Genomic DNA, 111,512 nt, shown 5'->3' on the forward strand with positions numbered 1-111,512 from the left:
GACCACCGGAAAAGCGAGAAAAAACAGCCCGGCGTTCAGCCCCTTGGCCGGCAGCCGCGGAATCAGCAGCGGCAGCAGCAGGATCACGGCGATGATGTAGGTCAGGTTGACACGCCAGCGCTCAGGCTCCGGATAAAATCCGAACATGAGCTGGCTGAACTTCGCTTGCACGAAGGGCCAGCAGGCGCCGACCGGATGTCCGGCCGTCTCGGCAAGACAGGCGTTGCGATCGCTGCCGCTCCAGACCGCGTCGACCAGCAGGAACCGTAGCGCGGGTATCACCAGGAACCACAGCAGCAGCGCGCTCACGATGGTGAGCAGGATGTTGGTCGGCGAGTTGAACAGCCGGGTGCGCAGGAAGCCGATGAAGCCCGTGGTCTTGACCGGCGCGGGACGTTCGGGAACGAGGTCCTGGCGAATGAAAGCCGATGCCGTAATGTCGCTCATCCGCCCATGCTCCGGCCGATCCGCCAACCGTAAAAGCTCATGATCGCGCTCGTCACCAGCGAGATCAGGAGATAGACGCCCATGGTGATGCCGATGATCTCGATTGCCTGCCCGGTCTGGCTCAGCGTGGTTCCGGCAAATACCGACACCAGATCGGGATAGCCGATCGCCACCGCCAGCGAGGAGTTCTTGGTCAGGTTGAGATATTGATTGGTCAGCGGCGGCAGGATCACCCGCATCGCCTGCGGGATCACGATCAGCCGCAACACCGAGCCCCGCTGCAGCCCGAGCGACGAACCGGCTTCCATCTGTCCCTTGTGCACCGAGAGAATGCCGGCGCGCACAATTTCAGCAATGAAGGCGGCGGTATAGGTCGACAGCGCCAATGTCAACGCCACGAATTCCGGCTTGACGGGCGAGCCGCCGGAGAAATTGAAGCCTTTGAGAACCGGCACCTCAAATGTCACGGGCGCGCCAAAGATCAGCGCGGCGACGAGCGGCAGGCCGATCACGAGGCCGAGCGCAGAGGGCCAGACCTTGATCACCTTGCCGCTCTGGAACAGTCGCCAGCGCGCGTAACGCCATAGCGCGATGGCGGCAACAATCGCGATCAGGAGCGCAATCACAAAGGGCTCGAAGCCGGGTTCCCCGATCGGCTTCGGTCTCACCAATCCGCGATTGCTGAGAAAGAAGGCGCCGAACAGCGAGATGCTTTGCCTCGGATCAGGCAGCGCGGCGAGCACCGCCAAATACCAAAACAAAATCTGAAACAGCAGCGGCAGATTGCGGATCAGTTCGACATAGCCGCCGGAGATGCGCGACAACAGCCAGTTCGGCGACAGCCGGCCCAGCGCCACCAAAAACCCGATCACGGTCGCAAAGAAAATTCCGATGACCGAGACCAACAGCGTGTTGAGCAGACCGACCAAGAACACCCGGGCATAGGTGTCGGATCCGGAATACGGAATGAGGCTCTGGCTGACGTCAAAACCCGCCGTGTTGTTCAGAAAGCCGAAGCCCGAGGTGATCCGCTGCGCCTGCAAATTGGCCCGCGCATTCGCCACGATCTCAAAGCCGATCCAGACCAAGGCTGCGACGAACAAGATCTGCAGGGCAAAACCGCCCCAGCCCGCGCGGCCGCCAAGGACACGCTTCAGCCGAAACGCAAGCTGCGGCGGAGGTGACCGGGGCTCGATGCTCATCGCCGCAGCCGCGGGCTCTCTTGGGATCAGCGGATCGGCGGCGCGTATTGGATTCCACCCTTGTTCCAGAGCTGATTGAGCCCGCGGGCGATCTGGAGTTTCGAGCCGGCGCCGACATTACGATCGAAAGCTTCGCCGTAATTGCCGACCGCCTTCACAATCCGCGACACCCAATCCTTGGTAACGCCGAGCTGTTCGCCGAGATTGCCATCGGCGCCGAACACGCGTTTGAGCTCCGGCTTGTCCGATTTCGCCATTTCATCGACGTTCTTCTGGGTAACGCCGAGTTCTTCGGCATCAACCATCGCAAACAGCGTCCACTTCACGAGATCGAACCATTGATCGTCGCCATGACGCACCATCGGACCCAGCGGCTCTTTCGAGATCACCTCCGGGAGCACGGCGTGATCGGCCGGATTGGCAAGCTTAAGACGTTCGGCATAGAGCTGCGACACGTCGGAGGTGAAGACATCGCAACGCCCGGATTCATAGGCCTTGACGGTCTCATCGGCGCTTGCGAACGCGATCACCTCATACTTCATGTTGTTGCTTTTGAAGTAATCGGCGAGATTCTGCTCGGTGGTGGTGCCGGTTTGCACGCAGACCGACGCGCTGTTCAGCTCCAGCGCCGAATTCACCTTCAGCGATTTTTTCACCAGAAAGCCCTGGCCATCGTAATAGGTCACCCCGGTAAAATTGGCGCCGAGCGAGGTATCGCGGGAAAGCGTCCAGGTCGTGTTGCGCGAGAGCACGTCGATCTCGCCTGACTGTAGCGCCGTGAAGCGATCCTTGGCCGACAGCGGCACGAACTTGACCTTGGTCGGATCGTTGAAGATCGCGGCCGCGATCGCCCGGCAGACGTCGACGTCGAGCCCGGTCCAGTTACCCTTGTCGTCGGGCGACGAAAAGCCCGGCAATCCCTGGCTCACGCCGCAAGACAGCATGCCCCGGTCCTGGACCGTCTTGAGCGTTTGCGCCGTTGCGGCCTCACTCGAAAGACCGGCGGCAAGAGCAAGGGTGAAAACCAGAGATACACGTTTCATGGCAAAGCCTTTCAAGGGTCGTCCGGGAACGTTTGATTGTCTTCGCACACATGCTGATGGGCCAACCCCGTAATCCACTGCTAAAACTACCAGCCCGACGGGCAGTTTGCTGGCAATCTGCTCAAGCAATGGATCGAAGGTCGCGGCAGGCCCCTCAACGTGCGGCGACGGAATAGCTCCCACCCATCACAGAACGACTGGCGGGCCGGGTCAAGGGGTTGACGGCTGTCTTCTGTGTCCTGTTATTAAGAAACGCAAGCCCGCCCCCGCCGCCGGCGGGCTCCAAAGTGGTCGCAGCGGCTGCGCTAAATGGTTTTAGGTGACGGCAGCCCATGAATTCTTCGCAAGACGACGGACGATCGAAGCCGCTTTCTCCAGAAACCACGCTGGTGACGGCGGGCCGCGACACCAAGGCGCAGAAGGGCTTCGTCAATCCGCCGGTGGTTCATGGTTCGACCGTGCTCTATCCGACCGCCGACGATCTGCATGCCCATCGTGGCGAGTTCCAGTATGGCCGCAGGGGAACCCCGACCACCAGGGCGCTGCAGGCGGCGCTGATGGCGCTCGAAGGCCCGCAATGCGCGGGCGTCGGCATCGCGCCCTCCGGGTTGGCGGCGATCTCGACCACCCTGCTCGCGGTGCTCAAATCGGGCGACCACCTCCTGGTCTGCGACAATGCCTATCGCCCGACGCGTAATTTCTGCAACGGCCTGCTCGCCCGCTACGGCGTCGAGACCAGTTTTTTCGATCCTTTGATCGGCGCCGGCATCGCCCAATTGTTCAAGCCGAACACTAGGGCGGTCGTGGTCGAGGCGCCGGGATCGCAATCCTTCGAGATGCCCGACATTCCCGCGATCGCCTCAGTCGCGCATACGCGCGACGTGCTGGTCATCGACGACAACACCTGGGCGACGCCGTTGTATCACCGCTCGCTCGAGCAAGGCGTCGATATCAGCATGCAGGCCGCGACCAAATATATCGGCGGACATTCCGACATCATGTTCGGAACCATTTCCGCCAACGCCAAGGCCTGGCCGATCATTGCCGAGACGATCCAGCTGCTGGGCGTCTGCGCCGGCCCCGATGACGTATTCCTCGCGCTGCGCGGATTGCGTACGCTTTCGGTGCGGCTGGCGCAGCATCACCGCTCCGGCCTCGAGATGGCGCGATGGCTCGCTACGCGGCCGGAAGTAATCAGGGTGTTGCACCCTGCGCTGGAAAGCGATCCCGGCCACGCGATCTGGAAACGGGATTTTTCCGGCGCCTCCGGCCTGTTCAGCATCGTCTTAAAGCCCGCGCCGCAAAAGGCGGTCGATGCATTGCTCGATGCCGTAAAGCTGTTCGGCATGGGCTATTCATGGGGCGGCTTTGAGAGCCTCGTCATTCCCTTCGACTGCGACGGCTATCGCACGGCCACCAAATGGGCGCCGGGCGGGCCAACCTTACGACTGCACATCGGGCTCGAGAGCGTCGAGGATCTCAAGGCCGATCTCGAGCGCGGCTTCGCGGCCTTCAACGCCACGCTCTCGCTCTCCTCATAGCGTCTTCAAATATTCGATCAGCTGATAGCGCTCGTCGTCGGTCAGCATCCGGCCAACCACACCTTTCTTGTAGGGCTTCTGCCCCTCGAACGAGTGCCCGAGAACGGAGTTGCCGGCAACCGGCCCGCCAGGTCCCGTCGTCGAGAACAGCGTCTCTCCGGTTTTACATCTCGGCGCATCACCGACCACACGAAAGCCGACCTGCTCCGGGTCGAAGTCGCGGGCGCCCATGCAGAATTTTGTCGGACGCTCGGCTGCCGGCGTGAGCATCCAGTAGAGCGAGGGAACCGAACCGTTGTGAAGATAGGGAGCGGTCGCCCAGACGCCGTTCAGCGGGCGCGCGCGATAATACAATTTCGGCTCGGTTCCGGCATTGTGATGATGCTCCTCCGGCCCGGGATTGGGACAATTCGATCGCGTCCCCCACAGCTTCATCGGGTCGGCAATCTTGTCCTTGTTTTCATCCATCCAGTGCTGGCTGGTACGGTCGACCGCGATCATCAAGGCAATCGAGAACGGCATTTCGGTCGACGAATAGTCCGGCACATCCTGGCATTTCCAACGCTCTCCGAGGTCGCGCTTGGGCCGCATGCCAAGGAAACCGGGAACGGAGACTTGGCGGTACGCCAGAACGCTGGCCTGAGCGTTGTCCGTTCCCATGTCGTCCACAGGCTTCTGCACCTCCTCCAGCCATCCCTTTTCGGGCTTCCATTGTTCTGAGGACCAGAAGCTCTCGTGAGGATGTTCCTTGTCGAAGACGGGATCGTTGACCGGTCCAAGGTGGCACTCGACGCACATATCGGCGTAGAGCGCGCGGCCTTTGACGACGCGCTCCGGATTGATCTTCCACAAGGGATCGCCAGGGAAGAATTCGGCAGGCCATTTCGGCGGCTGCAATCCGCCGAAGGCGGAGACATATTGGCCTGAGAGATCGGGACCGTGCAGCATCTTCTCGATGCGGACGAGATTTTCCAGCGCAACCGACGAGCGGAACAGATCCTTCTGCGAAAAGTCGGGCGAAAAATTCACCAGCGCAGAGACCCCGAGCGCCTCGCCGGCGTTACGGATCAAGGGCTGTTCGATGGAAGCGTCATATTGCGCCCATTTGAACCATGGCACGGTCCAGATCGGCGGGAAAGAGACCGGCGCATCCTGGGCATGCAGGTTCTTTTCGAATCCTGAAAGCCCACCCAATACGAAATCGGTGTAGAAAACCTGATTGCCGATGCGGTTGAGCGCGTCGAGCCGTCCGAACCCTTCCTCTGTATCCTTCTGCGGGTGTTTGCCGTCATGCGTCTTCATGCCGGCGATGGTCTTGTCGTAGAGGTTATGCTGGTCGAGCAGGAATTTGCCGATCGACGCCAGCTTTTGGTTGAGGTTGCCGCGTTCGGGCTCGTTTGCATCGGGACCGAGCACGCGCATCGCGAAGCGCGTGAAACGGCCCGGTACGTTCAACGTGTAGGCGATGGCCAGACCGGTCGCGAGTTCGAGCTTTTTCAGGTTGACCATCGCCGGGCCGCCGTCGAAGCGAATGCTGGTGTCCTTGTAGCGAATGCTTCCGGTGTGACAGGCCGCGCAGGCCAGCCCGATCTGGTCGGGTTCAGGAACCAGCGTGCCGGGATTGGTGGCGTTGGTCAGCCGCGCGAAACCGACCGGCAGGCCGTCGAAATTCTCCACCGCCGTCGGGCGCAGACCCTCAACCTGGTCCGGCGCCGGCGCCGGCGGCGGGTCGGGCGGATCCCGATAGCCGAAACGACGCAGGCTCGCCGCGTCGGCGTGGACGGTTCTTGGACTTGGCAGGAAGCCGAACCGTTCGAGATAGGCGCTGTCGCTGAGCAGGCCGGGCGAAGTGAACAAGTGAATGCCCGGCTGTTCCAGCGCCATGAACCAGTCATAGGGCACCGGGAAGGTCGCGGTGCCCTGGCTTGCATGGTGGAACCAGTGTCGATCCTCCGTGGTCCAGTTCTGGTCGAGCCAGACCGCCCTTTTCGCCGGAACGAGGGCGGGCAAGGGAGGCGGCAGTATTTGCGCGAGCGGCGGCACGATTTCGCCGGCCTGGTTGGGAAATTCGATAACCGCCAATGCCAATAGACCGACCAACACGATGAGCCCGACTACAGCTTTGGCGAGCTTGCCAGCGATGCCGCCTTGCGGCACCGGCACTGCCAGGCGCTGCACGATCCGCTCCGGAAACCGCCGCTCGACGAACAGCGTTCGGACCTCACGCACGCTGAGATAGCGCGCATCGCCCTCGCCCTTGCCCATGACATTCAGCAAAACCGGCCATTCGCCGTCCATCAACTTCCGGTCAATCGTCCGCCTGTTATCCTTGGCGCGCTCGAAATTCTCGTTCATGAAGGTCGTGATCTCCGGACTGGTCAGTCCGCGCTCCATTTTACCGGAGGGGTCCTGGGGGTCCTGCCGGTCCTTGCCGAAGCTGGCGAGCCGGGCGATCTCCGTCTCGACCACCTCGGCCTTGGCGCTGAGGATGCGGGAGCCGACGCCATGCTTGTCCAAAGGACCGTCGCGCAGTTGGTCGAGCACGGGCCCGGACCACCAGTTGCGAAACACGCGGCCGAGGCCGTTCGCGATCACGGCGACGATGCAGGTCTTTACGCCCGCCACTCTCTGCTGCCAGCCCTTTTCACCGCTCGCCGCCTCGATCGTCTGGATCAGCTTTTTGAGCGGCACGACGTGGCCATCGACGTAACCACCAGCCACCAGCCCGCGTAAAAACGGGCACGGATTATCGGGAGAAACCGCGATCTGCGAGGGTGGCGCTGTGCTCGGAACGGTACCGGTGCGGTTTTCTTGCATGGAGGTGATCCCAAAAGAATTGAATTATGAGAATGACGAAACGTAACGCGCTTCGATCCGAAGTAAATGAACGACTTGAGAAAAGCGAATTCGTCTGGGGTTTGCTACCTCAGGATGCGCCGGAGTTTTGGCGGAATTCGAGACCGTGTCAACTAAAGGTCAGCGATCAGGTGGGATTATGCAGGCTGGTCGCGCCAGCTTGCCCGCCTTTCGGGAACCCGGCGCCGTGACCTCCCAATCCCGCTCAGGAATTTGCCGTGCGCTTCGAGGCATTCTCGACGAGATTCAATTTAGTCAAGGGAACGCCCGCTTTCAAAAGCCCGTCGCGATAATGGGCGGTGTCGGCCGGATTTTTCCAGCGGAAATTCCGCAGATGCCGTTCAACGGTGAAGCCGGGGAAGCTGGTGAGCAAAACCTCGGTCGCCGCTGCTGCTTCCTCGGCCCGTCCCGATTGTGCCAGAGCAGCCGGCCGGACGCCGAGCACTTGGAGATGATTGGGATTCAAATAAAGGGCTTCACGCGCCCAGGACAGCGACGCGTCATATTGTCCGAGAAGGTAGTGGCTGAATGCGAGCACTCCGGCCCATTGGTATCGGGGGTCGCTGTTGCCGCGCTGTACCGCCATTGAAAATAATTCGATCGCCTGTCGGTGCTCGCCGATCATGAAATGACTTATTCCAAGAACACCGCGCGCGCCCATGTCATACGGATTTAATTCAACCGCCTTTTTTGCGGCATCCATTGCGATATCGAAATCTCCCTCCATGGCATGCACATAGGACAGGATCTGAAATGCGAATGCCGAACGCGGATCAAGCCGAACACTGCTTTCTGCGAGGCTCAGCAGCTCGGACCACAATTCGCGCGTGCTCCTGATCCATCCAAACTGCACGCCCTGCACCATGACGTTGGCGAGGTAGGCGCGCGCGATTGCAAGCCCGGGGTCGAGCGAAATGGCCTCCCTGAACAGGGCGATCGAGGCTTCATAATCCGCTTTGGTCGGTTGGTAATAGTGAGAAAGCCCCTTCAGGAACCGGTCCCACGCGGTCAAATTGGTGAACGATGAGCGTGTGGGGGCGGAAGCTTCCGCCCGATAGATCTCCGGCGCCAATGCCGCGGACAGATTCGTGGTGAGCTCATCCTGAACCGCGAACAGATCGCCGATGTCCCTGTCATATCGACCGGTCCATAATTGTTCGCCGTTCTCAGGAGCAATCAATTCCGCGGTGACACGAATCTTGCTGCCGGCACGCCGCACGGAACCCTGGATCAGGTAGGTCGCGTCAATCTCCCGCGCGATCAGGCGCGTGCTCAGATTCTTGCCCTTGAATGCAAAGGTCGAACTTCGGCTCAGAACCCGGTAAAAGGATTGCAGCGAAAGCGCATGGATCAGATCTTCCGTCAGACCGTCCGAAAAATATTCGTCGGTGCTGTCACTGAGATTGGCGAACGGAAGCACGCCCACGATCGCCGTCCGATATTGCGCCGGCAGGTTGGTGGTGTCCCTCTCCTCGGAGCCACGGGTATCGGTACCGACGGGCTGCCAGCTCCAGACGCTGACTGGCTCCTCGATGTTCTTGAAACGGTGAATGCCGGCGTCGACAAGGATGGCGCTGAGGTGCTTGCTGGCCTCGCCATAGGCCTTTGCCGAAACCGCAACGCCGCCGGGAGCGGCGATCGTCTCCAGCCGCGCGGCAAGGTTCACATCGTCGCCGAACACATCGTCTTCGTCGGCCATGACGTCTCCCATATGGATGCCCATACGGAATTGCATGACCCGATCCGTAGGCAGCTGGCTGTTGCGTTCCGACATCAGCGCCTGAGCTGCGATCGCGCATTCGATGGCGCCGACAACGCTCGGAAACTCCAGCATGAAACCGTCGCCGGTGTTCTTCACGATCCGGCCGCCGTGATTGAGGATGATCGGATACATCGCGCTTCGATGGGCCTTGAACGCGGCATGCGTACCCGCCTCGTCGAATCCCATCATTCGCGAGTATCCGGCGACGTCAGCGCAGACTATCGCAGCTAGGCGTCTCTCCATCCCCAGGACTCCTGAACCGGCAGGCACCACGGTACGTGGTCGGCCAGCCGAATCCAATGGCTTTTAAAACACCCGGTTAACGCCGGAAACAAGCCGGAGGTAGTGACGCCTCCGAAGCGATCGGTCTGGGTCCAAATCGGCGCGATCATGGAATACGGCCGATCCAAAGCGGATCGCGTTTCGCGATTATAAGTCGTTGTTTTGCCACGCTACATCTCGAACGGGACAGGACGAATTTGCTCAACCGTCCGCCGACGCCTGCCGTCCGTTGACAATGATGAAATACAGATTGCGGATGTAGACCAGGAGCCCGAGCGCCTGGCCCGCGATGAATACCGGGTCTTTGCGGTACAGCGCATAGACCAAGAGCAGCACGCCGCCTCCGATCGAGAAGAACCAGAACGCCACCGGGATGACGCTCTTGCGGGCACGCTCCGAGGCGATCCATTGCACCACGAAGCGCATGGTGAAAAACCCCTGCGCCACGAACCCCAGCACCACCCAGCCGTCGAATTTGATCACGAAGACATCGTGCAAATAGCTCGCGAGATTATTGAAGAGGTCGGTCATGACGTCACCTCGGTCGCGACAGGTGTCGGCTTCTTGCGGCGGATCAGCCACCAGACGCCGGCGAGATCCATGATCCCGATCCAAAGCCGATCGAAAAAACCGTAATTCGACACGCCGGAATGGCGCGGCCGATCGATGACATCGACATAGGCGATCTCGTAGCCCTCGCGGCGCATCAGTGCCGGCAGAAAGCGATGCAGCCCGTCGAAATACGGCATCATCTGGAACACCTCGCGCCGGAACGCCTTCAGGCCGCACCCGGTGTCGCGGGTGCCATCGTGCAGGATTGCGCTGCGCACGCGATTGGCGACGCGCGACTGGATTTTCTTAAATCCGGTATCTTGACGCCCTACCCTCTGGCCGGCGGCAAGCCCGGTGCGCTCGCCGCCGCGCTCGATCGCCGAAATCAGATCCGGAAGGAACGCCGGATTGTTTTGCCCGTCGCCGTCGAGCGTCGCCACGATGGCGCCGCGCGCGGCACGAACCCCGCTGCGCACCGCCGCCGACTGGCCCGCGGAAGTCGCGTGACGGATCTGGCGCAGATTGCCGCGCTCTTTCATGATGGTTGCAAGCCGTTCGGCGGTGCCGTCGGTCGAGCCGTCATTGACATAGATGATCTCATAATTCCACTTTCCGTCGAGCGCGGCGGCGATTTCCGCAATCAAGGGGCTGATGTTCTCGGCTTCGTTGCGCACGGGGACAACGATGGAAACGGCCACAGCAGCTGCGTCGGAAGATGGCAAATCAACACTCATCGTTTGAATCGGCCCACCGCCGGCGAAGCTTTCCGTCCGGCACTTGCGGCGACCGCTTCTTATGGGGCTGACGGCTCCGCGGCAACCCTTTTGAGCCGGCGGCCAACGCCCGGAATTGGCACAATTTCGCCATCGCGATGGATCGCAAAACCCAGACTGCGGGCGGCAAACCAATAGCGCACGGCCATCGCGCCGATCACGCCGATCAAGCCGCCCGCGACCACGTCGCTCGGATGATGGGCCAACAGCACCAGACGGGTCGCCACAATCAGAAGCACGTACACGATCATCACCGGCCGCGCCCGCGGCCAAACCGCCGATATCGCGAACGCGAGCGCCACGCTGGTGATGGCATGGGCCGAGGGAAAGCTGGCATGGGCTTCGGTCCCGGAGAACGGTACGAAGTTGAACGGGTTGGCCTTGCCGCCGACGAACGGCCGGCCGCGCCCGGCGATCCATTTTATCACCTCGCCGGCGAGAACCGGCGCCAGCACGGCAAAGAACAGAAACTGCAGCCGCGTGCCGAAGCTCAGCAGCCGGGATTGCAAGGTTCGCCGCAATCCCGGGGCCATCACGGCAACGACGAGCAGCATCCCCGCCAGCAAACACAGAACATAGGTCTCTTTGCCAAAATCCGTCAGGATGCGAACGATCCAGAGGCCGGCGCTGCCGCGCGGCGGCATCAGCGCGATTTCTTGGGCATCGAGCCCAACCATCAGCACGATGACGAGCGCGCCGACAATCGCCGTGATCAAAAGCGAGTGGCGCGCCAATCGTCGCGCCGCCTCGGAACGCCGCGAATGCGACGGCGGGCGCACGAGTTGAAGAGCCGAGCGCCGCACCAGGGCCAACAGGCCGGAGAGATAGTTTTGAGATCCGGCGCTGCCGATTTGCGCGGGCATTTTATTCCGTGCCCTCGGAGCGGAAGATCGCGACCGAAATCGCTCTGCCTTGGGAGATATTATAGCCGTCGATCCGGGTCGCGACGTTGTAGCGCAGCCCGATCGCTTCGGCGCGCTGGACGAAGCCGCGCTCCGAGCGCTGCTCGACGAGGGCAAAACGGCAACTGCCCTGGCCCAGAAAATCCGCAGCCCCCGATCCGTCCGTCAACAGCGTCTCGGTGGCGGTCATGAAGACGAGACTGGGCTCGTGAAAGCCCGCCGCGGCGGCCTTCGGGCCGACGCAGACGACGTTGCGCAGCGCGCGCGCGATCTCCGCGCTCGGAAATAGCGGCGTCAGCGCCGGTACCACGACGCCATAGATGGCGACCGCCAGGAACATCGCCGCGACCACCGCATTCAGCAGCGAGCGTTCGGCGCGATTGTCGTCGTACAGCCACCACGCGAACAGTCCGAAAATCAGCGCCGCCGCCACGAACGGCCACGCCAGAAACACCGGCTGGCGCGTCAGCGTGATCGCGCCGATCACGGCGATGACCGAAGCCATTGCCGGGATAACAAACCACCAGGCGGCGCCGCGCCGCAACCAGGAGCGCGACAGCACGCGCCGCTCCAGCGCGCCAACCGTGAGGATGGCGATCGCCGGATAGAGCGGCAGCACGTAATGCGGCAATTTTGTCAACACCAATTCGAACACGATCCAGGACGGAAGCAGCCACGCCAGCAAGAACTGCGCGCCGGGCTCCCGTCTCGCCCGCCACACCGCCGGCGCCGCCATCGCCGCGAGCGGCGCGCCGGGCCAGAACGTCACCCAGAACAGCAACAGATAAACCCCCGGCGGCGCGCCATGGGATTCCTGCGCGCCGAGCTTGCTCAGCATGTCGCCGCCTATCGAGTCCGCGAAAAACGCTTCACCCGCCCGCCAGAAAATCGCGACGAACCATGGCAGCACCAAAACCAGCATCCACATCAGTCCCCATAGCGGACGCAGCCGCCAAAGCCAGGTCGCGGAGCGGTCGAGGATCGCGAGTGCAACAATCGTCAGCGCGACGAACATCAGGATCAACGGCCCCTTGAGCAGCATGCCGCCGGCCAGCGCCGTCCAGAAAATCGCCGGCCACGTCCATGGCGGATGCTCGGGATCCTCGCCGCGCTGCCACGACAGATAGACCCGCGCCAGCGCGCCCATCGCCGCGACGACGGTCAAGAGCAGCATTGCGTCGGTTTTCGCAAGGCGTGCTTCGGCGCCAAGCAACACCGAGCTGCCCACGATCAGCGCGGCAAGGATCGCGCCGCGCCGTGTCACGAAGGTCAGCGCCGCCCAGTACGTCAACAGCACCGCGCCGATGGCACCAATCAGCGACGGAACGCGGTAGAGCCAGACGCGAAGCTGCGCGTGCGGCAGGCCCAGCGCGGACGCGCTTTCGACGGCCGCGGCCTGCAGCCAGTACACGCCGACCGGTTTCTTGTAGCGGACGTCATCCTGGAAGCGGATGTCGACGAAATCGCCGGTCTCGACCATCTGCTTGGTCGCCTGCGCAAAGCGCGCCTCGTCGCGGTCGATCGGCGGAATGTTGAAAAATCCGGGGAGAAACAGCAGCAAGGCGCACAGCGTCAGGAACGCCACCGCCCGAAAGTGGCTGCCGCTGACAAAATCGAGCGCGCCGACTAGCCGGCCGCCCGGATTTACCCGGTTCTTCGGCTCGCGCGGCTCTCCAAATCGGGGGCGGGCATAGGTCTCGACCATCGATTCCGCATACGCCGAAACCGCTATCGCGACAACCGCTTAGGGAGGCTCTATTGAATTCGGATGACAACTGTGTCCGCAGCGCCCGTGGCGTCGATCACGGTCAATCGGGCAAAGCCTGGCCCGGGCGGATCGACCAGCCGCTGGCGCCTGCCGTCGATTTCACCGGCCGCGACGCCATTCACCAGCATGGTCATCGGCAGCACGCCGCCGGCGACTTTTACGGGCATCGCGGCGAATTGCCCGTTGGCCGAACGGTCGACGTCGATCCGCGAGCCATTTAAGGGAAATTGAATGTGCGGCGCCTGCTCGCCACCGGTCCGGACCAGTTCCCCGACGGCGCGGAACCGCCGCAGCGGCAACGGAAGTTTTGCGTTGCTGGCGACCAGCGCGCCTTTCGGCGGCTTTGGCAGCGGAACCGGAAGCTTGCCGGTTCGCGCGAAGGCATCGAACAGGATGGGTGCAGCGGCGGTGCGGCCGGCAAGGCCCGGAACCGGCGCGCCGTCGGGACGTCCCACCCAGACCCCGATGGTCATGCGGCCATCGAAGCCGACCGACCAGGCATCGCGGTAGCCGTAGCTGGTGCCGGTCTTGAACGCGACCCGGTTATGCGGCGCATTTTCCGGCGGCGGCGTGCCCATCAGCACATTGCCGACCTGCCACGCCGCGACCTGATCCAACAGCCTCAAGGATTCGCGCCGGTCGTCATTGTTGGTCACGATCTCGCGCAGCGGCCGTGTGTTGCCGAGCCGCGCCAATCCCGCATAGAGCTGCGCCAGATCCTGCAGCGTGACGCCGACGCCGCCGAGACCCATCGCAAGCCCCGGCGCCTCGTCTTTCGGCAGCACCAGATTGGCGCCCGCCTGCCGCAATCGCGACGCCAAGCGGCTCGAGCCGACCCGGTCGAGCAAGGCAATCGCCGGCACATTCAGCGACTGCTGCAGCGCCCGGCGCACTGCGACCGTGCCCTGAAAGGTCATGTCGAAATTTTCCGGCGCGTAAGTGCCGAACCGGATCGGCCGGTCGTCGATCAGGCTTTCCGGATGCACAAAGCCGTCCTCGAAGGCGAGGCCATAGATGAACGGTTTTAGGGTCGATCCCGGCGAGCGCACCGCGCGGCTCATGTCCACCTGCCCCGCGCGCCGCTCGTCGAAATAATCGGGCGAACCGACCCGCGCCAGGATGTCGCCGCTCTCATTGTCGACCGCGACGATGGCGACCGAAATGTTCGGACCCAAGGCGATGGCGCGATCGCGCGCCAGCGCTTCCAGCACTTTCTGCAGGCTCGCATCCAGCGTCAGCCGGATCACGGGCGCGTCCTTCACGGTCGCGATGGCCTGATCGGCGGAATGCGGCGCCAGGATCGGCATCGGCCGTCGCAGCCGCGGCACCAGAACCGTCTTGGCCTGCATGGCGTCGTCGCGCGACACCTGGCCATCTTCGACCATGCGATCGAGCACGCGATCGCGCGCCGCGCGCGCCACATCCGGATAGCGATCAAGCCTGCGGGTTTCCGGCGATTGCGGCAACGCGACCAATAGCGCGGCTTCCGCCAGCGACAGTCGCTTCGGCTCTTTGCCAAAGTAGGCGATGGACGCGGCGCGAATGCCCTCGAGATTGCCGCCATAGGGCGCCAGCGCCAGATAAAGATCGAGGATCTGGTCTTTTGTCAGCTGCCGCTCGATTTCCAGCGCGCGCACCATCTGCCGCAACTTGGCATAGACCGAGCGCTCGCGCCGCGGCTCCATCAACCGCGCCAGCTGCATCGTGATGGTCGAGCCGCCGGACACGATGTGCCCGCGCGCCACGAGCTGAAGCGCCGCGCGGCCGAGCGCAATGGGATCGACGCCCGAATGGGAGCGGAAGCGGCGGTCTTCATAGGCCAGCAGCAGTTTTAGATAGCCGGGATCGACGGCGGTCTTGGCGTCGACCGGCAGCCGCCAGCGGCCGTCGGCCATCGCATAGGCGCGCAACAGCTTTCCGTTGCGGTCGACGATTGTGGTGGAGACTTGTTTTGCTTGCTCCAATGGCAACGGCCCGAGCGAGACGACCCAGAAGGCGAAGGCAGCGGAGATCGCGAGGACTGCGAAGGCTACGGCGGCAGCGAAGCGAACGATGCGCCGTCTCCTCACACCGTCATGGCCGGGCTTGTCCCGGCCATCCACGTCTTCATTCGCAGCAACAAAGGACGTGGATGCCCGGGACATCTGCTGCGAAGACGGCGCTTCGCGCCTTTTGCCCGGGCATGACGGAGAACTGTTTGTCCCCGCTTCGCTCATTTCGCCGGACGCACCTCGACCGCTCCCGTGCCGGTGCGGCCGTAGCGCGAGGGGTTGTACATGTCCTCGACATAGGCTTGCGGCAGCACGTATTTACCCGGCGTCACCGCGCGCACCACATAGGCCACCGTGAACACCGCCTTGGCGTCGGCGGCGCGGTCGATGGCAGCCGTAAAGCGGTCGTCGCGGAACTCGGTGTTTTTAGGCTCCTCGCCATCCTCGATCCAGTCGAGCGTGCCGGTATCGCCTGATGAGACCAGATGCGGATTGTCGATCTCGAGGCCTGCCGGGAGATAATCCGACACCATGATGTGACCGAATTCCGGTTTTGCCTCGGTGATCTTCAGGACGACCGCGAAGCGATCGTTCTGCTTGGCCTTTGCCACGTCGGCCGGCTTGCCGTCGAGCGTGAAATAATTGCGCTCGATCTTGAAACCGTTCGAGGCTGCCGGCTCCGGCGTGATCGGCGCGCCGCTGACCGAGACCACCGCCTGGACCGGCGTGTCGCCGGTGTTGGTGATCTTGATCGGCGCTCCCGCCATCTCGCCGGCCTTGTAGCTGCGATAGAGCGCGGTCTTGATTGCCGCGCCGTTGAGGTCGAGGCTCATCGTCTCCTTCGACAGCGCGCGCGATGCCAGCACCAGCCAGGCATTTTCCTGCGTCGAGGTGTACGGCGTCAGCCCGCGCGCGACTTCGACGCGGGCGACCGCCTGCGTCAGCGTCGCCTTCGGCGCGTTGCCTTCACTCGCGAGCGAAACCAGCGCCGCAGCATCGCGCAACGCGCTGCCGTAATCGGTGCGGCCGAACTCCAGCACCGGCTTGGGCACAAGACTGTCGAGCGCGGCCTGATAGACCCGCTCGGCTCGCGTCTTGTCGCCGACGAGCGCCAGCGCCGCCGCCAGCTGCGATTTTGCGATCGGAGTCGCCAGATTGCTAAGCTTGGTATCGGCGAGATAGCGCAGATCGCCGATCGGGGCCGCGCCGTTACGCGCGAGCACGTAGAGCCCGTAAGCGAGATCGCGCCCGCCGTCTTTTTCCGGCTCATTGGCGTTGACGACCGAATTGCGGATGCGATCGAGCGCGCTCTTGAACGACACGTCCGGCACCGCAAATCCCTTTTCGCGGGCGCGGGTCAGGAAGTCCGTGACATAGGCGTCGAGCCAGGAATCGTCGCCGCCGGCCGACCACAGCCCGAACGACCCGTTCGAGCCTTGCCGCGCCAATAGCCGATCGATCGCATCCTTGATGCGCTGGTCGACTTCGGTATCCATCGCAAGATGCGCGCCGGCCGCAAGATCATTGACGTAGAGCAGCGGCATGGCGCGGCTCGTGATCTGTTCCGAACAGCCATGCGGATAGCGATCGAGCGCCTTGAGGATGGTGGCGGCGTCGAGCGCGGTGGACGTGCTCACCGACAGCGAGACACCGCCGGTGCCCTCGACCAGATCCGAGAACATGTCGGATGTCAGCGTCAGGCTTTCGCCTTTCGCCAAGGTCCGGATCGACCGGCGCGCCAGGATCTGCGTCGCCGGCTTGACATCGAGCGCGTAATGCCGCGCCAAGGTCAGCCCGTTCGGGCCGCTGATATCGACATCGAGCTGCGCGGAGCCGGCGCCGCCGGCGTCGAGCGCCAGCGACATCGAGGTTCGCTGCTTGGCCGCGAGATTCACGTTGGTGGCGGGATTGCCGGTGACTTTGACCGGTCCCGATGTCTTGACGCGGATGGTGTAGTCGCCGGGCGTGCCCTCGACGTTGTCGAGGTCAAAACTCATGGTGCCATGATCGCCGTTGAGCAGGAAGCGCGGCAATGTCGCCGTCAGCACCACGGGATCGCGCACCGTGACATCGGTGGTGGCGCGGCCAAGTTTTGTGGCGGTCCAGGCCACCGCCATCACCCGCGCTGTCCCTGCAAATTCGGGGATGTCGAAATTGACTTCAGCTGACCCGTCTGCCGCGACGGTGACAATCCCGGAATAGAGCGCCAACGGCTTCTGCGTCGGCGGACTGCCCTGCAGCTCCGCGCCGGAATCGCCGCCGGTCTTGAGCTGACCGCGCGTGCCCTGCATGCCGTCGATCAACTGCCCATAGAGGTCGCGGATTTCCGAACTAAGGCGGCGCTGGCCGAGATAATAATCATCCGGCGCCGGCGGCTTGTAGTTGGTGAGGTTGAGGATGCCGACATCGACCGCGGCAACCACGATTTTGGCGTCTTCGCCGGGGTTAAGACCGCCGAGCTTGACCGGCACCTTCAGCGTCGCGTTCGGGCGCACCAGGGCCGGCGGTGAAAGATTGACCTGCAGTGTCCGCGGGTTCTTGTCGATGCCGAACCATTTTAGCCCGATGGCGCGGCCCGGCATCCGCGAGGCGGCGACGTCGAGCGGGCGACGCAGCGTCGCCAGCACATAGGCGCCGGTGCCCCAATCCTTAGCCACGGGAATTTTGACCTGCGCGGTGCCTTCCTTGACGTCGGTGGTCTGCGTCGTCAGCAGGCGGTCGCCCAGCACGATGATGGTGAGCTTGCCGGCGGTGCGGGCGTTGACCGACACCACCATGGTATCGCTGGACTGGTATTGCGGCTTGTCGATCGAGGTCTCCAAGAGATCGGGCGTGTCGGCACTCCCGTCGGAATACCAGCCGACATCGAACTGCACCGATGTCAGGGGACCATCGGCCTCGGTCGATTTGACGTCGAGGCGATAGCGGCCGGGCTGCGGCGAGAGCGTTATCCGCGACGGCTTGTCGGCTGATATCGACAGATCGCCGTCGGCAACGCGAGTAGTCGATTTGACCGGCTCAAAATCCCAGGAGGAATTCTGGCGATACCATTGGTAGCGGGATTCGATCTTCAACAGCTCATAGCGCAGCCCCTCGCGCGCCAGTGGCTTGCCGTCGGGGGCTGCGAAGACGACGTCGAAGGCGGCCTTGTCGCCTTCGGCGACGTTCTTGTCGGCGAATAACGGTTTGACGCCGATCATGGCCGCTGCGGGCGCGACCGGCAGCACCAGTTTGCGCTCGACCGCGCGGCCGCCGGCTTCCGCCATGCGGATGAAGATTTGCGCCTCCTGCGGCCGCGTCGATGACGGCGGCTTTGCGAGGCTGACGGGGAATGTCGCGACGCCGCTGGCGTCTGACTCCGGCAGATTCTCGATCGGCGTGCGCTCGTTGCTGGTGGTTTCTTCATCGGCGACGCCGAACTGGTACCCGGCAAAACCCGGCCGCTCGGCGGCGGGCGCGACCAGCAGGTCGCCCTCAATCTGCAGGCCCGATGCCGGGGCGCCATAAAGGAAATGACCGTCCACTTTGAGTTCTACAGGAACTTCAGCTTTGATCTGCTTATCCTTGGCAGTGAGGTCGAATTCGATCCGCTCGGGGACGTAATCCTCGACCATGAAGGTGGTTTCGCCGACCGAATTGCCCTTCGGATCGGTAAAGGCCCGGACCCGCCAGGTCCCGGTCGGCACGGCGGAATTGAGCGCCAAGGTCATGCTGCGCCCGCCCGCGCCCTGGTCCGCGAGCTGCGCGCGACGGAATTCGACGCCGTCGGGACGCTCGATTACCAATGTCAGCGGCCCACCCGTGACGGCATTGCCCTGGCCGTCGCGCAGAAGTGCTGTGAGATACACGGTTTCGTTGGAGCGATAGACGCCGCGTTCGGCATAGACGAAGGCATCGGCGCCGGTTGGCGCGGGCCGGCCGGAAACGCCGCGATCCGACAGATCGAACGCGTTGGATTTCAGGCTCAGGAAAGCGTAGTCGGCCTTGTCGCCGGTCACTGTCAGCATCGCCGGCGACAGACCGCCCTCGCCGCGCGCCAGCCCCGCCTCGAACAGCACGTGGCCTGAGTCGTCGGTCTTGCGGGTCGCCAGAATCTCGTTGTTGCGCGCGACCAGCCGCACTTCGGCTTTGCCAACCGGGTCGGTCGAGGCCAGCGAATTGACGAAGACATGGATGCCGTCATTGCCGGAGAAGGCGGCGATGCCCAAATCCGAGACGATGAACCACTGCGTCGCCAGCGAATTGTCATCGTCGCTGCCGGGGCCCTTGGGCGCGGCGGTCATGACATAGACGCCCGGCTGCAGGTCGCCCAGCGCCTGGTCGACCGGGAACGCGGTGGTGACGTCCTGATTGAGCGTGGTCGCGGTCGCAAGTTCGCCCGACCAGACTTTGACGCCGCGCTCGCCGCCGAGGCCCGACAATTCATATTTGTTCAGGGAACGTTGAAAATCATTGTCGATCACGGTGTTGATCAGATTGCGGTCGCCGATCCGGAAGACGTCGACGGTCACCGCGGGCGTATTGACGCTGACGAGCGGAATACCGCGCTGGCCGGTGCGGGGCAGCACATAGGCCCGCCCGGTGAAGCGCACGAACGGCTTGCGGTCGCGGACGTAAATGTTGAATTCAGCCGATTTCGGCAGGGTTTCCTTGACCGTGGACGGCAGCCCCGCGCGCAGATTGATGTTGTAGCGCTCGCCATGGGTCAATCCGTCGACGCAAAGCTGCTTTTCCTCCACCGACAGCGCCGGCTTGTCGTTGCCGGCAAGCGTTACGAACGGCGCAAAGTCGGTGCGTTTTGCCAGATCTTCGGAGAACTGGAAGCAGGCGCGCGGCGAGGCTGAATCGGAATCGACGGTATAATCGAGCAATCGAAAACCGTGCTCGTCGCGCATCTTCTCATATTGTCCGCGCACGTCGGCGACCTCGCGCATGTCGAGCGACAGCCGCAACGCATCGAGCGACGGGCGCCACAGCTTGCGCTCGGACAGCGCCCGGCCGAGCACGGCGAGCGCATCCGCCTCCTCGCCCGGATTGCCGGCGCGCTGATAGGCGATGTAGGCCGCGGTCGAGGCCCGCTCGAGCAGGAAGGTCTGCTCGGTCGAGTTGGCCGGGCGGATCTGGAAGATGGTACGCGCGAGCCGCAGCCAGTTGCCGCTGTCCTCCGGCGTCGTCGCGGCGATTTGCCCGAGGATTTGCAATCCGGTGCGGAAATCGCTGCGCTTGAAGGCGGCATCGGCGTCGGTTTTCAGCGTCGCATTGGATTTGGCGACCGGCCCCGCCTCGCTCTTGATCTGGGCCTCCAGTTTTATGGCCGAATCGGCGAGATCGTCGCGTTTGAAGGCCTTATCCGCGGCCTGCGCTGAGACCAGGCCAAGCGCCAGCGTTGCGCAAAGTGTTGCGGCGCGAACCAAACCGATCATGATGGAGCTCCCGGGCCAGCGGACAGATGCCGCTTAAGGGTGAGAAATGCGCGAAAAGGTGACGGACTGATGGCGGCGAAATGGGGTTGCGAAAAAGTCGCATGTGACATCTGCCGAAACGAGCCTTTTGCCTCGCCGGCGGCCCATTGCGGCGCAGCATGGCGTGCAACATAGCGTTAAGGGCGGACCGGGGGTCCACCGCTTCGGTATGTCGTCTGTGGTCACAAAAGGGTTCGGAACGGGCTTGGCGGCAAGGCGGATTTTTCATATTGGCAGTGCTATGAAGGCGCAATTCGGGTCACCCCGACGGTCCCATAGCTCAACTGGATAGAGTAACGGATTTCTACTCCGTGGGTTGCAGGTTCGAATCCTGCTGGGATCGCCAACAATTTCAAGGGGATGTGCGTTCTGTTCTCGTTAAATCCGTGTACCATTCCGAAATGAAGAAAACCCTTTGGTATCAGCCTTTCCCGTTTAGTACCGCTGAGTCCGTGGTACACGGATGGTACACGGCGGTTCGTTTTTCGTTCGCGAATTTGCTCGGCAAGTTTTGTGGGCAGTAAGTTAACGTCGTCCCCAAGGGGCGGCAGCCCACAAGCGCTCATGCAGGTAATACCACACGATTTTGGTTGCGAACTCGAGGACGGCGATGGAGCCCGCGAGTCCAACCTTGCCCGACAAGAACCAGCTGATCGCGAAAGTGTCGAGGGTGCCTAAAGTTCGCCAACTGATCGCTTTGAGGACTGACCGTGAATGTGTATCGCCGCCGCTGAACAAGATCACGCCGGGTGTCTCCAACCGGACTATCAGATTCAATCATATCACGGCGCGCGCCGCCCCTCATCTCTCCTCGACCGCAAAGTGCCGAGCGCTCCCGGCGAGGGCAGTCCGGCAAGGTTGAGATTAAAAGAGGGCTGCCAAACTGAGGCGGCCAGAAACGCACAACGCCGCCAAACGGAAATATGATCGCTCGGCGGCGGTGCATATCGAAGCTGGGCCCTCAAAATCCCCAGCACTGATATGTCAGCACGAGACGTGCCAAGGTTCAACGAACAACTCGCCCGTAAGACTACGGGGCAAGGGCGTGCAGCGGACTAACGAGGTAGCCCGAACGAAAATTCGCCGGCGTGAACCGGCCTCGCGTCCAGCAGCAAAAAGCCGCTACTGGAGCGGTGGCGACTTTCGTTTGTCAGTTTAACAAAACGGTAAGGCAAGTCAGCCGTAAATGCCGAATTGGCTGGGGGTAGCACGATGGTGGGCCCCGCAATGACAGAATATACAGTCAAGGAAATTGGCCATCAATGGATCGTGTACGCTGATCGGCTAAGCATCGCTGCTTGTGCCGACGAACATTCGGCTTTGAAAGTGATTGCCGAAGATAGCGCCACACGCAAATCGACGGTCCACGATAATAGGGCAAGCAAAAGCCCGCCCGGCGTGAACTGGCGCTCATTGTACGGATGATGCCAAGCCGGACTGCGGATTTGTCGAGCAGAGTGACATAGTTCACATTTGCCGCGCGCTGGGTGAGCTATCACGCGAGGCCAGTCTCATCCTTGGGGTTGGGATTGGAGGCTGCAAATGGCTACTATCGCAAGAGCGCTTTCGCGTGCGTCTGGAACTCAGGTTGACGTCGAAACGCTAAAAACCATTGTTATCTTTTGCGGCGTCGGCCTGGTCGTTTCGTTGCTTCTGGCAGAATGGATTGCCTCTCTGCGACTAGCACCGGACGCCAATGGACTGGATATAATTGACTGGATATAAACGCCGGATTCTTCTGACGGGCGGCCCTCACCTCTGCTCGTCCGGATGAGCGCCGGCCTGTGTCCGCGCGGGGCTCCATTGACGCCCCGTTTGCCGCGCACCGGACACGACTCGCGCACATCGATTGAGCATCACCGCTCCTCGTCCGGATGATTGCCTGTGAGTTGTCCGAATCTCGGATATGATCTTCGGGCGGCGTCCTAATCCAGCGCTGCAATTCATACCGGCCCCGTCCGCCTTCCCAGCGAGCGGGGTTTTTTAGCGTTCCTCATCATGAGTGCAAGACCGAGCGAGCTGACTAGAAATTCAAGCTGCCAAACTCAGTGGGAAGCATTGGGTGGAGTTCTTGCAACGGCGGCTTGGCAGCGGCCGGTAGCTCGATCGAAGAAGATCGCGACCGCAACATGGTGGCTACAACCACAATCAGAGCAGCAACCGCGATAGTCATTCGCATCATGGCCGCGCCAGTTTTTGGCCGAGATTGCGCTTGGTGCGTCAAAGCATCCCTTGAACTCATTGGCTGGTCTCCCGTTGCTGATATGCGCACCCAAATTGAACGGTCTGCGCTACGGCGCTATTTCAGCCTCGGGAAAAAGGTTGCGATTGTAAGAAAAAACCCGCCGGCGCGAACCGGCGGGCTGTCTCATTTACGCGCTCAGGCCATCCCCACGCCTTGCCAATCGCGGAAGGGGACTTGTTCGTCCAAACCATCCTGATCGGCGATGCCGGATTCGGAGCCGTCTTGCTCGAGGTCGCGGCGGCTGCCAGCGGCCCATTGCTCTTGGTTGAGGTGGTGATCGAGGCTGCCAAGGGACGGTTCGCGCAATCCATCGTCCTCTGCTGGATCGCCGTCCTCTAGCTCGGCGTCGTCCGCTTCGTCCTCCGGTTCGAGCTCCATGTGGTTGTCCGTGTCATCGAGAAAACCGGATAAGCCGGTCGATCCCCTTGCGCCGATCGTCTGGAATAGTTTGCTCCATCTCGCCGTAATGCCGCATGGCGTCGTCCGTGGCCGCGATGGCGGCCCTGTGGTCCGCTATCAGGCCCAAAATGGCTTCCGGCTTCTTAGCCGCGCCCGCCAGCGCGTCGGCGGTCGACGCGGGCGGAATTGTCGCCCGTGCCACCAGCGGCCACGCCAGCAGCGTTCGTCAGGAAGCGGCGCCGCGACGTGGCGTCCATAGGGTTGCTTTGAGATATGGGCGCGTTTGTGGGTGGCGTGCTATGCACGCGGTCAGCCTTGGGCATTGAGAGGAGCTCCTTGCTCGGGGTTAGAGCCGGGGCGGAAGTTGACGCTTCCCCTTGGGTCGGATTTTTGGTACTACACATTTATGGCGAAGTCAAATAAGGTAGTACCACAAAACAGGCGCGGTCGGCCAGCAACGGGCAGAGACCCAGTTACGGCCATTCGTCTATCAATCGAATTACGAGAGAACGTCGATGCATGGGCTGCGAAGCAGCCGGAGGCGCCCAGTCGCTCCGAAGCCATCCGCCGCCTGGTCGAGCTTGGCCTCCAGGTGAAGATGCCAGCGAGGCCCGTCAGCAATCCCGGCCGGAAGTTGCGCGCTCAGGAGCTCGCCACAAAGGCGATCGAAAAGATGATCGATCCGGCTGCGCCGCCCGAAGAACGCGCCCAGCGGCGGAGCCGCCTCACCAAAGGCCCGACCGAATTTCGTGAGGCCCGCGTCGATCTACCGAAGGCGAAGGGGAAATAAAATGAACGTGCCGCCGCAACCCCAAAGGGATCACGGCGGCAAGTCTTGGGAGAAAACGCCCGCCCAAAGGAGGGCAGTCCACCGTCTCTCGACGGTCTCGCATCAGCCCTAAGGCTGAAATCAGCAATCTACCTTACAGTCAGATCCCGCTTCCTAGCGCTTCGCCGCGTTTGGAAACATCAATGCGTGATCCTCAATTTCCTGGTTTGGAAGCTTATTTACGCCGGCCGCGGTGTGGAGCTGCTGCAACGAGGGCATCGCAGCGGTCTCGGCGGACATCTCGGTCCGCGGAGACCGCAACATGGCGGCCGCGGCGGCGATTAGAGCGATAGTCGCAAGAGCAGAAATCATCCGACGCTTCATGGGAAGCCTCCCGTTCAGGTCCGATACGTAGAAAAGTCTGCACCGTTTCAATTATCTCGAGCCGCGACGCACGAATGTGAACCGCTTCACGTCTCACGCTCACTTGATGCTGAGAGAGACCGCCTTCGGTCTTTTTGTTTGCGATACGCCTCCTTCCCCCCGCTAGTCACCGCGTTGGATGCAGCAGAAGTGGGTGCATCTCAATTGGCACACGGTTAAAGAACGAATTTCTCGTCACACACCTTGGCTGGTGCCGGTTTTGCGGCGAGGAAGACAAATCCCGTTTTCCATGGGCCCGCTTCTGGCACGCAGCCGGCGAGCAGCGGCGACGGTTAGAAGAACCTACTTTCTCAGCCTTCCAACGCTCCGCTATTTTACAGGCAGGATGATCTTCTGCCGGGGATGGTCCTGTTAGACGGAGAGAACGTCGGACGAAAGCGAATTCGCTGCGGCCGGATGTTCGCTCTGCAGATACTCAGCGATGGCACCATCCGCCAATGTGGCTGCCGCGTCGACAACTCGCGGAGAAAGACGAACTCGCAATCGGCCACGTCGACGACATGACGCTGAAGCAGGCGTTCAACTCCAAGGCTGCGCGCGACAACATCGCGAGCTTCATGACGGGAAACCTTCTTGGCGTGTGCCGCACATGACGGGCATCCATACCGACTATCTCGGCGTGGCTATGTTTCTTCGTGATCCTAACCATCGGGACGGCTACGCCGGCGGAAGCAATAGCGACCGCACCGGATGCGGGCACCGATTCCGATCCCGAGACAGCAAAGCGCCCTCTCGCATTAAAGCCAGCCATCAGTAAGACATTTCCACGATCAGCACCGCGGGGCCCCTCCCCTTGGGGCGGAGCGGCCTGATGCGCGCAACATATGGGGCGATTCGACTCGCGCGTCGGCCGGCGGCTTCAATGGCGCATGCAGCCGTTGCAAACAAGCCCAAGCAAGCAGAACATCCGCCGGGCCAATACCGGGGAAAAAGCAATGAAGGTCTTTGCCGCGACACTTACCTTGCTTGTTTCAAGCGCTGCCGCCGCTCAAGAGTGCCAGACGTGCTCAATGGCCGACGCCTGCATAACAACGTACCTTAAGGCGGCGTCGCAGGCCCAAAAGGCCACTAAGCAGGCAATCCGGGATTGGAAGCAGAATCTGGACAGGAAGGCCTCCGCAGAATTGTCCAGCAAGGGCACGCTCGCATTACAAGACGCCATGGAGTCGCAAGTTCGTTTGGAGCTTGAGCGCCTGAAGGAGTGCTTGGCTAAGATTAGGTAGCTGAGCCTCCGCGCGGCCGCCAGCCCGTCACCCTCGAGGATGCCGGCCGCTACATCACGAAGCTGCCTAAGGCCGAGCACGAGGCTGCGGAATTGCAAGCGGCCATGGCAGCGCTGATGCTCGTGGCTCGCGGTGGCCCGACCATGATGGCGCGCATCGGCGTCATGCGGGCTTTAAACCGACACGTCGAGCGCGAGTTCACGTCGCGCAAAATATCATCATTGGGGAAAGCGCAAGCTGGCGCGCGACCGATGAAATCTGGTTGGCCGCCGCCGCCCCTAATCTGCCCGAATCGCAATCGCATTTTGCTTTCGTCGACGCTGTGACGTCGACGACCCCATACTTCCGCCTCATCGCGGTTAACCTCAACCACTGACTCGAGATGGGGCGGATTTTTCACGCACGCGCGCGCCGCATGTTACCCGTCCGTCCCAGCCAACGTGTCTCTTGATTTAACGCATACGAGCCGTCCCGGTGGTAGACTACGCCAACTCATCGCCCGCCGACCCCGTCCAGCTTCTGTTTGGAACCTCCAAGGGCGCGCGACCGTTGTAGCCCTCAGAGGCCTCACGCAATGGGCATGATCACGCGCAGTATCGGCCCGGACGCCGCCCCAGCGCGGCAAGTTTCTCCAGTGAACTCGCACAACGAGTGGGATCCGCTGGAGGAGGTGATCGTCGGAAGGCTCGACGGTGCGACCATCCCGTCCGATCATCCGGTCGTGACCTGCAACATTCCGGGCATGGCCGCGCGGGCTCAGTCGCTGGTCGCAGGCTTCCGCTATCCAAAGATCATGATCGAACCGGCGCAGCGCGAGCTTGATGGCTTTGTTGCGCTCTTACAGTCGCTGGGCATCGTGGTGACGCGGCCGGAACCGGTTGATCACAAGAAACGCTTCAGCACGCCGGAATGGTCTTCGCACGGGTTCTGCAATACCTGTCCGCGCGACAGCATGCTCGTGATCGGCGACGAGATCATCGAAACGCCGATGGTTTGGCCGTGTCGCTACTTCGAGACGCACTCGTATCGTCCTATCCTGAAGGATTATTTCCGACGTGGCGCGCGCTGGACCGCCGCGCCCAGGCCGCAACTGACGAGCGAGCTGTTTGATGCAGAGTTTCGCGTCCCCGAAAAAGGCGAGCCGATCTCATATATCCTGACTGAATTCGAACCGGTCTTCGACGCCGCCGATTTCTTTCGCTGCGGGCGCGACCTGTTCGTGACCCGCAGCAACGTAACCAATGCGTCCGGCATTGAATGGCTGCGTCGCCATCTTGGCGACGGTTACCGCGTTCATGAGATCGAGAGCCGCTGTCCCACTCCGATGCACATCGATACCACCATATTGCCGCTTGGGCCCGGCAAGATTCTGATCAATCCCGAATATATAGACGTCGACCGTCTCCCGGCCATCTTGAAAAAATGGGACATCCTTGTGGCCCCGGAGCCCGACCCGATCGTCGATCGCATGCTCAAGATCACTTCGCTATGTGGGAAATGGCTCAACATGAACGTGCTGACAGTTGACGAGAAGCGCGTCATCGTCGATCCACATCATAGGGAAACAATGCGTGCGATGGAGAAATGGGGCTTCGAGCCGATTCCATGCGAGTTCTTGCACTACGCCGCATTTGGCGGTGCCTTCCACTGCGCCACGCTCGACGTCCGGCGGCGCGGCAGTTTGGAGAGCTATTTTTGAGCGCTGACCTTTCGCGAGATCCACATCGCCGCATGGCCTATGAGGTGATTTTCAGTCCGATGATACCCGAGAGAATGAGGCCGATACAGGCAAGCCTAAGCAAGGTCGCGGGCTCATTGAAAAGATAGATACCGAGCGCCGTAGTGCCGATAGTGCCAATTCCCGTCCACACCGCATAGGCCGTACCGACCGGCAGCGACTTAAGGGCCAGGCCTAGGAAACCAATACTTGCCGCCATGGCGGCGACTGTGCCGATCGTGGGTAACAGGCGCGAGAATCCTTCCGTGTATTTGAGGCCGATCGCCCAGACGGTTTCGCACAGGCCAGCAACGAGCAGGAAGAGCCAAGCCATGGGAGATCCTCCTTAAAGTGTTTGCTCATCTCAGTTCCTCTCCACGCTCTTTGCCGTTTGTGCAGCGCGTCCGCGCAAGCAAAACAGCGCAGAGCGCGCTGCTCGGCCTGTTCGCGCATCGAGCGCCCGAGGGACCTCAGGAATTAAATTGAACGGATTGATGAGTGCGGCGCGTTGCATTTATTTCCCCCCTTTTGAAGTTCTTGGCACCTAACCTACGCCCGAAACGGCGTCCCGAAAAGGTAGCAAATTTTGGTTGGTACTATCTTGCGCTGTGGATTGCCGCAGCGGCACAGGGCTTGAAACAAAGAGAACCCGCCGGCGAACCGGCGGGCTTTGGCTTTCAACTTTTTATCGAACCCATTTTCTGAGCGTGAATAAAGCTCCGGCATGAGGGGCGGGCTTGGATTTTGCTCGCCGGGCTCAAGGCTGCCGTCAAGATCGCTAATGAGTTCGGCGGCGACTTTCGTGCCCTCACCCCACGCCGCGCAATCATCAGCAAGTATCTGGCCATCGCGATCGAGATAGGAGCCACGCTGGTGTGTCTTCGGGAGCATCGTCTCACTGTCTCATCTACTGAATCAACACTACAGCCCGTATGAGACGTCGGGTCGCTGAATCACAAAGCTCTAACTTCTAGATCAATAGGAAATCGGTTCGGTGCCGGTACCGGGCCGGTAATCGAGAAGGTGATTGGTTCGGAAGAGCGCACCCAGCTGTCTCACCCCTGCACCATCCTCCGTAAGCCAGCAAGACACGTTGTGCGGAACGGATAAGTCGCTGTTCGTTCATGCAAACTTGCGGAAAAGTAAGTGGGAACACGAGACAGTTGAAACACTTTCTGGAGTTGCGAGGTGCAGCAAGGGCGAACAAGCTTTATCGGATGGCAAGACTTGCGTTCGAGGCCCGGTATTCCGGAACGCGTTAGCTTATTTTCGAATGCGGGATCACGGTTACGCGAGGTCGAGGCGCCGCGCTGATCAAACAAAGCGCAGTGCAAACGCTGAATGTCAGCGGCCGGCACGGATGGATTCGAACCATCTTCACGACATCGAGAGTACAGGTCCATAGCGCATAACAAAGGATTTAATGGTGACGGTGCGGTTGGCTCTTAACTAAACAAGTGTCCCAGAACAGCAGAGAAAAGGTCAACATGCAAATCACCGTCGTTGCCCTGATGTGCCACACGCTGGCCAGCATCCCGCAACCGGTCTGCCGTGAGGAAATCGTCGTCAAGGATGAGATGCCCATGCAGGCCTGCATGCTGTCGCAGCCCGCGATCGCAGACTGGAAGCGCCGCTCGATCTTCAGCGGCGATCAATGGAAGGTTTCCCGCATCAAATGCGTGCCAGGCGACTACGTCGTCAAGGGCGCGATCTGATGAATAAGACCGGCGCTCGGTGCGGCGACGGACTCCGGCCCGAGCTGCAAGCCCTATTCGATCGCCTTGCCATCGATCCACGCTCCGAACTCTTCGAGAGACACGACGGCATGGTCCAAGCCGGCCCGGATCCCACTTCCGAGACGGCACTCACAAACGTTGTGCCTCTTCGCGCTGATGGGCGGCGCGCCAGCGCTCGATCGCGTTGGAAAGGTACGTCGCCTCGCCGTCGCTGATCGAGCCCTCACCGTTGCCCTTCCAGAGCAGCCTGGCGGCCTCATCGAGGTGAAGTACGTCGCGGCGGCCTTGCGAAGGCCGTGGGATGTACAGCGCTTCGGCAGGCCGGCATCATCACCACAGATCTCGGAAGTAATTTTCGAACCCGGCCGCAGTGAACGGCTTGCCCTGCGCGGTGACGAGAAACGTCGTGCGTACCATCCGTCCGCCTGATGTTCCCGAAATGCACAACGCCGCCCCGGCGGAATATGATCGCCGGGCGGCGTTGGTATTTCCGTGGTCGGCTCCCTCAAATGCCGGCGGGCCAAGTCTGCCGTAGGTTCATGAAGCTCCGATTACGGGGCGGCCCGGCCGCGTTCCCACCGGAGTCGAGTCCGCGCCGGGCCTTGCCAGTCAGCGGGGCTGGCGTCTGATCCGGCCATGTGATGATGCGCGTTCGGAAGCGAGTTGGCGACACCGAAAGTGTCGCGTGGTGTTCCGCCAAATGAACACGGCGTGACGCCGGCGAGCGTTGAGCTCAGAGGCTCGCGACCACTGCATGGCCGCCCCGCCGTTCAGGAGCAGGGGGGCTTTCATGCCTTCGATCGCGTACTTGGTGCCCTCGCCCCAGTGCCATTGCTGCTCTTGGAGTGTCCTGCACCGCGGACCATTTGCCAGCGCCGCGCGCCGTCGGAATGCCTGGGCGTTGAGACCGTCCGCAATGGCCCGCAGGCTTGTGTTCCCGGCCGCCTGTAGACATGGTGCGCTCGATGAGGCCGCGCTCCGGGCTCGCGAGCGAGGCCGGATCAATGCCGGGCGCCCTCTCCCTTACCCAGCTTATCCGCAGCATATCCACAACCTCAAAACGCTCGAATTCGTCCTCTTTACGAGGACTTGCTGCGCACGAATTCACAGGGGGCGCGGGGAAGTTGAAATGCTTTGGTGTGCAGCGCGGCAGGAACCCGCCGGCGTGAACCGGCGGCCCCGGAGTATCGGCTGGCGCCTACTTTCGTTCCAAATATCCCGCGAATTAACTCGCGTTTTAGCCCTCCGGAGGCGCATAATCGCAAGCATCACCGCTCCGCCTCCCGGGCATTACCGGTGACAGAGAGTGTCGCGCTCCCGCCTATTCGAGGGAAGCATCATGCCCCAGTCTCAACGCCTGTCGTCCGTCATTCCATTCGTTGCATTCGAGCGCCCCGCCTGTCCGAAGTGCAAGGCGGCGATGATGCTCGCCAGCATCGAGCCCGTCCGCGCCGGCGTCGACCTGCATACGTTTGAATGCGCTGTTTGCAATCACGTATTTGAGGCCCTTGCCGCCTATGAAGACCCCATGAAGTCCAAGGGTCTCGGACGCTGGCTTCAAGGCGATTTGCACCCACCGAGGTAAGACTCCCCGGCGTGGGCGAGCGCCAGCCTTAGTTGCCATCTCATCCCGGCGGGAGGATGCTGCGGCTTCTTACGCGGGCATCATGGAGAGCAGTATGAGCAAGGCAGGTCTCGACAATCGTCACCGCAACAAGGATGGCGAAATAAGCCACAAGCACGGAAACACCCTTATCCGCACGTTGCGCAAGATTTACGGACAGGGTTTCGCGGCCGGCTATCCCGAAACCGAGAAGCTGAGCGATGTTCTGCTTCAACTGAACGAGACGTCGCTGAGCCAGCTCCGCCGCGACCATGAGACCGGCCATCTGGATCACAAGATCGCGAACGCGTCGAAGTAAGCCGCGACGAGAGTTACGGCCCAAATCGCCAATTCAGCCGCGCGGTCACCATCGAGATGTTCTGCTTGACGTCGAGGCCGCAGGTTCTGCCCGCAGGCGCCGCCTCGGTCCGGGTTTTCTACGCCCACGGACCGACTCCATAATTTGCCGCGAAAGCTCAAGCCCCGGCGGGCGGCATTTGCGCGCATTTTTGTCGCGTTCATGCCTGACAATGTCATTACTAGGGATGTGCTAGACGAGCGAAAATCAGGAGATGGCGATGATCAAAATGCGACTAGGATTTTTGATACCTATTTTTCTGTTGTGCACACCGCAGTGTGCACTGGCCCAGGGCACCTCCCAGCAAAACAGCATTCGCAGCGGTGTCGGTGCAAGTTCGCCAGGCGCGACTTCTCCAGGCCAGGCTAGCAGTCCCTCTCCCTCAGGTACGCCTTCGCGAAATCCTGTGGGAACGGGCCAAGGCCGGTCTCAAGGTGCTTTTGGTCTTACGCCGCAGCTTCAAAGAGAACTCGGAATCAATCGGCAACAATAGTGCATGCTGGCAAATCCGGGCGGCTACCTTGTCGATATCGGTAGCGCCATCGGCTTCAACCCCGCAAGACATTTAGAAGACATCATTTAGAAGACATTTAGTAGCTGCGGCGCTGCCGCCGATAATGTGGTCCCGCGGGCACTTGCGCGCCCGCGAAATATGGATTGGTGATGCACTGGGCGGCGCGTCCGGATGCCGACTGCGCGCACTGCGTCAGCGAAGTATAGCCGCATTCGATGGCGTCCCCTCCTATACCGTAGGTCTGCAGGCAGACCGGATAGTTCGGATCATACGTCTGCGCCCAAGCCGGAGCCGCCGTCGAAACCGTCGCGAAAATCGCCAAAGCCGGAATGCGCATCAGAGGCTCCTTCGGGCGGCGCATCAGACTGGCCCGTTGTCCGAAGTCAATTCACGTTCGCGCGTTGGCGCAGGCCCGGTCATTTACACAAGTTATCCGCAGCATATCCACAACCTTAAAACGGTTGAATTTGAGCCTGTTTTGCGCGGACTTGCTGCGCACGAATTCACGGGGGCGCGAGGGGAAATCGACATCTTCCAACGCTTAAAGAAGGTTTTAGTGGAGACGATGCGGCTGTCTCTTATCTAGCCAATGCAGGCAACAAACGAGACAACGCGGTACCACCATGACGCCATACCTGATAGCCGCCCGTGAGGGCATCATCTGGTGGATCACGCTCACCCTGATTCCGGTCGAAATTGTCTTCGACGCCATCGAAGGCGAACTCGACCGGCGCGAGAGGACGCCATGATCGTCCGCTGCATCGACAACACCCTACAGCGCGACGTGCTGGTGGTCGGGCGCGAATACGAGGTCCGCGCCGAACGCGACGACTGCTACATCCTTTCCGGCTTCGACAAACGATTCAGCAAGACGCGGTTTGAGGTCGTGAAACGTTGTGCCACTCAGCACTGCTAAGCCGAGGACCCAGCCCAATGCGACCGCCACCGAGTTCGCTAGAGAAACCGCTTAAAAGCGCGCGCCACCCGTGTTGCGCCAACCCTCGGCGCTACCGCTCGGTTATCTCAGCGTCCGGATGCGAAACAATCGTCATAAACCAAACCGCGCTGAAAAACAGCGACCAGAACGTATCCCAATAGATCCAGAACATCGCGGGCTACTCACGCAGCGCCACCGGAGCTGTGGCCATTGATCCGTTGCTTCAGAGCAGCCGATGGTTTGAACACGATTACGCGACGCGGAGAAACCGGCGTCTCGGCGGCGCTTTTCGGCTTGCAGCCGATTCGCCGACCTTTCTTGAGATTTTTTGTCATGGCTCTGTTTCCTTGCCGTTTCAGATGCCCCGATCACTCGGAAATGCGCATCGCGGCAGAGGAATGCGAGCCTGGTTCACGCATCCGTTTATAAAAACGTTGTCAAGCGCAATGGGTAGACCATAACGCTTTTGGCAGCGCGTACGAGGCACTCCAAACCCGGGCATTGAAAAAGCCCCAGCCTGCGCCGGGGCCCTTTTCGTTCATCGAAATGATCGCTCAGCGACCGGCGGGTGCCGAGATCACATGGCCTTCGGTATAGTCGGAAACCCAGTTCGGCTGGGCCGGCCAGGCCACCGCATTATTGGCGTCGCGGAACTGCTGGCTCGCGGCTGTGGCTTTGCGGGCGTGATGTCGTTCAGCGGCTGCCGCCATCGTTACGCTCGATGCAGCCAACAGCGACGCGGCCAGTAAGGTCAGGATGGTCTTGCGCATTGTCGTCTCTCCTCGGGTTTGACGCTTTCTCGCGAAGCAGTTGCGCGTCGCGTCTTGCGTGACCTGGAGATAGCGCGGTGCGGCCCATACAATAATCGGCGAAAACGGGAAAAGACTGTTCACTGGGAGTGCATAATCCGGGTGCGAGGCCGGGTGCGAGGCCGGCCGCGCGTGGGCGAACCGCCGGACGGCGGCGCGTCCAGCGCCACCGTCCGTTTTGCCTCTCGGATCATGTTGCGGCCCTAGTAACAGGACCGAGGATCGACCTGCACGTACTGCCCCGAGGGATAGCGATAATAGCAATTGCCCTGCGCCAGATAATATCCGGGCTGCGAGGCGGCTGTGGCGCCGGCGATGGCGCCGGTCGCGCCGCCGGCAACCGCACCGATTGCGGCGCCGCTGGCCCTGCCCGTCAGCAGGCCGCCCAGCAATCCGCCGACAATGGCGCCGCCAACGGCGCTGGCGCCCGGATCCGGCGGAGGTGGTGGCGGCGGCGGTGCGTAGGCTCCCGGCGGCGGGTAAGCGCCGGGCGGCGGCGCATAGGCGACCGGCGGGCCGACATCGTCCGCGTAATCCTCGGAAATATAGGTCGGCGGGCCTTCCATCGGTTCCGGGTAGTAATACCAGGCGCCGCCGACATCCCACCACCAGCCGTCGCGTCCATTGTGCACTTCGTGGTGCCAGCGGCCGCCCTGCCAGTCGACGCGGCCGCGATAGGCCTGTCCGCCGTAATTGCGCACCGGCACCGCGCCGCGCGCGACCCGACCGGACCCCTGTCCGGAGGCCTTCTTCTTGGTTTGAACCGCCGTCTTAGCCGCGGGCTGCTGGGCGGTTTGCGCGGCAGGCGGCGGCGCGGGTTGCGCCGCAGGCGGTGGTGCGGGCTGAGCGGGCGCTTGGGCTGCGTCTTCCGCATGCGCGGACAGTGCAAACATCGCGAGCGCCGACACCAAAGGAAGGACGAATTTAGACCGGATCGACGCGTTCATGCGCGCAATACCCCCTGATTAGCCATATCGCGGCGGTGAGCCGCATGGTCTTATAGTCGCGTGGCTTGACGCCGTCAGCAGCATGGCGGCAAGCCGACCGCGCTCTGTCCCAGGGATAGGTCGCTAGAATCGCGGATAATTTGTGTCATCGCGCGCTCGGCAAGGCTACCGGGCCGGCTCGATTACATTACAATTGGTCCGGCCCGACATCAGGCAATCCTGCATTTTGCTGCTCGCGGTCAGCGCGTGCGCCAGCCACAGCCCGAAAACCAGCAGGAAAGCTGCGATGGCAAGGCCCGCGATCGCGCCACGCCGGTTGTCGCCTTGGTCGGGGTCGGTCATCGCCCGCTAATACCACTTCCCGGCGCCGGGAAATAATCGCGCGGTTCAAATTCCCTTTAGCGGCTAGGCCCGCTGGGAACGCTCTGGCACGTGGCGCGGAGTGTCGGACGCGGGCCGGACATGGGCAACCTTGGTGCAGACCGTCAGCATTCCCGCCGTCTTGCTGCACTGCCAGCCAGCGCCGAGGCCCGGATCGGGCGTTGGCTTTGGCTGCATCAGAGAGATGGAAAGTAACGCCGCGGCGCAGACCAGCGTCGCGACGACGACCGTAAGCCTAAGCCGTTTGCCATTCCAAAATGCGCGGATCATAGCAGTCCCCTCCGTTCCAGCGCGCGGACAATAGCGGCAGGCCGCCCTGCCCATTGTGATCGAGTTCACAAATAAAGAGATTTTTCAGCATGCCGCGCCGCACGCGTCCGGACCTTGCGGATCGGCGCGCATTATTTGCGATTTGATTAACGATGCGCGGCAATCCGCCATCAACATTTCGAGCCTACAACCGGAGGGCCCGATGCATTTAAGGGCCAACATCAGGGGGCTGCCGTGACTACCATTTCTCTTGTTTCGACGCACACGCAGGCTGACCATTCGTTCAAGACCATCGCGCTGTTTTGCTGTTTCGGTTTAGTTGTGTCATTCGGCCTGATGATCCTCGGCATCGACCTCGGCGCCGGTTGGCTCTGACCGGCCGGCACGACCGGCGGACCGCGCGACACCGCTACCGCTAACCCTGCAACTCCTCGGGATCGCCTGCCCGTTCGAGCCGCGCCATTGCGTCGCTCACCGCCGCCGGCACGGCATCCGGTTCGGCCCGCCGGTCGCCGAGGGCGCGCCGGAAGAGGTTGCTGTCGCGCGTCTGCCCCATCGACGCGCCAAAAACCGCGGTGGCTGTGATCTCCTTTGCCAGCCGGGTGTATTCCAGCCAGATCAGATACAGCATCAGCGGCGGTTTTTCGCGCTGCGCCAGCATGTGGTAGCAGCGCGGTTCAGAGCCCTCGAGCGCCCACCAGCGGCGCGCGACCACGGCGATCTTCCGAAAACTGCTCTGGGTGCCCGAGAATTTTTTCCGATCAACGCCCGCGAGAACCGCGCAATGGATCAGCCAGTTCAACCCGGCAATAATGGCAATCGCAAAATCCTCGGTCACAATGCCGGTGAAATCGATCACGGTGTTTTCGTGCGGCGCTTTGCGCAGGAAAGCGTCGAGCATTTCGGCCTGGCGCGCGGGATCGATCAGCCATTCGTCCTTGCGCCCGGGAACCATGATGAGGTAGCGCATCGCCTCGATCCGCGTATGCTCCCAGATCGCGCGCAGATTGCCGTCGGCATCGCTCGGGGTTCGCTTGCAGGCGGGGTAGACCACTTCGCCGCGATCGACACGGTCGAGATATTTCGGCGCCGCCTGGTCCATCGCTTCAAGGATGGCCATGGGGCCGGATAGATCGCCCGCGGCAGCGTCCGTCGCCCGCGCGGCTGACCCTCGCTCCCTTGCGCTGCGCCATCCGAACCAGCCCACTCTGGCCTCCAGATCGTCGACGTCGGCCGAAGATTAGATCGGTTGAAGCCGGCGCCACAAGCGAAACGGGCGGAAAGGTGCCCTTCTCGCCGGCGCAAATTCAGGCGGCGCGAATCTCGACCAGAAATCCCTCGACTTCGCCGCGCAGCGTATCGGCGGTGTGTCCGAGCGCTTTCGCCAGCTGCAGCACGTTGGAGGCAGCCGCGCCTGTTTCGCCGACGGCCTGCTTGATGCCGCCGATATTGGCCGAGACGTCGCGGGTACCTTGCGCGACCTCGTGGGTGTTGCGGGTGATCTCCTGCGTGGTCTTGTCCTGCTCTTCGACGGCGGCCGCGATCGCGCTGGTGATCTCGTCGATGCGCGCGATGGTCTCGTCGATGCCCTTGATGGATTCGACCGCTTCCCGCGTCGCGCCCTGAATGCTTGCGATCTGCGAGGAGATTTCTTCGGTCGCTTTCGCGGTCTGGGTGGCGAGGTTCTTGACTTCGCTCGCGACCACGGCAAAGCCGCGGCCGGCATCGCCGGCGCGCGCGGCCTCGATGGTGGCGTTGAGCGCCAATAAGTTGGTCTGGCTCGCGATATTCTGGATCAGTTGTAGCACGTCGCCGATCTTCTGGGCGGCGGACGACAGGCCTTCCATGGTCGTTGTCGTGCGCGCCGAGGCCTGGACCGCGGCGTTGGCGATATCCTTCGAATGGGTGACCTGGCGGGCGATCTCGGCAATCGAGCTTCCCATTTCCTCCGACGCGGACGCCATGGTCGAGACCCTGGCGGACGCCTGTTCGGAGGCGGCTGCCACCGTGACGGTTTGCCGGCTGGTGTGCTCGGCGGTGGCGGACATGGTTTCGGCTGACGCGTGCATCGTCGTCGCCGCCGACGACAGCTCGTTGACGATGCCCTTGACCTTGGTCTCGAGGCGATCGGCGAGCCCGGTCACGGTGGCGCGCTTGGCGGCTTCGGCGCGCGCTTCGGCCAATTGCTGGTCGCGCCGCATCCGCTCGGTTTCGCTCATGCTGGCCCTGAACACGTCGAGCGCGCGGGCCAGGCGGCCCATCTCGTGGGCATCCCTTAGAAACGGAACCTCGATGGCGAGGTTGCCGCCGGCGAGCTCGCCCATCCGGTCGGTGATCTCGGCGAGCGGACGGCTGATGCTGCGGGCGACGAAATAGACGACAAAACAGGCGATCAGCATGAGACCGCCCGCGAACCCCGCAAATTGCCACATGATGCGATAATAGATGGTGTCGACATCGTCGATATAGATGCCGGTTCCGTACGCCCACTGCCAGGGCTCGAAGCCGCTGATATAAGCGATCTTCGGTGAAATACCGGCGCCGTTGACGGTAGCTGTTCCGCCGGTGCGGCTGGCGCGGTAGTTGAGAAAGCCGCCGCCGCTCTTGGCGAGCTCGATCTGTCGAACCACGGTGCGGACGCCGTCGGGATCGACGGTGTCGATGCGATTCTTGCCCTGCAACGCGGCATCGACGTGCAGCACGGTGACGCCCTCGAAATTCTGGGCGAAGAAATAGTTGTTGTCGGCAAATCGCAGTTTTGTCAGTTCCTCGATTGCGCCCTTCTGCGCCGCGTCGCGGCCGAGCGCGCCGGATTTCTCCTTGGCGTACCAGATATCGAGCACGTGGCCGGCGACCTGGACGAGGTTCTTGGTGGCGTCCTTGCGGTCATCGATCAGGCTCTGGCGCAATTCGCTCATGCCAAGCCAGACGGTGGTGACCAGCGTCACCAGCAGCACCGGGACCAGCAGCAACAGCCGGTGAGAAATCCGCATCCGTCCGAACATAGGTCTCTCCCGTCCGCTGGCGGCGCGCGCTCTGCGGAGATTCGCGACATCTCCCTCATATCTGCTGCGAAAGGCTTTCAATGCCATTAAGGCCGGGAACCGATACGGTTTGCTCCGGATCGGCGACGAAGCGGGAGCAATGCCTTAAATGATCGGCGTAAGTAACGACATATGTTACGGTTTCCCGCGCTCAAACAGGCCTTGACCCGCGACGATCGCGAGCGGCGCCCGGGATCGTCGCAATTTTACGGACCACGTCAAAAATCACCCGCGGCGCAAGCGGCCGGGCAAGCGGGCTTGTCGTCCCGCGGGACGGCCGGCTTTGCGGATAATGGATGGATTCCACACGCGGGCCGCTGTACACCGCTCCCGATCGTACAGGTGTTGTTGCGGCTAGCGCCTGTCGTGACCGATCGTCTCGCCACCAACAATGAAAGCGACAAGGCCCGTTCAATGAGTGGATTCAAGGAACCTAACTTCGCGGACCGCCAGAAAGCGGCGCAGCAGGCAAGGCAGGACATCCTGAACAAGTTTCGCAGCCAGCCGGGTCCTGACGATCCAGCCGTGGCGCAGCGGCGCGCCGAGCGCGAGGCGCAGGCCGCCGAACGCGCCAAGGCCAAACTGACGCGCGAAGCCGCTAAGGCCGAGCAGAAGCGCTTCGAGGAGGAAGCCGCCGCCCAGGCCGCGGCTCAGCTTTTGCGCGAAAAGGAAGAAGCGGCTGCGCGGGAAGCGGCGCTCGAAGCCGAACGTAAGGCCGCGCGCGACGCGCGTTACGCCGCGCGCAAGAAGAAGAAAAAATAGCAGTTCGGCATTACGCCAAAGGAACCGCAGGCCCGCCTCCCGATCGAGGCGAGCCTGCGCGGAAAAAGGAAGCGACGTCGCTTAGTTCTTCTTCATTCCGTCGTCTTTCTTCATCGCGTCGTCCTTCTTCATGCCGTCTTTTGACATGGTGTCCTTCTTCATTCCGTCGTCCTTCTTCATGGCGTCCTTGGACATGCTGTCCTTCTTCATGCCGTCATCCTTGCCCATCTTGTCTTGGGCGAAGGCAGCAGGCGCCAGCGCCAGGCCGAGCGAAACAACAACGGCGGAAACGCCGAGCGCGATGCGGGTGCGAATGGTCATTGATTGATCTTCCCTTTGAGACGGTTTCGAAAGCGACGAATGCCGCTATGTCCCCAACGGTCCCGCGATCTCGTTTGTTACCCGTTGCCGAAAGAATCTTTTTTCTGATAACGGGCATTTGATGTGTGGTTTGGGGTTATCAGCGATCCGACCGCAAATGCCTGCGATGGTCCGCGGCCGGAATCCTCTCAACCGGCGCGTGTGCGCCGCAGCAATATCGGTGTTCCGGCGACCTCGAACTATCAGACTAGAGAGAATTCGGATGAAGAGGGGCTAACATACCGCTAAACATTGGTCCGAACATTTCCAATTAAGAAACGACCCACGGAGATTTCCATGCTCACTCGCCGCCACGTCCTGGTATCAGCGCTTGCCGGACCCGCTATCTTGCGTTTCGGGACCGGAACGGCCAGGGCCGCAACCACGCTGAAAATATCGCATCAGTTTCCCGGCGGCACCATCGACAAGGGCGATTTCCGCGACCGGCTGTGCCGGATGTTCGCCGAGGAAGTCGCGAAACGCAGCGGCGGCGAGATTTCCGCCGAGATCTATCCGAACTCTTCCCTGATCAAGACCAACGCGCAATTCTCGGCGATGCGCAAAGGCGCGCTCGATATCAGCCTGTACCCGATGCCCTATGCCGGCGGCGAATTGCCGGAGACCAATATCGGCCTGATGCCGGGCCTGGTCACGACCTACGATCAGGGGCTTGCCTGGAAGAAAAATCCGATCGGCAAGGCGCTGACGGATTTTCTGGCGGACAAGGGCATCATCCTGCTCACCTGGGTCTGGCAGGCCGGCGGCGTCGCCAGCCGCTCAAGACCGATCGTGGCGCCGGAAGACGCCAAGGGCATGAAAGTCCGCGGCGGCTCGCGCGAGATGGACATGGTGCTGCAGACCGCGGGCGCCGCCGTGCTGTCGGTGCCGTCGAACGAAATCTACGCGGCGATGCAGACCGGCGCCTGCGACGCCGGCATCACCTCCTCCACCAGCCTGATCTCGTTCCGGCTCGAGGAGGTGTCGAAATCCCTCACCTCGGGCGCCGGCGCCTCCTACTGGTTCATGCTGGAACCGCTGATGATGTCGAAGTCGATCTTCGATGGCTTGCCGAAAAAGCACCAGGACGTCATTCTCGCCGTTGGTCTCGAACTCGAAGCGTTCGGCAGGAAGGGCGCGCAGGACGACGATGTCGAAGTCGCGAAAGTCTATGAAAAGGCCGGCGCCAAGATCAGCGCGCTCGATATCGCAACCGTCGGCAAGTGGCGCGACATCGCGCGTGACACCGCGTGGAAGGATTATGGCGCAAAGACCGCAACCGCGGCTAACCTCCTGAAACTCGCCTCCGACGTCGCCGCATGATGCATGGTCCGCTTCCGGATCAGACCGAACGTTCGAATACTGCTGCGGGCAACACCCCGGTTGCGGTGTTCGAGCGAGCGCTTGCCTTTTGCAACAACATCATCGTCGTCCTCGCCGCCGTCGCGCTGATCGCGGCCTGCGCCATCCTCAGCTACAGCGTTCTCAGCCGCGCGCTGTTCCACAGCGCCAATTATTGGCAGGACGAGGCCGCGGTGTTCTTGCTGGTCGGCGCGACCTTCATGACCTCGGCCTATGTGCAGGGACAGCGCGGCCATATCGGCATCGAGGCGTTTGTCGGCCTGTTGTCGCCAACCGCCAATCGTATCCGGCTGTGGCTGGTCGATGCCGCGAGCTTTTTGTTCTGCGCGTTCTTCGCCTGGAAATCATGGACGCTGGCGCATGAGGCCTTCGTCGACGGCCAGGTGTCGAATTCGATGTGGTCGCCGCCGCTCGCGATTCCCTACGGCCTGATGGCGACCGGCATGACGCTGTTGTGCGCGCAAATCCTGTTGCAAATCATGATCCCGCTCGCAGGCAGCGCACGCCGATGAGTGTGCTCGGTATCGGCATCAGCTACGGCCTCGCGACCCTGTTTGCGATGTTTTCGGGGATGCCGATTGCGTTCGCGCTGGGCGCGGTCGCCGTGGTGTTCATGGGCATCTACATGCCCGCCGCCTCGCTCGATACCGTGACCCAGAACGTCTACGAGGAAATGGCCTCGATCACGCTGTTGTCGATCCCGCTGTTCATCCTCAAAGGTGCGGCGATCGGCAAATCCCGCGCCGGGCAGGATCTCTATTCGGCGCTGCACGCCTGGCTGCATCGGGTGCCTGGCGGGCTCGGGGTTGCCAATGTATTTGCCTGCGCGCTGTTCGCGGCGATGGCGGGATCGTCCCCCGCGACCTGCTCGGCGATCGGCTCGGCCGGCATCCCGGAAATGCGCAAGCGCGGTTATTCCGGCGGCTTTGCGGCCGGCATCATCGCCGCCGGCGGCACGCTCGGAATCCTGCTGCCGCCCTCGATCACCATGATCCTGTTCGCGGTGGCCGCGGAAAAATCGTTAGGGCGTCTGTTCCTCGCCGGCATCGGGCCGGGCCTGCTGCTGGTGACGTTGTTCGGCACCTACGCGGTGATCCGGTTTCGCCGCGAATACGCCGCGGCCAGCGCGATGTACGCGCAGACCGGCGTGACCTCGGCCATCCTCACGCGCGACGATTTTACCTTTGCCGAGCGCTTCAGCGCGCTACCGCGGGTGCTGCCTTTTGTGCTGTTGCTGACCGGCGTGATGATCGCACTCTATGGCGGCTATGCGACGCCGTCGGAAACCGCAGGGCTCGGCGGGCTATTGGCGCTGGTGTTGATCGCGCTGATCTACAGCGTGTGGCGGCCTTCCGACCTGGCGCCGATCCTGAAATCGACCATCCGCGAATCCACGATGCTGATGATGATCATCGGCATGTCGCTGCTGTATTCCTACGTGATGAGCTATCTGCACATCTCGCAGTCGGTGGCGGAACAGATCGTCGCGATGCACCTGCCGCGCTGGGAATTGCTGGCGGCGATCCTGGTCATGGTGGTCGTGCTCGGCTTTTTCCTGCCGCCGGTCTCCATCATCCTGATGACCGCGCCGATCATCCTGCCGCCGCTGCGGGCGGCGAATTTCGATATCATCTGGTTCGGCATCGTCATGACCATCGTGATGGAGATGGGACTGATTCACCCGCCGGTCGGGTTGAATATCTTTGTCATCCGCAACGTCGCGCCGGATATCCCCCTGAGCGAGGTGATCTGGGGCACGCTGCCGTTTGTGCTGCTGATGATGGCGGCGGTGGTGGTGTTGTGTTTTGTGCCGGGGATCTCGACCTATCTGCCGGATCTGGTGATGGGACCGGATGGGGGGCGGTGAGTGAGCCACCGTAGCCAACCCCGTCATTGCGAGGAGCGCTGGCGACGAAGCAATCCATGCTTTCTTTGCGGCTCGATGGATTGCTTCGCTTCCGCTCGCAATGACGGGGTTAGGTCGCCACTCGCCTCTTCGCGTTCAACGCCGCCGCCACCCGGCTCACCGGCGGATGGCCGAGCAGCCGGCTAACCTCGTTCGTGGCCGCCAGCAATTTTCCCATATCGACGCCGGTCCTAACGCCTAAGCCTTCCAGCATGTAGACCACGTCCTCGGTTGCGACATTGCCGGTGGCGCCGGGCGCGAAAGGGCAGCCGCCGAGGCCGCCGGCGGCTGAATCGATCACCCGCGCGCCCTCCTCCATTCCCGCATAGAGATTAGCGAGCGCCTGGCCATAGGTGTCGTGGAAATGCATCGCGAGATTGGTGATCGGCACGGTGCCTGAGACCGCACGCAGCAATTGCCGCGCTTTTACCGGCGTGCCGACGCCGATGGTGTCGCCGAGCGAGACTTCGTAACAGCCGAGTTCCCACAGCTTCTTCGCGACATCCACCACGGCTTGCGGCTTCACCTCGCCGTCAAAGGGGCAGCCGAGCGCGCAGGAGATGTAGCCACGCACCTTGATGCCATCGGCCTTGGCACGGGCCACGACCGGCTTGAAACGCTCAATCGATTCGGCGATCGAGCAATTGATGTTGGCGCGCGAAAAGCCCTCCGAGGCGGCGGCGAACACCGAAATCACCTTGGCGCCCGCGGCGCGCGCCACCTCGTAACCCTTCTCGTTCGGCACCAGCACGTGAAATTCGCCGCCCGCGAGATGATTGACGCCGCGCAGCACCTGGTCCGAATTCACCATCTGCGGGATCGCCTTCGGCGACACGAAAGCGCCGACCTCGACCGTATGCAGCCCGGCGGCGACCAGCGCCTCGATAAACGCGATGCGCGCCTCGACGCTGACCGGCGTCTTCTCGTTCTGCAGGCCGTCGCGCGGGCCCATTTCGATGATGCGCACGGTGTCGCTCATGCTGACCTCACGAGGCTCAAACTCAGGAAGCTAGCGGCTCGATCTCGGCGAGCTCGACGCCTTCGCCGACGATATCGCCGACCTTGCATTTTATCACCTTCAGCACGCCTGCGAATGGCGCGCGCAGGGTCTGCTCCATCTTCATGACTTCGAGCGTGAGGATCGGCGCGCCCTTTTCCAGCATGGCGCCCTCCTCGGCCAACAGCGCCACCACCGTGCCCGGCAGCGGCGCCACGATCTTGTCCTCGCCGACCTGCTCTTCGGTCTCGCCGCCGAACGGATCGACCCAATGCAGGTCGAAGCGGCCGTTCTTGGTGCGCAGATAGAGTTCATGGCCTTCGATGACCGCGAAAATATGTGATTTCATCCCGTCGAGCGTGAGATCGAAGCCGCCATCGGCCGTGGTGGAGAATGTGAAGGCAAATTCGCGCTCGCCGATCGACCATTTCGCTGGGCCGTTGCCGTAGTGCAGGCATATCTCCTGCCCGGTCCCTTGCGCATGCCGAAATACAAATGCCCGCTGACGCCGCCCCACCGGCATCCAGCCTGCGGTTCGCCATGGCGAATTCGGCTCGGCGAATACGGCGCGCGATTCCTGGACGAGGATCGCCGTCGCGGCAGCGCAAAGCTCGAGATCGCCGGGCGCCATGGGCGCCGGCGTCAGATTTTTCAACTCGCGTTCGATAAAGCCGGTATCGATGGTGTTGGCGCGCACAGCCGGGTGCGTCACCAACGCCGACAGGAACGGAATATTGGTGACGATGCCGCGGACATCCGACTCTTCGAGCCCGCGGTTGAGCCGCTCGATCGCCGCGTCGCGATTGGGCGCCCACGCGATCATCTTGGCGAGCATCGCGTCGTAATGCGGCGAGACCGCGTCGCCCTCGCGATACCCGGCATCGATGCGCAAGCCGCTCGAAGCCTCCGGCATCCGCCAGGTCTTGATGCGGCCGACCGACGGCATGAAATTCTTGTGCGGATTTTCCGCATAGACCCGCGCCTCGATGGCGTGGCCGTTGAGCTTGATCTGATCCTGGGTCAAGGGCAGCTTTTCGCCAAACGCAACCCGCAACTGCCATTCCACGAGATCGATGCCGGTGATCAATTCGGTGACGGGATGCTCGACCTGAAGGCGCGTGTTCATCTCGATGAAGAACACGTCCTTGCCGTTGGAGACGAATTCGATGGTGCCGGCACCAACGTAATTCACGGCGGCGGCTGCCTTGCGCGCGGCGGTGCAGACTGCCTCGCGGCCAGCTCCATCGAGCGTCGGCGATGGCGCTTCCTCGATCACCTTCTGGTGCCGCCTTTGCAACGTACATTCGCGCTCGAAGAGTGATAAAAGATTGCCGTGGCTGTCGCCGATCACCTGCACCTCGATGTGGCGCGGGTTGTCGACGAATTTCTCGATCAGCATGCGATCGTCGCCGAAGGCGGCCTTGGCCTCGCGCTTGGCGCTGGTGATTGCGCCGGCAAGCTCGCCGGCCGAACGCACCACGCGCATGCCGCGTCCGCCGCCGCCGGCGGAGGCTTTTACGAGGACCGGAAAGCCGATTTTGTCGGCGGCGTTTGTCAGTGTCGCCTCGTCCTGGGCTTCGCCATGATAGCCCGGCACCAGCGGCACGCCGGCCTTCTCCATCAGCATTTTCGAGCCGGATTTCGAACCCATCGCGATCATCATCTCAGCGGTGGGGCCGACGAAGACCAGTCCGGCATCCGCACAAGCCTGTGCAAATTCAGCATTCTCCGACAGGAAACCGTAGCCGGGATGCACGGCCTCGGCGCCGCTCTGGCGCGCCGCCTCGATCACGCGGGCGATATTGAGATAGCTGTCGCGCGCCCGCGCAGGTCCGAGCAGCACCGCCTCGTCGGCTAGGGCGACATGCATGGCATCGCGGTCAGCTTCCGAATAGACCGCGACCGTGCGCAACCCCATGGCGCTGGCGGTGCGGATCACGCGGACGGCGATCTCGCCGCGATTGGCGATCAGGAGGCTGCGAAATCGCCGGTACTGGGCTTGCGATTTCATCATCACATCCGAAACAGGCCGAACCGCGTCGGCTCGATCGGCGCGTTGGCCGATGCCGACAGCCCGAGGCCGAGCACGAGCCGGGTATCGGCGGGATCGATCACGCCGTCGTCCCAGAGCCGGGCGGTCGCGTAATAGGGACTGCCCTGGCTCTCATATTGGGCGCGGATCGGCGCTCGGAACTTGTCCTCCTCCGCCGCCGACCATGTCTCGCCCTTGGCCTCGATGTTGTCGCGGCGAACCTGGCTCAGCACCATCGAGGCCTGCTCGCCGCCCATCACGGAGATCTTCGCGTTGGGCCACATCCAGAGGAAGCGCGGGCTGTAGGCACGGCCGCACATGCCGTAATTGCCGGCACCGTAGGAGCCGCCGATCACGACCGTGAATTTCGGAACACCCGCGGTCGCCACCGCCGTCACCAGCTTGGCGCCATCGCGCGCGATGCCGCCGGCCTCGTATTTCTTGCCGACCATGAAGCCCGTGATGTTCTGCAGGAACACCAGCGGGATATTGCGCTGGCAGCACAATTCGATGAAATGCGCGCCCTTCAGCGAGCTTTCGCTGAACAGGATGCCGTTATTGGCGATGATGCCGACCGGATAGCCCCAGATATGAGCGAAGCCGCAGATCAAGGTCTGGCCATAGAGCTTCTTGAATTCGTCGAATTCCGAGCCGTCGGCCACGCGGGCGATGATGTCGCGCACGTCGTAGGGCTTGCGCCCGTCGGCGGGAACGACGCCATAGATTTCCTCGCGCGCATATAACGGCTCGCGCGGTTCGCGCATGTTCAGGGCCGCGCGCGCCGGCGGCTTCAACGTGGCGACGATGCGCCGCGCGATGCCGATCGCATGGGCGTCGTTCTGCGCATAATGATCGGTGACGCCGGATTGCCGCGAATGCACGTCGGCGCCGCCGAGTTCCTCCGCGGTGACGACCTCCCCGGTCGCGGCCTTCACCAGCGGCGGTCCGCCGAGGAAGATCGTGCCCTGATTGCGTACGATGATGCTCTCGTCCGACATCGCCGGGACATAAGCCCCGCCGGCCGTGCAGGAACCCATCACGATCGCGATCTGCGGGATTCCGGCGGCCGACATCTGCGCCTGGTTATAGAAGATGCGGCCGAAATGCCGCTCATCGGGGAAAATCTCGTCCTGTTGCGGCAAAAACGCGCCGCCGGAATCGACCATGTAGATGCAGGGCAGATTGTTCTGCCGGGCAATGTCCTGGGCGCGCAGATGCTTCTTAACCGTCATCGGGTAATAGGTGCCGCCCTTGATGGTCGCATCATTGGCGACGATCACGCATTCGCGGCCCGCGATCCGCCCGACGCCCGTGACGATGCTCGCGGAATGCACGTCGCCACCATAAAGGCCATAGGCCGCCAGCGGCGAAAGCTCCAAAAACGCCGTGCCGGGATCGATCAGGAGATCGACGCGCTGGCGCGCCAGCATCTTGCCGCGCGCGGTGTGACGGTTGCGGGACGCCGCGCCGCCGCCGCCGGCAACCGAATCGAGTTTTTGCCGCAGTTCCGCGACCAGCGCCCGCATCGTTTCGGCGTTGCGGGCAAAATCGGACGAGGCGGGGTCGGTCGTGGAATGAAGCGGCATGGCCTTTGGCAGTTTATTGTGCGCCGCAATCGGCATTGGGCTGGCGTCATGGTGTCATTGCGCCGCCGCCTTAGGCAACCCAGAACTTTTGCTCCCTAAAGAGAAAACCGAGGTGAGAAGGCCGGGGTGGCAAAGCCGGGCGGCGCCGGAAATCGCGCCCCTAATGGGTCCAGGGTTCGACGCGCCGAAAGGCGAAATTGTCGGCATAAGCGGCCTGGCGGCGCGCCGGCTCCTTCGGTTCGAACACGTGATAGGGAATGCCCTCGCGCTCGCAATAGGCCACCGCCTCTTGCTTGGTATCGAAGCGAAGGCTGAGCTCCTGCTTCATGTCGCGGGAAGAGGTCCAGCCCATCAAAGGCTCGATCTCGCGCGGCTTCTCGGGTTCGAAATCGAGCTGCCATTCCTTGGTCTTGGCGGTGCCCGATTGCATCGCGTTTTTGGCGGGCTTAAAGATGCGTGCGACGGTCATGGATCAGCGGGCCCCGTGGGATTTGCGGCGTGGGATTTGCGGAATGAGCGCGTGGTGGAAGCGGCCGGGATAGTATAGAGACATTTTTGCAGGAATTTTATCGATGATTCCCGGCCCTGGATGGAACATTTTCCGCAACCGGTATAGTCATTATGCTGCGCTGTGACAATCTTGGCCGCCCGCCCGGCCGATGCTGTTGTCCCGCCGCTCGGTTCTCTCAAAAGCATCCCAAACGGCAGCCATGAAAATCAACGCAACCCTCCCCGAAAAAGGACGCGATCTCCGGCTCGACCTGTTTCGCGGGGTCGCGAATTGGGCGATTTTTCTGGACCATATTCCGGATAATGTCGTCAATTGGATCACCACACGGAACTACGGTTTCAGCGACGCCGCGGATCTGTTCGTTTTCATTTCCGGATATACCGCTTCCTTTGTCTACGCCCGGATGATGATCGAACGCGGCTTCATCGTCGGCGCCACCCGCCTCACCAAGCGGGTGTGGCAGCTCTATGTCGCGCACATCATTCTGTTCGTGATCTATATCGCCTCGATCAGCTATCTCGCTCTGCGGTTCGGCGATTCGGAGATCATCAACGAGTTCAATGTCGCAGGGTTAGTCGACAATGCGACCGAAACGCTGCGGCAAGGATTGTTGCTGAAATTCAAGCCGGTCAATCTCGACGTGCTGCCGCTCTATATCGTCTTGATGGGACTGTTTCCGCCGGTTTTGTGGATCACCCTGCGCCAGCCCAATTGGACCATGCTGGCTTCTATCGCGCTGTGGCTCACCGCCCGCCATTTCGGCTGGAATTTCAGGGCCTATCCCGCTGGAACCTGGTACTTCAATCCGTTCGCCTGGCAGGTGCTGTTCGTATTCGGCTCATGGTGCGCGCTCGGCGGCGCCAGGAAATCGCTGTCGATCATCAATTCGCCCTACACGCTCTACTTCTGCATCGCCTATCTGATCTTTGGCCTGGTGATGACGATGGCGGGCAAGTTTCCGGATTTTGGCGCGCTGTTTCCACACTGGCTCTATTCGGCCTTCAATCCCAACGACAAGACCAATCTTGCGCCTTATCGCTTCCTGCATTTCGTGGTGATCGTGATTTTGGTCATCCGCTTTGTGCCCAAGGACTGGCCGGGCCTGGAATGGAAGATGTTCGATCCCGTCATCGTCTGCGGTCAGCAGTCGCTCGCGGTGTTCTGCGTCGGCGTGTTCCTGTCCTTTGTCGGACATTTCGCGCTGATTTTGAGCTCGGGCTCGCTGCTGGCGCAGATTCTCGTGAGCGTCGCCGGCATCGCGATCATGACCATCGTCGCCTATTACATCTCCTGGTCGAAAAAGCAGGACAAGCCTCTGCCCAAGGTGGCTGTTGCCAAAGCTGGATGATAGGGGCTGGCTGACTACGAACCCGATCTCCACGCCTCAATCTTTGGGCTTGGGGACCACCAGTCTGCCTTTCGACGAAATCCCGTCCCATTCGGCGGACCAGCCGAGTTCCGAGGCTGGGACTTCGGCGGCGGGAGTTCGCCCGACGTTAGCTTGGCTACGCAGTCCCTGCAGCGCGAACATGGCGCCCTGAGGGTCGACGCATCGGGCGATCCAGTTGCCGCCCGGCACTTCCGTTGGGCCCTGGAAGATCAGGCCGCCACCGCTTTTGACGCGCTCCGCTGAAACGTCGATGTCGCCGACATTGAAGTAATAGAGCCAGAACGGGACCGGCACCTTCGGATGTTTGGTGGACATGCCGCCGATGGTCTGCCCGTCGGCGGAGAACAACCGATACGAATCCAGCCGAGGCGTTTCGTCGTCGGTTTGCTGCCAGCCAAAAAGCTCGCCGTAAAAGGCCAACGCCTTCTTCCAATCGGCCGCAGCCAACTCATGCCAGCCCACGCGGCCCGGTTTGTCGAACTCAGCGGGCTGCGATGTGCGGAGCTTGAGCCCGTTGATCAACGCAAGGGTAGCCGTTTGCGGATCAGCAACGACGGAGATACGGCCGACGTTGGTGTCGGTGGGTGGGACGTAAACGGCGCCACCGAGATGCCTGATTCGGTCGGCGGTCTCGTCCACGTCATCGACCGCGACATACCCGACCCACCGCGGCGTCGCGCCCATTTTTATCGCCTCCTCCGGCAGCTCCATGAGCCCGCTCACGGGAGCCTCGCCGGCGGAGAAAAGCGTATAGGCCAGATCGGGTGTCGACGCGTCCCGCGCGCCCCAGCCGACGACCTCGCCGTAGAACGCTTTCGCGCCCGCGATATCCGTCGTCAGCAGCTCGTACCAGACGAAATGTCCGTGATGACCGACCATTTCGGTTACTCCGTTCGAGCTGGAAACCGTTGCCGCACGAAGGCGCTTCGCGCGTTGAGGTTGTCGCGAAAAAGATCGATCATGGACATCGTGGATGCATAGAACGCGCTGGTATCGTTCATCAACATGAATGAATGCTGAATGCGCTGCGTCGCATTGTTGGTCGCATGATCGTGTGTGCCACCAGTCTTGCGTGCTGCATTTGCCAAGCGTACAATCGCGACACTCTGAACTCGAAAATCTTTTACAGGTATGGAGGATGCGACGATGTCACGGGTGAAGCAAGCTTCGAAGCGGAAGCGCGTTACCAAAGCTGCCGTACCGGCGTTGGGAGCCGTCGGGTTGACTTTTTCGCTAGCGGGGGGCGCAAACGCATCGGCCGTGCCGACGGACATCCAGCAGACCAATAGTTTTTCACCCAGTCAGGCCATCACGCTCGGTGAAGAAGAAATCGCGGACGTCAGCCTCGCCACGTTCCATCTCTTCGACAAGGAGAACGCGGGAGCGACCCGGAGCGGCGCCACACAGCTCGCCTGGGGTTGCCGATGCGGCGGCTGCAGAGGTTGCGGCGGTTGCCGAGGCTGCAGGGCCTGCCGAGGTTGCGGGTGCGGCGGCTGCGGGGGCGGAGCTTGCTGCGTGTCATGGGGCTACTGCCGCATTTGCTGATTAGCGGCGCCTAGGACCGACACGATTGACGCACGGATGTCTAGATGGCCGGGTCCGACAAGGTCGACCCGGCCATTCTATGTCTTGTCATTCTATGTTTGCCGTTCCATGTCTGTTTTGCCCGGAATCTCTGCCTTCCGCGGGCCGCGTGCGGATCGTCCGCGCGCAGGCAGGCGCGGCGGCGATGGCTTCCCGGGTTTCCAACCTTTTCAAACAATGCTAGCGCCAGCCGGACATCCATGTTCCTGCGGTCATCTGCCTGTTGCGCGGCGCTTCGGAGTGATTTGTAAAATGCGCGTGCTGAAATCATGAATCGCCAAGGCAAGAAGACCAAGAGTAGCCGCGGAACGCGGCGCCCCAAGGAGGACATTCTGCGGTTCGCGGCGAATTTCACCGCCTATGTGCTGCCTCCAGACGTCGTCTGCCTTTATTCCGAGGACCGGAAATTCTTCCTTCACGGCGAGCTCTATTGCGCGCTGGCCGCGGCCATCGGAGAGCGTGGAAAGAGCGCGTCAGCGCTTCGTCGCGAGCTCGGAACAAAATTTCCGTCCGATATCATCGAAGAAGCGCTCAAGCGGCTGACCGAGCGGCGCTATCTTGTGCCGGCATCTGAGGCTTCCGCAGGCACGGTCGCCGGCTATTGGGCAAGCCTCGGGCTACCCGCGGATGTTGCGGAAGAAAACCTGGGGAATTGCCGGGTGCGCATCGAATCAATCGACGTGGAGGGCGCAAAGCAGCTTGCCGCAGCGCTCGGTGAACTCGGTGTTCGCCTCGTCGACCGCTCACCTGACCTGACGATCACGCTGGTGAACGATTATCTGGAGCAGCGCCTGGGTGAGCTGAACCAGCAACGTGTGTCAGGCAAGACGCCATGGTTGCTGGTGCAACCTGCCGGTGTCTTCCCGCTGGTGGGACCGGTGTTCACGCCGGGCGAAAGCGCCTGCTGGACCTGCCTGTTCGACCGCATGATCAGGAATCGCGAGATCAAGGGGTTCCTCGAGCGAGGATCGGCGCGGCCCGTCGCCGTTTCACCGCTTGCCCGCAAGACGTTCGGACAGGGCGCGATCCAATTTGCGGCCGTCGAAATCGCCAAGGCGATCGCGTCCGGATTTCGTACCGATTTGAGCGACCATGTTGCAAGCTTCGACTTGTCGGGGGCGACTATTGCCAAGCACTACGTGGCGCGCCGCCCGCAATGCCCGACCTGCGGCAGCAAGAAACTGCAGAACCCGCGCCGCGCGCCGAAGCCGGTCGAGCTTGGGCCCAGCGCCAAGCTGATCATGACCAGCGGCGGATATCGCTCGGTGTCGTCGCGCACCACGGTTTCGCGCTATCGACAGCACGTCAGCCCGCTCACGGGCGTCGTCACGCGGCTGGAGCGGATCGAAGCCGATCTGCCGATGAACAACAATTTCTTCGCGCAGCATAATTTTTCCGCGCCGGCCACGAGCGTCGATCAACTGCGATCGGGACTGAGTGGCGGCAGCTTCGGCAAAGGCTCGACGTCGGAGCAGGCCGAAGCCAGCGCGCTGATGGAAGCGATCGAGCGCTATTCGGGAATTTTCCAGGGTGACGAGATCAGGCTGACGCGACGTTTTACGGATTTTCCGCAAGGCGACGCCATCCTCCCCAACGACGTCCAGCACTTCAGCGAAACGCAGTTTCGAACCAGGCACAATCACGAGGACGAAGGTTCGCATCAGGTTCCCGAGCCCTTCGATATCAAGGCGAAAACCGAGTGGTCGCCGGCCTGGTCGTTGCGCGACCAGCGCTTCAGATATCTGCCGACCGGCCTGATGTACTTCTTCTACCGGGACTTCCACACCGATTCCAACGGCTGCGCCGCCGGCAATACGCTCCAGGAGGCCATCGTCCAGGGTTTCCTCGAACTGGTGGAGCGCGACGCCTACGCGATCTGGTGGTACAACCGGTCACAGCGATCGGAAGTCGATCTCAGCCAGTTCGACGATTTCTACATCCGCGATATCAAGACCCAATTTACCGATGCCGGACGCAGACTGTGGGTGCTCGACGTCACCAGCGATCTCGGCGTTCCCACCTATGTCGCGATCATGCACTGGATGAAAGACGGCCAGGAGAATATCGAGTTCGGTTCCGGCGCGCATTTCGATCGCCGCATCGCACTGCTGCGCTCGCTGACCGAGCTGAGCCAGTTCCTGTCGATCGGCCTGATGGGCGACGCAAGCGGCGACAAGTCGAGCCTCGACGGCCTCACGCCGTTGCGCCTGGAGAATTATCCGTTCCTGATCCCGGCGAGCCGTCCGATCCTTGCGCCGGAACTCGGCATGAACGTTCCGCTCGACGACGTGCGCGATCAGGTCAAGGCCTGCGTCGAGATCGCCCGGCGCGCCGGCTACGATTTCCTCGTGCTCGATCAGACCCGACCGGACGTCGAGGTATCGGTGGCGCGGGTGATCGTGCCGGGACTGCGGCATTTCTATCGCCGTTTTGGGCCGGGCCGGCTTTATGACGTTCCGGTAAAGCTCGGTTTGCTCGATCGCCCCTTGCCGGAAAGCGAACTCACGCCGTTCCTTCCCCACACCTGAAAGGGGCATCCGGCTTGCGCGCTCCCGAAAAAAAGCGAGGGCGAAAGATCGCAGCGTCCGCCGTTTCGGCTTGGCTGAACCCTCTCGTCAGGCTCGAAGCCCAAGCGGACGGAACCATCGCCGCCTGCTTCGACGATTATTCGGTCGGCCTCGGGAAGTTCAGCGCCGGTGCGGTAGATCGCGCCCAGGCGCTGCGCACAGGATTGCCCCTCTCCTCGTTTTCGGACCACGGCAGCGCTACCGACAAGGAGATCGATCTGTTGGTCCACAGGCTGGCCAGGCGCGGTCTCCTCGAGTATCGGCTGGCGCATTCGCATCACGAGAAGTATCAGGTCGTCATCGAACCGCAGCTTCCCGATTATTGGCCGCGAACGACAAAACCAAACGATACCGAGACGATCGCGCTGTCGCGTTTTGCCTATCTGCGACGGCGCGGCAACGAGATGGTGCTGGAATCGCCGCGCGCCGGCGCGCTGTTCCGAATTTGCGATCCGAGGATTGCGTCCACCCTTGCGGCGTTGTCGACGCCGAGAAAAATCAGTTGGCTCCGGCGGCAGGACGGCTTTCCAGGCGCCGAGCTTCTCACGCTGCTGCTGGATTGCGAAATCCTGTTCAAGGTCGATGCCGCCAGCGATGATCTGCGAGCGGCCGAAGGAGACGACAACCTCGTGATGTGGGATTTTCATGATCTGCTGTTCCACGCGCGCAGCACCGAGGGCCGACAGTCCAATCCGCTGGGCGGGCTTTATCCCTTTGCCGGCGTCATCTCTCCGCTGCCGGCGGTGCGGCCGCACTGGCCCGGGAAGAAAATTGACCTCGACGCGTTTTCGACCGCGGCTGCGGCTCCCAACTCACCGTTCACCCAACTGCTGCAGGAACGTCATTCGACCCGCGACTTCGACGACGCGCAACCGATCACGCTCGCCGAGCTTTCGCAGTTTCTCAACCGAACCGCGCGCGTGCAGTCGAATTGGACCAGCAAGCCCGATTTTGACGACCACGGTCCGGATATCGAATACACCACGAGGCGATATCCATCGGGAGGCAGCAGTTACGAGCTCGAGCTCTATCTGGCCGTCGCCCAGTGCGAAGGGCTTGCGCGGGGCTTCTATCATTACGATGCCGGCGGGCACGCGTTGGTGGCGATCGAGACTCGGCCCCATGAACTCGAAGCGATGCTGAGCACGGCCGCGTTTGCCATGGGTGCTTCAGCCGCGCCCCCGATCCTGATCACGATCGCCGCGCGCTTTGGCCGGGTCTCGTGGAAGTACGCGTCGATCGCCCACTCGCTCATCTTGAAAGACGCGGGGGTCCTGATCCAGACGTTTTACCTGATGGCGACCGATATGGGACTGGGCGGTTGTGCGATCGGCACCAGCAATATCGATCTGTTCGCGAAGATGACGGGGATCGAATTCCACGTCGAGGGCCCGGTCGGTCAATTCGCGCTCGGCCGCGGCAGCAAGCTCGAGGGCTCCGAGTAGGTTCCTGTGTTACAAACTGCACAGACGCGGCCAGCGATTCTCGCTTAAATCGCCGTCATTCAATCACGTTAAGAGAATACTTGCGATCGCCCGGCCTTCTCGCCGGGCTTTTCGTGCGCGGCGAGCACCATGTCCAACGCAATCCAGCAAATCGTTGACGTCTATGTCCGGCTAAACAACCGCCGAGGACTGGAGGATCTCATGATGCATCGTCAAAGGTTGGCCGTCGACCTCAAGGCTCGAACGGGCTTCGACTTCAGCTTGCCGATCAGCCAGATCGATGAAGAGATCGCGGTGATCGAGGCGGGCCTCGCGAGCTTACGGCGCGCTCACGGCCCTTGAGCGCCATCGCGCGGATGAAAGCGGGTAGACCAATCTCCATTGTACCCCGGATCTCTCCCGAGATCGCTGGAACTTTGTTCACTCCCGGAGAACTACGGGGCCGCCGGCCGAGGCGGCCAAAGGTTATCTTTTGGCAGAGTCTCTTCGATTTGCATTTCAAATGTTGATGACGTCAATCGCGGCTTTAATGCATAGATTGCAAAGCGATTGAGAGTTGGACACCAACCAAAAACTGCGGCGGTAAATTTACCGTATTTCCCTGAGTGGGGCCCCGACTGCGCGGTGCCCTTGAAGGGCGGGACGTGGCGGTTCCCGAACCCCGGTGAAATCAAGATTTCTCCTAAATCGTGGCGGTGATTGTCGCTTTTTGGACCTCGATACAGGGTACCGGTCAACAAGAACAATAAGAGGAGGCATCACCCAATGCCGACGAAAGACGGTTTTACCCCGGACCATCCTTTGCCTCGCTTTCTCGCCGAACATGCCGAAGGACCCGAGCAGCCGGATATCGGGAAAGCTTGGGACGGGGCGGTTATCTCGTCGCGAATCCTCAAGACGAGTATTTTGGTTATAACGGCGACAGCGATCGGTATCGCGGTTCTATCGGTGGGAAATCCAGTCGTGCTCTTTACGAACGTCACGGCCTCGCTGTTCGACACATCGGCGTTCCAGCCTGGCACCGGTCAATCGACGCCAACAATTCAATCAACCGCCGGCACTCAGGATTTGCCGCCGACTGCAGGGGACGCGCCGACGCGCGACGAAATTGCTGCCGCTTCTGGACCTGCCGATCAGAGTCAGACCGAAATCAGTCAGCCACCAGCTGAAGCCTCGTTGATGCAATTCCAAGCTTGGGCCGCCGACGAAGATACACGGGCACAGGTCGCGCCCGTACAGCCCGTTCAAGATGCGCCGGCACAGGTTGTGCAAAATGCCCCAGCACCGGTTGGGGAAAATGCCCGAGCACAGGTTGGGGAAAATGCCCGAGCACCTGTCCGGCCCATGCAAAAGCACCGAAGGGTCCGGCCCGTGCAACATGCGCGGGCAGAGATCCGGCGGGAGCAAAATCCCCGAGCAGGGGTCAGGCGGGAGCAAAATTCACGGGTACAAGTCGCGCCCGTACAAGATGCACGAGCACAGGACCAGTCCGTGCAAAATGCCCAGGCACCATCGTTCCTGCAAAGTTTCGGTTGGCGCAATTAGATCTAGCAGGAAGTGACGCCCTCCAAGCCCCATGGTTTAAGTTGAGGCGCCCAGACCGCTGGGATTATAAGAAAGCGCAGTGACGGGATCGTACCGCCATTTTGGTCGACGAGCAGAACAAGGGCTGGAGCCGGGCCTTCGAGGCGACCTCGTGACAGCCAACTACGCGGCCTTCCGTTTTTCGATGACTTGCCGGAAGTCCGTTGCCAGCTTGCCATAGTAACGAGCAAGCACCTCATAGAACGCGCGCTGGGGCCCATCCGTCGCCTGCCGAGCCCGTTCTTCGCACTGGGCGGCTTTGGTCTCGTACTGCTCCACTTTGGTTTGAAGTTCAGTCGCCATGGCACTACTCCATGCAAGACGCACAATCCTCGCTAGTCCTTTGGCATGCGGCCCCGCTCAAAAAAGTGGCCAGGCGAAGGAAACTTACAGCCGCGGGGACCAGCTCGCCCGGAGCATTGTCGATTTTAGTAGATGGCCATCCGCTCGAAAACCGAATTGCCTTCCATCGCACCGGAGAAACCGCTTAGGCCTGCCGCATCCGCAGCCGTCGCAAGCGTACATCCGGCGAACGACGGTGCAGATGACAGCAGCCGGACTGCGGAGACACCGCTCCTTGCCGCCTCCGGCAACCCCCCACCTACCGGTTCAGTAACGGACCCTAATGCGCCAGTACTTTGGCGAGGATCGTTCAAAATTTGGTCTTCGCGCTTTGGCGTAGCCTTCACGGGACCAACGCCGCGCTTGACCATTTCGAGCAGGGTTGCAGTCCACGAGGTCGTGCTGTCTGGCACTGGCCGAAATAGACCACTCGTGATTTCAAAATAGTCCACCGTCACGGACAGTTTAATGGCGACGGCGGATCGCGAGCCTACATCAGAACCGTGCCGGTTTCCCCCATTCCGGTACAATCTCTAAGCCCACTCGGCCCCAGCTCGCCCCCGCTGGGGCCGTTTCTTTTTGATTCGGGCGGGCGAGCGGCGGCCCGGAAGGCCGCCCCAACCTCCGAAGCCGCAATCGCGGGCTCACCAGCGGCCTTCCTAGGGCTGGAGGATCTCATGATGCATCGTCAAAGGTTGGCCGTCGACCTCAAGGCTCGAGCGGGCTTCGACTTCAGCTTGCCGATCAGCCAGATCGATGAAGAGATCGCGGTGATCGAGGCGGGCCTCGAAAGCCTAAGGCACGCTCACGGCCCTTGAGCGCCGTTGCGCAGATGAAAGCGGTAGACCAATCTCCATTGTCCCGGATGACTCCCGAGATCACTGGAACCTTGTTCACGCCCGGAGAACACGGGGCCGCCACGTGTGCTGAAGAATAGCCGTCGCTGATCTCAACCCAGCGGCGGCTTTTGCATTTCGAGGGCATCATCGGTGCGCTGCGCTAATGAGGAACCGCACCGGCCCCGCGGCTGACGGTCATAATTGGCCCGCAATGCTCGTGGAACGACCATCCATGGGTGTTGCGTATGTGTCGAATGAGCGAAAGATAACGGCGTTTGCTGCGGCAGCGCTGCTGCTGTCGAGCCTCTCGCTTGGCGGGTGCGCGACTTCAACTGCTGGCTCATCACTGATGGACGCGCGGGCTGAGGCACCGGCGCCTCCGAAAGCAAGCGTTTATCTCCCGGTAGAAGATCTGCCGCCGAAGCGCGAAAAGCCCGCCATGACACCCGACGAACGGTTGAAGCTTCAGAAAGAACTGATCGCCGCGCGCGATCGCCAGGCGTCTGGCGGTAAAGCCAGAAAGGGCGCTGCCCGCGCTCAACCCATGAAGCCCTAGATAGCGAAAGCCGGCCTAAAACGACTTTCGTCGGAACCCGGTTCAGCGCGCTACCGGGCCGGGCAGCGCTGGCGAGCCGTGCGGCAAGCCGGGATTCGGTGGCCGGGACCGACCGGTACCCTGACAGCCCGCAAATCCCAAACGGACCAGCCGCAATTCAGTCTCTGCGCAGCACCTCATAAATACCAAAGAGTGCGCCCACGAGAGTTGCACAGCCGATAAGCGTTGCCGAAGCGACTTCCAGCCACTCTTCGGCGGAGCCTGAGGACTCTTCGCGCCAAATCGGTTCTGCCATTTCCCACCAGCCGACGAGCGCAAAAGTGAGACCAAAGCAGAGAGCGATCGCGATCTCGGCAAATCGATAGTAACTCATTGGCTCACGCTCTGCCGCTCTCCGGCCGGTACGGTGGCAGGGTCAAGGCAGAAAAACGCCGCAGGCGTGAAATATTCGCGAGGCGCGTGTCCTAACATTGCGGGCCGCAAGTCTTGCCACCCGAGAATCCTCCGGGCAGCCGCGGCTTGTGGGCATGCGATAGCCGGGCTCAGCCCGGCAATTCCAGCCCGCGAATCCCGGACTCACCAACGCCCTTCCTAGAGTCGTGGCGGGGCCTTCCCAGGAACTAAAGGAACGCAATCGGTAACTGGCAGACAGCGGCCGCGGCCGCTGTTAGAGCCGCCCAACCGTTCCAGTAAGTCTGCCGAGCTGCTGTTGCTATGACATCGATCGCGCGCCCATTCTGGTCGACGATACCGATCATGACATCTTCAGATGCAAACCGGCTTTTCGTTTCGGGCGCCACGCGCTGATACGACGCAAAGATCCAAAGCCCGACCGCAGCCCGCCCAAAAACAGCAGCCAGCACGCCGAGGGTCAGTTTGATTTGGTCGTGTGGCATCACTCCCCGCCCTCCCCCTAGAAAAATATTTTTGAAGCTTCCCATGGTCTTCCCGACGCGACTTTCTGGGAAGATTTGGGACGCTAAAAAATGATAGAAGTGTTTGATTTTTTTGGTCGGGGCAGCTGGATTCGAACCAACGACCTGCAGTACCCAAAACTGCCGCGCTACCAGGCTGCGCTATACCCCGATTGTCTGGGAAACAACGTTGGATACACGCTTGAGAGGCCGCCAGCAAGCCGCCCGCGGCCCGGTTTTAGTGGCCGCTGAAGAGCGGATGGCCGACGCGGTCGCCGGGCTCGATACCGTATTTCTTCGCGGTACCCGCGATCACCTCCAGCACCCCCTTCGCCAACCCTCCCGACGGGATGATTTTGGTCGATAGCGGCTCGGTGTTCTCGGCAATGCGCAGGATCCGTCCGTCGGAGCGAATGAAAATCATGTCGAGCGGGATGTAGGTGTTCTTCATCCACATCGACACTTCCTGCTCGGGAGAGAAATCGAACAGCATGCCTTTGCCGTCCGCAAGCTCCTTGCGGTACATCAGGCCGGTTTCTTTCTCCTGTTCGGTGGTCGCCATCTCGACCGAGAAAACCTGCACGCCGTTCTTGGTGACGATTTCGAGCGGCTGAATGCTCGCCGCTTGCGCGCTGGGACCTGCGAACGCGAACAGCGCGAACGCCGCAGCGACAACCATCCAACGCCACGCACCCGCACGACGGGTACAAACATCTCGGTCAAAACTCATAAAGGTAACGCTCACTGCCAGCCGTGGAAGATTTCGGGGAACCCTAGCCCGACGAGCGTGGCAAATACCAGCCCGCGGTCTTTGAAACCATCTTCAAGGCTGCGTGACGGGTTGGGGAATACGGTCCGGAAGCGTGAAAGGATCCGCCCGGTCAGTGCGAGGACAGCCCCGGGGCGCCGTTTTCCGGCTGAATCTCGGCAGCCATCATGCCCTTGGAACCGGGCCCGAACCGCACCAGCACATACTGGCCGGGGCGCAGCTCGGTCATGCCGAAGCGGCGGAGCGTTTCCATGTGGACAAAAATATCGGGTGTCCCCTCGCCGCAGGTCAGGAAGCCGAATCCGCGCAGCCGGTTGAACCATTTGACTTGCGCCCGTTCCAGGCCGCTGGTCGGGGTGACGCTGACATGGGTCCGCGGCGGCAGCATCTGCGCCGGATGGATCGCCGTTGATTCGTCCATCGAGAGGATGCGGAACGCCTGGTAGCCCTTGGCGCGCTGCACGCATTCGCAGACCAGCCGCGCGCCTTCATAGGCCGTCTGATAGCCGTCGCGCCTAAGTACGGTGACGTGCAGAAGCACATCGGGCCAGCCATTGTCCGGAACGATGAAGCCGTAGCCCTTCGAGGCGTCGAACCATTTGATTACGCCGGAGATTTCGACGAGGTTAGCGGCACTATCGCCCAAGCCCGACAGCGCATCCATCGCCGGATCGCGCTCGGCGTTAGCTGAAAATTCGCCTGGCCCAAGCCTGTTCGGTCCGGTCCCGCCTGGCGGTACCCCGAGCTTTTTGGACTCAAATCCGTCCGACCCCATGACCCCGGACCCCACACATCATCTGCGGCCCGCCATCTCAAGCGGCGGCGCCGTAACGCGCGCCCATCCATGATTAGCCATGACGACGCGACGCGAATCTCTCGAATCAAAAGATAACACTCCCGCGTGTGGCGCATAGATAAAAAACGAATCTGCCGGAACCTATGAACAGCCTTGCACAGCCGCGAATCAATTGGGCATCAGTTGCCCACGAACGGTCCAAGCGTCTCCCCGATGTCGTGGCGGATCACGAGATCGGCGAACTCGTCCTGCTCGGTGGGTTCGTTGTTAATGATGACGAGCTTGGCCCCGCAGTTTTTGGCCAGCATCGGAAAGCCCGCGGCCGGCCAGACCACCAGCGACGATCCAATCGCAAGGAACAGGTCGCAGTGCTGGGCAAGTTCCGTGGCGCGGCGCATGGCCTCGTCGGGCATCGCCTGCCCGAACGAGATGGTGGCGGTCTTCACCGGCTCGTCGCAGGCGGTGCAATCAGGCGCACCGCTTTCATCGAAGCGCTTTCTGACCCAGGCCAGATCGTAGGCCTGCCCGCACCCGATGCAGCGCGCGTAGGTGGTATTGCCGTGCAGCTCGACGACGTGGTCGGCTGAAAACCCCGACACCTGATGCAGATTGTCGATGTTCTGGGTGACGATGGCGGGGATCTTGCCGGCCCGGTAGAGCGAGGCGAGCGCGCGGTGACCGCGCCCCGGCTTGGCGGCGGCAAAGGTCGGCTCCATCGCAAAGCGCCGCCGCCACGCTTCGTCCCTGGCCTCGGGACTGGATACGAACTCATCGAACGGGATCGGCCGGTTGCGGGTCCACAATCCGCCGGGCGAGCGGAAGTCGGGAATACCGCATTCTGTCGAGATGCCGGCGCCGGTGAAGGGAACGATGATGGAGGCTGCCGCGATCATGTCGCCGAGCCGTTCGACGCCGCTGCGAAGATCTGACGCAATCATCTACGACATTCCAAAAGCTTGACCGCGCGCATTATAGCACGGCCAATCGGAATGCGCCTTTGATCGCGTTTTGTGATCGCGCCTGCCTCAGGCCGCCGCCTCACGCTGCCTTTGCGATCGGTTCTTTGGCGATCGGCTCCTTGAGCTCGTCGCTCTTCTTTTCGTCGTGCTTCCTGCCGGCCTTCACGACCGGCGCCACGTCAGGGGCTCGCTTCGCAGGCTTGCCGTACTGGGACAATTTCTCCAGCTCGGCCTCGAGTTCGGCACGGCGTGCGGCGACCTTCTCCATCAATTTGTCGGTCGTGCTCTCACGCAACGCCGCGAGTTCTTCGATGCCAAGTGAATCCAGATCGATCTTTGCCATGCAGGCCTCCCATTTTCTTTTTGGCTACCGGGAAGGCACGCACACCACAAGCATGCGCGCGATCTTATCCACCGCGTTGTCGACGCGTGACGATCACGGTCCTGCACCGCTCCTCATTCGTGCCCCAATCGCAGGCGCCAATGAAGGTGGGACAATAATCGAAGGGATGGGCATGACCGACCGGGGAGACAATGCCGCGCGCGAGCGGGAAGAGATCGTCGCGCGCCTGGCAAATTTCAAAGCAACGCAGGAAAAATTCGAGCGCGAGCGCGCGGAATATTTTGTCACCACGCTCGAAAACGCGCGCCACTCGTTCCAACACCCGCCATTAGAGCGGCCGTCGTTCTGGACCTAAACGATTTTTGCGACGCACGAAGAAACCCGGAGACGATGCTCCGGGTTTTTTTGGGATTGCCGATTACCAGTGATGGCGCCAGTAGTGGTGTCGATAATAAATCGGCCCACCACCGTAATAGGCGTAAGGCCCAGGCCCGTAATAGTAGCCGGGGCCATAGCCGTAATAGCCGTAGCCCGGTCCATAATAATACGGATAGCTAGCGGCGGCGGCGCCCGCGACCAGCGCGCCGGCGGCCAGGCCGAACGCAAGGCCGGGGCCGATGCCACGCGCCTGTGCCGGCGCGCTCATCGTAGTCGCCGCAACCGTGCCGACCGTGGCCAGGATTGCCAAAGCCTTTTTCATACGAGTCTCCTCCTCTCAATTACCCTCAAAATAACGCGGGTGAGATTTGATGGTTGCAGAGGAACCGGGTTCCGAAGCCAATGGAGCTGACCTATTAATTTACTCTATTCGTGCGCTTCAGCCGACCGATCATGCGGTCGAGCAGCCACACTTCGACGTCGCACCCGTCCACGAACTGGCGTGCAGCCTGCAATGCCCCCGCGTCTGTCTCAGCGTCGACCGGCTTGCAGGACGTCACGCGATTGTTTCCATCAATCAAATAAGCCCTATAGGTCGTCATGATGTCCTCCTCGCCCAAGACAACCTCGCCCAAGACAACGCGGGGGAACCGGCACTTGCGCGCAGGGAGCCATGCGGGAACCGAGGGAACCAACGCGGCTTCTGTCAAACGCCGAATGGAAACTATTGAGGTACAGGGGGATTATCTATCTGGAAGACGTCCGGCCCGGCTGGTGAGTGATGGATTTAGCTACCTTGAAAGAACAGGCAGAGCGCTGCCGCCGCCTTGCCAAACACGCCGACCCCTTCACGCAAAAGAGGCTCTTGGATCTCGCGCTGGAATACGACGCCCGGATCGCGCAGCTCGAGCCGAAACCTTCCGCAGCCTCACGCACGCTGCGGAAGGACGAACCGTGATCGCCTCATTTCTTGTCCATTGTGAAGGCCAGCACGATCTTGTCGGGCGCCTGCTTGAACTCCTTGGCGACGACCTCGCGCACGGTGCCCGCCAGTTCGTCCAGCGGCTTGCCTGAATAGAGGCGGGGAAAGGTCACCGTCACCTCTCGAAAACTGCCATTGTGCCAGTTGAAGCCGACTTCCGGGCGCGTGCCGGTGACACCCTCGAGATCGGTTTCGACGGCCCGGCAGTAGGACAACCCGTTTGAAATCAGGTCCACCGCGCCGCACCCGGCGAGGCTAATGGCAAGTACGATGATTGTGATGGCTTTGCGAATATTCATGCTGCACACCGAATAAAATAGATTTCAGATTTGTTTGTCTGTCATACCTCGCTTCCCGTTCATGCGGCCTGGCCCTGCCCTCCTCCCCATTTTGCTGCTATTAATCCCCCGAAACCACGATCAAACTCGTCAATATCTCCAGGGAGACAGGAAACATGCGTTATCTCCACACCATGCTGCGCGTCCGCAATCTCGACAAGGCGCTGAAGTTCTACCAGGACGCCCTGGGGCTCAAGGAAGTCCGCCGCGTCGATAACGACAGGGCCAAATTCACCTTGGTGTTCCTGTGCGCAGCCGAAGACGAAGGGCTGTTGAAGGCGTCCAAGGGACGCGGCGCGCCGCTGGTCGAACTCACCTATAATTGGGACGAGGAAAAATACGGCGAGGACCGCTATTTCGGCCACCTCGCCTATGAAGTCGACGACATCTACGCGACCTGCGACCGGCTGATGAAAATGGGCATCACCATCAACCGCCCGCCGCGCGACGGCCAGATGGCGTTCGTCCGCTCGCCGGATCTGCACTCGATCGAGCTCTTGCAAAAGGGCGACGCAAAGCCGTCGGCGGAGCCGTGGGCATCGATGCCGAACACCGGGCACTGGTAGCTTGTACAAATTCTTCGTGCACCTCCACCATCCGACCTACCGGCTGGTGACGAAGGCCGATGCGCCGTTTCCTGTCGGCGCATCGGAGCGGGATTGGCGCTTTGCCCGCGCGCGCGCGAAGCCGGCGACGTCAATGCCGAAGTGCGCGATGCGGTCGAGCGCTGTGGCTACTCGCTTTTCAAAATCGGACTCTTGCTTTCCGAAATTCCGAAACGCTGAAACTGCGGCCGCCGATTTCCGTTGCGCGCGCAGCGCCAACAATCCGATTCGAGTTGTTTCACCGGAACATCGCACGCCCTCGCGCGTTCTTGAATCAACAATGGATTCACGGAGGAAACGATGGAACGTGGAATTTTGCTTTGGCTATTAGGCGTGCCGATACCTGTGATCATTCTGCTGTGGCTGTTCTTCGGCCACTAGGATCGCGATCGGCGCGTCCGGTGCAAATCAGGCCCCGCCGCTGGCGGGGCTTTTTTTGCGGCGCGCCATTTTTGAAATTTTGAAACGCGCTTTTTTGCGAAAATTCCGATATGACCGTGTGTTGCGGATCACGGGGAGCAAAAAATCGTGCCGGAGAGCAAGCTGAAGATCTGGGGCCGCGCCAATTCGGTCAATGTGCAGAAAGCGCTGTGGTGCCTCGCCGAACTCGATCTCGCTTACGAGCGGATCGATGCCGGCATGGCGTTCGGCAAGAACGATCAGCCCGAATATCTCGCGATGAACCCGAACGGGCGGGTGCCGACGCTGGTCGACGGCGACTTTGTGCTCTGGGAATCCAATTCGATCATGCGCTATCTCGCGCTCGCCTACGCGCCGGCGTCGCCGATCTATCCGGCGGAGCCGCAGCGGCGCGCCGGTGTCGACCGCTGGCTGGATTGGACGCTGTCGACGCTGCAGCCGGTCGACCGTCCGGTGTTTTGGGCTTTGGTGCGAACCCCAGTCGAGCAGCGCGACATGGTCAAGATCCAGAAGGATGCCGACGCCGAGGCGGTGCAATGGCGCATTGTCGACGCGCAGGTCTCGAGCCGGCGGTTCATCGAAGGCGATGACTTCACCATCGCCGATATCGCGCTCGGCGCCTATGCGCGGCGCTGGTTCGGCGTCGAAGGCGTCACCAAGCCGCACCTCGCCCATCTCGAACGCTGGTTCGCCGAGCTCGCCCGCCGGCCGGCATTTCAGAAATTCGTCGCGCCGCCGATGTCGTGACTAATGAAAGCCCGAGCGCTCGAACAGCACAACGCAGATAATCACGGCGAGCGTGACCGCGGTTACCATAAGCCGCCTGGTCCAGCTCATGCCGCGGCTGACCCACCACAACAGCGCGCAACACATCAAGACGGGAACGATGATATCGAGCTGCAATAAGATAGCCTCGCCGATGCTCAGCGGCCGGTTGAAGTGCCGGCGCCGATGCTGATGGTGCCGCCGATCTGCACGCAGGTCTCGGTGCCTTCGACCCTGACAAACCCCGGACCATAGACCGCGCAGGGATTGCCGTGACCTGTGCTCTTTACCGGAAGCTGTTTGCCTGAGCGCGCAAATTTGTCCGGCTTCTGATTGCCGGAGGGCTCGGCCAGCACCGAGGCGGGCAGCAGCGCAATGACGATCGCCAGCAGGATGTTTCGCATCCCGCCTTCTATCGCGTGCGCACTCGCGATGCTAGCGTTTGATCGGTTCTGATTTGGTCAGAGCCGATCAGGCGCTAGTTTTTTGTTTGACGCGTTTTCTTGACGCGAACCGGTATCCACTTCGCTCGAAAACGCTTTAGCGGACGAACTTGATGCCGACCACCTTGCCGCGACGCCACACCACTTCGCAGTTCCGCCCCGTCCTGGCGTCGCGCGAAAATGCCAGCCGCAGCTTGGCCGGCAGCGCGTTGGGGTCCTCGATCGTGATCTTGGCGCCGGAGCTGGAAAGATCCTGCACGACGCATTGGCGCGCGGCAAAGCCACCCTCGAGCGTGAGCCAGCCAGGCTGGCGGAGGGATTTTCGGATTTCCCGCTTTTTTGTCGCTAGCGCCATTTCGATTGCTCCACAAGGCGCCAGCCCTACCCCCAAGCTGCTTTAAAAACCGTTGCGAAGTTACCGGAATTACGGCTGTTTGCGCGGCGTGGAAAACACAGCGTCGGCCATCAAAATGAGGCTTCCGGCGGCTTGCCCGGCCGCGCAAACGCCACTATACGTTCGCCCGCCGCCACCGGGACCCCCTTCGCCAAGGTCCCGATACGGCCCGGCGCTCGTCGCAGACCCTCAAAGCGTTGATTTGCCGGTTAAATTTGTAGTGACAATAGCGAAACGGCGATGCCGCGGCCGCCCGGCCGTGGCCAGGCGGACGTTTTCGCTCCCTTCGTCTATCGGTTAGGACGCCACCCTTTCACGGTGGAGAGAGCGGTTCGATTCCGCTAGGGAGCGCCACATTCCCAATTCGATTTATCCGAGCCGCTCGCTTGCCCGCTTTGCGGCCTCGACGATCAGCTCCGCATATTGCGCGCGGACTGGCTTTGGAAACCGGCTGGTCGGACATGAGATCGAGAGCGCCACGGTTTCGATGCGCGTCGCGCCCGCCCGGGTACAGCCATTAAGGATTTATTAGGGATAGAGGTGAAACCTGAAGCCCTCCTGATTCAAGCGGGGCGGGCCGATAACATGACTGAGACGGACGATCTAAGTCGCAACATCCATGTGCTGAAAGAGCTGCAGAGAAAAGCCTGGCATCACCTTGCCGACCCGGCTCTCACCAGCTTCGAGCGCCGCGAAACCCGCAACCAGATCAAAGAGACCGGGGCGGAGCTGCGGTCCTATCTGGCGATGATGTCGGAGCGCACGCGCTTCCGCCCGCGGCCCGTGGAAGAGCACGCCGTGAGCAGCCTCGACAAGTTCGAATTCAGGCTTCTTGCCGGAAATCAGCTGTAGCCAAATCCTAGAACTCGAAGACATCGGTGCTGCGGCGCGCAAGATCGTGCAAATCAGCAAGCGTGCCGCGAACCGTGTTGCAGCGACCGCAATGGATCGGCGTAGCGTCCGGCGCGGCGGGATCGACGGGCTTGATCGACAGGCTGCCGCACGCCTCGCAGACGATTTTCAGCCCGGATTGCTTTCCGATATCCGTCACGGCGACCCTTAGCAAATGACGGATGCGAAGTAGCTCACGTCGCGGACCTTCCAGCCAAGGCGGGCGAAGTGTTGCCGCAGGTCGCTGGAAGAAACCGCCTGGACAAGCCAATCCGTGTAGGGCTTGAAGGGATGCCGCACATCCCGGCCTTCAATATAAGGCCCGTGCAGCACGTCCTGGCGACGTTGGTGGAGTTTCGCGATCAAGCTTGTCGCGATGAAAACCGATCCAGCAATTGCGATTGTTTCGCTTATCATTTGAGGCCCCCGCCGTTTGATCCCACGGAGCCTCTATTACGCCTAAAATTTTAAAGTCCGGATCGCGGCGGCGCCCGCAATTGAACGATCGCGTTAGCCAACCGGAAACCATCAGATTTCGCTGCGGCGTCGCGAATTGTCGTGCAACATCGTCGCCTGGCTGGTGGTTTCGCCTCGCATCTACATCGCGCGCTGCAGCGTTGAGCATAGAGCGCGATATTCGGCTTGAACGGATCCGTCAAAGCGCGCGCCGTAAAATCGTCGTGCGATTTCGTAAAACCCTTCCGGCGTAAAGGCCGGCGATAGTTTTCTGAGCACTTTGGCGGCCTCCTTGGCTTCGGCCATTCTTCCCTGAAGACCGAGCGCGCAGGTCAACTCGACCCATTGTGCGGGAGCGTCGCTATAGAGTTCGATCTCGCTACGGGCCGATTCTTCCATTTTATCCAGTTCGCCGAGCTTCCAGTGACACCAGCCTGCATAATGCAGCCAGCGGTGACTGCGAGGGACGCGCGGGCTGATCCGCCTCGCCTGTCCGATCGCGCGCAGGCTGTCGGCAGGATCGGCACCGACCGTCCGATGGGCGTTGGCGAGCAGAACCAATCCTTGCGGGTCATACGGATTCCGTTCGACGGCTTCATTCAAAAGCTCCAGCGCCAGGTCGAGATTGCCCGCGCTATAAAACGCGGTGTCGGCACAATTGATGAGAACGAAGGAATTCTTGGGGGCGGTCCGACGCGCCCGCTCTGCATGCTCCACCGCGAGCGCGCGCTCCCGAGCCATATGCGACGACGTCGACCACAGCGCGCGGGCAAAATCTCCGCAACGACTTTTGACGCTGATTGGCGCAGACGTCTCTCGTCTTCGCAATTAGGATTCGTTCCGGATTGTGAACGACCTCACAAAACAAAGCAGCCAGGCTTGGTAATAAGAGATCAGCCACACCCGGCTCGCGCCCCTTAGGCAAGAACAACCGTACGAGCATGCTATGCCCACATACATCAGGGTGGTCGCCAGATTCGAGGAGCCGGCAGAGCTCATTAGTGATCCTTATCGGGCGATAGCTCTATTTGTTGGGATCGAAGTGGTGGTGGTTTTGATCGCGATCGCTAGCGGCGTGCAGGGCGTTTGGCTCTGAGAGTATCGAGCGCCGGGCGCCGGGTTCCGGACTTTGCGAGAGCACAACGAAATCGGAGCACCCATCATGTTGGAAGCAAATCGCCGGATTTTTCTTCAGTCATTTGCCGCTGGTGCTGGCGCACTCGCCACCTCGCAATCGTTTGCCGCCGGCAGTGACGGACATGCCGCGGGGTACGATGTCTCCGCAGCGTCAGAATACCTCAAGACTATTCCGCGCAAGTCGGGCGACCCTGTCGTCTTCACGGCCGCCCTCGACAAGGGACCGATCAAGGCGACATCAGGCGGCTGGGCCCGCGAAATCACCGCGCGAGGACTTCCGATCGCTACCGACATTGCCGGCGCGCATCTGTTCATGAATGCAGGCGGCGCGCGAGAGATGCATTGGCACAATTCCGCCGAATGGGCCTTTGTGGTCGAGGGTCATTGCCAGGTCACGGTGGTCGATCCCGAGGGCACGGCCGAAGTCGTCAATCATGGTCCCGGCGACCTCTGGTATTTTCCGAAGGGCCACAGCCACGCGATCCAGACGCTGGGCCCCGTACCCTGCCACGCCATCCTGGCGTTTGACGATGGGCTCTATTCGGAACATGGCACCTTCGGCATCAGCGACTGGATGAGTCGTTACGACACTCAGGCGCTCTCGCAAGCCTTCGGCGTTCCTGCGGACGCATTCGCGCAGATCCCCAAGGCCGAGACCTACATCATGCAGGGCGAAGTTCTGCCGCTGAATGGCCCGCAGGCGCGCTCCGCTCGCGAACTGGATCGCGCACGGAGCCATCGTTTTTCCATGATGGCGCAGAAGCCACGGGTGAGTACGTCAGGCGGAGCGCTCTACGTCGCATCCTCCAGGGAATTTCCGATGTCGACGACGATGACGGGAATCTTCCTGAAACTGAAACCCGGCGCGATGCACGAACCGCATTGGCATACGGAGGCCAATGAATGGCATTATGTCCTGAAGGGACGTACCCGGGTCACTCTGTTCGCGCCCGACAAGCGCGTCGCCGTGGCCGAGCTTTCGCCGGGAGACTGCGCCTACATCCCGCGAAATAGCGGCCACTCCGTCCAAAACATCGGCACGGAAGACGCTGAAATCGTGGGCGTGCTGGACAGCGGCATCTACCACGAAAGCTCCTTGTCGTATTGGCTCGCGAAGGCGCCGCGCCATCTGCTGGCCAATAATTTCGGCGTGCCGGAAAGCGCTGTCGCGAATTTCAACAAGCGCAGCGTGATCTCTTTACCACCCGGTCCGGGCTGACATCGGTTTGCCCCGGCGGAGGCCCGCCGGCGCGGCTTTACCGGTGGGATTTTTCGGGCGGGCCAAGGCCTGTCCGGCAAGAAATTTTCAAGGCGTTAAATACTGGAGGAATTGCAAATGACCTCAACGCTTCGCGCTTGCCTGTTTGGCGTTTTCCTCTCCGCCGCCACGCATTCCCTGGCATCGGCCGCGGACCAAGCCATCACGTTGCGGCTCGGCGCCGGGTCGGCGCTGAACCTGGAGCGGCCCTTTACCACCGTGTTGATCGGCGATCCCTCCGTTGTCGACGTTCGCGAGCAAAACGACCGCGCGGTCATTCTCGAGCCGCTCGATCTCGGCGCCACCAACATCGTTTTCCTCGACGCGCGAAGTATCGCGATCGCTAATTTCAGGGTTTTGGTTTGCGCAAGCGCGATCCCGGTTAGTTACGATGACGGTTCTGACTGCGAATGAACCTACGTAGCGCAAGCGCTGCAAGCGTAGGGACAACCTGGGGCGCGCACTCATAAATCGAGCTCGACGTTATTTGTCGTCGAATTTATCGCGAGGCGTGTGGCCGAGTATCATAAAGGTCCCATAATCGGGGGCAACGTACTTCTGGCCTTCGTTGGCGGCATTTATAAAGCCCTCCATTGAGTAGGTGGCCACTACATTCAAGAAGAGGTGCGGGACAGGTCATCCAACACTTCACGAGCTTCTCCAAGGCGTAAAACGCGAGGGGAGCCATCACGCGCAGTCCTTCTAAGGATACTGCGCGCAACTGGCCCGTCGATGTCTCACATGGGTCACACGCGCCGCTTTGGCAGCATGCCGACGGCTTCCGGTGTTCCGCGATAAGCAGACATTGCAGGTGACTGGCGGCACGTCTCAAAGGTGCCGCCAATAAACGACATCATTCGTTCACCTCGGTGGCAGCGGCTAAAATTGAAACGGACTGACCGAAATGGATATCTTCCCATCCGCAGTTTGTTCTACCTTAAAGTCCAACTCTTTTTGCGCTGTCGTATCCTCGACGGTCGCATACAACAACCCAGTGCAAGTAACTGCTCGCTTGGCTTTGTTTATTGAATTGGTGCGTATTGTATCATCCAACCTATAGGCCGCATCTTGTCTCGCCTTTTCCAAAATGGCTAATTTTTCAGCCTCTGTGTTCGCATTACTCACCATCGCCGCAACCACGCTCGAATTCTTGGCAGCGTAGTTGACAAGGGCATTATTGCTGTCGTCCGAAATGACCTTAACCACTGTATTGCGCGTATCCAAAGAATCACACTCAGGCGTCGCTTCGCCACAACCGCTCAGCAAAAGTAAAACAGGGCAACACCCTAAAACCGTCCGTCCTTTCGGGAAAAGCTTCATCGGAAACTTCACGGTTATCTTTCCTATTCCGACAACAAGGCCTTCAGTTACAGGAGCGGACGTTAATCCTGAGAGTCCGCTTGGGTAGAGTCGAGGATGGGCGCGGTAGCTTGGGGCCCTTTGGCCAACGCCCCGTCTCCCATCCTCGCTCATCAAACCGGACGAGCCGATTTCCGGCATCCGGCTTTCCGACTGGCTTCACCGCGAGACACGCGACGGGGCCGCTCGGGGCAGGCGTTGGAGGCATAGAACGCCGAGTTCTCGATGAATTACATCGAATGTAAATCGACGATTGCCGTGCCCTTGCACCCAGTGCCTTCGCGCGAGGAACCTGCGCACTCGTTCAAAGACGTATTGGTCGACGCTACGGTATGCCTTGCCCCGCGAGCCGTAGCCAAAGTAGTTGGACCAGCCTCGCAGTGACCTGTTCAGCTTGTCACGTACTTCCGGCCATGGATCGGTGTTGCTCGGCACCAGAAGATCGCCGACCCTTGTCTTGAGCCGTTGCACACTCTTCTTGGACGGGCTCGCACCCAGATACCAATTCCCGTTCGCCTCAAACAAATGCGCGCCGAACGAGTAGCCGAGGAAGTCGAAGCGTTCCTGTCGGGCGTTTCTCAACGAAGTTTTCGCCTCGTTGATCGTCAACCCGAGCTTGGTCATCACCGCCTTCGTCCACGCTAATGCCTCCGCCGCGCGACCGCGGCTGAGGATAACGAAGTCGTCGGCATAGGAGACGACGTGAGCGTAGAACGTGTCGCCGAAGTACTTGGACAAATCAGCATCAACTACGTCAGCATAGCCCCGGCATAAATGCCGGTGCACTTCCTTGACCGCGTCCAACCGCCCCGCGAGCGGGCCGGTAGCCGTAGGCATTGTCCTCGAAGTCAGCCTCGAAGATGGGTTCGATCACGATCTTGGCGGCAGTCTGAATCACACGATCACGAATGGAATGCCGAGCGGACGCTCGCCACCATTCGCTTTGGGGATCATCACCCGCCGCACCGGATCAGGTCGGTATGTCTTCGAGACCAGTTCCGCGCGCAAGCCCGCCAACCATGCTTCCACGCCCTGCTCCTCGATGCGAGCAAACGTCATCCCATCCACACCCGGTGCACCCGCATTAACGCGGGCGAGCCGATAGGCGCGGACCACGATGTCCTCGCGACAGATCTTGTCCGGATCTTATCAGGCGTTGTCAGGCTCATCACCAATCACCTTCACCTCACCATCTTCAAAAGCGCACCAGAAGTCGGGGCCCTTTGCTCCGCCGGCATTACCCGGCATCAACGCTCCTATTGCCCCGTCCGACTCCCGCCGTGACCACCGCCTGATGCGATGTTGAGGCCGCTACCCTCGTCCGCGACGGGTCTCCCCCTGTAACTACGTACCACCCTACCGACGTGCCGTGCCCACTACCCCCGCGGATCGCGTGGGTGCGCGTGTCGATTACTTCCCACGCGTGCGGCCTTCCCCAAATGACCGGAGGGTCGGCATCCGCATTAGAACTTTCGAGGCCTGCTCGGGCTTCACTTTGTTACGGCCCATCGGATCGCTCAGCAGCCCAAGGCCGCCTTCGTCGCAGGGCTCCGACCCAGCCAGTTACCCGGCCGTGTCGCCTGCCAGCTTCCGGACCAATCGACAATTATCCGGGTGAGACCCTCCCTCACTGATAGTTCGCGCCCTCGGGGCGCACGGTCATTCGCGTCATTCTGACCGTTGGCGACCACTTCCGTTCTACGCCCGAAGCAGACGAGTTCAAAGCCGGTGCGCCTATGTGAGAGTGTGCGAATGGGCGGAAGACTAGCGCACTTGTTCGGCTTTAAATGACAGAGGCCGCCAACTGAGGCGGCCTTCATATGACCGCGAATGCGAGAGCCGCTCCTAAAACGATCAGTGTATTTACGCCAGCGATCATGATGCCGAGATAAACGTCGGCCATGAGCTTCTCAGATTGGAACTTGGTTTGCCTGCCGAACATTGCGCTTCTCCATGCAATTGTTACGTCAGCCGCGCTTCGATGATGGCGTGCAGGACCAGCGTAAGAAAAGAGGCCCCTAATATTGCCACGAACCCGTCAATAGCCACGTCCAACATGGACTCATTGGCTCTAACTATCCAATCAATCATCCAACGCATCGGAGCACCTTGGCTGAGGAGACTCTAGCGTAGCTGATCTGGGCGGGCAGCTCGACCCCGCGAAGGTTTATTCCAATGTCGTATTGGTTGGGGGCACCCAATACCTTGGTTTTAGCACCGCGAGATCGCTCCGAACGCGACGTTGGCGCCAAGCCCAGATCGCGGCTCGACTGCGGCTTAACCAATAGAGTCCGATGTCCGCTCTTCCCTTAAGCGGATATTCACTGACACGACGGCAACGTCCGTGTTGTGCCAGAAGCGGAAGTCGCGAGAATTCGATCACCTCTTTGGCGCGGTTGTGTAGAACAAGCCGCATTGTCATGGCCGCGCATCAGTTCGGATTTGCTCCGCAAGATGTTCCGCGCGGCTGACTTGAGTTTGTGGAGCCAAGGTAGACCGAGAAAATACACGCTAGGCACCCTTGTGAGCCCACGAGCAAACCGCTGCCGCCAGGTCGAAATTGGGCCGAAGGCGGAGACGGACTCACTCCGGCACAAGTGCCTCCGCGTTGTTTTTTGCGAATTCCGCCGGGCAACGGACCTTTAGCGGAAAGTTGCAGCAAACCGGGATTTCGTGGAAAAGCTCTTGCGCGCGAAGGACTTCCAAGAAGCGATCCGCATTGAAGTCGAATATTTCCAATCCCAACTAAAGGCCGCCGCCGAAGACGCAACTCAAATTGGCGCCAAGATGGCTGAGTCGTTTAAGCGTTCTACCGGTTGAGTTTTGCGGTTCGACGTAACGACGACGTGGTACGCAATGCCGGTAGTCCTCACGATCCGCCGAAAAGCGTAACGTTTGGCTCGACGCGCCACGGGGATAAGGCGAAAGCGTTACAGCGACCGTTACCGGATGACGCGCTCAAGATCGTGATGCGTGGCGCGGATAAGGAGGATCGTGCGGCGGCATGATCAGAACGGACAATCAATGTCCGCTTTGCTGCGCGCTACGGACTCAATTCGGAAATGGCGCCATGTCCGTTTTGTGCCAACAGGAGACTCATCCACCTCAGCAAGCGTTATTGTTGCCGGCCTGACACGTCAGGGCCGGAATTGGCCGCGCGGCACGGCAAAAAGCAAACATCACGAAAATACGAGGAGTGAGACAGCTCACAGACGTGCCTCGCATTAGGCACTAACCAGACCCTTGCAAGGTTTTCGTCGGTTCCAACCGGATCGAGAAAATGAAAACGATGTCGGACTGGTTGAGCCGGGCAGCGGCGCTGCCCGCGCGATTACACAGTAATCGACGGCAGTCAGATAACCAGTGCGCGAGGGTCGACGACCCTTCAGGAGTCGAGTCACCCCCGTGTTCACGCGGCATGATTTCGTCACGACGTCCTGTCGCGCCGCAATCAGCTTTGTTGTGCGCGAATGCCGGTCCGCAGGCGATTGACTCTGTAACGCGCGTTTCAAGCCGAATTGAGCTTCCTGAAGCGGAATTTAAATGGATCGGGTCCGATCTCTACCTACATCGATGCCGAGGGCATCCGCATCGGATGCTGCAAGCCGATAGCTCGCGTCTGACAGCACGCTCGCCTCACGAAGCGTGATCGCCTCGTCTTGTCTGCGCGTGGGTCTGCGACCGATAGATACAGGAGAAAAACGACAATGATTTCATTCAAAGCTCTTGCAGCGGCCGTGCTGCTGTCCGCGACCGCAGCGACGCCGGCATTCGCGCAAGCTCCTGTGGGTGCGCCTCCGGTCGACCTGTATATCAAAAATCTACACGACTCCGGGTATAATCCGAAGAACGACTTCAATCCGAACGGGACCATAAGGGCCGCCATCCAGGAGCCGGGCGCGTTCGCGTTCTATTATCCGGATCTGGACGTTCTGAATGGTGGGGCTCCAACTCCTGCTGCCAGATTGTCTCCCGACTGGCCCGCGTTGAAGGGCGCGTGTGCGTCGGCCGGCGGCGGCGTCTCTTACTGCGGCGAGCGCTACGGCTCTTATGATTTTGCGCCCGACGCATTCCCGCGTCATCATGGCCGCCGCCATCACCGGCCGTGACTCGACCGCGCGGTACAGCGCCATGCGCGGCCCCACGGCCGCGTGGCGCGCTAAAGAAAGAGCTGCTTAGTCATCTTCGATCGAAGCGCTCGATGCGTCGCTCCAAGCCGGTTGATCCGAATGAAGTGGTCCCCCACATGAATATTCGATCGCCGCCCCTGCAGCCTGGAAAATTTTTGATCGGTGAGACAAAAAGACTTTTGCAACACTATCTGCCAACAGCGGTCGTTCCGGCAAGCCCACTAAACGGAGTTAGCGAGTTCCGCCATCACTAACGAGATGCTCCCGGAAGAACCGCACAACGCTCGCGTCGAAATCGTGGTGAAAGGCTGCCCTATCGAAACCCGCCGGCACGTCGGTGCAAATGCGCGGAATGCGAGTAGCGAGTAGCGGCGAACAAGGCGCTAGGAATGCATAGTGGCCGGCTGGAATGGTGTGGATTTCGGGCTGGCCCGGCAGCTGGCTGGCGGTGAGCGCGGTGAACCTTGCGTCGACACCGTTGCCACCGAGTTCCGACCGCCAAATCTGCAGCGGAACTTGGATGCCGCTCAGGGCTTCGGGCGTAAAGGCGAAGTTCATTGCAGCGTCTGCCAGGACGGCCGCTCTGATGCGTGGATCATGCGGCGGGCTGGGCGGGACATCACCGCTGCGCGCACGCTCGCAATTCTCTGTCTTGTCCGTCTCCTTGCAGATCAAAGCGAATCTGCGGAAATCCGCATGGGCGCCCACCAGAACCAGCCCGGTGTACCCACCCAAGGAAAAGCCGAAGAAGCCGATCCGGGCGGGATCGATGACCACTTTGTCTTTCCAGTCGTGCAGCATGAAATCAAGCAGGCGAACCATATCGGCAGGACGGGACGCCCAGACGGACATCTTATCGCGCTGCGAGGAGTCGTTGCCGTTGTCACCCGGATGATTAATGGCTGCGACGACAAAGCCGGCGTCGGCCAGCGCCTCTGCAGTGTCATGATTTGCGACGAACCACCCGCCCCGACCGTGGGAGAAAATGACCAGCGGCAGCTTCGCCCCTGTGACGGGACAATCCTTCGCGCCCGTCAGCCAAATATCGTCGGGGGGCACCGCCAGTTTGCCGAGCGGTACATCTTTCGGTTCCCCTGCGCATGGATACCAAATAGCGCCTGCCAAGCCTGGATCGGAATCGAGAAGCTGGATGCCTGCGGCCTCGGCGGGAGAGGCCAAACAACACAGTAACAAGGCATAAGCAAAATACTTCTTCAGTACCAAAGCAGCCCCCTAATTTAGCCAATGGAACTGATCAACGAACGACGACAGAATTGTGTCGCGCTCACGCCAGGCGAAGCGCACGACAATCGGCTGTGTTCGGCTCTGCTCAGCGCGTTGCTTCCGCAAACGATGTTGCGTGCGGATCGTGGACACGACGCGGATTGGATCAGGGAGTTTGCCCGACAAAAAGGGGCATGGACAAACATTCCGCCGAAGCGAAATCGCAAAGACCCGATCTGCTTCGGCCCGTATCTGTATCGTCCGCGCAATCTCGTCGAACGGTTCTTCAACAAGATCAGGCAATGCCGACATGTCGCGACCCGATATGACAAGCTCGCGGCCGACTATCTGGCATTCGTTAAACTCGCATCAATCCGAATTTAGCTGCGCGCTCAAGAGTCCACGCCCTAGATTGAGCCGGCTCGCCGACAGTTTCTGTCCGCCGACAACGCAAAAGCAGCCCTTTGCAGGCACCGCCAAGCAGCCGGCGTCAAACGGCCCAAAACGGCCTCCGAAACCAGCGCCAAGCCGCCGGCTGCCGGCGAAACCAAGCAGCCCTGACATCATGATCACCCAACGGCCCTCATCCGGAGGCGGAGGCGTGCGCGCGGAGGAAAAATTCTCCTGTGGGATCAAGCTGATTTCACCTGTCCAGTCCTGCTTGCAAAAAGAATTCTGTTTCCGCCGGACCCAAATCACTTCTAAAACTCACGCCGTCTCGTCCCACTCGAGGGGCGCTTCGCGGTCGTCACGAACGCGGGACGGGATGCGGTGGACGCTGATAGTGCCATTGACGAACGGCACGAAGGCGGACGGCGAAGTCGTGTGGTCCTGACACCCCGACGCTGGTGTCAAGTTGGCGGAATTATCTTCCGCTGATGACGGTGGCAAAAGAGCCCGGTCACCGGGGAGAGCACGAAATAAGCCGTAAAACCATTGCGTGCGGGAATGCCGGGTTGTTCCGGTGGACCTGTGGTGACTAACGCGCGTGCTTACTACACTACACGCGCGGCTGCGGGTGCATCGGCGCCCGGCATTCCCCACGCCCTCGTTTTTCAGGGCGAGAGATTCATGCAAAACTCGGACGCAATGCGCCGCGAGATCGCGGGATGATATCCACACGTCATTGCGAGCGAAGCGAAGCAATCCAGCTTTGGTGCGGCAACGCAGAAAGCTGGATTGCTTCGTCGCGGAGCCTGTCATCGGGCGCGCGTTCGCGCGACCCGTTGGCTCCTCGCAATGACGATGTCAAAAGCGCGTTGGCTGTTTGAAAATTGAATCGATCGCAATTGAACGCGCACGCGCCAGCGCAAAACGCTCTAGCGCCGGCCCCAGGGAATTGCGGCCCAGACACGCTCGTGAAGATAGTACCAGGCGATCTTGGTCGCGATCTCGAGCCCGGCAATCGAGCCGGCGATCTCCACCCTGCCCGTAAAAAACCAGCTGATCGCAAAAGTGTCCAGCGTTCCCAAGGTGCGCCAGCTGACCGCCTTGAGGATTGATCTGAGATGCGTCTCTGCTCCGCGGAACGAAACCACCGGGTTCGCCTCCCTCAGGTGAGGATCAAAACCTCGCACGCACGCGCGCGCCGCCTGCCCGTGCTCTGCCCATTCAGCATTGGACAGGCCGCGCGATTACGTGCATTTTGTCGCAAAATATATGGCAAAACTCTCCGATCTGGCTGAGCAACTGCGGTTTCATGGCGTATTCCATCGGCCATAAAAGGGGTTGAAATGAGATTGTTTGACATTCTCAACGTGCTTTGCGCGGCCTGATACGAAGCGATAGATAACGCGGGAACATGGCACAGTTGCCATAGCGATGAATCTCCTCGAATCCCTTCCGACCGTGATCGGCACCGCAGCGGTGGCCCCCGCGCTGCTGATCTTGTGGCTTGTGCTCGCCGCCGACGAACGCCCCGGTCCGCCCGTCAAGGTCTGGACCGCGTTTCTGCTCGGCGCCGCCAGCATTTCGCTTCTAGGCGCGGTACGCGCGCCGTTCGCTTCGATCCTCGCGGCGCCCGAGACTCCCTGGGTTGCGCAGGCGCTGCACTCGGTGTTCGGCGCCGCTATCCCCGAGGAAACCGTCAAGATCCTCGCCATTGTTCTCATCTCGCAAAAACGCCGGCATTTCGCCGATCCGATGGACACCGTGGTCTATGGCGCAGCGGTCGGGCTCGGTTTCGCGGCTTACGAAAATCTCGCTTATCTCGTGCAGCATAAGGAGATGTGGCAATCGCTGGCCGCGTTGCGCAGCGTCCTGACCGTGCCGTTCCATGGTGCGCTCGGCATCATCGCCGGCGCCTATCTCGCGATCGCGCGATCCGGCACGGCGCTTGGCGCGCACCGCCATAACCGCGACTGGGCACGCCTCTCGAGCCGAATTCTGATCGCGTTTGCGCCGATGGCGCTGCACGCGGGGTTTGATTTTCCCCTGCTGACGCTGCAGCAAAACCCGGATATCGGTCCCTCGACACGGCTGATCCTGGGCTCGACTAGTCTCTTGATCGGATTCAGTTCCATCGCCTTCGCGGTGCGGCTGGTGCGCAAGGTCGGCCGCCATCACGCGCCCCGCACCGAACTCGCGCGCGAGCGTCTGAGCCAGTTGCGGCGGATGTGGGCGCTATTGGTCGTCGGCGGCGGCGCCGGATTTGCGGGCCTGGCCTTTGTGCTGACATCGATCCATCACTGGCTGGTGAACCCCGAGCGCAACATGGCGCTGGTGCTGGTTCCGATCGGCCTGACGTCGATCCTGGTCGGCAGTGCGCTGCTGGTGGTCACGACCGCGATCTATATTCTCGGCCGCAACCGGATGCGCGCGACGTCAGAGGGGTTTTCCTCCTCGCCCTAGGTTGAACCAGACTCCAGGTCGGCTTGCGTACATGCGGCCCTCGAACAAAGTTGAACCGGCGGCGTTGGCGCGAGTTATATTGGGCCGTCACATTAGGGCGTCATTCCGCGAACCCAGTATCGGGAGATTTCAATGACCCTTCCCCAGGACATCACCAGACTGCAATCCGAAGTAAGCGCTGCGGTACGCGAACATTGGAAAGCCTTCTTGATCGAAGGCATCCTGTTGGTCGTGCTCGGGCTCGCCGCCATGATCGTGCCGCCGCTGGCAAGCCTCGCCGTCACCATCTTTCTCGGCTGGATGTTCCTGATCTCCGGCATTGCCGGCCTCGTGCTGACCTTCTGGGCGCGGCAAATGCCGGGCTTCTGGTGGTCGCTGATCTCGGCGGTGCTGGCCATTGCAGCCGGCATCATCCTGCTGGCGAGACCGGTTCAGGGCGTGCTGACGCTGACCATCGTGGTCGGCGCCTATTTCCTCGCCGAAGGCGTCGCGACCATCATGTATGCGCTTGAGCACCGCCGCGAATTGTCGGAGCGCTGGTCCTGGCTCTTGATCGGCGGCATCATGGATATATTGATCTCCTTCATCATCATCTCGGGATTGCCGGGCTCGGCCGAGTGGGCGATCGGACTTCTGGTCGGCATCAACCTCTTGTTCGGCGGCGCAACACTGATCGGCGTGGCGCTCGCCGCGCGCAAGGGTGCTTTATGACGATCCAGAGCTAGCGTTCAGCAGCCGCGGCAAATGCTCTTGATCTTGCGGTCAAGGGCTGCGTCTTCCTTGTTCACCGGGTTGTTCGGATCGCTCAAATTCTGCTCCGACGGCACCTGATCGGCGCGCGGTTGCCGATGCCCGACCGGCGCCGGCAATGGTCCGGACGAGGGCTTGGCGGAATTCGACCCGGATCCGCTGTTTCCGGTTTGTGCGAACGCAGCCGGACCGGCCATCAGGACCAGCAGCGCAATTGTCGCGAGCGTCTTGGTTGTGAGCAACTTTGTCATCTCGCTCCTCCCATTATTTTCCGAGAAATGTATCTATCGCGCCGGTCACTATTCTATCATGGATGTCGGAGGATAGAGATGAACCTCACCACAATAATCGACAACACGATAGCGCGTTTCCACCCCTTGTTCACGTTTCTGCGAAAAAGAATCTGTGCGCGACAGATAGCCGGGCCCGACTGGCGCCTTGCCGTGGCCGCCGGGAATATCGAGCACATATTCCGGCTGGCATAGTCCGGACACCCGCCCCCGCAACGCGCGCATCAATTCCTGCCCGTGCGCCAGCGTCGTGCGCAGGTGCGAGGTGCCCGGCGCGAGATCGCCGTGATGCAGGTAATAGGGTTTTATCCGGCATTCGACAAAGGCCCGCATCAAGGCTTCCAGCGCCGCCGCATTGTCATTGACGCCGCGCAGCAGCACCGACTGGCTCACCATGGGTATGCCGGCATCGATGATGTCAGCACACGCGGCGCGCGCGCGATCGGTCAATTCCCTGGCATGATTGGCGTGCAGTGCGACCCAGGTCGTCGCGCCCTTAACCTTGAGGGCTGCGACCATCTCGGCGCTGACACGCGCAGGGTCGGCGACCGGCACGCGGGTGTGGATCCGGATGATCCTGACGTGATCGATTGCCGCCAGATCAGCCATGATCTCGGCGAGCCGGCGCGGCGACAGCATCAATGGATCGCCGCCGGTCAGGATCACTTCCCAGATCTCCGGATGGGCGCGGACATAGCCAATCGCCTCATCGTACGCTCCATGCGAAAGCGCCGTCTCCTTGCCGGGCCCGACCATCTCACGGCGAAAGCAAAAGCGGCAATAGACCGCGCAGACGTGAACGAGCTTCAACAGCACCCGGTCGGGGTAGCGATGCACGATGCCGGCAACCGGCGAATGAGAATGGTCACCGATCGGATCGGCGTTCTCGCTCACCCCGGCAACCAATTCCTCGGGGCTTGGAATGAACTGCCGCGCGATCGGATCGTCGGGATCGCTGGGGTCGATCAACGCGGCGATGTCGGGCGTCACCGCGACCGCATATCGCGCCGCGACCTTTTCCAGATCGGGAAGTGCCGCGGCAGGCGCGAGGCCGTGGGCGACCAATTCGGCGGGCCCGCGCAACGTGGCGGCGAGTTTGTTCTTGCTCATGCATCCCCCGCGGGCGGCATCCACACCACCTGATCGATCCTCGAGGCGCCGCTCGCCAGCATCACCAGCCGATCAAAGCCGAGCGCGACACCGCTTGCTTCCGGCATCGTCGCGACCGCGGCGAGAAAATCTTCATCGATCGGATAGCGCTCGCCGTAGCGGCGCTGCTTTTCGTCCATCGCCTGCATGAAGCGCCGGCGCTGTTCCTGAGCGTCCGTCAATTCACCGAATCCGTTCGCGAGCTCAACGCCGCAGGCATAAATCTCGAACCGTTCGGCGACCCGCGGGTCGGACGGTTTTGGGCGCGCGAGAGCTGCTTCCGGAACCGGATATTCGAACAGGATCGTCAAACGCCCCTGCCCCAGATTTGGTTCGACGTGCTCGACCAGGATCTTGCTGAAAATATCCGACCAGGTGTCGTCGTCCGATATTCGCACCCGCCCCTTTGCTGCGGCCGCGAGACGATCGCGATCGCCCTCGCCATCCGCAACCGTTGAAAGCAGATCGATCCCGGCAAAGCGCTCGAACGCGGCCGCCACTGCTAAGAGCTCCGGCTCGGCAAAGGGATCGGCAAGCTTGCCGCGAAACGAGAACTGCCCGATCCCGGTCGCCTGCGCGGCGTGGGCAATGACGACGATGCTGTCGGCCATGACGGCGTCATAACCCGCATTGGCGCGGTACCATTCCAGCATGGTGAACTCGGGAAGGTGCAAATCGCCGCGCTCGCGGTCGCGGAATACCCGTGCGAATTCGAAGATTTTTTGCTCGCCCGCGGCTAAAAGTTTCTTGCAGGCGAATTCCGGCGAGGTCCGCAAATACCGCATCGACCGTGTGCCGTCGGCGCGGCTGAGTTCCGCGCGCGGCGCGTGCAGGTGGGTCTCATTGCCAGGCGAGACCTGCAAAATCCCGGTTTCGACCTCGAAAAACCCCTGTTCCTCGAACCATGCCCTGGTCACCTTCGTGACGGCGCTGCGCGCCGCCAAAAACGGCCTGACATCGGCGTGCCGCGCGGGCGTCCACCATGGCGACGCTACGTCAGAAGGTTCGCCGATGGGGTTTTTGGTCATCTGATCCATTTGTGTTGACGCGTCATGTGGTCCGAACCTCCGCCGCCATGTCGGTGACTAAGGGTGAGCCAGGAATCAAGCAATGTTTGACCACAAATTACGAAAAACATGGATTTTGCTGTGGCTTGGCGTGGCCACAGCGGCGCCGGCCGGTGCCGCTGATGGCCCTTCGGCCGGTTTCAAACTGGACCGAGACGCCGATGTGTTCAAATCCCCCGACGGGACGGTACGGTTCGAGCAATATGCCAAAAAGCAGGAGGACGGGGGCCGCCTCTTCCAATTCTGGACCTTCGACCGGGATCACCGGCACGCTTTTCAGCTCAATCCCGATGAGAACGATGATTTGCCGGGTTATCCGGCCGGATTTCGATTTAGCCCGGACAGCCAGTGGTTGGTACGGATGCAAAAACTCGGAGCCGGCTCCCAGACGCTGTTTTTGTATCGAAGGAACGGGTTTCAATTCTCGCCGGCGACAAAAAAGCCCTTTGGTGAACTGGCCTGGGATTATTTCTTCACGACGCCGACATCAAAGGGGATGCATCGGGACCCGGAGAACCCGTATGGGCTCGATCACGCAACGGTCAATCTGATCAAGGGCATGGAAGAAAATTACGCCTGGATGGGACAACATTGGCCCGACAGTCGCTACGTGGTGGTCGGCCTGTCGTTCGACATGCAGGGCGAAGAGGTAAAGGCCCCATGGATCGAAGGCTGGCACTGTGTCTATGACCTGAAGACGGGGGCATTTTCGGTGCCTCCCGACTTCGCCAAAAACAACGCGGAGTCCGTCAAATATCCTGATCCCAAATGAGATCGACCGATCAGGGCTGATCATTTGCAGCCATCAGCGCGCAGCCCCTTGAGGGGCGTAAAATGCTGGCATAGATCGGCAAAATCAGTATGTTGCGGCCCGAAACCGCCTAGCTGGCCCCAGGACGCCCCGTCCGGATCGGTCCCGGGCCAGATATCAGGAAAAACAGCTTTGAAAGTCATCGCCAGTTCTATTCGCAAGGGCAACGTCATCGAGCAAGACGGCAAGCTCTACGTGGTCCTGACCGCCGAGAACATCCACCCCGGCAAGGGAACTCCGGTCAGCCAGATCGAAATGCGCCGTATCAGCGACGGGGTGAAGATTTCGGAGCGCTACAAGACCACCGACCAGGTGGAAAAGGCGACCATCGAGGACCACAATTACAACTACCTGTATGAGGACGCCGACGGCTTCCACTTCATGAACACCGAGAGCTACGATCAGGTCCAGGTGCCGAAGGATGTCGTCGGCACCGCTGCGCCCTATCTGCAGGAAAACATGCAGGTCAAGCTGTCGCTGCACGGCGTCCTTCCGGTGGCGATCCAGATGCCCCAGCGCGCGACGCTCGAAGTCGTGGAAACCGAGCCCGTCACCAAGGGCCAGACGGCGTCGTCCTCCTACAAGCCTGCGATCCTCTCCAATGGCGTGCGTACCGCGGTGCCGCCGCATATCGGCACCGGTACGCGGATCGTGGTGATGACCGAAGACGGCTCTTACGTCGAGCGCGCAAAGGACTAATATCAGGGCAGGCATAGGGCGCCGGGGGCGAGGATTGGGTACGAAAGCTGTCCGGTTCGTCACGAGTTCGCTGGCAACTTTCGCATTGCTCCAGGCCGGCACGGCCAACCTTTCAGCCGACGAATTCAAGACGCCTTCGATCTCAGCCGTCCACGTCGAATGGCACGCGGCGCTCGATCAGCTCCGGTCCGAAATCAACACCCGGCCGGCGGTCGCCTCCTCCTTCACATTCACGGGCCAGCGCCGGCTTCCCGGCTACGATCCGCGTTCGACGCCGGCATTGGTGCAACTGAACGCTGTGACCTCGCAGATTTTTACAGGGATCGGGCGCAGTCCGGTGCCGGTGCTGCTGCCGTTCGATACCGCGGCATATCTGGACTTCGGGCTGCACGGGGCGCCGAACAGCCCCTCGCTGTCGCGCTATCAGGCCGATTTTCGGCCCGTCGACCTGTTCGATGCGGGTCCTGCCGGCTACGACGCGATGTTTTCCTTCGAGCCCGGCGCCGGCGCCGGCGACGGCATGCCGCCGCGAACTTTTGCCAAACCGGTCGAGGTGCAGATCACCGGCTCGGTCCTGATCTATGATCTCAACGACCCCGTCGGCGGAAGGGGCGAACCGGTCAAGGCCTTGTCTGCGCAATATCCCGATCTGCGGCGTTTCATCCGCGAAGGCTATGTGCGCTATGCCTTCACCCGCTTCGGCGTTCCCTATGTGGTGTCGATCCAGTGCCTCGACTCTGTCCCCCGCGAGCGGCGGCTGGCCTGCCGCGAGGCCTATCCGATCGCCGAGCGCTTTTTGAAGGCGCTGCGCGTTGCCGGCGGCCTGCCATCGCGGCCAAGAGCGGATCTCCCGCCTTTGGTTGCCGAGCGGCCGACAGAACGCTCGCCCGATTTCACCTATCGCCCGGTGGGTGACATCATTGCGAACTCAGGTTTTCGCAAACAGGGCGGCCGCGCCGACTTCACCGCTTATTCGCAAATTCGGTTTCCGCTGCAAAAATTACCGGCTTTCGTTCACTCGCAGGAATTCAGGATTCACAGATCGAGTGACAAACCGCTGGACGAGATAATCGGCAGCACCACAAGCTATCCCTGGCGGGATAATTTCTGTGAAGCCCGCAGTTTTAATGTCGGGCAGTGTCCCGGCGGCTTTGGCCATCAGGGACAGGATATCCGCCCGGCGCCCTGTCCGCCCGATACCGAAGGCGCTGCCGAGCATTGTGATCCCAAGCAACAGTCGGTGGTCGCGGTTCGCGACGGCGTCGTGATCCGCTCGCTGAAGCAACAAGCGGCGACCTTGCAGATCAACACCCGCACCGAACATATCCGTTTTCGCTACATGCATATGAATCCGGCCACCATGGATGCCGACGGCGTGCTGAACGGACGCAGCGTCGATGAAGGCGAGAAGATCGGCGTGGTTTCCAATTATCTCGACCACCCCAACGGCACCAGCCGCCATCTGCATTTCGACGTGCAGGTGTTTACCCGCGACGGCTGGATCTGGGTCAATCCCTACGTCACCCTGGTGTCAGCCTATGAGCGTTTGATCAGAGAACGCGGGCGCGTGATCGGTGCTGAGACGGCCGCGTTATCGCCTGCCGTTTCACCTGCTGTTTCGCCTTCAGTTTCGCCTTCACTGGCGCGCGTCGTGCCGGAGGACAGCGTCCATCCCGACTCGCAGGAAGGCGGCGAAAACTGATCGTCACGACGCCGCCGCGTGAGCCGCTTTTGGTTGCCGCGCCGGCGCGGTCCAGCGATAGGCAACGCCGAGCCGGTTCCAGACGTTGATCGACGCGATCGCGGAAGAGAGATGGGCCAGCTCGCGCTCGAAGAACTCGGCGCTCGCTTTGGCGTGAACTTCGTCGCTCACGCCCCCGGTCAGGAGCGTCAACGCTTCGGTCCACGCCAGCGCCGCGCGCTCGCGGGCCGAAAACAGCGGCGCCTCGCGCCAGACCACGACGAGGTTGAGCTTGTCGCCCGCGATGCCGAAGCTCTCGCTTTGCAGGATGTGAAATTGCACGCAGAAGGCGCAGCCGTTGATTTGCGAGGCGCGCAACTTGATCAGTTCGAGCAGTTGCTTTTCGATACCGGCCTTGCCGGCCGCCTGGCTGAGCCCGAAGATGACGTCATAGGCATCGGGTGCCAGCGTCTTGAATTCATTCGGTTCGCTGCGAGCATGTGACATATCCTTATCACCTATGTTATAAGGGTTCTGATTTGTTATCAGAGCACTTATATTATGCGCAAACCACGTCGTTCGACAAAGCCAAAATCGGGCGCGTCCCGAAAAACGCCAAAAAAGCGAAAATCGCCCGCGGCGAAAAAATCCGCGCCGCTCCGGAAAAAGCCCGCCGCCGATCCGGCGCTGGCCGGCGTCCGCCCGCCGCCGCCGGGCCGGAGCAAGCGTGGCGAAAAAGGCTATTTCGGCTATCTGCTGCGGCAGGCCCAGGCCGCGGCACGGCTGACGCTGGAACGCTCTCTCGCTGATCTCGGCGTCACGCCGCCGCAATTTGTCGTCCTCACCATGCTCAGGGCCTATCCGGGCCTGTCGGGTGCCGATCTCGCCCGGGTGGCGCTCGTGACCCCGCAGACCGTCGGCGTCATCATCCGCAACCTGGAACGCGACCGTGCGATCCGGAAGACGCCGCATCCCGTTCATGGAAGGGTGCTGCAGTGGACCCTGACCCGCCACGGCCTGACCTTGCTGGAAAAATGCCGGCGTCAGGCGATGGCGCTGGAGCGGCGGCTGGCGGCAGGGTTTTCGGCGAAGTCGCAAGCAACCGTGCGGCGCTGGCTGTCCAAAATTGCCGCAGACCTGCAGCAGGATGGTTAGCCGACCGCTAGACTATCGCCCATGACACGATCTGATTCCCTGAACTCCCCGACGCGCCGCGCCCTGCTGCGCTCCGGCCTCGCCGCCGGCGCGTTGCTCGCCCATCCCTTTGCAGCCACTGCTGCGGCGCCGCCCGGCTTCGACCAATGGCGCGACGGCTTTCGCGCCCGCGCTTTGGCAAAGGGCATTTCGGAGGCGACCTGGACCCGCGTCATGGGCCACATCGAGCCGGATATGTCCGTGTTCAAGCAGATGCGGAACCAGCCGGAATTCAACGAACAGATCTGGCAATACATCAATCGCCGAGTCTCCGACTGGCGCATCATCGCCGGCAAGGAGGCGCTGAAGAAGAACGAAGCATTGTTCGCACGGATCGAGCGCGATTACGGCGTCGAGCGCGGCACGCTATTGGCACTGTGGGGCGTCGAATCCGCCTTTGGCGATCCGCTGGTGCAGCAGAACCACATGCGCCCGGTGTTTCCCGCGCTCGCAGCACTTGCCTGGAACGAGCCGCGCCGCCGCGCCTATTGGGAAACCGAACTGATCAACGCGCTCAAGATCGTCGATCGCGGCTGGTCGACGCCGGAGGAAATGCGCGGCTCCTGGGCGGGCGCGATGGGACATACGCAATGGATGCCGGAAGTCTGGCTCAATGTCGGCATGGATTACGACGGCGACGGCAAGATTTCGCCGTTCGGCAAGCCCGACGATGCGCTCGGTTCCACCGCGCGCTATTTGATCAATCGCGGCAAATATCACCGTGGCGAGCATTGGGGCTATGAGGTGCGCGGCGCGAGCGGCGCCTCCAGCGGCAGCCGGACCTACGCGGCGTGGTCGAGCGCCGGCGTCACGCGCGCCGACGGCCAGGCGTTTCCACAGCCGAACGCGTCCGCGCAAATGTGGATACCGGTGCCCGGCGGTCCCGCCTTCCTGCTCGGACCGAATTTTTACGCGGTGCGCAGCTATAACCCTTCCATGAATTACGCGCTCGCGATCTGCCATCTCGGCGATCGCATCCTGGGCGCGCCGCCCTTCATTCAGCCGTTCCCAGGCTCGGAGCGCGCGCTGACACTCGCCGAAGTGCAGGAGATGCAAACGCGTCTGACAAGAGCGGGTTTTGATACCGGCGGCACCGACGGCCGCGTCGGCAACGACACCATGCAGGCGATCCGGGATTATCAGACCAAGATGGGGCTATTGCCGGCCGACGGTTACGGCGGGCTGAAGGTGCTGGCAAGGTTGAGGCAGGGGTCGTGATCGCTTGCCTCTCCCCGCTCTTTTGCGGGGAGAGGTCGAAATTCGCGCGAAGCGGGAATTTCGGGTGAGGGGCAAGGCACACTGCCCGTTGCAAAATTGTACGTTCGCGGACGGAAGAGCCCCTCACCCCAACCCTCTCCCCGCGAAGAGCGGGGCGAGGGAGCGCACTGCCGTTGCCGCCAATGCAAGGAGGCCTCTACGCCTTGCGCGGGACGCCGCCGGCGTTCATCCCGCCGTCGATGACGAGCTCGGTTCCCGTCGCATAGGCCGATGCATCGGAGGCCAGGTACAAGACGCCGCTGGCGATCTCCGAGGCGTGGCCGGCGCGGGCCAGCGGGGTTGCGAGTTTGGCGCGTTCCTCCGGATCGATCGGCGCGTTTTGGCCAGCGCCCGTCGCCTCCGTTGGAATCTTGCCCCAGATCGGCGTGTCGATGATGCCGGGATGCACCGAGTTGACCCGGATGCGATCGCCCACCGACGCGCACTCCATCGCCACCGCTTTGGCAAACAGCCTCACGCCGCCCTTGGTCGCGCAATAGCCCGCGAGACCGGCAGCGCCGCGCAGGCCCGCCAGCGACGACATCATGATGATCGAACCGCCGCCGGTCTTCCGCATCACCGGCAGGCAATGTTTTACGGACAGGAACACGCCGTCGAGATTGATCGCGGTCTGCCTGCGCCAGTCGGCCAGCGTCATATCGACGATCGACGGCACCGAGATTCCAATCCCCGCATTTGAAACCAGGATGTCCAGGCGGCCAAAACGCTTCTCGACTTGCGCCACCACTTCCACCCAGCGGTCCTCGCTGGTGACATCGTGCGGAAGAAACATCGCGGTGTGACCGGCCTGTTTGAGCGCGGCGGCGAGCTCCTCGCCCCTGAACTCATCGATATCGGTGATCGCAACCGAGGCACCCTCGCGCGCCAACAGCTCCGCAACCGCAGCGCCGATGCCGGACGCGCCGCCGGTAACCAGCGCGACCTTTCCTTGAACCTGCCCTGTCATTTCCACTCCCTGTCCTTTGTTGAAGTTTTTTGTTGAAGCCCTATCGGATCACCGTCGGCCCCTGATCCGGCACCGCGATGTCGAGCACGCGCAACTGCACCCGCTCGGTACCTTGCCAGCGGTCGACCGCGAGCGATCCTGCCACGTGCAGTGGCTGGCCGCGATGCCCGACCAGCGCGTTGCCGAGTTTTTGTCCCAGCGAACGAAACGCCATGCCGTTGACGATGGAACCATCGCCGGATTTGAACCGCACGCGCAGATGCGCCTGCCCCACTTCGTCGGCATAGATCAGTTGATGCGACGGCAGCGCCACCACCGGCTCGGGATTGCCGCTGCCGAACGGACCGGCGCGATTGAGGGTCGTGGCGAATTCCGGTGTTACCGCGCGTGCGCTGACCGCGCCGTCGATGAAGAGCTCGTTGACATGGCGCGACTGTGCCACGTCATGGGCCAGCACGCTTTCCATGTAAGCACGGAATTCCGCCAGCTTTTCCTTACGCAGCGTCACGCCGGCCGCCATGGCATGGCCGCCGCCCTTCATAAGCAGACCGTCTTTCACTGCCTGCCGCACCGCTCTTCCGAGATCGACGCCGCCGATCGAACGGCCGGAACCGGTGCCAATGCCGCCCGGCTCGAGCGCAATCGCAAATGCCGGCCGCGAGAACTTTTCCTTCAGCCGCGACGCCACCAGCCCGACCACGCCGGGATGCCAGCCTTCTGAGGCCGTGACGATGACAGAGCCCTTGTCTTCGAGGCCGAGCGAGGCCAGCGCCTCGGCTTCGGCCTGCGCCTCCGCCATCTGCTCGATGACGCGGCGTTCGGTGTTGAGGCGATCAAGCTCGGCGGCAATCCGTGCGGCCTCCGAAACATCACCTTCCAGCAACAGCCGCACGCCGAGATCGGCGCGCCCGATCCGCCCGCCGGCATTGATGCGCGGGCCCAGCATAAAGCCGAGATGCCAGGCCTCCGGCGGGCCGTTCAGCCGCGACACGTCCATCAGCGCGGTATGGCCGACGTGGTCGCGGCGGCGCATCGCGATCAGGCCTTTTGCGACAAAGGCTCGGTTCAGGGCGATCAGCGGCGCGACATCGGCGACGGTGCCAAGGGCTACGTGATGCAGCATGCCGAGCAGGTCGGGTTCCGGCATTTCGCCGGTCCAAAATCCCCGCGCGCGCAATTCACGGTTGACCGCGACCAGCGTCACCAGCACGAGCCCAACCGCGGCGAGATAGCCGAGGCCGGACAGGTCATCCGGCCGGTTCGGATTGACCAGCGCGTCCACCTCGGGCAATTCGTCACCGCTTTGATGATGATCGATGACGACCACCGACATCCCGAGCCGCCGCGCTTCCGCCAGCGGCTCAAAGCTGGTGGTGCCGCAATCCACCGTCACCAGCAGCGTGGCGCCCTTGCCCGCCAGCATGCGCACCGCTTCGGTGTTGGGGCCGTAACCCTCAAACAGCCGGTCTGGAATATGGATTAGGGGATCGAGCCCGCAATGGCGCAGGTGCCAGGCGAGCAGCGCCGACGACGTGGCGCCGTCGACGTCATAATCGCCGAAGATCGCGACTTTCTCGTTTCGTGCCGCCGCGTCCGCGATGCGCTTGGCGGCCGTCTCCATCTGCGTCACGGTATAGGGATCGGGCATCAGTTTGCGGATGGTCGGATCGAGAAAATCCTCTACCGCATCGATCTCGACATCGCGCCCCGCCAGCACCCGCGCCAGCATCTCCGGCAATTGATAACGCTGCACGATCGCGAGCGCCCGCGCAGCGCCCCGGGCATCGAGCCGGTCGCGCCACAGCTTTCCGGTCGCCGAATGCGCAACGCCAAGAAACGCCGGCGGCGATTCGATGGGCAATGCGGATGCGGGAAGCGTCATGATGCTTTCGGAAGATAAGCGCGACAGCCGCAGGTTCAATGATTCGCGCGCGGCGGTCGCGACTTATGCCCGTCATCCCCGCGTAACGGCCTAACACCCCATCCGGTCGGCGACCCCACCAAAATCCATGGCGACGATATCCCAGTCGCCCTTGGCCTCGAAATCGTATTTCTGCAACGGGCCGTATTCGGTCGGGCGGGCGACGAAGGCGGTCTTCAAGCCCAGCTTTTGGGCGGCCTTGAGGTCGTGGTTGTGGGCTGCGACCATCATCACCTGCTCCGGCGGCAGACAGAGCAGTTTTGCCGCACCGAGATAGGTTTCGGGATCAGGCTTATAGTGCTCGAACAGCTCCGCCGACATGATCAGGTCCCAGGGCAATCCCGCGAACTTCGCCATGTTGGTCAATAGCGCAACATTGCCGTTCGACAGCGGTGAGATGATGTATTTTGTCTTCAGCCGCGTCAGGCCGGCGACGCTGTCCGGCCACGGATGAAGCCGGTGCCAGCCCATCGTGAGATGATGCAAATCGGCGTCGGTCAATCCTTGAATTGAAAACTGGGCGACCAGCGTTTCCAGCGACTGGCGATGAAGTTTGTCGAGTATCACGTAACCGCGCTCGGGATGCTTCCGCACCTCATCCATCGACGCCGCATAGACGGCGCGCCAGCCATCGACCAGCGCGGTCCAGTCGGCCTTGATGCCGCGTTTGTCCGACCATTTGCTGAAATCCGCAATCAAGCTGCTGCGCCAATCGACCACGGTGCCGAACACGTCGAACACCAGCGCCTTCACCGCGGATAGATCGGACATGTTTGCTCCCTGGTTTCTGTTTTTTCGTCATTCCGGGGCGATGCGCAGCGTCGAACCCGGAATCTCGAGATTCCGGGTTCGCGTTTCGCGCGCCCCGGAATGACGGTGTTAGTCGAGGTGGAATTTCTCCAACTGGCGGTGCTCGCCCTTGATGTAGCGCACCGTGCCGGTGACGGAGCGCATCACCACGGTCTCGGTCTCGATGACGTCCTTGCGGAATTTCACGCCCGAGAGCAGCGAACCGGTGGTGACGCCGGTTGCGGCGAACAGGCAGTCGCCGCGCGCCATGTCCTCGATACCGTAGATCATGCGCGGATCGTTGACGCCCATCTTGGCGGCGCGCTCGCGTTTCTCCTCGGTGTCGAGGATCAGCCTGCACTGCATCTGGCCGCCGATGCAACGCAGCGCCACCGCCGCCAGCACGCCTTCGGGCGCGCCGCCGGTGCCGATATACATGTCGACCCCGGTATTCTCAGGATCGGCGCAGTGGATGACGCCGGCGACATCGCCGTCGGTGATGAGGCGCACCGCCGCGCCGGTGCCGCGCACGCCGTTGATGATGTCGGAGTGGCGCGGGCGATCGAGCACCAATACGGTGATCGCCGAAGGATCAACGCCTTTTGCCTTGGCGAGGCGGCGAACATTGTCGGCCGGCGAGGCGTCAAGCTCGACAACGCCTTTGGCGTAGCCCGGGCCGACCGCGATCTTCTGCATGTAGACGTCGGGCGCATGCAACAGCGTGCCGCCATCGGCCATCGCCATGGTCGCGATCGAGCCCGGCATGTTCTTGGCGCACAGCGTCGTGCCTTCGAGCGGATCGACGGCGATATCGACTTCCGGTCCGGTGTTCATGCCGACCTTCTCGCCGATGAACAGCATCGGCGCCTCGTCGCGCTCGCCCTCGCCGATCACCACCGTGCCCTGTATCGGCAGCTTGTTGAGCTCGCGGCGCATCGCGTCAACGGCGGCCTGGTCGGCCGCTTTTTCGTTGCCGTGGCCGCGCAGCCGCGCCGCCGACACCGCGGCGCGCTCCGTCACCCGCACGATTTCGAGCGTCAGGATGCGCTCCAGCAATAGCTGCGGCGGAACGGAAATATGGGTCGACATCGCAAAGCTCCTTAAACTTCACCGCGGGTTCCTTGACCCGCAACCAACGGTTTCGCGCAACCTCCGTTCGGAGCTTGCGCTAGTTTTTTTCGATCCGTATCACCTGCGGCCGGCCGGAGATCACCTTGTCGCGCTGCACCGCCTGCAGCGCGCGGTAGACCGCGTCCTCACTGGTCGCATAGGTAATCAGAATGACCGGCACCGGAGAGGCCTTCCGCGCCGCGCCATTGGCGTCGACACCGTCGGCATGACGCTGCACGATCGATTCGATGGATATTTTCTGTTGCGCGAGCCGGGTTGCGATCGCAGCGGCGGTGCCGGCGAGATCGCGCGCCATCAAGCGGATATAGTAGCCGCCTTCATGGCGCTCCATTGGCGCCTTTTTGGTGGCGCGCAAGCGTTCCACCGGCCGTCCGAACGGCTTGGCGCGGATGCCACGCGCGACGTCGGCGATATCGGCAACCACGGCCGATGCTGTCGCCGCGCCGCCGGCACCGGGACCCACCAGGGTTATCGGCGGTATCCCCGCGCCATCGATGGTCACCGCATTGGTGACGCCCATCACTTGGGCGATCGAGGATGATTTGGGCACCATAGTCGGATGCACGCGCTGCTCTATGCCCTTCACTGTGCGGACCGCAACCCCGAGCAATTTGACGCGATAGCCGAGCTGTTCGGCGGCGCGCAAATCTTCCGGTGTGATCGAGGAAATGCCTTCCACATAAACGGCGCTCTGTGCAACTTTGGTGCCGAAAGCAAGGCTCGCCAGAATGGCTAGTTTCTGGGCGGTGTCATGGCCGTCGACGTCGAATGACGGGTTGGCCTCGGCATAACCGAGCCGCTGCGCGTCCTTAAGACATTCTGCGAACGACAAGCCTTCCTGTTCCATCCGCGTCAGGATGTAGTTGCAGGTGCCGTTGAGGATTCCGTAGACACGATTGACATCGGTCCCGGTGAGACCTTCGCGCAACGTTTTGACAACCGGGATCGCGGCGCCGACGGCCGCCTCGAAATTGAGCGCGCCGCCGTGTTTCTCGGCGGCCTTCGCGAGCCGCAATCCGTGCTTGGCGATCAGCGCCTTGTTGGCGGTGACCACAGATTTGCCGGATTTCAGCGCCGCCTCGATTGCCGACAGCGCGGGCTCGCCGGAGCCGCCCATCAATTCAACAAAGCAATCGATGCCGGGATCATTGGCCAACGCCAACGGGTTCTTGGCCCAGTCGATGCCGCGCAGATCGAGGCCGCGTTTTTTTACCTTCGAACGCGCGGTGACGGCGACGACGCGCACGCCCCGTCCGCTGCGCGCGGACAATGTCCGCCCCTGCTGCTCGATAAGGCGAACGACTTCGGCGCCCACGGTGCCGAGCCCCGCAATACCCACTCTTAGGGGTGCGACCATAAAAAGTAAAACCTGCCGGAGGACTTGATGCTAAATAGGCATGATCTGATCCGAAAACCTTCTCCATCCTCGGGTCAAGCCCGAGGACATGCTTTTCGGGATCATGCCTACCGCCGGTTGGCGAGAGGAACCACGTTGTGCAACGTTTCGATGCCGCTTTCAAGGAAGCGGCGCACGCCGCGGGCGGCTTGGCGGATACGTTGCTCGTTTTCCACCATGGCGATGCGCACAAAACCCTCGCCATGCTCGCCGAAGGCGACGCCCGGCGAAACCACGACGCCGGATTTCTCCACCATCAGCGTTGCGAACTGCATGCTGCCGACATCGCGGAACGCCTTCGGCAACGGCGCCCACGCGAACATCGAGGCTTCCGGCGGTGGAATCTCCCACCCTGCCCGGCCAAATGATTCCACCAGCGCATCGCGGCGTTTGCGATAGGTATCGCGCATCTCGCGAATGCAATCGTCCGGACCGTTCAGCGCCGCGGTCGCGGCGACTTGAATGGGCGTGAACGCGCCGTAATCGAGATAGGATTTCACCCGTGCCAATGCTGCGATGATGCGGTCGTTGCCGACGGCAAATCCCATGCGCCAGCCGGCCATCGAAAACGTCTTCGACATCGAGGTGAATTCGACCGTCACGTCGATCGCGCCGGGAATCTGCAATACCGAAGGCGGCGGGTTGTTGTCGTCGAAATAGACTTCGGCGTAGGCGAGATCCGACAGGATGAAGATCTCATGCTTCTTCGCGAACGCGACGAGGTCGCGGTAGAAATCGAGATCAGCGACATAGGCGGTCGGATTGGAGGGATAACAGACCACGATCGCCAGTGGTTTTGGGATCGAATGGACGATGGCGCGCTCGACCGCCTCGAAAAATTGCGGCGTCGGCTCCGACGGCACCGAGCGGATCACCCCGCCCGCCATCAGGAACCCGAAGGCATGGATCGGATAGCTCGGATTGGGACACAGCACGACGTCGCCCGGCGCGGTGATCGCCTGGGCCACATTGGCAAAGCCTTCCTTTGAGCCGAGGGTCGCGACAATCTGGGTTTCCGGATTGAGCTTCACGCCAAAGCGCCGGGCGTAATAGGCCGCCTGCGCCTTGCGCAGCCCGGTAATGCCGCGCGAGGCCGAGTAGCGGTCGGTCCGCGGCTTGCCCAGGGTCTCCTTCAGTTTCTCGATCACATGCGGCGGCGTCGAGAGGTCCGGATTGCCCATGCCGAGGTCGATGATGTCGGCTCCGGCATTCCGCGCCGCCGCCTTGGCCCGATTGACCTGCTCGAACACGTAGGGCGGCAGGCGGCGGATGCGGTAGAAATCTTCCATGGACCTTGCTCCGGCAACCAATAAGGGTGGAATCGCCGACACCATGCGGCTTATGAAGCGGAATATGGCTTCGTCCAAAAATCGCGCCAAATCAAGGATTTAGGGCGAATTCAGGCGCCAACTTAAGTGTCCTCGCCCTTAATTTGCGGTTGAATTGGGGTTCTTTTACCACGGACGCCCGGTTGCGCCAGTGTCCTTGAGCCGCCGAACCAGCGTTCGTCGGTTCACTTCGCGGCGGTATCTTTGGCAGCGGTGTCTTTGGCGGCCGTATCTTTGCCGGCAGCCGCGGAGGCCTGGTGGTCCCTCGCGGCGACCAGTTCGGCCTGGATCTTGGCCCGCTCCGCCGGCGCGAGTTCGGGCTCCTCGCGATCCGGCGGCAGATCATGAACCGGGAGATAGGTGCTAGAATCTTTCGCCCGCTCGGGCGCATCGGCCGGCGTGCCGAAGATCGGCATATCCGCGATCGAGGTCGAGCAGCCGCCGAGCGCAAGCGCCGACAGCAGCAGCACACTGGCCGCCAACGCCCATCTTTTTCGATCCACCGACATCCGTCCCGAAGTCCCCACTTCGCTGGTACGAGCCTTGCAACGCGAGCCTTTGCAACGTTTGCATTGCCGTCAACAGTACAAGCCCTGCCATGGCGAAAACGTTAGTCCCTCAAATTCCGCCGCATCGTTCAAACCATTGTCGCCCGAAACGATTAAAGCCCAAACAACAAAGCGGACCGTTGAGGCTTCAATATGTCGGAACCAAGATGTTTTTGCCGCAGTGCAACACGCTGATTTCCCAAGATTAACCTCGAAGGCGCCGCCATCGATCCTAACGCGGTGACGAACCGGAAATGAACCTATAGTGTTGCGACATGAGTGAAGTTACGACCGAAGCCAAGGTGGCGAAAAAGTTCGATCCCGAAGCCTTTGCGATGAACCTCGCACGGGCCATGGAGACGAGCGGCCAGGCCCTCGCCGCCTATCTTAAACCGCGCGAGAATGGCGAAATCAAAGACAAGCCGCCGAGCGAACTCGCCGAGGTGATCAAGACCTTCACTTCGGTGGCGGAATATTGGCTGTCGGATCCTGACCGCTCGTCGGATCTGCAGAAGAAGATCGCCAAGGCCTATCTCGATTTGTGGGGCTCTTCGGTGCGAAGGCTTGCCGGCGAAGACGCGCCGCCGGCGACCGCGCCGTCGCCGCGCGACAAGCGATTTGCCGATCCCGAATGGAAATCGAACCAGTTTTTCGATTTCGTGATGCAGCTCTATCTCTTGACGACGCAATGGGCGCAGGAATTGGTGCACAACGCCGAAGGCGTCGACCCGCATACCCGCAAGAAGGCCGAGTTCTACGTCCAGCAGATCAGCAACGCGCTGGCGCCGTCGAATTTCGTTCTGACCAATCCGGAAGTCCTGCGCGAGACGCTTTCCTCCAACGGCGACAATCTCGTTCGCGGCATGAAGATGCTGGCGGAGGATATCGAGGCTGGACACGGCACGCTGCGCATCCGGCAGTCCGATCCTTCCAACCTCGCAGTCGGCGTCAACATGGCGACGACGCCGGGCAAGGTGATCTACCAGAATGAATTGATGCAGCTGATCCAATACGAGCCGGCGACGGAAAGCGTGCTGCGCACGCCGCTGCTGATCGTGCCGCCCTGGATCAACAAATTCTACATCCTCGATCTCAAGCCGGAAAAATCCTTCATCAAATGGTGCGTCGATCAGGGGATCACGGTGTTCGTGATCTCCTGGGTCAATCCGGACAAGCGCCTCGGGGCCAAGACCTGGGAAGACTACATGAAGCAAGGCCCGCTCACCGCAATGGATGCGATCGAGCGGGCCACCGGCGAGATGAAAGTCCACACCATGGGCTATTGCGTCGGCGGCACGCTGCTCGCCACCACGCTGGCCTGGCTTGCGGAAAAGCGCCGCGTGCGCGCGACGTCGGCGACTTTCCTCGCCGCGCAGGTCGATTTCACCCATGCCGGCGACCTCCTGGTGTTCGTCGACGAAGACCAGATCTCGGCGCTCGAACGCGACATGCAGGAAGCCGGCGTGCTCGAAGGCAGCAAGATGGCGATGGCCTTCAACATGCTGCGCTCCAACGACCTGATCTGGTCCTATGTGGTGAGCAACTACCTGAAGGGACAGCCGCCGTCGTCGTTCGATCTATTGCACTGGAATTCGGACGCGACGCGGATGCCGGCCGCGAACCATTCCTATTATCTGCGCAACTGCTATCTGGAGAACCGGCTGTCGGCCGGCAGCATGGTGCTGGACAACACGCTGCTCGATCTGTCGAAGGTGAAGGTGCCGGTCTACAATCTGGCGACGCGCGAGGACCACATCGCGCCGGCCGATTCCGTGCTCTACGGCTCGCAGTTTTTCGGCGGTCCGGTGAAATACGTGCTGTCGGGCTCCGGACACATTGCGGGCGTCGTCAACCCGCCATCCTCGGGCAAGTACCAGTTCTGGACCAACGACAACATCAGGGACGTCACGCTGTCAGACTGGCTCAAGGGCGCGCAGGAGCACAAGGGCTCGTGGTGGCCGCACTGGCGCGAATGGCTGGAAACGATCGACGCCGAACAAGTCCCGGCGCGCGCGGTCGGCACCGATACGTTGACCCCGATCGAGGATGCGCCCGGCAGCTATGTGCGGGTCCGCGCGTAGCGCTTGAGATATGTTTGAATATAATCGGCCGTCCCCGCCGGGACGAGATTCTAAACTTTGAACCGAGGGGAAACCGATGACGCGCGAATTGTTCTGGCTGACGCTGACAGTCATTATGACGGGGCTTTTGTGGATCCCCTATATCCTCAATCGCAGTCAGGTCCGCGGCCTCGCCGGCGCGATGGCCAATCCCTCGCGCGGCGACAAGCCGCATGCGGAATGGGCAACAAGGCTGATGTTCGCGCATGACAACGCGGTCGAGAACCTTATCATCTTCGCTCCCCTGGTGCTGATCCTCGCCCAGATCGACTATTCCACCAAATGGACCGTGTACGCCTGCGCAGTGTATTTCTGGTCCCGGCTCGCCCATCTGATCGTCTACACCATGGGCCTGCCGGTGTTCCGCACGCTCGCCTTCACCGTCGGCTTCCTGGCGCAAGCCGTGCTGGCGTTGGCGATTTTCAAGGTGGTTTGAACTTGCCTACTCGTTAAGGCGGGATTGAAAAACCCCGGTTTTACCGAGGTTTTTCTTTGCGTTCGTGAGGGCCACTCCGATGGGGCCGAAAGTGCCGGCCACCGCTTTATGTATCGGCAAAGCCCAGCATCAGCCGCATGTTCTGTACCGCAGCACCTGAGGCGCCCTTACCCAAATTGTCGAGACGCGCGACAAGAACCGCCTGAGGATATTTGTGGCTCGCAAAAACATAGAGCTCAAGCATGTTGGTCTCGTTGAGCGCCTCGGGCTCGATGCGCCCGCTCTTTGTAGCCGCGTCATCGAGCGGCATGACCGAGACGTAGGTGCTTCCAGCGTAGCGCTTCGCCAACGCGGCGTGGAGGTCGGCACCATCAGGCTTGCCCGGAAGGGTGTCGAGATGCAAAGGCACCGACACCAGCATGCCCTGCCGGAAGTTGCCGACCGACGGAACAAAGATCGGCCGGCGCGCGAGATTTGAGTACAGCTGCGTCTCGGGCAAATGCTTGTGCTCGAAGGCGAGGCCATAGAGTTCGAAGGCCGGCGCTGTGCCTTCTTCGAAACTTTCGATCATGGACTTGCCGCCGCCCGAATAACCACTCACCGCATTGATGGTGATGGGGTAGTCCGCTGGCACCAGGCCGGCATCCACGAGCGGCCGCAGCAGCGCCACCGCGCCTGTCGGATAGCAGCCTGGGTTTGAGACTTTCCGCGCCGCCCGTATCTTGTCTGCCTGATCCGGCGCGAGTTCCGGAAAACCATAGGTCCAGCCGCTGGCGACCCGAAAGGCCGTCGATGCGTCCAGTACCTTGGGTGCCGCAGCTCCCATGCTGTCAATCAGCGCAACCGTCTCTCGCGCGGCTTCATCCGGCAAGCAAAGGATGACAAGGTCGACTTCCTCCAGCAACGCCCGCTTTGCCTGCGCATCCTTGCGCTTTTCCTCGGCAATGCTCTTAAGCACGACGTCGCTCTGCAGGCCAAGGCGCTCGCGAATGCCGAGGCCGGTCGTTCCAGCGGCACCATCAACGAACACGGTGGGCCGCGCGGAGGCGCTGGCAGTCAGGGGCTGGCCTTTCGGCTGCTTGGTGTCGGAGAGGGTCATGGCGTGTTCCTTCAATCCGCGGATGCACTGACAGGCGTAGATGATTTGTAGTCCAACTGCGGACGCAGCGCACGCATTTCGCCCGAAATAACCTGCGCCGCAGCCTGCGGCTGCTGCGCCAATGCATTAGCGGCCCCCATAAAATCCGCGTCGGATTTTTGCTGGGCCAGCTTGAAGCTGCCTTCGACCTCGTCGACCGACATCATCAGGCCCACGATCGCTTTCTTCATGGCGTCCAGACGTCCGGCCGTCATTTTCGCCGTCGTCCAGGGCGGTTTCGGTGCCAGCCGGCTTTCGAACTTGGCGCTGAGCGCGTCGAGATGCGGACCGAGCTCGGCATCGGACAAGGTCCGCACCGTGCCGGTAAGATGCACGGCCTGATAAAGCCAGGTCGGCACCTGATCCGGCGACACGTACCAGTCGGGCGAAAGATAGGCATCGGCGCCGTTCACCGCCATCAGCCAGGGCGTTTTGCCGTCCGCAAGTTTCAGAAGCGGATTGTTGCGCGCGACGTGAAACGCGGCGCGCGGCGTGCCGTCGTCGGCATAGCTGAGATAAAACGGCAGCGACGATGCGATCGGCCTTGCGCCGTCCCATGCGCAGACCGTGCCGAATCCGCGCGCTTCCGCGAACGCAAGCGCTGCGGCGCGATCGGTCTTGAACAAGGGAGGCGTATACATTCCAAACTCCTGCTTTGACGTAGGAGCCGCCAGATCAAACCGCGTTTTATGCAAGGAAGAAGCCGCGGAGTGGATCCGGCGGCAGAGGCGACGATCTTAGACGCAAACGTCCGCCCATACCGCGAAGGTGCGGCGGCGGCGGGCGATGAGGATGGTCGCGGCGTCGATCATGGGCGCGGCTATAAGGCCGCGCCCGGCTGGCGTCAAGACGCAGCGCCGTCATTCCGGGATGGTCCGGAGGACCAAACCTCAGATGTGCAATCGCACATCGGGGAATCTCGCGCTACAACTTCTGGATTTCCGGGTTCGCGCTAACGCGCGCCCCGGAATGACGAATAAGTTAGATCGTCGGATTCCACGGCGCAGGTATCACCCGGTAGCCGCTGCCATCCTTTTCGATATTGCCAAGCCCGGGGAACGGATAGTGGAAGCCCTGTACTTGCAGCTTCTCGGCAACCACCATGTCGTAGATCCGGCGGCGGGTCTTTTCCGCGATATCCGCGTCCTGGTCGAAGAAGCCATGCCAGCCCGGATGGGGCGCGAACAGGCAAGGATTATTGGTGACATCCGACTGGATGAACACCTTGCCCGCGCCGGACGATAGCACGTAGGACGTGTGCCCCGGCGTATGACCGATGGTCTCCACCGCGAGCAGGCCGGGGGCGACCTCCTTGCCCCACTCATAGGGCGTGACTTTCCGCTTCAGGCCGGCATCGAAGGTTGCGCGATTGCTCTTGAACAGGCCCTGCATGCGCCCCGCCGGCGCACGGCTCATCTCGCCATCGTCCATCCAGAACTTCCACTCGGTCGCAGGCACCAGCACTTCGGCGTTCGGAAACGCCGGCGCGCCGTCGGCCGCCAGCAGGCCGTTGACGTGGTCGGGATGGAAGTGCGAAATCACCACCATGTCGACCGCCTTGGGATCGAAGCCCGCGGCGACCAAGTTGGCGGCGAACTGCCCGTTGGCGCCCTTGCTGTTGACGTTCGAAGCCGGGCCAAGGCCGGTATCGACCACGACCAGCTTGCCGCCGGTATTGATCACCAGCGGCGCGAAGTAGATCGTGAACACGTCCCGCGGCAGGAATGCCTTCTCCAGCGCGGCGTTGACTTCTTGCTTCTTCGCGTTGGTGACGAAGTTTTCCTCCAGCGGGAAGGTAAATTTGCCATCAGCAACCACGGTGACCTGGATGTCGCCGACCTTGTATCGATAGAAACTCGGCGCCTGTTTGTCCGCCACGGGCGCAGCCGCCTTCGCGGGCGCGGAGGGTAGTAGCGGCGTGGCCGCGATCGCCGTGGCTCCGGCAAGTGCGTGACGTCGTGTCAGTTCCATGGCTGATGTCCTCTTGTTGAGACGTGACTTTGGTGCGGATTTGCCGCTTTGTGGCTTTCGTCGCGGCGAGCTTGACCGGCGATTTGCTCCGGCGCGACAAAGGACGCGATCGCAACCGACGGTATCTGAGCCGGTTAACCCCCGCTCCCCCGGCTTATTTCCGGCTTCAAACCGTGCGCCACAACCATTCGGCGATCTGCCCGATGACGTCGCCGAACAATAGCAGCGCCGCCGACCAGACAAAGGCCGATACCCAATTGGCCAATTGGAAGCTCCAATACGGCATCTCGAATATCCCGGCCGCCAGCGGCACCGAGGCCCGCAACGGCCCGAAAAATCGCCCGATGAAAATGCTCGGTACGCCCATTTTTTTCACAAAGGCCTCGCCGCGCGGCAAAATCTCGGGGTAACGCGACAATGGCCACATCTGCGCGACGTGTTCCTTGTAGCGGTAGCCGAACCAGTAGGAGACCCAATCGCCGAGTGCAGCCCCGATCCCGCCGGCGATCCAGACCGGCCAGAACGACATGCCGCTGGCGCCGATCAGCGCGCCGATCGCCACCAGCGCCCCCCAGGCCGGGATCAGAAGCGAGATGAAGGCAAGCGATTCCCCGAACGCCAGTACCAGCACGATCGGTGCGGCCCAGGCCTGATGCTCGCGCACGAATTCGGCCAGGGCGCGCGCATAATCTTCCATTCTCGAATTGCCCTTCCTTGGCGATTGCCCCGTTTTGGGTCATTGAAGTTGTTATAAGTTCGATTCCCGACAACAGGTAAGCCAGCCGCTTCCGTGACATCAAGTCACAAAGGCGGGGATGGTGCGTGAGCGCAGGCTCAGCCCAACCGGCTTTCAATCACCAGAACAGGAGAGAAGTGGATGATCGGATCGCTGATGATGGGTGTGGGCTCGGTGATCCTGCTGCTGGGGATGCTGGCCGGAATCTTTATGGGCATCCGGGAGGATTTCGCGCTGGCGCCCGCGCATGCGCATCTCAACCTGGTCGGCGGTGTACTGCTATTCCTGTTCGGCCTTTACTACCGAGTGGTTCCGGCCGCAGGAACTACGACGCTGGCAAAAGTGCAAGGCTGGCTCCATATTCTCGGCGCGATCCTGTTTCCGGTCGGCGTCGCGCTTGTTATTTTAAGAGGGCCATCCTTTATCGCCACGACGATCGTAGGATCGCTGGTCGTGACCGCGGCGATGGCGCTATTTGCCGTCATCGTGTTCCGGTCCGCGCAGGCATAAGACGACGACGCCGCCGTCACTTTTTAAGCCTATCCGTGGCATAGTCAGGGAAACCGATTCGCGGCACTCCAGTGCACGCAACACATGAGAATGTATGCCTAAACCATTGAAATCCAAAGCCAAAGCAACAGATGACCTGTTCGGAACCACTGCGCCGAAGGGGCGGGCTGCGCTGAAGGTCGCCGCGCGCGCCACCAGCGCCGAAGCCGGCTACACCGCGCGCGACATCGAGGTGCTCGAAGGCCTTGAGCCGGTGCGGCGCCGGCCCGGCATGTATATCGGCGGCACCGACGAAAAGGCGCTGCATCATCTGTTTGCGGAAGTGATCGACAACGCCATGGACGAGGCGCTGGCCGGACACGCCACCTTCATCGAAGTGGAAGTCTCCGCCGACGGATTTTTGACCGTCACCGACAACGGCCGCGGCATTCCGGTCGACCCGCATCCAAAATTCCCGAAAAAATCCGCGCTCGAAGTCATCATGTGCACGCTGCATTCCGGCGGCAAATTCGACTCCAAGGTCTACGAGACCTCGGGCGGCCTGCACGGCGTCGGCGTGTCGGTCGTTAACGCGCTGTCCTCGCGGCTCGAGGTCGAAGTCGCGCGCGGCCAAAAGCTCTACCGCATGGCGTTCGAGCGCGGCCATCCCAAGGGCAAGCTCGAAGACCTCGGCAAGATCAACAACCGCCGCGGCACCAAGATCCGCTTTCGACCGGACAGCGACATTTTCGGCGCCAAGGCTTCGTTCAAGCCGCAGCGGCTGTTCAAGATGACGCGCTCGAAAGCCTATCTGTTCGGCGGCGTCGAAATCCGCTGGCGCTGCGATCCTTCCTTGCTCAAGGGCATCGAGGATGTCCCGGCCGAGGACAGCTTTCACTTCCCGGGAGGCTTGAAGGATTATCTCGCCGCCGCGATCCATGCCGACACGCTCGTGCATCCGGATATCTTCGCCGGAAAAAGTGGCCGCAACGGCGCCCACGGCGCCTGCGAATGGGCGGTGGCGTGGACCGCGGACGCCGACGGCTTCCTGTCCTCCTATTGCAACACCGTGCCGACGCCGGACGGCGGCACCCATGAATCCGGTATGCGCAGCGCGCTCTTGCGCGGCCTGAAGGACCACGCCGAACGCGTCGGCCAGGGCAAGCGCGCCTCCAACATCGTCTCCGAAGACGTCATGGTGGGCGCCGCCGTGATGCTCTCGGTGTTCGTGCGCGAGCCGGAATTCCAGGGCCAGACCAAGGACCGGCTTGCCACTGCCGAAGCCCAGCGCATCGTCGAGCAGGCCGTCAAGGACCCGTTCGACCACTGGCTGTCCGGCAATCCGCTGCAAGCCAACAAGCTTCTGGATTTTGTCATCGAGCGCGCCGACGAGCGGCTGCGCCGACGCGCGGAAAAGGAAATCTCGCGCAAGACCGCCGTGAAGAAGCTGCGGCTGCCGGGAAAACTCGCCGACTGCACCAACACGGCGGCCGAAGGCTCCGAGCTGTTCATCGTCGAGGGCGATTCGGCCGGCGGCAGCGCCAAGCAGGCGCGCGACCGCAAGACCCAGGCGATCCTGCCGTTGCGCGGCAAGATCCTCAACGTCGCCTCCGCGACCAGGGACAAGCTCACCGCCAACGCCCAGCTCGCCGACCTGATCCAGGCGATCGGCTGCGGCACCGGCGCGCACTATCGCGAAGAGGATTTGCGCTATTCGCGCATCATCATCATGACCGACGCCGACGTCGACGGCGCGCACATCGCCTCGCTGTTGATCACGTTCTTCTATCGCCAGATGCCGCGGCTGATCGATGAGGGCCATCTCTATCTCGCGGTGCCGCCGCTCTACCGCCTCACCCACGGCAGCAAGACGGTCTATGCCCGCGACGAAGCCCACAAGGACGCGTTGTTGAAGAGTGAATTCAACGCCAATGCTAAGGTCGATGTCGGCCGCTTCAAAGGCCTCGGCGAAATGATGCCGGCGCAGTTGAAGGAAACCACAATGGACCCGGCCAAGCGCGCCATGCTCCGCGTCGTGCTGCTCGCCGACGACCGCGAGGGCACCGCCGATTCGGTCGAACGGCTGATGGGCACCAAGGCGGAAGCGCGCTTTGCCTTCATCTCCGACAAGGCGGAATTTGCCAGCGAGGATTTGCTGGACGTCTAGGGTGTGGCCGGGTCGGTGGGGCCCCAATGGTGGTTTCGGGGCGCTGGACGCGGATTTGAAGGCAATATCGGCCAAATTCATGGTTTTTTAAGCCCAATCCGCCCGTCGTTTTCCGGCGTGTGTGCTCCTCCGGCAACAGCATTTTGGGCGGGACCGGCTATAGTCCGTGAAGTGGATTTGGGATTCGGTGCAGGTGCGCTGATTTAGTGCGGTCGGGTCCGAACGCTTACTCGAGGGATTCAAAATGAAAAAACTGGTACTCGCTCTCGCGGCGATCGCGGCTTTCTCCGGATCAGCTCTCGCCGCTGACCTTGCGCCCCGCCCCTACACCAAGGCGCCTCCGCCTGCACCCCTGCCAAGCTGGACCGGATTCTACATCTTCGGCGGCGTCGGCGGCGGCATCTGGGATGCTGATACGGTCAGCCGGGTCACGGGGACTGGCGTGCCGCTCGGCATCAATCAGCGTCAAGGCGGCGACGGCTGGTTCGGAACGGTCGGTCTGGGTTATGATTGGCAATTCAACGGCCCCTGGGTCTTTGGCCTGTTGGCGGACGGTGAGTTCGGCAGCCTCAAGGGCACTATTCAGGATCCGTTCGTAGATGTGACCGCATCTATAAAGATGCAGGACGCCTGGGCGGCGGGTGCGCGGCTCGGCTATCTGGTGGCCCCGAATGTCCTCTCCTACGTGAACGGCGGTTACTCCGGTTCGCATTGGTCGGGTACGACCCTGCTGGGCGCGTTCAGTGGCCTTCCGGTGGGTTTTCACACCAACTCGTTTAACCGCAACGGCGCGTTCGTCGGCGGCGGTGTCGAGAACAGCCTCAACATCTTCGGTATCAGCGCGCCCGGCTGGTTCATGAAGACCGAATATCGTGCCGCCTATTATGGCCGCAAGAACATCAACGAGCTGTTTGACGGTTCCAACGCCCTCGTCGGTCGCGACATCGCCTTCAAGCCCTGGGTGCAAACCATCAGCACCTCGCTGGTCTATCGCTTCAACTGGACTGGACCGGTGGTCGCGAAGTACTGATCTCTGCTGAAATTCAGCCTCAAAAGCCCCGGCGTCGTCCGGGGCTTTTTTGTGCCTCGGTGAGTGCCGCCTGCGCTCTTGCTCCAGACCAATGAGCACGCCACTGTGACGCCGCCGGCGCGATCGCCGGGCGGCCATGCGAACGGAGAAAATGCCGATGCGCAGATTGCTCCTGATCGTTGGCGTTCTTGCGCTCGCCATCGGCGTGCTCTGGATCGGTCAGGGCCTAGGGGTAATCAACTGGCCGCAATCGAGCTTCATGATCAGGCAGGTCCAGTGGGCCGGCTATGGCGCGGCGCTGGCAGCCTTTGGCCTGGTCCTGATCTGGCAGAACCGGCGCTAGTACTCACCCAAGGATATCAACCATGACAGCTGCGCATTTCGATCTCACCGGCAAGGTAGCCATCGTCACCGGCGGCAATGGCGGTATCGGGCTTGGCATGGCGCTGGGACTGGCGCAGGCCGGCGCCGCCGTCGCTATCGTTGGACGCAACGAAGCGAAGTCGATGGCCGCAATCACTGAGCTCCGTGCGGGTGGCGCCAGGGCGATATCCGTCACGACCGACGTCACCGACAAAACCGCCGTCGCCGCGATGGTCGCGCGGACGCTGGGCGAACTCGGCCGGATCGACATCCTCGTCAACAATGCCGGCATCAACATCCGCAAACCCCCGCACGCGCTCGAACTCGCGGAATGGGAAAGCGTCATGAAGACCAACTTGACCAGCGCCTTTTTATGCTCGCAGGCGGTCCACCCGGCGATGAAGCAAGCGGGCGGCGGCAAGATCATCAATATCGGCTCGATGATGTCGATCTTCGGCGCCAGTTTCGCGCCGGCTTACGCGGCGAGTAAAGGCGGCATCGTGCAGTTCACGCGTTCCTGCGCGGTCGCCTGGGCCGCCGACAACATCCAGGCCAATGCGGTGCTGCCGGGCTGGATCGATACCGATCTGACCAAACGCGCCCGCGAGCAGATCGACGGCCTGCACGACAAGGTCCTGGCGCGCACGCCGGCGGCGCGATGGGGTGTCACGGCCGATTTCGCCGGCATCGCGGTGTTTCTCGCCTCACCCGCCTCGGACTTCGTCACCGGCACCGCGATTCCCGTCGATGGCGGATTTTCGATCATGGGATGAGGCTCGATGCCTTCCTGAAACTCTTGATCTCCGAGACGCTGCCGTCGCGATAGGTCAATTCCACCGACACGAACTGCGTCGCGGGCGCGAGCTTGAGGTAAAGCTGCGCGCCATAGGGAATCTCGAGAGGATCCCGGGGATCGCAGGGCGGCATTTTCAGGACCTTGTCCGGCACCGCAGAGTCTATTCCGATGCGGACCTCGCGGATCGCACAGCGGTACGACACCAGGTGCGTGTAATAGAGCAGGAGCCCGTTGAACTCCCGAAACGCCAGCCAGCTGGTCGCGGTCATATCGAGGATTTTTCGCTGATCGTGAATCAGCGCCGCCTCGGGATCGAACTTTATTGGAAACGGCCCCTGCAATTCGCCTGACGCATCGACGTAGCGAACCTGGATGGTCGCCGCCGGCGCGTCGCCGGCGAGTTCGATCGACGGATTGGGCATCCGCTTGCGGGTGCGCGGATCGAGCGTGTCGATAAAACCGGTCTCGCGGAAATCACCGCTATCGCCCATCCGCCAGGAAATCCCGAGCGTCGGATCGGCGATCGAGAATGTGATGGTCCAGCCGCCATTGTGACGGGAGAAGGCCGCGATCGGCGCGTTGACGCTGTCGTCCTTCGGCACGCGCAGCGGCGCCACCGGCGGTAATGCTGCGACCTGCTGTGGCGGAGCGGCCGGTTTTGCCGGTTCCTTTGCGGCTTCAGGCTGTCCTTTCGCCGCGCCATTCAGAAAGACATCATCGACCATCTGGTCGAAATAGACCGGGATCTGCTTGTGGTTGACAGTCTCCGCCATCTCGCTGACCAGTCGCCTTGTGTGCTGGGCGACCTGCACGAGGTTTTCGCCGGGCTGCAAAAGCTCCTTGGCAAAGGTTCGCGTGAACACTGAATTCGGATTGTCGTCGGCGTTCGACAGGCGATCGAGCGCGGTCTGTCGCGGTCCCGCTGAAAACACCGAGAACACCCCTTCCGGCAATTGCGTCATCGGCGCGAGCCCACCGCCGCCGGCGACCGCGCGGGTACCCGAACGCTCGAACGGATTGTTGCGGCAGGCATCGAACACCAGGATGGCGGTGCGCACCCGCTTGTTTTGCAGGCGCTCGATGATGCGGTCGGCGAGCACGGAGGCGTCGCGCACCAATTCTTCCTGGCCTTCGGTCGCGGCCGGCACATCGGTCGGCAAGAGAAAATTCTGGCCGGCGATTTCAAAACCGTGGCCGGCATAAAAGAAGAACGCGGTGTCGCCGGGCTCAACCGCCTTGTCGAACGCCAGCAGCGTTTCGGAAAACGCCTGCCGGGTCTGGTTCTCCGCCACCATCACGTTGAAGCCGAGCTGCTTTAACGTATTGCCCATGGTGCGGGCATCGTTGACCGCCTTCTGCAACTTCGGAACGTTCTTGTAATCGTTGTTGCCGATCACCAGCGCAACGCGCTTTTCGGCCTGCGCGGGCGCAGCGAACGCCAGCAACGACGCTGCAAGGCCTAACGCCAATGCCGCCCTGAACGACAGCCAGTTCTTCATCCGAATCCCCTGCCTTGCGGCTTCTCGCGCACGCTCTATGCCGTAGTCGGCAAAGCAGCACCACCGGTTCATCCGAGTGCCCCGGCCCGGCGGCTTGATGGCCGGTCGGCGGCGCAACCAGAAGCAAACGCAGGGCATTGATGCAAAAACATTAAGCTTTTTCAATGCTTGCCGCGCCTGCTCCATTGACTTCTGCCAATTCGCCCCTATGTTCCGGCTTGACGCGGCCCGGTATCGAAACGCGATATCTTGATAAGCCGCCTGTCTGCGTATCCGAAAATCCCGTGCAAATTTGCATGCCGTTCCGGGGTTGAGCGCGACAGTTATTTCCGAGATTCCAAGCGGCGGTTTCTACAGAGGCTCAATGTCTTTTTCCCATCTCGGCTTGTCCGAAAAGGTGCTCGCCGCCGTCGCGGCCACCGGTTACACCACCCCTACCCCCATTCAGGAACAGGCGATTCCCCACGTTCTGGCCCGCCGCGACGTTCTCGGCATCGCCCAGACCGGCACCGGCAAGACCGCCGCCTTCGTCCTGCCCATGCTCACCATGCTGGAAAAGGGCCGCGCCCGGGCCCGGATGCCCCGCACCCTGATCCTGGAGCCGACCCGCGAGCTCGCCGCCCAGGTCAAGGAGAATTTCGACAAATACGGCGCCGGCCAGAAGCTCAACGTCGCGCTCCTGATCGGCGGCGTTTCGTTCGGCGACCAGGACAGTAAATTGACCCGCGGCGTCGACGTGCTGATCGCGACCCCCGGCCGGCTGCTCGACCATACCGAGCGCGGCGGACTGTTGCTCACCGGCGTCGAACTGCTGGTGATCGACGAAGCCGACCGCATGCTCGACATGGGCTTCATTCCCGACATCGAACGCATCTGCAAGCTCGTTCCATTCACCCGGCAGACGCTGTTCTTCACGGCGACGATGCCCCCCGAAATCCGCCGCATCACCGAAACCTTCCTGCACAATCCCGAAAAAGTCGAAGTTTCCAGGCCCGCGACCACAGCCACCGGCGTATCCCAGTTCCAGGTCAGCGTCGGCCGCGAGCCGCATGAGAAACGCGAAACGCTGCGCCGCCTGTTGCGCGACGCCAAGGACCTGCAGAACGCGATCATCTTCTGCAACCGCAAGCGCGAAGTCGCGCTACTGTACAAATCGCTGCAGAAGCACGGTTTCAGCGTCGGCGCCCTGCATGGCGACATGGATCAGTCGGCGCGCACCGCCGCACTCGATCAATTCCGCAAGGGCGAAATTCCGCTATTGGTCGCCTCCGACGTCGCGGCCCGCGGCCTCGATATTCCCGCAGTGAGCCACATCTTCAATTTCGACGTCCCGCATCATGCCGACGATTACGTTCATCGCATCGGCCGCACCGGCCGCGCCGGCCGCACCGGCACCGCGATCTCTATCGTCACCCCACTCGATTTCAAATCCATCGCCGCGATCGAAAAGCTGATCGGTCAAACCATTCCCCGCGCGGACGGCGGCGCCCCGTCCGGCGAGAGCCGGGCAGCGCCGCCCAGTGGCGAAAGCAGACCGGCGCGCGAACGCGAGGGCTCGAGAGAAGGTTCAAGGGAAGGATCGCGCGAGCATTCCCGCGGCGGCCGCAAGCCGCGACGGGAACGCGAGCCCCGCCGCTCCGGCGGCGACCGCAATTCGCCCCCGCAGCCGCAGGTGGCAGCGTTCACCCCGCCGTCAGCTCCGCCAGCCTCGCGCGCGCCCTCGATTGGCCGGACGCCTGCGCCGCAACCCTCGCAGGAATCGTCAGAACCCGCCGATCACTCGCACCTTCCGGCGTTCCTGTTGCGGCCGGTCCGCGCCCGAATCTAAGCGCTCCGGGCGTCGCGATTTCGCACCTGCGAAATGCGACGGAACTATTTACCGGTCCTTCATTCTCCTCAATTAACTTGGCGGCGATAATTTTAGTTATTGCCGCAATTATGGCGGGCAGAATGCCTGTTTGGGGACATGATCGGTGGTCAAGGTGCTCGACGAACATGAACGCACGATGGCCTTCGCCGAAGTCGCGCTTGGCCAGATCAAATCCCTCCGGCAGACCGCCGTCCCCCGCAATTATGAAATCTGGTACGTCTACGCGACCGGATACAATACCCCGCTCAACAAGATCATCAACGAGACGCTGGCGCGCAACGGCAGGTTGACCGAGGCCGATCTCGAACAGATCTACGAAACCTATCTTTCCCACATCAAGACCACCGACCGCATCGACAAGGTCGGCGCGCGCGTGATCGGCGAAATCGACGACGTGATGACGCTGGTCTCCGACGCGCTGGGAATGTCGGCCAGCTACGAGGCCAGCCTTGACGGCGCGACGCAGAAATTGTCCGTCGCCGAGAACCGCGACCAGGTCAGGGTCATCGTTGAGGCGCTGCTGAAATCCACCGGCGACATGCGCGAGACCAACAAAGCGCTCGAGGAACGGCTGGCGCTGTCGAAAACCGAGATCAGCAACCTGCAGCAGAGCCTCGAAGCGATCCGGGCCGAAAGCCTGACCGATCCGCTGACCGGGCTCGGCAACCGCAAATATTTCGACCGTTCGATCGAGATGGCGGTGCAGACGGC

Annotated in this window: 114 protein-coding genes, 3 tRNA genes and 3 pseudogenes (2 of these 120 running past the window's edge); 51 read left to right on the plus strand and 69 right to left on the minus strand. The window is 61.6% G+C overall.

Going from position 1 to position 111,512, the window contains the following annotated elements; genetic code table 11:
* The 3 genes in view from B5526_RS00495 to B5526_RS00505 are tightly spaced (at most 26 nt apart) and all read right to left on the minus strand, a layout consistent with a single transcriptional unit that may run on beyond the window.
* Positions 1–447, minus strand: partial view of an amino acid ABC transporter permease gene (locus B5526_RS00495; RefSeq protein WP_079536051.1) — the 5' portion only. It extends 1,071 nt beyond the left edge of the window; the window shows 447 of its 1,518 coding nt (coding positions 1–447); its start codon is at positions 445–447; the stop codon falls past the left edge of the window.
* Complete coding sequence (locus B5526_RS00500; protein ID WP_079536053.1) at positions 444–1,649, minus strand: amino acid ABC transporter permease; 1,206 nt, start codon at positions 1,647–1,649, stop codon at positions 444–446. Before B5526_RS00500 ends, B5526_RS00495 begins: the two co-directional genes overlap by 4 nt.
* 26 nt (positions 1,650–1,675) lie before the next feature.
* Positions 1,676–2,692, minus strand: a complete 1,017-nt coding sequence (locus B5526_RS00505; RefSeq protein WP_079536054.1) for an amino acid ABC transporter substrate-binding protein — start codon at positions 2,690–2,692, stop codon at positions 1,676–1,678.
* Between the two features lie 332 nt (positions 2,693–3,024).
* On the opposite strand from B5526_RS00505, the gene metC reads away from it, so the two are divergent.
* Positions 3,025–4,233, plus strand: coding sequence for a cystathionine beta-lyase (gene metC, locus B5526_RS00510; RefSeq protein ID WP_079536056.1), 1,209 nt, complete (start codon positions 3,025–3,027; stop codon positions 4,231–4,233).
* Here metC and B5526_RS00515 read toward each other — a convergent pair.
* The 8 genes from B5526_RS00515 to B5526_RS00550 form a co-directional block, all read right to left on the minus strand.
* A complete protein-coding gene (locus tag B5526_RS00515) occupies positions 4,228–7,050 on the minus strand; it encodes a di-heme-cytochrome C peroxidase (RefSeq protein WP_079536058.1) in 2,823 nt (940 codons plus the stop codon). The two genes, metC and B5526_RS00515, sit on opposite strands and share 6 nt — an antisense overlap.
* Positions 7,051–7,294: 244 nt before the next feature.
* Positions 7,295–9,094, minus strand: coding sequence for an adenylate/guanylate cyclase domain-containing protein (locus B5526_RS00520; RefSeq protein ID WP_079536060.1), 1,800 nt, complete (start codon positions 9,092–9,094; stop codon positions 7,295–7,297).
* 240 nt (positions 9,095–9,334) lie between these two features.
* Positions 9,335–9,664 (minus strand): lipid-A-disaccharide synthase N-terminal domain-containing protein, encoded by a 330-nt coding sequence (locus tag B5526_RS00525; RefSeq protein WP_079536062.1) that lies wholly within the window; start codon positions 9,662–9,664, stop codon positions 9,335–9,337.
* Entirely contained in the window at positions 9,661–10,419 is a 759-nt protein-coding gene (locus B5526_RS00530) for a glycosyltransferase family 2 protein (RefSeq protein ID WP_079536063.1), read from the minus strand. The genes B5526_RS00525 and B5526_RS00530 overlap by 4 nt, the downstream gene beginning before the upstream one ends.
* 59 nt (positions 10,420–10,478) lie before the next feature.
* Positions 10,479–11,321, minus strand: coding sequence for a phosphatase PAP2 family protein (locus B5526_RS00535; RefSeq protein ID WP_079536065.1), 843 nt, complete (start codon positions 11,319–11,321; stop codon positions 10,479–10,481).
* Between the two features lies 1 nt (position 11,322).
* Positions 11,323–13,065, minus strand: coding sequence for an ArnT family glycosyltransferase (locus B5526_RS00540; RefSeq protein ID WP_079536067.1), 1,743 nt, complete (start codon positions 13,063–13,065; stop codon positions 11,323–11,325).
* Between the two features lie 50 nt (positions 13,066–13,115).
* Entirely contained in the window at positions 13,116–15,344 is a 2,229-nt protein-coding gene (pbpC, locus tag B5526_RS00545) for a penicillin-binding protein 1C (RefSeq protein ID WP_079536069.1), read from the minus strand.
* Entirely contained in the window at positions 15,341–20,542 is a 5,202-nt protein-coding gene (locus B5526_RS00550; RefSeq protein ID WP_079536070.1) for an alpha-2-macroglobulin family protein, read from the minus strand. Before B5526_RS00550 ends, pbpC begins: the two co-directional genes overlap by 4 nt.
* A 308-nt stretch (positions 20,543–20,850) precedes the next feature.
* Here B5526_RS00550 and B5526_RS00555 point away from each other — a divergent pair.
* Positions 20,851–20,927 (plus strand) — tRNA-Arg (locus B5526_RS00555).
* Between the two features lie 179 nt (positions 20,928–21,106).
* Here B5526_RS00555 and B5526_RS00560 read toward each other — a convergent pair.
* Positions 21,107–21,325, minus strand: coding sequence for a DUF2061 domain-containing protein (locus B5526_RS00560; RefSeq protein WP_079544584.1), 219 nt, complete (start codon positions 21,323–21,325; stop codon positions 21,107–21,109).
* A gap of 1,636 nt (positions 21,326–22,961) precedes the next feature.
* On the minus strand, positions 22,962–23,204 hold the full coding sequence (locus B5526_RS37255; protein WP_154071050.1) for a hypothetical protein: 243 nt from the start codon (positions 23,202–23,204) through the stop codon (positions 22,962–22,964).
* 385 nt (positions 23,205–23,589) lie between these two features.
* Here B5526_RS37255 and B5526_RS00580 point away from each other — a divergent pair, with 385 nt between their 5' ends.
* The 5 genes from B5526_RS00580 (at position 23,590) to B5526_RS00600 (ending at position 27,360) form a co-directional block, all read left to right on the plus strand.
* Positions 23,590–24,015, plus strand: a complete 426-nt coding sequence (locus B5526_RS00580) for a hypothetical protein (RefSeq protein WP_244562158.1) — start codon at positions 23,590–23,592, stop codon at positions 24,013–24,015.
* Positions 24,016–24,875: 860 nt separating this feature from the next.
* Complete coding sequence (locus tag B5526_RS37260) at positions 24,876–25,031, plus strand: hypothetical protein (RefSeq protein WP_154071051.1); 156 nt, start codon at positions 24,876–24,878, stop codon at positions 25,029–25,031.
* A 276-nt stretch (positions 25,032–25,307) separates the two neighbouring features.
* A complete protein-coding gene (locus B5526_RS00590; RefSeq protein WP_244562159.1) occupies positions 25,308–25,661 on the plus strand; it encodes a hypothetical protein in 354 nt (117 codons plus the stop codon).
* Between the two features lie 104 nt (positions 25,662–25,765).
* The gene (locus B5526_RS00595; RefSeq protein ID WP_349642759.1) at positions 25,766–25,987 is read left to right on the plus strand and encodes a hypothetical protein; all 222 of its coding nucleotides are present in this window, start codon (positions 25,766–25,768) and stop codon (positions 25,985–25,987) included.
* Between the two features lie 248 nt (positions 25,988–26,235).
* Positions 26,236–27,360, plus strand: coding sequence for an amidinotransferase (locus B5526_RS00600; RefSeq protein ID WP_244562160.1), 1,125 nt, complete (start codon positions 26,236–26,238; stop codon positions 27,358–27,360).
* 37 nt (positions 27,361–27,397) lie between these two features.
* Here B5526_RS00600 and sugE read toward each other — a convergent pair whose 3' ends face one another.
* Both sugE and B5526_RS00610 read right to left on the minus strand, forming a co-directional pair.
* Positions 27,398–27,712, minus strand: a complete 315-nt coding sequence (gene sugE / locus B5526_RS00605; RefSeq protein WP_079536079.1) for a quaternary ammonium compound efflux SMR transporter SugE — start codon at positions 27,710–27,712, stop codon at positions 27,398–27,400.
* Positions 27,713–27,927: 215 nt separating this feature from the next.
* A complete protein-coding gene (locus tag B5526_RS00610) occupies positions 27,928–28,269 on the minus strand; it encodes a hypothetical protein (RefSeq protein ID WP_079536081.1) in 342 nt (113 codons plus the stop codon).
* A gap of 596 nt (positions 28,270–28,865) precedes the next feature.
* On the opposite strand from B5526_RS00610, the gene B5526_RS00615 reads away from it, so the two are divergent.
* The 3 genes from B5526_RS00615 to B5526_RS00620 all read left to right on the plus strand — a co-directional run bounded on the left by B5526_RS00615 (position 28,866) and on the right by B5526_RS00620 (position 31,036).
* Positions 28,866–29,093 carry a hypothetical protein gene (locus tag B5526_RS00615; protein ID WP_154071052.1) on the plus strand — a complete coding sequence of 76 codons (228 nt, stop codon included), beginning with the start codon at positions 28,866–28,868 and terminating at the stop codon, positions 29,091–29,093.
* A 1,360-nt stretch (positions 29,094–30,453) separates the two neighbouring features.
* Positions 30,454–30,699, plus strand: coding sequence for a response regulator (locus tag B5526_RS37265; RefSeq protein ID WP_154071053.1), 246 nt, complete (start codon positions 30,454–30,456; stop codon positions 30,697–30,699).
* 94 nt (positions 30,700–30,793) lie between these two features.
* Positions 30,794–31,036, plus strand: coding sequence for a hypothetical protein (locus B5526_RS00620; RefSeq protein WP_079536084.1), 243 nt, complete (start codon positions 30,794–30,796; stop codon positions 31,034–31,036).
* A 629-nt stretch (positions 31,037–31,665) separates the two neighbouring features.
* Here the strand turns inward: B5526_RS00620 and B5526_RS00625 are convergent.
* Positions 31,666–31,926, minus strand: a complete 261-nt coding sequence (locus B5526_RS00625; protein WP_079544587.1) for a DUF3551 domain-containing protein — start codon at positions 31,924–31,926, stop codon at positions 31,666–31,668.
* 286 nt (positions 31,927–32,212) lie between these two features.
* Between B5526_RS00625 and B5526_RS39345 the strand changes: the two genes are divergently transcribed.
* Positions 32,213–32,338, plus strand: a complete 126-nt coding sequence (locus B5526_RS39345; protein WP_283807590.1) for a hypothetical protein — start codon at positions 32,213–32,215, stop codon at positions 32,336–32,338.
* Positions 32,335–32,505: a hypothetical protein gene (locus B5526_RS38295; RefSeq protein WP_172841936.1), complete on the plus strand. Its 171-nt coding sequence runs from the start codon at positions 32,335–32,337 to the stop codon at positions 32,503–32,505. The genes B5526_RS39345 and B5526_RS38295 overlap by 4 nt, the downstream gene beginning before the upstream one ends.
* Positions 32,506–32,708: 203 nt before the next feature.
* Here B5526_RS38295 and B5526_RS00630 read toward each other — a convergent pair.
* The 5 genes and pseudogenes from B5526_RS00630 to B5526_RS00645 form a co-directional block, all read right to left on the minus strand.
* Positions 32,709–32,846: pseudogene (locus B5526_RS00630) on the minus strand (HU family DNA-binding protein); the annotation flags it as partial.
* 234 nt (positions 32,847–33,080) lie between these two features.
* Positions 33,081–33,296 carry a hypothetical protein gene (locus tag B5526_RS00635; protein ID WP_079536086.1) on the minus strand — a complete coding sequence of 72 codons (216 nt, stop codon included), beginning with the start codon at positions 33,294–33,296 and terminating at the stop codon, positions 33,081–33,083.
* Positions 33,297–33,538: 242 nt separating this feature from the next.
* Positions 33,539–34,282: a hypothetical protein gene (locus tag B5526_RS00640; protein WP_079536088.1), complete on the minus strand. Its 744-nt coding sequence runs from the start codon at positions 34,280–34,282 to the stop codon at positions 33,539–33,541.
* Between the two features lie 165 nt (positions 34,283–34,447).
* Positions 34,448–34,624 (minus strand): hypothetical protein, encoded by a 177-nt coding sequence (locus B5526_RS38300; RefSeq protein WP_172841937.1) that lies wholly within the window; start codon positions 34,622–34,624, stop codon positions 34,448–34,450.
* Positions 34,625–34,687: 63 nt separating this feature from the next.
* Positions 34,688–34,933 (minus strand): hypothetical protein, encoded by a 246-nt coding sequence (locus B5526_RS00645; protein ID WP_079536090.1) that lies wholly within the window; start codon positions 34,931–34,933, stop codon positions 34,688–34,690.
* 234 nt (positions 34,934–35,167) lie between these two features.
* On the opposite strand from B5526_RS00645, the gene B5526_RS38305 reads away from it, so the two are divergent.
* A complete protein-coding gene (locus B5526_RS38305) occupies positions 35,168–35,308 on the plus strand; it encodes a hypothetical protein (protein ID WP_172841938.1) in 141 nt (46 codons plus the stop codon).
* Positions 35,309–35,348: 40 nt separating this feature from the next.
* Here B5526_RS38305 and B5526_RS00650 read toward each other — a convergent pair whose 3' ends face one another.
* Both B5526_RS00650 and B5526_RS00655 read right to left on the minus strand, forming a co-directional pair.
* Complete coding sequence (locus B5526_RS00650) at positions 35,349–36,053, minus strand: hypothetical protein (protein WP_244562161.1); 705 nt, start codon at positions 36,051–36,053, stop codon at positions 35,349–35,351.
* Between the two features lie 187 nt (positions 36,054–36,240).
* Positions 36,241–37,938: a methyl-accepting chemotaxis protein gene (locus tag B5526_RS00655; RefSeq protein WP_172841939.1), complete on the minus strand. Its 1,698-nt coding sequence runs from the start codon at positions 37,936–37,938 to the stop codon at positions 36,241–36,243.
* A 453-nt stretch (positions 37,939–38,391) separates the two neighbouring features.
* Between B5526_RS00655 and B5526_RS00660 the strand changes: the two genes are divergently transcribed.
* Positions 38,392–38,739 carry a DUF6481 family protein gene (locus B5526_RS00660; RefSeq protein WP_079544588.1) on the plus strand — a complete coding sequence of 116 codons (348 nt, stop codon included), beginning with the start codon at positions 38,392–38,394 and terminating at the stop codon, positions 38,737–38,739.
* An 81-nt stretch (positions 38,740–38,820) separates the two neighbouring features.
* On the opposite strand, the gene B5526_RS00665 is transcribed toward B5526_RS00660, so the two are convergent.
* Positions 38,821–39,060, minus strand: a complete 240-nt coding sequence (locus B5526_RS00665; protein ID WP_079536095.1) for a pentapeptide MXKDX repeat protein — start codon at positions 39,058–39,060, stop codon at positions 38,821–38,823.
* Between the two features lie 336 nt (positions 39,061–39,396).
* Here B5526_RS00665 and dctP point away from each other — a divergent pair, with 336 nt between their 5' ends.
* Genes dctP through B5526_RS00680 form a run of 3 tightly spaced genes read left to right on the plus strand, consistent with a single transcriptional unit; the run spans position 39,397 to position 42,325 of the window.
* Complete coding sequence (dctP, locus tag B5526_RS00670) at positions 39,397–40,419, plus strand: TRAP transporter substrate-binding protein (RefSeq protein WP_079536096.1); 1,023 nt, start codon at positions 39,397–39,399, stop codon at positions 40,417–40,419.
* Positions 40,416–40,970, plus strand: coding sequence for a TRAP transporter small permease (locus B5526_RS00675; RefSeq protein ID WP_079536098.1), 555 nt, complete (start codon positions 40,416–40,418; stop codon positions 40,968–40,970). The genes dctP and B5526_RS00675 overlap by 4 nt, the downstream gene beginning before the upstream one ends.
* Complete coding sequence (locus tag B5526_RS00680; protein ID WP_079536099.1) at positions 40,967–42,325, plus strand: TRAP transporter large permease; 1,359 nt, start codon at positions 40,967–40,969, stop codon at positions 42,323–42,325. Before B5526_RS00675 ends, B5526_RS00680 begins: the two co-directional genes overlap by 4 nt.
* 109 nt (positions 42,326–42,434) lie before the next feature.
* Here B5526_RS00680 and B5526_RS00685 read toward each other — a convergent pair whose 3' ends face one another.
* The 4 genes from B5526_RS00685 to B5526_RS00700 form a co-directional block, all read right to left on the minus strand.
* Positions 42,435–43,343, minus strand: a complete 909-nt coding sequence (locus tag B5526_RS00685) for a hydroxymethylglutaryl-CoA lyase (RefSeq protein ID WP_079536101.1) — start codon at positions 43,341–43,343, stop codon at positions 42,435–42,437.
* 22 nt (positions 43,344–43,365) lie between these two features.
* Positions 43,366–45,372: an acetyl-CoA carboxylase biotin carboxylase subunit gene (locus B5526_RS00690; protein ID WP_079544589.1), complete on the minus strand. Its 2,007-nt coding sequence runs from the start codon at positions 45,370–45,372 to the stop codon at positions 43,366–43,368.
* 2 nt (positions 45,373–45,374) lie between these two features.
* Positions 45,375–46,979, minus strand: a complete 1,605-nt coding sequence (locus B5526_RS00695; RefSeq protein WP_079544590.1) for a carboxyl transferase domain-containing protein — start codon at positions 46,977–46,979, stop codon at positions 45,375–45,377.
* 160 nt (positions 46,980–47,139) lie between these two features.
* Positions 47,140–47,448, minus strand: a complete 309-nt coding sequence (locus B5526_RS00700; protein ID WP_079536103.1) for an ETC complex I subunit — start codon at positions 47,446–47,448, stop codon at positions 47,140–47,142.
* A gap of 241 nt (positions 47,449–47,689) precedes the next feature.
* Here B5526_RS00700 and B5526_RS00705 point away from each other — a divergent pair, with 241 nt between their 5' ends.
* The gene (locus B5526_RS00705) at positions 47,690–48,838 is read left to right on the plus strand and encodes an OpgC domain-containing protein (RefSeq protein WP_079536104.1); all 1,149 of its coding nucleotides are present in this window, start codon (positions 47,690–47,692) and stop codon (positions 48,836–48,838) included.
* A 36-nt stretch (positions 48,839–48,874) separates the two neighbouring features.
* Here the strand turns inward: B5526_RS00705 and B5526_RS00710 are convergent, their stop codons facing one another.
* A complete protein-coding gene (locus tag B5526_RS00710; RefSeq protein WP_079536106.1) occupies positions 48,875–49,759 on the minus strand; it encodes a VOC family protein in 885 nt (294 codons plus the stop codon).
* A 5-nt stretch (positions 49,760–49,764) separates the two neighbouring features.
* Complete coding sequence (locus B5526_RS37270; RefSeq protein WP_154071055.1) at positions 49,765–50,154, minus strand: hypothetical protein; 390 nt, start codon at positions 50,152–50,154, stop codon at positions 49,765–49,767.
* Positions 50,155–50,733: 579 nt separating this feature from the next.
* On the opposite strand from B5526_RS37270, the gene B5526_RS00725 reads away from it, so the two are divergent.
* The 4 genes from B5526_RS00725 to B5526_RS37275 all read left to right on the plus strand — a co-directional run bounded on the left by B5526_RS00725 (position 50,734) and on the right by B5526_RS37275 (position 56,021).
* Positions 50,734–52,992 (plus strand): TOMM precursor leader peptide-binding protein, encoded by a 2,259-nt coding sequence (locus B5526_RS00725; protein ID WP_079536110.1) that lies wholly within the window; start codon positions 50,734–50,736, stop codon positions 52,990–52,992.
* A 14-nt stretch (positions 52,993–53,006) separates the two neighbouring features.
* Positions 53,007–54,476, plus strand: a complete 1,470-nt coding sequence (locus tag B5526_RS00730; protein ID WP_079536112.1) for a SagB/ThcOx family dehydrogenase — start codon at positions 53,007–53,009, stop codon at positions 54,474–54,476.
* A gap of 129 nt (positions 54,477–54,605) precedes the next feature.
* Complete coding sequence (locus B5526_RS00735) at positions 54,606–54,818, plus strand: hypothetical protein (protein ID WP_079536113.1); 213 nt, start codon at positions 54,606–54,608, stop codon at positions 54,816–54,818.
* A 423-nt stretch (positions 54,819–55,241) separates the two neighbouring features.
* Entirely contained in the window at positions 55,242–56,021 is a 780-nt protein-coding gene (locus tag B5526_RS37275) for a hypothetical protein (RefSeq protein ID WP_154071056.1), read from the plus strand.
* A gap of 162 nt (positions 56,022–56,183) precedes the next feature.
* On the opposite strand, the gene B5526_RS00745 is transcribed toward B5526_RS37275, so the two are convergent.
* On the minus strand, positions 56,184–56,363 hold the full coding sequence (locus B5526_RS00745) for a hypothetical protein (protein ID WP_079536117.1): 180 nt from the start codon (positions 56,361–56,363) through the stop codon (positions 56,184–56,186).
* Positions 56,364–57,037: 674 nt separating this feature from the next.
* Between B5526_RS00745 and B5526_RS00750 the strand changes: the two genes are divergently transcribed.
* Together B5526_RS00750 and B5526_RS00755 are read left to right on the plus strand one after the other, a co-directional pair.
* Complete coding sequence (locus tag B5526_RS00750; RefSeq protein ID WP_079544591.1) at positions 57,038–57,220, plus strand: hypothetical protein; 183 nt, start codon at positions 57,038–57,040, stop codon at positions 57,218–57,220.
* A 253-nt stretch (positions 57,221–57,473) separates the two neighbouring features.
* Entirely contained in the window at positions 57,474–57,797 is a 324-nt protein-coding gene (locus B5526_RS00755; protein WP_079536118.1) for a hypothetical protein, read from the plus strand.
* 157 nt (positions 57,798–57,954) lie between these two features.
* Here B5526_RS00755 and B5526_RS37280 read toward each other — a convergent pair whose 3' ends face one another.
* From B5526_RS37280 to B5526_RS00785, 7 genes are all read right to left on the minus strand, one after another.
* Positions 57,955–58,170, minus strand: a complete 216-nt coding sequence (locus B5526_RS37280) for a hypothetical protein (RefSeq protein WP_154071057.1) — start codon at positions 58,168–58,170, stop codon at positions 57,955–57,957.
* 247 nt (positions 58,171–58,417) lie between these two features.
* Complete coding sequence (locus B5526_RS00760; protein ID WP_154071058.1) at positions 58,418–58,696, minus strand: hypothetical protein; 279 nt, start codon at positions 58,694–58,696, stop codon at positions 58,418–58,420.
* A gap of 110 nt (positions 58,697–58,806) precedes the next feature.
* Positions 58,807–58,883, minus strand: a tRNA-Pro gene (locus tag B5526_RS00765).
* A 66-nt stretch (positions 58,884–58,949) separates the two neighbouring features.
* Positions 58,950–59,441, minus strand: coding sequence for a DUF192 domain-containing protein (locus B5526_RS00770; protein ID WP_079536122.1), 492 nt, complete (start codon positions 59,439–59,441; stop codon positions 58,950–58,952).
* A 151-nt stretch (positions 59,442–59,592) separates the two neighbouring features.
* Positions 59,593–60,255 carry a cold-shock protein gene (locus B5526_RS00775; protein ID WP_079536123.1) on the minus strand — a complete coding sequence of 221 codons (663 nt, stop codon included), beginning with the start codon at positions 60,253–60,255 and terminating at the stop codon, positions 59,593–59,595.
* Between the two features lie 200 nt (positions 60,256–60,455).
* The gene (locus tag B5526_RS00780) at positions 60,456–61,214 is read right to left on the minus strand and encodes an SIR2 family NAD-dependent protein deacylase (RefSeq protein ID WP_079536125.1); all 759 of its coding nucleotides are present in this window, start codon (positions 61,212–61,214) and stop codon (positions 60,456–60,458) included.
* Between the two features lie 100 nt (positions 61,215–61,314).
* Entirely contained in the window at positions 61,315–61,578 is a 264-nt protein-coding gene (locus B5526_RS00785; protein ID WP_079536126.1) for a hypothetical protein, read from the minus strand.
* Here B5526_RS00785 and B5526_RS38740 point away from each other — a divergent pair.
* Positions 61,577–61,933, plus strand: a complete 357-nt coding sequence (locus tag B5526_RS38740; protein ID WP_244562162.1) for a hypothetical protein — start codon at positions 61,577–61,579, stop codon at positions 61,931–61,933. The genes B5526_RS00785 and B5526_RS38740 overlap by 2 nt on opposite strands.
* A gap of 63 nt (positions 61,934–61,996) precedes the next feature.
* Here the strand turns inward: B5526_RS38740 and B5526_RS00795 are convergent, their stop codons facing one another.
* Both B5526_RS00795 and B5526_RS37285 read right to left on the minus strand, forming a co-directional pair.
* The gene (locus tag B5526_RS00795; protein ID WP_079536128.1) at positions 61,997–62,278 is read right to left on the minus strand and encodes a hypothetical protein; all 282 of its coding nucleotides are present in this window, start codon (positions 62,276–62,278) and stop codon (positions 61,997–61,999) included.
* A gap of 94 nt (positions 62,279–62,372) precedes the next feature.
* A complete protein-coding gene (locus B5526_RS37285) occupies positions 62,373–62,558 on the minus strand; it encodes a hypothetical protein (RefSeq protein ID WP_154071060.1) in 186 nt (61 codons plus the stop codon).
* A gap of 194 nt (positions 62,559–62,752) precedes the next feature.
* Between B5526_RS37285 and B5526_RS38310 the strand changes: the two genes are divergently transcribed.
* The gene (locus tag B5526_RS38310) at positions 62,753–62,914 is read left to right on the plus strand and encodes a hypothetical protein (RefSeq protein ID WP_172841926.1); all 162 of its coding nucleotides are present in this window, start codon (positions 62,753–62,755) and stop codon (positions 62,912–62,914) included.
* Positions 62,915–62,919: 5 nt separating this feature from the next.
* Here B5526_RS38310 and B5526_RS00805 read toward each other — a convergent pair whose 3' ends face one another.
* Positions 62,920–63,237: a hypothetical protein gene (locus B5526_RS00805; protein WP_079536131.1), complete on the minus strand. Its 318-nt coding sequence runs from the start codon at positions 63,235–63,237 to the stop codon at positions 62,920–62,922.
* Between the two features lie 155 nt (positions 63,238–63,392).
* Here B5526_RS00805 and B5526_RS00810 point away from each other — a divergent pair, with 155 nt between their 5' ends.
* Positions 63,393–63,842, plus strand: a complete 450-nt coding sequence (locus B5526_RS00810) for a VOC family protein (protein WP_079536132.1) — start codon at positions 63,393–63,395, stop codon at positions 63,840–63,842.
* Positions 63,843–63,878: 36 nt separating this feature from the next.
* Here B5526_RS00810 and B5526_RS37290 read toward each other — a convergent pair whose 3' ends face one another.
* A complete protein-coding gene (locus tag B5526_RS37290) occupies positions 63,879–64,100 on the minus strand; it encodes a hypothetical protein (RefSeq protein ID WP_154071061.1) in 222 nt (73 codons plus the stop codon).
* Positions 64,101–64,409: 309 nt separating this feature from the next.
* Here B5526_RS37290 and B5526_RS00820 point away from each other — a divergent pair, with 309 nt between their 5' ends.
* Entirely contained in the window at positions 64,410–65,048 is a 639-nt protein-coding gene (locus B5526_RS00820) for a glutathione S-transferase family protein (RefSeq protein ID WP_079536134.1), read from the plus strand.
* Here the strand turns inward: B5526_RS00820 and B5526_RS37295 are convergent, their stop codons facing one another.
* From B5526_RS37295 to B5526_RS00830, 3 genes are all read right to left on the minus strand, one after another.
* The gene (locus tag B5526_RS37295; RefSeq protein WP_154071063.1) at positions 65,049–65,204 is read right to left on the minus strand and encodes a hypothetical protein; all 156 of its coding nucleotides are present in this window, start codon (positions 65,202–65,204) and stop codon (positions 65,049–65,051) included.
* A gap of 20 nt (positions 65,205–65,224) precedes the next feature.
* Entirely contained in the window at positions 65,225–65,470 is a 246-nt protein-coding gene (locus B5526_RS00825) for a hypothetical protein (protein ID WP_079536135.1), read from the minus strand.
* Between the two features lie 136 nt (positions 65,471–65,606).
* The gene (locus tag B5526_RS00830) at positions 65,607–65,864 is read right to left on the minus strand and encodes a PilZ domain-containing protein (RefSeq protein WP_079536136.1); all 258 of its coding nucleotides are present in this window, start codon (positions 65,862–65,864) and stop codon (positions 65,607–65,609) included.
* A 318-nt stretch (positions 65,865–66,182) separates the two neighbouring features.
* Here B5526_RS00830 and B5526_RS00835 point away from each other — a divergent pair.
* Both B5526_RS00835 and B5526_RS00840 read left to right on the plus strand, forming a co-directional pair.
* Positions 66,183–66,257, plus strand: a tRNA-Glu gene (locus B5526_RS00835).
* 186 nt (positions 66,258–66,443) lie between these two features.
* On the plus strand, positions 66,444–66,755 hold the full coding sequence (locus B5526_RS00840) for a hypothetical protein (protein ID WP_079536138.1): 312 nt from the start codon (positions 66,444–66,446) through the stop codon (positions 66,753–66,755).
* 7 nt (positions 66,756–66,762) lie between these two features.
* Here the strand turns inward: B5526_RS00840 and B5526_RS00845 are convergent, their stop codons facing one another.
* From B5526_RS00845 to B5526_RS00855, 3 genes are all read right to left on the minus strand, one after another.
* Complete coding sequence (locus tag B5526_RS00845; protein ID WP_079536139.1) at positions 66,763–66,954, minus strand: hypothetical protein; 192 nt, start codon at positions 66,952–66,954, stop codon at positions 66,763–66,765.
* Between the two features lie 8 nt (positions 66,955–66,962).
* Entirely contained in the window at positions 66,963–67,211 is a 249-nt protein-coding gene (locus B5526_RS00850) for a hypothetical protein (protein WP_079536141.1), read from the minus strand.
* A gap of 180 nt (positions 67,212–67,391) precedes the next feature.
* Positions 67,392–67,991: a tetratricopeptide repeat protein gene (locus B5526_RS00855; RefSeq protein ID WP_079536142.1), complete on the minus strand. Its 600-nt coding sequence runs from the start codon at positions 67,989–67,991 to the stop codon at positions 67,392–67,394.
* A 421-nt stretch (positions 67,992–68,412) separates the two neighbouring features.
* Here B5526_RS00855 and B5526_RS00860 point away from each other — a divergent pair, with 421 nt between their 5' ends.
* Positions 68,413–69,606: a cupin domain-containing protein gene (locus tag B5526_RS00860; protein WP_079536144.1), complete on the plus strand. Its 1,194-nt coding sequence runs from the start codon at positions 68,413–68,415 to the stop codon at positions 69,604–69,606.
* A gap of 117 nt (positions 69,607–69,723) precedes the next feature.
* Positions 69,724–70,059: a pilus assembly protein N-terminal domain-containing protein gene (locus tag B5526_RS00865; RefSeq protein ID WP_079536146.1), complete on the plus strand. Its 336-nt coding sequence runs from the start codon at positions 69,724–69,726 to the stop codon at positions 70,057–70,059.
* Positions 70,060–70,524: 465 nt separating this feature from the next.
* Here the strand turns inward: B5526_RS00865 and B5526_RS00870 are convergent, their stop codons facing one another.
* From B5526_RS00870 to B5526_RS38745, 3 genes are all read right to left on the minus strand, one after another.
* Positions 70,525–70,977 (minus strand): hypothetical protein, encoded by a 453-nt coding sequence (locus tag B5526_RS00870; protein WP_154071064.1) that lies wholly within the window; start codon positions 70,975–70,977, stop codon positions 70,525–70,527.
* A gap of 186 nt (positions 70,978–71,163) precedes the next feature.
* Positions 71,164–71,808, minus strand: a complete 645-nt coding sequence (locus tag B5526_RS00875; RefSeq protein WP_244562163.1) for a group II intron maturase-specific domain-containing protein — start codon at positions 71,806–71,808, stop codon at positions 71,164–71,166.
* Between the two features lie 90 nt (positions 71,809–71,898).
* Positions 71,899–72,120 carry a hypothetical protein gene (locus B5526_RS38745; protein WP_244562164.1) on the minus strand — a complete coding sequence of 74 codons (222 nt, stop codon included), beginning with the start codon at positions 72,118–72,120 and terminating at the stop codon, positions 71,899–71,901.
* A 1,548-nt stretch (positions 72,121–73,668) separates the two neighbouring features.
* Between B5526_RS38745 and B5526_RS00880 the strand changes: the two are divergent.
* Both B5526_RS00880 and B5526_RS00885 read left to right on the plus strand, forming a co-directional pair.
* Positions 73,669–73,824, plus strand: a pseudogene (locus tag B5526_RS00880) (phasin family protein); the annotation flags it as partial.
* 887 nt (positions 73,825–74,711) lie between these two features.
* Complete coding sequence (locus B5526_RS00885) at positions 74,712–75,113, plus strand: hypothetical protein (RefSeq protein ID WP_079536151.1); 402 nt, start codon at positions 74,712–74,714, stop codon at positions 75,111–75,113.
* Positions 75,114–75,365: 252 nt separating this feature from the next.
* On the opposite strand, the gene B5526_RS00890 is transcribed toward B5526_RS00885, so the two are convergent.
* Complete coding sequence (locus B5526_RS00890) at positions 75,366–76,358, minus strand: alpha/beta hydrolase family protein (RefSeq protein WP_079536153.1); 993 nt, start codon at positions 76,356–76,358, stop codon at positions 75,366–75,368.
* A 54-nt stretch (positions 76,359–76,412) separates the two neighbouring features.
* On the opposite strand from B5526_RS00890, the pseudogene B5526_RS00895 reads away from it, so the two are divergent.
* A pseudogene (locus B5526_RS00895) lies at positions 76,413–76,742 on the plus strand (transposase); the annotation flags it as partial.
* A 935-nt stretch (positions 76,743–77,677) separates the two neighbouring features.
* On the opposite strand, the gene B5526_RS00900 reads toward B5526_RS00895, so the two are convergent.
* Positions 77,678–77,896 carry a DUF2061 domain-containing protein gene (locus B5526_RS00900; protein ID WP_079536155.1) on the minus strand — a complete coding sequence of 73 codons (219 nt, stop codon included), beginning with the start codon at positions 77,894–77,896 and terminating at the stop codon, positions 77,678–77,680.
* Between the two features lie 283 nt (positions 77,897–78,179).
* Between B5526_RS00900 and B5526_RS00905 the strand changes: the two genes are divergently transcribed.
* A complete protein-coding gene (locus tag B5526_RS00905; protein WP_079536157.1) occupies positions 78,180–79,208 on the plus strand; it encodes a PrsW family intramembrane metalloprotease in 1,029 nt (342 codons plus the stop codon).
* A gap of 132 nt (positions 79,209–79,340) precedes the next feature.
* Entirely contained in the window at positions 79,341–79,919 is a 579-nt protein-coding gene (locus B5526_RS00910; protein ID WP_079536158.1) for an HdeD family acid-resistance protein, read from the plus strand.
* Positions 79,920–79,936: 17 nt separating this feature from the next.
* On the opposite strand, the gene B5526_RS00915 is transcribed toward B5526_RS00910, so the two are convergent.
* From B5526_RS00915 to epmA, 3 genes are read right to left on the minus strand one after another with little or no spacing between them, the layout of a single operon-like run.
* Positions 79,937–80,209 (minus strand): hypothetical protein, encoded by a 273-nt coding sequence (locus tag B5526_RS00915; protein ID WP_079536160.1) that lies wholly within the window; start codon positions 80,207–80,209, stop codon positions 79,937–79,939.
* 48 nt (positions 80,210–80,257) lie between these two features.
* The gene (locus B5526_RS00920; protein ID WP_079536162.1) at positions 80,258–81,358 is read right to left on the minus strand and encodes a lysine-2,3-aminomutase-like protein; all 1,101 of its coding nucleotides are present in this window, start codon (positions 81,356–81,358) and stop codon (positions 80,258–80,260) included.
* Positions 81,355–82,425 (minus strand): EF-P lysine aminoacylase EpmA, encoded by a 1,071-nt coding sequence (gene epmA / locus B5526_RS00925; protein ID WP_079544593.1) that lies wholly within the window; start codon positions 82,423–82,425, stop codon positions 81,355–81,357. The genes B5526_RS00920 and epmA overlap by 4 nt, the downstream gene beginning before the upstream one ends.
* 82 nt (positions 82,426–82,507) lie before the next feature.
* Between epmA and B5526_RS00930 the strand changes: the two genes are divergently transcribed.
* The 3 genes from B5526_RS00930 to B5526_RS00940 all read left to right on the plus strand — a co-directional run bounded on the left by B5526_RS00930 (position 82,508) and on the right by B5526_RS00940 (position 85,676).
* Positions 82,508–83,236 (plus strand): hypothetical protein, encoded by a 729-nt coding sequence (locus B5526_RS00930; protein ID WP_079536163.1) that lies wholly within the window; start codon positions 82,508–82,510, stop codon positions 83,234–83,236.
* Positions 83,237–83,407: 171 nt separating this feature from the next.
* Entirely contained in the window at positions 83,408–83,974 is a 567-nt protein-coding gene (gene efp, locus B5526_RS00935) for an elongation factor P (RefSeq protein ID WP_079536164.1), read from the plus strand.
* 34 nt (positions 83,975–84,008) lie between these two features.
* Positions 84,009–85,676 (plus strand): peptidoglycan DD-metalloendopeptidase family protein, encoded by a 1,668-nt coding sequence (locus B5526_RS00940; protein WP_079536166.1) that lies wholly within the window; start codon positions 84,009–84,011, stop codon positions 85,674–85,676.
* Between the two features lie 3 nt (positions 85,677–85,679).
* Here the strand turns inward: B5526_RS00940 and B5526_RS00945 are convergent, their stop codons facing one another.
* The gene (locus B5526_RS00945; protein WP_079536167.1) at positions 85,680–86,162 is read right to left on the minus strand and encodes a carboxymuconolactone decarboxylase family protein; all 483 of its coding nucleotides are present in this window, start codon (positions 86,160–86,162) and stop codon (positions 85,680–85,682) included.
* Positions 86,163–86,213: 51 nt separating this feature from the next.
* Here B5526_RS00945 and B5526_RS00950 point away from each other — a divergent pair, with 51 nt between their 5' ends.
* On the plus strand, positions 86,214–86,810 hold the full coding sequence (locus tag B5526_RS00950; protein WP_433994676.1) for a MarR family winged helix-turn-helix transcriptional regulator: 597 nt from the start codon (positions 86,214–86,216) through the stop codon (positions 86,808–86,810).
* Between the two features lie 21 nt (positions 86,811–86,831).
* On the plus strand, positions 86,832–88,067 hold the full coding sequence (locus B5526_RS00955; protein ID WP_079536170.1) for a lytic murein transglycosylase: 1,236 nt from the start codon (positions 86,832–86,834) through the stop codon (positions 88,065–88,067).
* Positions 88,068–88,263: 196 nt separating this feature from the next.
* On the opposite strand, the gene B5526_RS00960 is transcribed toward B5526_RS00955, so the two are convergent.
* The 7 genes from B5526_RS00960 to B5526_RS00990 all read right to left on the minus strand — a co-directional run bounded on the left by B5526_RS00960 (position 88,264) and on the right by B5526_RS00990 (position 96,147).
* The gene (locus tag B5526_RS00960) at positions 88,264–89,073 is read right to left on the minus strand and encodes an SDR family NAD(P)-dependent oxidoreductase (RefSeq protein ID WP_079536172.1); all 810 of its coding nucleotides are present in this window, start codon (positions 89,071–89,073) and stop codon (positions 88,264–88,266) included.
* Between the two features lie 40 nt (positions 89,074–89,113).
* The gene (recJ, locus tag B5526_RS00965) at positions 89,114–90,955 is read right to left on the minus strand and encodes a single-stranded-DNA-specific exonuclease RecJ (protein ID WP_079536174.1); all 1,842 of its coding nucleotides are present in this window, start codon (positions 90,953–90,955) and stop codon (positions 89,114–89,116) included.
* Positions 90,956–91,045: 90 nt separating this feature from the next.
* On the minus strand, positions 91,046–91,765 hold the full coding sequence (locus tag B5526_RS00970; protein WP_079536175.1) for a haloacid dehalogenase type II: 720 nt from the start codon (positions 91,763–91,765) through the stop codon (positions 91,046–91,048).
* A gap of 108 nt (positions 91,766–91,873) precedes the next feature.
* On the minus strand, positions 91,874–92,872 hold the full coding sequence (gene glpX, locus B5526_RS00975; RefSeq protein WP_079536177.1) for a class II fructose-bisphosphatase: 999 nt from the start codon (positions 92,870–92,872) through the stop codon (positions 91,874–91,876).
* Positions 92,873–92,951: 79 nt separating this feature from the next.
* The gene (locus B5526_RS00980; RefSeq protein ID WP_079536179.1) at positions 92,952–94,271 is read right to left on the minus strand and encodes a homoserine dehydrogenase; all 1,320 of its coding nucleotides are present in this window, start codon (positions 94,269–94,271) and stop codon (positions 92,952–92,954) included.
* 107 nt (positions 94,272–94,378) lie between these two features.
* Positions 94,379–95,599, minus strand: a complete 1,221-nt coding sequence (locus tag B5526_RS00985) for an LL-diaminopimelate aminotransferase (protein ID WP_079536180.1) — start codon at positions 95,597–95,599, stop codon at positions 94,379–94,381.
* A 224-nt stretch (positions 95,600–95,823) separates the two neighbouring features.
* Entirely contained in the window at positions 95,824–96,147 is a 324-nt protein-coding gene (locus B5526_RS00990) for a hypothetical protein (RefSeq protein WP_079536182.1), read from the minus strand.
* Between the two features lie 314 nt (positions 96,148–96,461).
* Here B5526_RS00990 and B5526_RS00995 point away from each other — a divergent pair, with 314 nt between their 5' ends.
* Both B5526_RS00995 and B5526_RS01000 read left to right on the plus strand, forming a co-directional pair.
* Entirely contained in the window at positions 96,462–98,267 is a 1,806-nt protein-coding gene (locus B5526_RS00995; protein ID WP_079536183.1) for a PHA/PHB synthase family protein, read from the plus strand.
* A gap of 76 nt (positions 98,268–98,343) precedes the next feature.
* Positions 98,344–98,742 (plus strand): MAPEG family protein, encoded by a 399-nt coding sequence (locus B5526_RS01000; protein ID WP_079536185.1) that lies wholly within the window; start codon positions 98,344–98,346, stop codon positions 98,740–98,742.
* Positions 98,743–98,848: 106 nt separating this feature from the next.
* Here B5526_RS01000 and argC read toward each other — a convergent pair whose 3' ends face one another.
* The 4 genes from argC to B5526_RS01020 form a co-directional block, all read right to left on the minus strand.
* The gene (argC, locus tag B5526_RS01005) at positions 98,849–99,841 is read right to left on the minus strand and encodes an N-acetyl-gamma-glutamyl-phosphate reductase (protein WP_079536187.1); all 993 of its coding nucleotides are present in this window, start codon (positions 99,839–99,841) and stop codon (positions 98,849–98,851) included.
* Between the two features lie 11 nt (positions 99,842–99,852).
* Complete coding sequence (locus B5526_RS01010) at positions 99,853–100,521, minus strand: FMN-binding negative transcriptional regulator (RefSeq protein ID WP_079536188.1); 669 nt, start codon at positions 100,519–100,521, stop codon at positions 99,853–99,855.
* A gap of 340 nt (positions 100,522–100,861) precedes the next feature.
* Positions 100,862–101,851 carry an MBL fold metallo-hydrolase gene (locus tag B5526_RS01015; RefSeq protein ID WP_079536190.1) on the minus strand — a complete coding sequence of 330 codons (990 nt, stop codon included), beginning with the start codon at positions 101,849–101,851 and terminating at the stop codon, positions 100,862–100,864.
* Between the two features lie 166 nt (positions 101,852–102,017).
* Positions 102,018–102,548 (minus strand): DedA family protein, encoded by a 531-nt coding sequence (locus B5526_RS01020; RefSeq protein ID WP_079536192.1) that lies wholly within the window; start codon positions 102,546–102,548, stop codon positions 102,018–102,020.
* A gap of 180 nt (positions 102,549–102,728) precedes the next feature.
* On the opposite strand from B5526_RS01020, the gene B5526_RS01025 reads away from it, so the two are divergent.
* The 5 genes from B5526_RS01025 (at position 102,729) to B5526_RS01045 (ending at position 107,409) form a co-directional block, all read left to right on the plus strand.
* Positions 102,729–103,097 carry a hypothetical protein gene (locus tag B5526_RS01025; protein WP_079536193.1) on the plus strand — a complete coding sequence of 123 codons (369 nt, stop codon included), beginning with the start codon at positions 102,729–102,731 and terminating at the stop codon, positions 103,095–103,097.
* Positions 103,098–103,191: 94 nt separating this feature from the next.
* Positions 103,192–105,243 (plus strand): DNA topoisomerase IV subunit B, encoded by a 2,052-nt coding sequence (parE, locus tag B5526_RS01030; RefSeq protein WP_079536195.1) that lies wholly within the window; start codon positions 103,192–103,194, stop codon positions 105,241–105,243.
* A 244-nt stretch (positions 105,244–105,487) separates the two neighbouring features.
* Positions 105,488–106,273: an outer membrane protein gene (locus B5526_RS01035; protein WP_079536196.1), complete on the plus strand. Its 786-nt coding sequence runs from the start codon at positions 105,488–105,490 to the stop codon at positions 106,271–106,273.
* A gap of 157 nt (positions 106,274–106,430) precedes the next feature.
* A complete protein-coding gene (locus tag B5526_RS01040; RefSeq protein ID WP_079544594.1) occupies positions 106,431–106,616 on the plus strand; it encodes a hypothetical protein in 186 nt (61 codons plus the stop codon).
* A 22-nt stretch (positions 106,617–106,638) separates the two neighbouring features.
* A complete protein-coding gene (locus tag B5526_RS01045; protein WP_079536198.1) occupies positions 106,639–107,409 on the plus strand; it encodes an SDR family NAD(P)-dependent oxidoreductase in 771 nt (256 codons plus the stop codon).
* Here B5526_RS01045 and B5526_RS01050 read toward each other — a convergent pair.
* The gene (locus tag B5526_RS01050) at positions 107,399–108,931 is read right to left on the minus strand and encodes a caspase family protein (protein ID WP_079536199.1); all 1,533 of its coding nucleotides are present in this window, start codon (positions 108,929–108,931) and stop codon (positions 107,399–107,401) included. The two genes, B5526_RS01045 and B5526_RS01050, sit on opposite strands and share 11 nt — an antisense overlap.
* Before the next feature lie 364 nt (positions 108,932–109,295).
* Here B5526_RS01050 and B5526_RS01055 point away from each other — a divergent pair, with 364 nt between their 5' ends.
* Positions 109,296–110,759, plus strand: coding sequence for a DEAD/DEAH box helicase (locus tag B5526_RS01055; RefSeq protein ID WP_079536201.1), 1,464 nt, complete (start codon positions 109,296–109,298; stop codon positions 110,757–110,759).
* Between the two features lie 145 nt (positions 110,760–110,904).
* A protein-coding gene (locus tag B5526_RS01060) for a GGDEF domain-containing protein (protein WP_079536202.1) crosses the window boundary here: on the plus strand, positions 110,905–111,512 show its 5' portion. The gene runs 460 nt beyond the window's last position; the window shows 608 of its 1,068 coding nt (coding positions 1–608); its start codon is at positions 110,905–110,907; the stop codon falls past the right edge of the window.

The sequence above is a fragment of the Bradyrhizobium lablabi genome, assembly GCF_900141755.1.
GTDB lineage: Bacteria > Pseudomonadota > Alphaproteobacteria > Rhizobiales > Xanthobacteraceae > Bradyrhizobium > Bradyrhizobium lablabi_A.

What these genes read in the sequence shown, in the direction of transcription:
- B5526_RS00500 (WP_079536053.1), bottom strand. Translation starts at nt 1,649, where the DNA reads ATGAGCATCGAGCCCCGGTCACCTCCGCCGCAGCTTGCGTTTCGGCTG.
- B5526_RS00505 (WP_079536054.1), bottom strand. Translation starts at nt 2,692, where the DNA reads ATGAAACGTGTATCTCTGGTTTTCACCCTTGCTCTTGCCGCCGGTCTT.
- metC (WP_079536056.1), top strand. Translation starts at nt 3,025, where the DNA reads ATGAATTCTTCGCAAGACGACGGACGATCGAAGCCGCTTTCTCCAGAA.
- B5526_RS00515 (WP_079536058.1), bottom strand. Translation starts at nt 7,050, where the DNA reads ATGCAAGAAAACCGCACCGGTACCGTTCCGAGCACAGCGCCACCCTCG.
- B5526_RS00520 (WP_079536060.1), bottom strand. Translation starts at nt 9,094, where the DNA reads ATGGAGAGACGCCTAGCTGCGATAGTCTGCGCTGACGTCGCCGGATAC.
- B5526_RS00525 (WP_079536062.1), bottom strand. Translation starts at nt 9,664, where the DNA reads ATGACCGACCTCTTCAATAATCTCGCGAGCTATTTGCACGATGTCTTC.
- B5526_RS00530 (WP_079536063.1), bottom strand. Translation starts at nt 10,419, where the DNA reads ATGAGTGTTGATTTGCCATCTTCCGACGCAGCTGCTGTGGCCGTTTCC.
- B5526_RS00535 (WP_079536065.1), bottom strand. Translation starts at nt 11,321, where the DNA reads ATGCCCGCGCAAATCGGCAGCGCCGGATCTCAAAACTATCTCTCCGGC.
- B5526_RS00540 (WP_079536067.1), bottom strand. Translation starts at nt 13,065, where the DNA reads ATGGTCGAGACCTATGCCCGCCCCCGATTTGGAGAGCCGCGCGAGCCG.
- pbpC (WP_079536069.1), bottom strand. Translation starts at nt 15,344, where the DNA reads ATGAGCGAAGCGGGGACAAACAGTTCTCCGTCATGCCCGGGCAAAAGG.
- B5526_RS00550 (WP_079536070.1), bottom strand. Translation starts at nt 20,542, where the DNA reads ATGATCGGTTTGGTTCGCGCCGCAACACTTTGCGCAACGCTGGCGCTT.
- B5526_RS37255 (WP_154071050.1), bottom strand. Translation starts at nt 23,204, where the DNA reads ATGGAGCTCGAACCGGAGGACGAAGCGGACGACGCCGAGCTAGAGGAC.
- B5526_RS37260 (WP_154071051.1), top strand. Translation starts at nt 24,876, where the DNA reads ATGTGGCTGCCGCGTCGACAACTCGCGGAGAAAGACGAACTCGCAATC.
- B5526_RS00590 (WP_244562159.1), top strand. Translation starts at nt 25,308, where the DNA reads ATGCAGCCGTTGCAAACAAGCCCAAGCAAGCAGAACATCCGCCGGGCC.
- B5526_RS00595 (WP_349642759.1), top strand. Translation starts at nt 25,766, where the DNA reads ATGGCAGCGCTGATGCTCGTGGCTCGCGGTGGCCCGACCATGATGGCG.
- B5526_RS00600 (WP_244562160.1), top strand. Translation starts at nt 26,236, where the DNA reads ATGGGCATGATCACGCGCAGTATCGGCCCGGACGCCGCCCCAGCGCGG.
- sugE (WP_079536079.1), bottom strand. Translation starts at nt 27,712, where the DNA reads ATGGCTTGGCTCTTCCTGCTCGTTGCTGGCCTGTGCGAAACCGTCTGG.
- B5526_RS00610 (WP_079536081.1), bottom strand. Translation starts at nt 28,269, where the DNA reads ATGCTCCCGAAGACACACCAGCGTGGCTCCTATCTCGATCGCGATGGC.
- B5526_RS00615 (WP_154071052.1), top strand. Translation starts at nt 28,866, where the DNA reads ATGCAAATCACCGTCGTTGCCCTGATGTGCCACACGCTGGCCAGCATC.
- B5526_RS37265 (WP_154071053.1), top strand. Translation starts at nt 30,454, where the DNA reads ATGCCCCAGTCTCAACGCCTGTCGTCCGTCATTCCATTCGTTGCATTC.
- B5526_RS00620 (WP_079536084.1), top strand. Translation starts at nt 30,794, where the DNA reads ATGAGCAAGGCAGGTCTCGACAATCGTCACCGCAACAAGGATGGCGAA.
- B5526_RS00625 (WP_079544587.1), bottom strand. Translation starts at nt 31,926, where the DNA reads ATGCGCATTCCGGCTTTGGCGATTTTCGCGACGGTTTCGACGGCGGCT.
- B5526_RS39345 (WP_283807590.1), top strand. Translation starts at nt 32,213, where the DNA reads ATGACGCCATACCTGATAGCCGCCCGTGAGGGCATCATCTGGTGGATC.
- B5526_RS38295 (WP_172841936.1), top strand. Translation starts at nt 32,335, where the DNA reads ATGATCGTCCGCTGCATCGACAACACCCTACAGCGCGACGTGCTGGTG.
- B5526_RS00635 (WP_079536086.1), bottom strand. Translation starts at nt 33,296, where the DNA reads ATGCGCAAGACCATCCTGACCTTACTGGCCGCGTCGCTGTTGGCTGCA.
- B5526_RS00640 (WP_079536088.1), bottom strand. Translation starts at nt 34,282, where the DNA reads ATGAACGCGTCGATCCGGTCTAAATTCGTCCTTCCTTTGGTGTCGGCG.
- B5526_RS38300 (WP_172841937.1), bottom strand. Translation starts at nt 34,624, where the DNA reads ATGACCGACCCCGACCAAGGCGACAACCGGCGTGGCGCGATCGCGGGC.
- B5526_RS00645 (WP_079536090.1), bottom strand. Translation starts at nt 34,933, where the DNA reads ATGATCCGCGCATTTTGGAATGGCAAACGGCTTAGGCTTACGGTCGTC.
- B5526_RS00650 (WP_244562161.1), bottom strand. Translation starts at nt 36,053, where the DNA reads ATGGCCATCCTTGAAGCGATGGACCAGGCGGCGCCGAAATATCTCGAC.
- B5526_RS00655 (WP_172841939.1), bottom strand. Translation starts at nt 37,938, where the DNA reads ATGTTCGGACGGATGCGGATTTCTCACCGGCTGTTGCTGCTGGTCCCG.
- B5526_RS00660 (WP_079544588.1), top strand. Translation starts at nt 38,392, where the DNA reads ATGAGTGGATTCAAGGAACCTAACTTCGCGGACCGCCAGAAAGCGGCG.
- B5526_RS00665 (WP_079536095.1), bottom strand. Translation starts at nt 39,060, where the DNA reads ATGACCATTCGCACCCGCATCGCGCTCGGCGTTTCCGCCGTTGTTGTT.
- dctP (WP_079536096.1), top strand. Translation starts at nt 39,397, where the DNA reads ATGCTCACTCGCCGCCACGTCCTGGTATCAGCGCTTGCCGGACCCGCT.
- B5526_RS00675 (WP_079536098.1), top strand. Translation starts at nt 40,416, where the DNA reads ATGATGCATGGTCCGCTTCCGGATCAGACCGAACGTTCGAATACTGCT.
- B5526_RS00680 (WP_079536099.1), top strand. Translation starts at nt 40,967, where the DNA reads ATGAGTGTGCTCGGTATCGGCATCAGCTACGGCCTCGCGACCCTGTTT.
- B5526_RS00685 (WP_079536101.1), bottom strand. Translation starts at nt 43,343, where the DNA reads ATGAGCGACACCGTGCGCATCATCGAAATGGGCCCGCGCGACGGCCTG.
- B5526_RS00690 (WP_079544589.1), bottom strand. Translation starts at nt 45,372, where the DNA reads ATGAAATCGCAAGCCCAGTACCGGCGATTTCGCAGCCTCCTGATCGCC.
- B5526_RS00695 (WP_079544590.1), bottom strand. Translation starts at nt 46,979, where the DNA reads ATGCCGCTTCATTCCACGACCGACCCCGCCTCGTCCGATTTTGCCCGC.
- B5526_RS00700 (WP_079536103.1), bottom strand. Translation starts at nt 47,448, where the DNA reads ATGACCGTCGCACGCATCTTTAAGCCCGCCAAAAACGCGATGCAATCG.
- B5526_RS00705 (WP_079536104.1), top strand. Translation starts at nt 47,690, where the DNA reads ATGAAAATCAACGCAACCCTCCCCGAAAAAGGACGCGATCTCCGGCTC.
- B5526_RS00710 (WP_079536106.1), bottom strand. Translation starts at nt 49,759, where the DNA reads ATGGTCGGTCATCACGGACATTTCGTCTGGTACGAGCTGCTGACGACG.
- B5526_RS37270 (WP_154071055.1), bottom strand. Translation starts at nt 50,154, where the DNA reads ATGTCCGTCGGCACGGCCGATGCGTTTGCGCCCCCCGCTAGCGAAAAA.
- B5526_RS00725 (WP_079536110.1), top strand. Translation starts at nt 50,734, where the DNA reads ATGAATCGCCAAGGCAAGAAGACCAAGAGTAGCCGCGGAACGCGGCGC.
- B5526_RS00735 (WP_079536113.1), top strand. Translation starts at nt 54,606, where the DNA reads ATGTCCAACGCAATCCAGCAAATCGTTGACGTCTATGTCCGGCTAAAC.
- B5526_RS37275 (WP_154071056.1), top strand. Translation starts at nt 55,242, where the DNA reads ATGCCGACGAAAGACGGTTTTACCCCGGACCATCCTTTGCCTCGCTTT.
- B5526_RS00745 (WP_079536117.1), bottom strand. Translation starts at nt 56,363, where the DNA reads ATGGCGACTGAACTTCAAACCAAAGTGGAGCAGTACGAGACCAAAGCC.
- B5526_RS00755 (WP_079536118.1), top strand. Translation starts at nt 57,474, where the DNA reads ATGGGTGTTGCGTATGTGTCGAATGAGCGAAAGATAACGGCGTTTGCT.
- B5526_RS37280 (WP_154071057.1), bottom strand. Translation starts at nt 58,170, where the DNA reads ATGAGTTACTATCGATTTGCCGAGATCGCGATCGCTCTCTGCTTTGGT.
- B5526_RS00770 (WP_079536122.1), bottom strand. Translation starts at nt 59,441, where the DNA reads ATGAGTTTTGACCGAGATGTTTGTACCCGTCGTGCGGGTGCGTGGCGT.
- B5526_RS00775 (WP_079536123.1), bottom strand. Translation starts at nt 60,255, where the DNA reads ATGGGGTCGGACGGATTTGAGTCCAAAAAGCTCGGGGTACCGCCAGGC.
- B5526_RS00780 (WP_079536125.1), bottom strand. Translation starts at nt 61,214, where the DNA reads ATGATTGCGTCAGATCTTCGCAGCGGCGTCGAACGGCTCGGCGACATG.
- B5526_RS38740 (WP_244562162.1), top strand. Translation starts at nt 61,577, where the DNA reads ATGCAGGCCTCCCATTTTCTTTTTGGCTACCGGGAAGGCACGCACACC.
- B5526_RS00785 (WP_079536126.1), bottom strand. Translation starts at nt 61,578, where the DNA reads ATGGCAAAGATCGATCTGGATTCACTTGGCATCGAAGAACTCGCGGCG.
- B5526_RS00795 (WP_079536128.1), bottom strand. Translation starts at nt 62,278, where the DNA reads ATGAAAAAGGCTTTGGCAATCCTGGCCACGGTCGGCACGGTTGCGGCG.
- B5526_RS37285 (WP_154071060.1), bottom strand. Translation starts at nt 62,558, where the DNA reads ATGACGACCTATAGGGCTTATTTGATTGATGGAAACAATCGCGTGACG.
- B5526_RS00805 (WP_079536131.1), bottom strand. Translation starts at nt 63,237, where the DNA reads ATGAATATTCGCAAAGCCATCACAATCATCGTACTTGCCATTAGCCTC.
- B5526_RS00810 (WP_079536132.1), top strand. Translation starts at nt 63,393, where the DNA reads ATGCGTTATCTCCACACCATGCTGCGCGTCCGCAATCTCGACAAGGCG.
- B5526_RS00825 (WP_079536135.1), bottom strand. Translation starts at nt 65,470, where the DNA reads ATGCGAAACATCCTGCTGGCGATCGTCATTGCGCTGCTGCCCGCCTCG.
- B5526_RS00830 (WP_079536136.1), bottom strand. Translation starts at nt 65,864, where the DNA reads ATGGCGCTAGCGACAAAAAAGCGGGAAATCCGAAAATCCCTCCGCCAG.
- B5526_RS00850 (WP_079536141.1), bottom strand. Translation starts at nt 67,211, where the DNA reads ATGATAAGCGAAACAATCGCAATTGCTGGATCGGTTTTCATCGCGACA.
- B5526_RS00855 (WP_079536142.1), bottom strand. Translation starts at nt 67,991, where the DNA reads ATGGCTCGGGAGCGCGCGCTCGCGGTGGAGCATGCAGAGCGGGCGCGT.
- B5526_RS00860 (WP_079536144.1), top strand. Translation starts at nt 68,413, where the DNA reads ATGTTGGAAGCAAATCGCCGGATTTTTCTTCAGTCATTTGCCGCTGGT.
- B5526_RS00865 (WP_079536146.1), top strand. Translation starts at nt 69,724, where the DNA reads ATGACCTCAACGCTTCGCGCTTGCCTGTTTGGCGTTTTCCTCTCCGCC.
- B5526_RS00885 (WP_079536151.1), top strand. Translation starts at nt 74,712, where the DNA reads ATGATTTCATTCAAAGCTCTTGCAGCGGCCGTGCTGCTGTCCGCGACC.
- B5526_RS00905 (WP_079536157.1), top strand. Translation starts at nt 78,180, where the DNA reads ATGAATCTCCTCGAATCCCTTCCGACCGTGATCGGCACCGCAGCGGTG.
- B5526_RS00910 (WP_079536158.1), top strand. Translation starts at nt 79,341, where the DNA reads ATGACCCTTCCCCAGGACATCACCAGACTGCAATCCGAAGTAAGCGCT.
- B5526_RS00915 (WP_079536160.1), bottom strand. Translation starts at nt 80,209, where the DNA reads ATGACAAAGTTGCTCACAACCAAGACGCTCGCGACAATTGCGCTGCTG.
- B5526_RS00920 (WP_079536162.1), bottom strand. Translation starts at nt 81,358, where the DNA reads ATGAGCAAGAACAAACTCGCCGCCACGTTGCGCGGGCCCGCCGAATTG.
- epmA (WP_079544593.1), bottom strand. Translation starts at nt 82,425, where the DNA reads ATGACCAAAAACCCCATCGGCGAACCTTCTGACGTAGCGTCGCCATGG.
- B5526_RS00930 (WP_079536163.1), top strand. Translation starts at nt 82,508, where the DNA reads ATGTTTGACCACAAATTACGAAAAACATGGATTTTGCTGTGGCTTGGC.
- B5526_RS00945 (WP_079536167.1), bottom strand. Translation starts at nt 86,162, where the DNA reads ATGTCACATGCTCGCAGCGAACCGAATGAATTCAAGACGCTGGCACCC.
- B5526_RS00955 (WP_079536170.1), top strand. Translation starts at nt 86,832, where the DNA reads ATGACACGATCTGATTCCCTGAACTCCCCGACGCGCCGCGCCCTGCTG.
- B5526_RS00960 (WP_079536172.1), bottom strand. Translation starts at nt 89,073, where the DNA reads ATGACAGGGCAGGTTCAAGGAAAGGTCGCGCTGGTTACCGGCGGCGCG.
- recJ (WP_079536174.1), bottom strand. Translation starts at nt 90,955, where the DNA reads ATGACGCTTCCCGCATCCGCATTGCCCATCGAATCGCCGCCGGCGTTT.
- B5526_RS00970 (WP_079536175.1), bottom strand. Translation starts at nt 91,765, where the DNA reads ATGTCCGATCTATCCGCGGTGAAGGCGCTGGTGTTCGACGTGTTCGGC.
- glpX (WP_079536177.1), bottom strand. Translation starts at nt 92,872, where the DNA reads ATGTCGACCCATATTTCCGTTCCGCCGCAGCTATTGCTGGAGCGCATC.
- B5526_RS00980 (WP_079536179.1), bottom strand. Translation starts at nt 94,271, where the DNA reads ATGGTCGCACCCCTAAGAGTGGGTATTGCGGGGCTCGGCACCGTGGGC.
- B5526_RS00985 (WP_079536180.1), bottom strand. Translation starts at nt 95,599, where the DNA reads ATGGAAGATTTCTACCGCATCCGCCGCCTGCCGCCCTACGTGTTCGAG.
- B5526_RS00990 (WP_079536182.1), bottom strand. Translation starts at nt 96,147, where the DNA reads ATGTCGGTGGATCGAAAAAGATGGGCGTTGGCGGCCAGTGTGCTGCTG.
- B5526_RS00995 (WP_079536183.1), top strand. Translation starts at nt 96,462, where the DNA reads ATGAGTGAAGTTACGACCGAAGCCAAGGTGGCGAAAAAGTTCGATCCC.
- B5526_RS01000 (WP_079536185.1), top strand. Translation starts at nt 98,344, where the DNA reads ATGACGCGCGAATTGTTCTGGCTGACGCTGACAGTCATTATGACGGGG.
- argC (WP_079536187.1), bottom strand. Translation starts at nt 99,841, where the DNA reads ATGACCCTCTCCGACACCAAGCAGCCGAAAGGCCAGCCCCTGACTGCC.
- B5526_RS01010 (WP_079536188.1), bottom strand. Translation starts at nt 100,521, where the DNA reads ATGTATACGCCTCCCTTGTTCAAGACCGATCGCGCCGCAGCGCTTGCG.
- B5526_RS01015 (WP_079536190.1), bottom strand. Translation starts at nt 101,851, where the DNA reads ATGGAACTGACACGACGTCACGCACTTGCCGGAGCCACGGCGATCGCG.
- B5526_RS01020 (WP_079536192.1), bottom strand. Translation starts at nt 102,548, where the DNA reads ATGGAAGATTATGCGCGCGCCCTGGCCGAATTCGTGCGCGAGCATCAG.
- B5526_RS01025 (WP_079536193.1), top strand. Translation starts at nt 102,729, where the DNA reads ATGATCGGATCGCTGATGATGGGTGTGGGCTCGGTGATCCTGCTGCTG.
- parE (WP_079536195.1), top strand. Translation starts at nt 103,192, where the DNA reads ATGCCTAAACCATTGAAATCCAAAGCCAAAGCAACAGATGACCTGTTC.
- B5526_RS01035 (WP_079536196.1), top strand. Translation starts at nt 105,488, where the DNA reads ATGAAAAAACTGGTACTCGCTCTCGCGGCGATCGCGGCTTTCTCCGGA.
- B5526_RS01040 (WP_079544594.1), top strand. Translation starts at nt 106,431, where the DNA reads ATGCGCAGATTGCTCCTGATCGTTGGCGTTCTTGCGCTCGCCATCGGC.
- B5526_RS01045 (WP_079536198.1), top strand. Translation starts at nt 106,639, where the DNA reads ATGACAGCTGCGCATTTCGATCTCACCGGCAAGGTAGCCATCGTCACC.
- B5526_RS01050 (WP_079536199.1), bottom strand. Translation starts at nt 108,931, where the DNA reads ATGAAGAACTGGCTGTCGTTCAGGGCGGCATTGGCGTTAGGCCTTGCA.
- B5526_RS01055 (WP_079536201.1), top strand. Translation starts at nt 109,296, where the DNA reads ATGTCTTTTTCCCATCTCGGCTTGTCCGAAAAGGTGCTCGCCGCCGTC.